Below are 110886 nucleotides of genomic sequence, written 5' to 3' on the forward strand. Positions count from 1 at the left end.
CTCAGGACGTGGAGTACGAGGTGGCCGACCTGCGTGCGTGGCTGACCCGGGGTGAGGAGGTCGACGTGCTGGTCTCGAACGCCACGCTCCAATGGGTGCCCGACCACCTCGACCTGCTGCCCGACCTCGTGGCGCGGGTGCGCCCGGGTGGCTGGATCGCGGTGCAGGTGCCGGGCAACTTCGAGGAGCCCAGCCACACCCTGCGCGACGAGATCGCCGCGCGTGCGCCCTACGCCGGGTTCACCCGCGACATCGCGGTGCCCGATGCCCACGACGCGCGCACCTACGCCGAAGCCCTGGCGTCGCTCGGCTGCGAGGTCGACGCCTGGGAGACCACCTACCTGCACGTGCTGCACGGGCCGGACCCCGTGTTCGCCTGGGTCTCGGGCACCGGTGCCCGCCCCACCCTCGCGGCGCTGCCCGGCGGCGTCCGCGAAGCCTACGAGGCCGAGTTCAAGGCCGCGCTGCGAGAGGCCTACCCCGAAGGTCCGGCCGGCGTGCTGCTGCCCTTCCGGCGGGTCTTCGTCGTCGCCCGCGTCTGCGAGGCGGGGTCTCGATGAGCGTCACTGCCCTGCACCACGTCCAGATCTCGTGCCCGCGCGGCGGGGAGGGCGCTGCCCGCCGCTTCTGGGTCGAGGGCCTCGGCATGGCCGAGGTGCCCAAGCCCCCCGACCTCGCCGTGCGAGGCGGCGCTTGGTTCCGCTCCGGTGGCGCCGAGGTGCACGTCGGCGTGGAGGAGCCGTTCTCGCCGGCGCGCAAGGCGCACCCGGCGCTGCTGCTGGTGGGGGTCGAGGCCCTCGAGCACGCCGTCGAGCGACTCGCCGACCTGGGGTTCGTGACCGACTGGTCCGAGCGGCACACGTTTCCGGGCCACGAGCGCTGCCACGTGCGCGACGGTCATGGCAACCGGGTCGAGTTGTTGGCGTGAGAGAAGGCGAGCCGGTCCAGACATCCCGTAACCCGTAGGGGCATCTGCCGTTGACACCTCGGGAGGGCGCTTCGGGGTGCCCGATCCACACGTGTGGCCAGGGGGGCTGGTCAGCAACTCATTCCCACACGGAAGGTTCTTGCCATGAGCGAGACGTCGCACCAGTTCGCCCCCCGCCGCCCCGCAGCGCCCCGACCCGTCGCGGTCGAGCACCTGCCCCCCTCCGAGCCGGAGCCGAGCCCGGCGTCCGGCACCGACCTCACGTCGTTCCTCAACCGTGTGCGTCGTGCTCAAGGCCAGCTCGGCGGCATCCTGCGCATGGTCGAGGAGAAGCGTGACCTCGACGAGATCATCCACCAGCTCAAGGCCGTGAGCCGCGCGCTCGACCGCGCGGGGTTCACCCTGGTGGCCGGAGACGTGCGCCAGCGTGCCGCGGCCGGCGAGCAGGTGACCGAGGCCGACCTCGCCCAGCTCGAGAAGCGGTTCCTCACCCTGCGCTGAGCCAGTGGTTACTCAGCGGTAGCATCTGACCCATGAGCCAGGTCTACTCGCTGTGGCGCGGTCTGACCCGCGTACCGGTCGTCGGGACGTCGGTGGGGGCGAGGATCTTCAGCCTCGCCTTCGCCCAGAAGGCGCCCTACTTCGCCACGATCCGCCCGCGCTTCACCGTGCTCGAGCCGAACCACGCGGAGTTGGTGATCCCCAAGCGACGCGGGGTGCACAACCACATCGGCACCGTGCACGCCATCGCGCTGTGCAACGGGCTCGAGGCGGCCATGGGCGCCCTGGCCGAGGCCACGGTCCCGGCCGACAAGCGCTGGATCCCCAAGGGGATGGACGTCGACTACACCGCGAAGGCCACCAGCGACATCACCTGCATCGCCGAGACCGACCCCGAGCAGTGGACCGGTGAGAACCCCGACCTGCCGGTGCGGGTCAAGGGCGTGCGCGACGACGGCACCGTGGTGGTGCAGGGCGTGATCCGCCTCTGGGTCACGCCGAAGCGCTGACCTTCCGCTCGCCCAGGAGGCGGCGCTGCACCAGCGTCGCCACCCACGTGAGGATCAGGTTGACCACGATGTAGATCGCGGCGATGACGAGCGCCGCGGGCACCTGGTTGCCGAACTCCTGGTAGATCGGCCGGTAGACCGCCGTGAGCCCCGGCGCGAGGATGTAGAAGCCGAGGCTGGTGTCCTTGAGGGCCACCACCATCTGGCTGATGATCGCGGGCAGCATCGTCTTGACCGCCTGCGGCAGCTGGATCTGCACCATCACCTGGGACTTGCGCAGACCCAGGGCGTAGGCCGCCTCGACCTGGCCGCTCGGCACGGCGTTGATCCCGGCCCGGAACACCTCGGCGAGCACGGCCCCGTTGTAGAGCATCAGCGCGAGCACAACGCACCAGAACGGGCTGAGGGGACCGTCGCCGATGGCGAACTGCAGGAAGAGGAAGGTCATCAGGAGCAGGACCGGCACGGCGCGGAAGAACTCCACGACCGCGAACGACAGCCAGCGCAGCCACCCGTGGTCCGAGAGCTTGCCGACACCGAACACGAGTCCGAAGACGATGGCGGCGATGATGGCGAACACCGCCATGCCCAGGGTGTTCAGCAGGCCGTCGACCAGGATGAAGCGGATGTACCGGGGGGTCAGGAACACCTCCCACTTGTCGTACTCGAACTGACGCGTCACGAGCATCCGGTAGGCGAAGAACGCCAGGATGCCGAGCAGACCGACGATGGTGAGCAGCGTGTAGAGGCGGTGCCGGGCGACGGTCTTCGGACCCGGGGCGTCGAAGAGGACGGAGCTGCTCATCGTGCGGCCACCTTCACCTTGCGCTCCAAACCGTAGGAGGCGAGCGAGACCACCTCGACGATGATGATGTAGCCGACGGCGACGAGCAGGAAGATCATCGCGGTCTGGCTGGTGTTCTCGTTCGAGAGGGCGCGCATGTTGGCGACCGCCTCGGTGATGCCGAACGCGGCTGCCACCGAGGTGTTCTTGAGGAGCGCGATCTGCACGCTGGTCAGCGGTGGGATGACGGCGCGCAGTGCCTGGGGCATGACCACCTGGGTCATGGACTGCCCGAAGGTCAGCCCGATGGCCCGGGCCGCCTCGGCCTGGCCGAGAGGCACCGTGTTGATGCCCGAGCGGAACGCTTCGCACACGAAGGCCGAGGTGTAGAGCGTCAGGGCCAGGCAGGCCCGGAAGAAGAAGGGGGAGGCGCTGACGCCGCCGACCTCGACATCGCCGATGAAGCGGAAGTTGTAGCCGAGCTTCGGCAGCGCCACCGCGATGAAGATGAAGATCATCAGCAAAGGCGTGTTGCGGAAGATCGAGACGTAGACCAGGGCGGCCCGGCGCATGATCGCGACCGGGCCGACCCGGAAGACCGCCAACAGCGCACCGAACACCAACGACCCGATGCCGGAGACGACGAAGAGCCCGATGGTCAGCCCGAAGGCCTTGAGAACCTCGTCGAAGTTGGAGAACACCGCTTCCATCGCGGGCCTGCCTCCTGTCGGGATGGGTGGTGCGCTGCTGGGATCGGTCGTGGGTGGCCGCCGGTCAGGCGGCGGGGCAGTCGTTCATCGCCGGCGGCTTGGGCGTGTCGACGCCCGACTTGCCCAGGGTGGCGTCGAACGCCTCGCCCCAGGTGCCGTCGTCCTCGGCGCTTTGGAGGGTGTCTTGGATCCACGCGCACATCTCGGGCAGATCCTTGCTGTAGCCCACGCCGTAGTTCTCCTCCGAGAACGGGTCGACGACGACCTTGAGCTCGTCGGGGTGCTCCGCGGCGTAGCCGAGCAGGATCGCGCCGTCGGTCGTCATGGCGTCGACGGTGCCGTCGAGCACCTGGTCGACGCACTCGGAGTAGGTGTCGAAGCCGCGCGGGGTGGCGCCCTCGTTCTTGATGTTGTCGAGCGAGGTCGAGCCCGTCACCGAGCAGACCTCGGTGCCCTTGACGTCGTCGAGGGTCTCGATGTCGCTGTCGGAGGGCACCAGCAGCTGCTGGCCGGTGACGTAGTACGGGCCGGCCTGGCCCACGACCTTCTGGCGATCGTCGGTGATGGAGTAGGAGGCGATGACGAGGTCGACCTCGCCCTCCTGGAGGAACGGCTCGCGGTTGTCGGAGATCGTCTCCTTCCAGGTGATGTCCTCCGGTGCGATGCCCAGCGAGGCGGCCAGGATCTTGCCGATCTCGGGGTCGAAGCCCACCGGGGCGTCGGCGCCGGCGGGCATGAAGCCGATGCCCGGCTGGTCGTACTTGACGCCGATGGTGATCTCGCCGGAGTCGGCGAGCTCCTTCATGCGGGTGCCGTCGTCGAAGCTGCTGGCGGCGTCCTCGGACACCTCGACGTCGATGGTGTCGCTGGTCTCGCTGCCGGCGTTGCCGCAGCCGGCCACGCTGAGCGCCAGCCCGATGCCGGCGAGGCCCATGATGGCCCGGTTCGTACGCATGCCTGTCTCCTTCGTCGGTGTTTCCGGGGTTCGGTGTGGAGGGCGTCAGTGCTTGAGGATCTTGCCGAGGAAGTCCTTGGCGCGATCGCTCTGCGGGTCGGTGAAGAACGGCTCCGGCTCGTTCTCCTCGACGATGGCTCCGTCGGCCATGAACACGACGCGGTCGGCGGCCGTGCGGGCAAAACCCATCTCGTGGGTGACGACGACCATGGTCATGCCCTGCTGGGCCAGGTCGACCATGGTGTCGAGCACCTCCTTGATCATCTCGGGGTCGAGGGCGGAGGTCGGCTCGTCGAAGAGCATCACCTTCGGCTGCATGGCCAGGGCGCGGGCGATGGCCACGCGCTGCTGCTGGCCGCCGGAGAGCTGGGCGGGGTACTTGGCGGCCTGGTGACCCACCCCGACCCGATCGAGCAGCTCCTTCGCGAGCCTCTCGGCGTCCGCCTTCTTCATGCCGCGGACCTTGATCGGCCCGAGCGTGACGTTCTCGAGGATCGTCTTATGGGCGAAGAGGTTGAAGCTCTGGAACACCATCCCGACCTCGGCGCGCAGTTGCGCGAGCTGCTTGCCCTCGGCCGGCAGCGGCTGCTGGTCGAGCGTGATGGAGCCGGAGTCGATGGTCTCCAGCCGGTTGATGGTGCGGCACAGCGTCGACTTGCCCGAGCCCGACGGGCCGATGACGACGACCACCTCGCCTCGGTTGATGGTGAGGTTGATGTCCTGCAGCACATGCAGCTCGCCGAAGTGCTTGTCGACGTGGTCGAGCACGACCAGCGGCTCGCCGGGAGCGGCGTTCTGGGGCTCACCCTGGGCCAGGTCTGTCGTCATGCGACCCGACCTTAACCAATGCTGAAACCCTCAGGCCACGCTCAGGTCGCGTCGGCGGGTCACGATCGGGTGACGGACGGGTCGCGGGTCGAGGCAGCGAATTTCCAGCGAGCGCAGCATCCAGACCTCGCGAGCCCGCACGGCAACACCTGCTCCACAGATCTCCGCGATCCGCGGTGTGATGTCTCAGGACATGGGTGACAGGAGGGGTTGAGGGCGAGCCCGTTGTCGGTGAGTCGTCGGTGAGTAGCCGTTGAGGCACACCGTGGAGCGCCACGGCCCTTGTCGAGGACCACGATGGCGTCTTTGGCTGTCTCGCTCCACGCGACGTGGGAGGCCACCGCGAGTCGGGAGTGGTCGTCTTCGAGTTGGAAGATCACGCACTTGCGGCCGCCGGTCAGCACGTACTCGGTGGCGTCGAGCTGCCAGCATGCATTGGGGGCGGGATAGACGAACCGGCGCCAGGCTGAGCGAGGCTTCTTCTTCGGCTCCAACCGTGCGACGGCCGGCCGCGCGGAGGATCCTCGCCAACGACGCCGTCGAGGGCACCACCGGCAGGCCCATCGAGTGCATCTTGTCGTGCACGCTGATCGGGCCGTGGTCCAGCCCGGATGCCTCAAGTGCTGCTCGAACGTCCAGCGCGTGCTGCTTGTCCTCCTCGCTCAGCTTCGTCGGGCTCGTCGTGGGGCGCCGTGTCCGTGGTTCGAGCACCGCCGCTGGGTTCACGGGAATCGATGGGTTCATGGGCAGGCACCGCGGCAGCCTGGACCCCACCGAAGTGTCGCCACCAAAACCCTCACAGTGTCACCGATGTCGTCATGCAGAACTGTCACCGAGGTCCTGCGAGATGACATCTCCACAGTCCGCTGTCAGACCTTCCGATAGAACAGGTGTTCGATTATAATCGGGTCATGAACTCCGATGCGCTGGCTGACCTGAGCGAGGACGAGCTCCTCGACCTGGCCGGCGAACGCGCCGAGGAAGCACGCCGGGCCGAGACCGATCTGCTGCATCTGGCCTACCAGTGGGCGGTCATCAACCACCCGAACCGCAGACGGGAGAAGCAGATCCCCGGCGCCGAACGCGATCGGGCCTACGGCGGTGCGGGTAGCCCGGAGGTCGCGGAGTTCGCCGCCGCCTCGCTGGGTGCGCGGATCCGGCGCACGACGTGGGCCGCTCGTGCCTTGATGGCCGACGCGCTCGACCTGCAGCACCGGCTCCCCAACCTCTGGTCGCGAGTCCAAACAGGCGAGGTCCGCGCCTCCTACGCCCGCCACGTCGCCACCCGCACCCGTGACCTCGAACCCGACCAGGCCGGCTACGTCGACGACCGCGTCGCCGAATCCGCCGACGGACGGATTCCCTGGACCCGGTTCGAGACCCTCGTGGCCGGTGCCATCGTCTCAGCGGCCCCCGCATTGGCGGCTGAGAAGCAGGAGAGGGCCCGCCGGGCCCGGTTCGCTCGCCGTGTCGGCACCCCCGAGCTCGGGATGGCCTCGTTCATGGTCCGCGCCGACGCGGCGACCATCGAACAGATCGATGCCGCCGTCACCGCCGCCACCGAGACCGTCACTGCGGCTGACCCGGACCTGCCCGCGGATGAGGCTGCGGTCCAAGCCGTCCTGCGCCTGGTCACCGGCACCGCCCTGGGCGCGGCGTCGCCGGCGGCGAAGGTCGACCTGTGGGTCCATCTGCCTCACGACCCCCGCCCCACCGCCGCCGATCCCGAATCCGGGGCCATGACCCGGCAACCCCGCACCGTCCGGGCCGGCGGAAGGGCGACCGGGGAACAGCCCGTCACCGAAGGCTGGGTCCGCGACGTCCTCGGACCCCACGCATCGTTCACGATCCGCCCAGTGTTCTACCCCCGCGAGCAAGCGGCGGTGGATGCCTACGAGATCCCCGAGCGCCACCGCCGTGCCGTGCAGATCCTGAGCCCGGCCGACTGCTTCCCCTACGGCTCCGCGACCACCACGACCGCCCCCACGATGCAGCTCGATCACACCGAGGCCTACGACCACGGACCCCCCGGTCGGGCGGCTCCGCCGGGGCAGACGAGGGTAGAGAATCTCGGACACCTCACCACGACCCACCACCGCATCAAGACCCACGGCGGCTGGCATGTCGTCCAACCCGTCCCCGGCATCTATCTGTGGACCGACCCCCACGACCACCACTACCTGGTCGACCACACCGGCACCCGACCACTCCACACGCCACGCCCGCGCCCGAGACCACTCGTGGTCGAGATCTACCGCCCCATGCCTCGGATCACCCTGGCGAGCTGAGCTGCCCGGTCAGCGGGCGCTCACGTAGTAGCGGTGAGCGAGCTGTGCCTCGACCTCCCGCGCCAGCGCGAAACCGGCGTCTTGCCGGGCGAATATCGCCTCGTCGCTGTCGCCCCTGGCAACGGCTGCGTCGCGCCAGGCGCGCACGCGTTCGGCGAGCTCGGGGGCGAGTGGGGGAGTTGGCACGGATGCGTCCACGAAGTCGGTCAACCGAAGCTCTCGCGTCGGCACCCGCGGTGGGCGCACCTCCAGGTCGGCGCGCACCTCGCTGGACAGCCTCGAGGTCAGCTCCTCGGCGCGCGCGGAGTCCGTTTGGCCGCTGCGCACGGCGGCGTCGTGCCAGCCCATGATGTCGTCGTAGAGACCACGGGTGAGTCCGAGCCAGGAGTGCAGTTCCTCGAAGTCGGTGCCCAGCGACCCCTGGTCGCTCATGAACGGCCCTGCGTGCTCCACGTCGTCGAGACGCACGACGGTGATGTGGTCGTCTAGCTCCATGCCGCGGCCTCCCGGCGGAGGAGGCCGTAGGTGAGCAGCGCGGCGCCTGCGCCGAGCAGCGGCACGAGAATGAGCCGCAGGTCGGGCAGGTCGCCGTCGGTGCGGTACCCCCGGACGGCGCGCGAGGCCTGGCGCGACAGCACCGCGCCGTCGGCCTGGCTGGAGAGCACCGAGCCGGTCGACTGGTGCGAGAGCAGCGAACCTCCGCTCTGGTAGGAGCCCCACGACACCATCGACATGGCCGACCCGACCGAGAAGAGCGAGCCGAACGACCCGACACTGCCGATCGAGAGCACCGAGTCCACGCTCGCGACCGAGAGCACCGAGTTGCGCGACCGCCACGACCACCGGGAGTCCATGGCCATCAGCGCGCGTCGACGGGGTGGAAGGGCCCCACCTGGCTCACGACCGACTCGGCGACGGCCAGTCCGGTGAACTGCTCGGCCAGGGCCAGGCCGACGGCCCACAGGTCGGCATTGTCATCGCCGGCCAGCACGAACAGCGGCTCCAGGTCGGCCGGCAGGTCGACCTCGTCGGGCTCGGCGGCGGGCGTCGGTGACCCAGGCGTTGCGTCGGGCGTGGCCATGTCGGGCTCCTCGTGAGGACTGCGGGACGGTGGGGGCAGCCTAGCCGCGGAGGGTGAACGCCGACGCCCATCGACCCGGCACCATGGAACACGTGACCGAGCCCAGCGCGCCGCGGTTCGCCGCGCCGGGCTCGGCCCCGGTGCCCCGGCCCGGCGCGGCCAGCGCCAGCGACGAGGCACTGGCTCGGGCGGCCGGCGCCGGTGACGAGGCGGCCTTCGAGGAGATCGTGCACCGCCACGCCCCGACGCTGCTGCGCTACGCGCGACGGCAGCTCGGCTCGCACGACGACGCCGTCGAGGTCACTCAGGAGGCGTTGGTCTCGGCGTGGCAGGGCATCGACGCCTTCGAGGGCAGATCCTCGCTGCGCACCTGGCTGATCCGGCTGGTGCACCGCCGCGCGGTCGACCTGGTGCGCAAGCGACGCCCGGTCCCGCTCGACGATGAGGCCCTCGACCTCGTCGTCGACGCCACCACGGTCCGCGAGGCGGTGCGCGCCGACCCGCTGCAGAGCTACCTCGACGCCGAGCTGCTTGCCGATCTCCAGGACGCCTTGGCCGAGCTCTCCTGGCAGCAGCGCTCGGTGTGGCTCCTGCGCGAGGTCGAGGGGCTCAGCTACGACGAGATCGCCGAGACGCTGGGCACGACGTCTGGCAGTGTGCGAGGACTGCTCGCCCGCGCGAGACCCCGATTGGCAGAGAGGATGAGCCGATGGCGGTAGCCGACGAGCCCGATCCGCTCGAGCGGGTGGTGCGGGCGGCTCGTGAGGAGCCCCTCGAAGCGGCAGCGGTGGAGCAGGTCACCCGCCCCGTTGCCGACCGGGTGCGCGAACTGGCAGGGCGCTCGACACCGCTCCGAGTCTTCACCGCCGACGGACGGCCGCGCCTGAGGGAGGACGGCGCTCCCGTCACCGTCGCCTCGCGCGAGCTGCGCAGCACCCTGCGCATGGTGCTGACGACCCTGGAGCGGGTGCCCTCGGCCATCGACCTGCGCATCGACGACGGTCGTGTCGGGGGCGTCGAGGTGAGCATCGTCGCCCGCTACGGACCCGACCTGCGTGAGATCGGCCGCGCGGCGGGGCGCGACGTCTTCGAGACGGTCCGCTCACACCTGGGCCACGACCCCGCCTTCGGGCCCGCCGACGTGGCCGTCGCGGTGGTCGACGTGGTCGACGGCGACCCCGCTCGCGACTGAGACGTAGGACACATGCAGCGGGCGTGACGATCTTCGGGCCGCTCCCGACCAACTCCTGTCAACGCCGACATACAGGAGGAACCCGTGAGCACCGAGGACACCACGTCCGTGACCGCACTCGAGACCGCCGGTGACCCGCACCCGCTGGTCTCCGAGCAGGGCACCACGACCATCTCGGAGGTCGTGGTCGCGAAGGTGGCCGGCCTCGCCGCTCGCGAGATCGCGGGGGTCCACGAGCTCGGCGGCAGCACGGCGCGAGCCGTCGGCGCCGTGCGCGAGCGGATCCCCGGCGCCAAGCCGAGTCACACCCAGGGCGTCTCGGTCGAGGTGGGAGAGCGCCAGGCCGCCGTCGACCTCGACATCGTGGCCGAGTACGGCGTGGCACTGGCCGACATGGCCATCGCCGTGCGCGAGAACGTGATCGCCTCCGTCGAGCGCATGACCGGACTCGGCGTCATCGAGGTCAACATCGTCGTGCACGACGTCGTCACCGAGACCGACGACGACGAGGATCCCGGACGCGTCCAGTAGCGGTGCCGGGCCCGCGAGCCCGTTCTCGACCCTCACGCCGTCCGTGCGGCGACCCCTCTTCCCAGGAGACACCCATGCCTCGATCTCTCGTCGGCCTGCTCGTCGGCCTGCTGCTCACCCTCGCCATCACCACCGAGGGCTTCCTCGGCCTGCTGCTGGCCATCGTCCTCGGCGGCGGCGGCCTCGTCGTGGGCCGCTACCTCGAGGGCGACGTCGACCTCGATGCCCTGCGCGGCGGTGGCCGGCGTGACTGACCTCGCGCCCGCCGCTCAGCGGGGCAGCACCGAGATCCGGCCGCGCGCCGTCGAGGCGGTCGTGGCCGAGACGGCCCGCCGGACCCCCGGGACCGTCGTCCGGCGCCGTCGGGTGCCGGGGCTCCCCGGTCCGCGCGGCGGCGATCCTGCGGTCGAGGTGACGATGCACGGGCCCGTGGCCCGCGTGCGCGTCGACGTCCACGTGGCGTGGCCGGCCCCCCTGGCCCGGGTCGCCGCCGACGTCCGCGGCCGGCTCGCCGACGAGGCCTCGCGGCTGGCCGGCCTGGAGTTCCGAACGGTCGACGTGACCGTCCATGCCGTCGATCCGGTTCACGTCGCCACCGGACAGCGATCGGCCGGGAGGGTCCGATGAGCACCACGCACCGCGCACCTCGCGGGCGCCCGGTGGTCTCGCTGGCCGCCCTGCTGGTGGCGCTCGCGATCATCGCGCTCGCCGTCGTCGCCGTGCGCGACCTGGTGGTCGCACGCGGCTGGGCACCCGGGACGCCGTGGGCACGCTCGCTGGTCGAGGGCCTCGACGGCCTCGGCGCGACGACGGCCAGCACCGCCGTGGGCGTCGCCATGGCCGTGCTGGGGGCCGTGCTGCTGCTGGTCGCGGTCAAGCCCGCGCCCCGCACCCACCGTGCGCTGCCCGCCGACGCCGAGCAGGCGTCGGTGGAGCTGTGGGCCACGCCCGCCGCCACCGCCGCTCTCGCCCTCGACGTCGCCGACCGCACCTGCGGTGTGCTCGGCGCGCGGGTGCGCCGGGCCGGCCGCCGTCGGGTCCGCCTCGAGGTGGGCACCACTCTCGACCGGGTCGAGATCCGCGAGCGGGTCACGACCCGGCTGCGCGAGGAGCTCGCCCCCCTCGGTGACCCGCGCGTCGTCGTCAAGGTCCGGGAGGACGTGCGATGAGCGCCCGCCTCTCCGCCCTCGACCGCTTCCTCGTCGGGCTGGTCGGCCTCGTCCTGCTGGCCGGCGGGCTCGTCGTCGTCGACTGGCGGGTCGGTCTCGCCCCCATCGGCCTGCCGACGACGCTGGACACCACCGCCCTCGCCGACGGGGTCGCCTCCAGCGGGTGGCCGTGGGTCAGTGCCGGCGTCTGCGTGGTGCTCGCCCTCCTGGCCCTGGCCTGGATCCTCGCGCACCTGGGTCGCCGCAGCGTGAGCGTCGCCCGCTCGGTGCTCAGCGACGAGGAGGGCCGGGTCGTACTGGATCTCTCGTCGGTGGCCGCCGCCGCCGCGACCGACCTGGCCGATACGGCCCCCGTTGCCTCGGCGCGCGGCTGGTGCGAGGTGCGAGGCGCCTCCCATTTGGTGGTGCTGCGCGCCAAGGTGCTCCCCGACGCCGACGTCGACGCGCTCGTCGACGCGGCCCGAGCCAGCGCCGTCCGAGTCGTCGGCGCCTTCGAGGACGACCGAGTGGGCTGCCGCGTACTGCTCCACGGTCCGCCTCGCCTCAGACGCGGACTCAGCACCTCGCTGACATCCGTCAACCCCGAAGAGATCGACACGAAGGAGAAGTAGTCATGGGATTCGTTGACAAGGCCAAGAACGCCGCCGAGGACGCCCTGGGCAAGGCCAAGGAGGCCATCGGCGACACCACCGGCGACGACTCGCTCAAGGCCGAGGGCAAGAAGGACCAGGCCTCCTCGTCGGTGAAGGACGCCGGCGAGAAGGTCAAGGACGCCTTCAAGAAGTGACCCGATCCGCCGCGCGGGCCCTTCTCTCGGGGAGGGCCCGCGTCGGCTCGTCCGGGGGCCGGCGGCTGGCGGTTTCTCGCCGCACCCGCCGTCCTCCTACCCTGGAGGGGTCATGAGCAGCGTCGAAGCCGGTCCCCGCACCTACGAGGTCCGCACCTACGGGTGTCAGATGAACGTGCACGACTCCGAACGTCTCTCCGGCCTGCTCGAGGACGCCGGCTATGCCAGTGCGGGCGAGGGCGAGCAGGCGGATGTGGTCGTGTTCAACACCTGCGCGGTGCGTGAGAACGCCGACAACAAGCTGTACGGCAACCTCGGCCACCTCGCGCCGCTCAAGGCCAGCAACCCGGGCATGCAGATCGCCGTCGGCGGGTGCCTGGCGCAGAAGGATCGCGACACGATCACGTCCAAGGCCCCCTACGTCGACGTCGTCTTCGGCACCCACAACATCGGTTCGTTGCCGGCGCTGCTGGAGCGGGCGCGGGTGCAGCAGGAGGCCCAGGTCGAGATCCTGGAGAGCCTCGAGGTCTTCCCGAGCACGCTGCCCACCAGGCGCGAGTCCGCGTACGCGGCCTGGGTGTCGGTGTCGGTGGGGTGCAACAACACGTGCACGTTCTGCATCGTGCCCAGCCTGCGGGGCAAGGAGAAGGACCGACGTCCGGGCGAGATCCTCGCCGAGATCGAAGCACTCGTCGCCGAGGGAGTCAGCGAGATCACCCTGCTCGGACAGAACGTCAACGCCTACGGCGTCGAGTTCGGCGACCGGCAGGCGTTCGGCAAGCTGCTGCGTGCCTGCGGTGACATCGAGGGTCTCGAGCGCGTGCGCTTCACCAGCCCGCACCCGGCCGAGTTCACCGACGACGTCATCGAGGCGATGGCGGCCACGCCGAACGTGATGCCGAGCCTGCACATGCCGCTCCAGTCGGGATCCGACAAGGTGCTGCGCGACATGCGTCGCTCCTACCGATCGGCGAAGTACCTCGGCATCTTGGAGCGAGTGCGCGAGCAGATCCCGGACGCCGCCATCACCACCGACATCATCGTCGGCTTCCCCGGCGAGACCGAGGAGGACTTCGACCAGACGCTGCGCGTGGTGGCGCAGTCGCGGTTCTCGAGCGCGTTCACCTTCCAGTACTCCAAGCGGCCCGGCACGCCGGCGGCCGAGCTGCCCGACCAGGTGCCGCCGGCGGTCGTCAAGGACCGCTACCAGCGGCTCGTCGCGCTCGTCGACGAGATCGCCTGGGAGGAGAACAAGCAGCGGGTCGGCCGGACGGTCGAGCTGATGGTCGCCGAGGGCGAGGGCCGCAAGGACGCCGAGACGCGGCGACTCTCGGGCCGTGCGCCCGACAACCGGCTCGTGCACTTCGCGCTCGACCCCGCGATCGTCGCCGAGCACGGGGAACCGCGGCCAGGAGACATGGTCACCGTCGAGATCACCTACGCCGCGCCGCATCACCTCGTCGCCGACCGGATGATCGGCCTGCGCCGCACCCGCTCCGGTGACGCCTGGGAGGCGCGCGTCGCGCCGCCGGCCCCCAGCGTCGGCCTGGGCATGCCGCAGGTCGGAGCGCCCGCACCCCTGGCCGACACCCCGGCCTGCCGCTGACCGGCCACCGCTCCTTCCCTGGGTACAGTCCGCGCCGTGGCTGCTGACGAACCGACCATCCTGGCCACCTCCGGTGGCGTCGCGCCCGACCATCGGCTGCGCTGGCGGGTCGGTCCGCTCACCGACCACGCGGTCGAGCTCTCGGGGGTGAGCGGCCGCGCGCCGAAGGTGTGCTTCCTGGGCACTGCCTGCGGGGACACCCCCGACCTGACCCGCGACTTCTACGCCGCGGCGCAGCAGCGCGGCTTCCATGGCTCGCACCTGCAGCTGTTCACGATGCCCAACGTCGACGACATCACCGCCCACCTGCTCGACCAGGACGTCATCTGGGTCTGGGGCGGGTCGGTGGCCGGCCTGCTGGCCATGTGGCGACTCCACGGAGTGGACGACGCCATGCGCGCCGCCTGGGAGGCCGGTGTCGTGCTCACCGGGGTGTCGGCGGGTTCGCTGTGCTGGCACGCCGGTGGCACCACCGACTCCTTCGGCCCCGACCTGCGCCCGGTCACCGATTGCCTCGGCCTGCTGCCGTGGAGCAACGGGGTCCACTACGACACCGAGGAGCAGCGACGTCCGCTGTTCCAGAGCCTGGTCGCCGACGGCACCCTGCCCGCGGGCTATGCCACCGACGACGGTGTCGGCCTGCTCTACCGGGGCACCGACATGGTCGAGGCTCTCGCCGAGGTCGACGGTGCGGGTGCCTACTTCATCGAGCGCGGGGCCGACGGACCCGCGGTCGAGACCCGGCTCGAGGTCACTCGCCTGCGCTGAGCGCCGCGCCCTACGCGGGCGACTCGCTGTCGCCGTCGGCGTCCTCGCCACGGGTGGCCTGGGTGGAGGTGTCCTCGCCCTCCCGAGTGCCCGCGGGAGCGTTCTCGGTGGCCGGGTTGTCGTCGGCCGAGACGTCGGGCACGACCGGGTCGGTCTCACGCTCCACGACGGCATCGGCCCCGCCGGGGTGCAGCTCGGGTGCCGTGGCCCGGGGCTCGGGACGGGGTCCGAGATCGGCCAGATCTTCGCTTTCGCTCACGCGTCCTCCTCGAAGCCGAAGGTCGTGTACGCCGCCGACGAGCCGTCACGGAGGGCTTCCAGCACCGCGCGCTCGTGGGGGACGACGGGGTAGGGGAGTCCATCGAGTGCCCCGAGTGCACACCAGCGGATCCCACCGGACTTCTCAGGCTCCACGACCCTCGGCTCACCCGTCCACACCCGCGAGGTGAAGAAGTAGTCGACGCGCTCGTCGATCGCCGCTCCGTTCGCGGTGCGGGGCATCACGGTGAGGAAGGCGAGCTCCTCGAGATCGACACCGAGCTCCTCGCACGCTTCGCGACGCGCGGCGGCGTGCGGTGTCTCGCCCACTTCGACGTGACCGGCCGCCCCACACGCGAAGTGGTCGTCCATGTAGCCGGTGTGACGTCGCAGTTGGAGCAGCACCTCGGTGTCGGAGCCCTCGCCGCGCATCAGCACGACGTAGGCGGCCGGCACCACAGCGAAGCGGCCCTCGAACGGGTCGCTCACTGGCTGGGCTGGTCCTCGGACGTCTCGGCGTTGTGCTCCTGCTCGCGCTCCCGCGCGGCGGTGGCGTCGTCGCCCTCGGAGAGCTCGTCGTCGTGCTCGCCCGGGGGCGTGCCCTCGGTGGGCAGAGCGTCTTGGTCCTGCTCTTCGGGGATGGGCGCGGTCACGAGACGTCGCCGTCCTTCTTGCCGTCGAGCTTGTCGAGGCCCTCCTTGGCCTTCTCGACGCCGGACTCGATCTTGTCGGTGTACTTGCCGTGGGTGACCTGGTCGATCTTGTCGGCGGCCTTGTCGAGCCCGTCGGAGACCTTGTCGCCGTGCTTGTCGACGGCATCGGAGACCTTGTCCTTGATGGAGTCGGCGTCGATCTTCTTGAAGCGGTCCAGAAGGCCCATAGCCCCAATCCCCCCGGGATGTCGTGGTCGTGGGAGTGACCCCCCACCTGCCTTGCCAGACTAGCGTCATGACCACCCCCGTTGGAACGTCCGCCGTGCCGGTCGTGGCGGTCGTCGGGGCCACCGCAGCGGGTAAGACCTCTCTCTCCCTCGACCTGGCCGAGCGGCTGGGCGGCGAGATCGTGAACACCGACGCCATGCAGCTCTACCGCGGCATGGACATCGGCACCGCCAAGCTCCCGCTCGCACAGCGCCGCGGCATCGAGCATCACCTGCTCGACGTGCTCGACGTGCGCCAGACGGCCTCGGTGGCGGCCTTCCAGCGCGACGCGCGCGCCGTGCTCGCCGACGCGCGAGCGCGCGGCCGGGTGCCGGTGCTCGTCGGCGGCTCGGCGCTGTACACGCGTGCGGTGCTCGACGACTTCGACTTCCCCGGCACCGACCCGGCCCTGCGCTCAGAGCTCGAGGCCGAGCTCGCGGACGTCGGCAACGCGGCGCTGCACGCCCGGCTCGCGGAGGTCGACCCCGAGGCGGCGCGGCGCATCGAGCCTCTCAACGGACGCCGCGTCGTCCGGGCGCTGGAGGTCGTGCAGCTGACGGGGCGGCCCTTCGGCGCGTCGTTGCCGCGCCGCAGCTACGTCGACGCGGCCACCGTGCAGATCGGCGTCGACATCGACCGACCGACCCTCGACTCCCGCATCGAGCAGCGGGTCGAGGAGATGTACGAGGCCGGGCTGGTCGACGAGGTGGAGCGGCTGCTCGGCGAGGGCCTGGCCGAGGGGCTCACCGCCTCCCGTGCGATCGGCTACCGCGAGGTGATGGCGCACCTCGCCGGTGACCTCACCGAGGCGCAGGCGCGCGAGCGCACCGTCATCGCCACGCGCCGGTTCGCGCGCCGGCAGGATTCCTGGTTCCGCAAGGATCCGCGGGTGTGCTGGGTGCGCTTCGATGACGCGCAGCGCGTCGGGGCCGCCGTCGAGATGGTCTGGCAGGCAGCCCGACCGGGCGGGTGAGGTCTACCGTAGGGGCCGTGAGCAGCGCGCAGACCGTCACCGAGATCACCACCCTCGAGGCACTCGTCGCCGTCGTGGGGGAGCCGGTGGCGCGGGTGCGTGACAAGGTCCGTACCACGCTCACCGCCGCCGACCGCGACTGGCTCGCCGCCTCCCCGTTCTGCGTGCTGGCCACCGCCGACGCCGAGGGCCGGTGTGACGCCTCGCCCAAGGGCGATCCGGCCGGCTCGCTCGTGCACGTCATCGACGAGCACACCATCGCGATCGCCGAGCGGCCGGGCAACCGCCGCGTCGACGGCTACAAGAACGTGTTGGTCAACCCGCACGTGGGCCTGAACTTCCTCATCCCCGGCCGGGGCGACACGCTGCGCGTCAACGGTCGGGCCCGGCTGGTCAGCGACGCCCCGTTCTTCGACCAGCTGGTCGAGCAGGGGCACCGGCCGGTGCTGGCGCTCGTCGTCGAGATCGAGGAGGCCTTCGGCCACTGCGCCAAGGCGTTCTTGCGCTCGCGCCTCTGGGAGCCGGAGACGTGGGACCCCGAGGGCACGGTGCCGCGTCGCGCCGTCTTGGCCAAGCAGGTCGACCACGACCCACGCAGCCCCGAGGAACTCGAGCGCTACTACGGGGAGCAGTACGCCGAAGGCCTCTACCGATGAGCTACCCCTTCCTCAAAGGGCACGGCACCGAGAACGACTTCGTTCTGCTGCCCGACCACGACGGCTCGGTGCACGGCGGCCTGACCGAGCGGGCCTGGACGACGCGCGTCGCCGCGCTGTGCGACCGACGGGCCGGCATCGGCGGCGACGGCGTGCTGCGCGTGGTGCGCACCGCGGCGCTGACCGACACCGCGGCCCAGGCCCTGGGCGCCGGCTCGGAGTGGTTCATGGACTACCGCAACGCCGACGGCTCGGTCTCGGAGATGTGCGGCAACGGGGTCCGGGTCTTCGCCCGGCACCTGGTCGAGGAGGGCCTGGTGCCGACGGGTGAGCCGGTGCCGATCGGCACCCGCGACGGCCTCAAGACCGTCACGGTGACCGACGAGGGGGTCAGCGTCGACATGGGCATCCCGCGGGTGCTGGGGGATTCGGTCGTGAGCGTCGCACCGGCGTCGTGGACGGCGCTCCACATCGACATGGGCAACCCGCACGCGGTCGCGTTCGTCGACTCCCTCGACCCGGCCGGCCCTGTGGGCGCGCTGCTCGAGGCGCCGGAGCACGACGGATCGGTCTACCCGCACGGCGTCAACGTCGAGTTCGTGCTGCCGGTGGCGAGAGGTCACGTGGCGATGCGGGTGCACGAGCGCGGCTCGGGCGAGACCCGGTCCTGTGGCACCGGAGCGTGTGCCGTGGCCGTCGCGGCAGCGTTGCGCGACGGGGTTCCGGCCTCCGGCCCCGACACGGACGCGACGTACCGGGTCGACGTGCCCGGCGGCAGCCTCGCCGTCACCTGGACCCGGGCCGGCCGGGCCGTGCTCAGCGGGCCCGCCGTCGTGGTCGCCCGGGGGGAGACCTGCCTCTAGCCGACGGGTGGCGCTAGGTTCGGCCACATGGACATCTCCGGATCTACCGCCATCGTCACGGGCGGCGCGTCGGGCATCGGTGCCGCGGCCGTCCGCCAGCTCGCCGGCAAGGGCGCCACCGTCGTCATCGCCGACCTCCAGGCCGACAAGGGCGAGGCCCTCGCCGAGGAGGTCAAGGGCGTCTTCGCGCAGGTCGACGTCACGAAGACCGACCAGATCAAGGCTGCGGTCGACGCCGCGGTCGCCATCGCGCCGCTGCGCGCCGTGGTCAACTCCGCCGGCATCGGCTGGGCCCAGCGCACCATCGGTCGCGACGGCGAGTACGACTCCGCCCACGACCTCGAGGCCTACAAGTCGGTGCTCGCGATCAACCTGATCGGCACCTTCGACGTCACCCGGCTCGCCGCCACCGCCATGAGCCGCAACGAGCCGGACGCCGACGGCTGCCGTGGCGCCATCGCCAACCTCACCTCGGTCGCCGCGTTCGACGGTCAGATCGGCCAGGCCGCCTACTCCTCCTCCAAGGGTGGCGTCGTGGGCATGACCCTGCCGGTCGCGCGCGACCTCTCCGCGGCGGGCATCCGTCTCAACACCATCGCCCCAGGCCTCATCGATACCCCGATCTACGGTGAGGGCGAGGCCGCGGAGGCGTTCAAGGCCAATCTCGGCCAGAACGTGCTGTTCCCGAAGCGTCTGGGCAAGCCCGAGGAGCTCGCCTCGATGGTCGTGGAGACGATCACCAACTCCTACATGAACGCCGAGGTCATCCGCGTCGACGGCGGCATCCGGATGCCACCCAAGTGACCGGTCGGGTTGTCACTGGTTGAAGAGCGCCGCGAGCTCGACGAGCCCCAGCAGCACGATCGCCAGCACGAGCGCCGCGCCGGCCAGTCCGGGGGAGATCGACGTGCCCCGCGACCGGCCGGCGCGTGCCATGTAGTCCGAGCGGCTGACCCACAGGGCGAACCCCGCCAGCGGCAGCGCGACCAGCAGATCGAGGAGTGCGACGAGCCCGATCGACTCGTACGCGATGCGGGCCGCCGCGAGGCTGCCGCCCACGATCGAGAGTGCCGTGCGCTGCCATGCCAGCGCCGTCCGCTCGGGCTGTGCCCCGGGGTCGTAGAGCCGCTCGCGCGGTGCGTCCGACCGGGTCACGCCCGCCCCCTCATGCCAGTGCCAGGACCAGTGCCGCGACCAGCACCACGCCCAACGCCAGGGCGACCGTCAGCCCGGACGCCGGCAGCGGCTCGCCGGTGCGCATGGCTCGTTCACTGCGCGCCCAGCGCCACCATGCCGCCACCGCGCACACGACGCCCAGCCCGATGAGAAGGCCCGAGAGCACCTGCTGCTCGACGTCGGTGAACGAGGAGGCGATGGTGCGCACCGCCACCCCACCGGCCAGCAGCGCCAGCGCGGTGCGGATCCAGGCCAAGAAGGTGCGCTCGTTGGCCAGCGAGAACCGGTAGTCCGGCTCCTCGCCCGTCTTGTAGACATACCGCGGCCAGCGACCCATGCACCGACCCTAACCCCTCGTTGTCCGGACAATCCGTGCTCGCGCGAAGTGGGAGACTCCAGAGCGTGAGCAACTGCTGTGCCCCGGCTCGACCCGCGGCGGACGGCGAGCCCGGGCGCCGGGCGGCCGCGCCGGCGTCCTCGGGGGAGCAGCGAGAGGAGCAGCGAGGGGAACAGCGAGGGGAACAGCGAGGGCAGCACCGCGTGGAGCAGGCCGCGGTGCCGGCGGGACTGTTCACGATGGGCGACGCCCACCGCGACCGCAACCCCGGCGATGGTGAGCGACCCCTGCGCGAGGTGACGTCGAGCGCCTTCGAGATCGACGCCACGACGGTCACGATCGCCGACTTCACGCGGTTCGTCGACGACACCGGCTACCGCACCACAGCCGAGCAGGAGGGCTCCTCCGCGGTCTTCCACCTGCTGCTCGAGGCGCCCGCCCGCGACGTGCTCGGTCGGTTCGCGCAGGTGCCGTGGTGGCTCGGGGTCGCTGGTGCCGACTGGCGTCATCCGGGTGGTCGCAACTCCTCGACCCGCGGTCTGGAGGACCACCCGGTCACGCAGGTCAGCTGGCACGACGCCGCGGCCTACTGCGCCTGGGCCGGGCGAGCCCTGCCCACCGAGGCGCAGTGGGAGTACGCCGCCCGCGGCGGCCTCGAGGGCGCCCGCTACCCGTGGGGCGACGACCTGCTCGCCTCCGACGGCTCGTGGCGCTGCAACATCTGGCAGGGCGACTTCCCCGACGCCAACACCCGCGACGACGGCTGGCTGGGCACCGCCCCGGTGCGCACCTACGAGCCCAACGGCTTCGGGCTGTGGCAGTGCGTCGGCAACGTGTGGGAGTGGTGCGCCGACTGGTTCCACCCGGGGGCCTACCGAGGTGGCGCCGTCACGGACCCGCCCGGCCCCGCACGCGGCGAGATGCGAGTGACGCGCGGCGGATCGTTCCTCTGCCACGACTCCTACTGCAACCGTTATCGCTGCGCCGCGCGCACCGGCAACACTCCCGACTCCTCCAGCAGCAACACCGGGTTCCGCACGGTCAGACGAGCGTGATCACGCGGTCGGCACGGTGGGCGGCAGCCTCGATCCGCTCGGCGTTCGGGACGTCGACCGCGGCGACCCAGGCCTCGGCCTCGTCGCGCGCCTTGCCGAACTCCACGTGCCGCTCGATCAGACGCTGCATCCGCACCGCGTCGTCGAGGCGCAGATGCCACACGGCGTCCAACTGCTCGCGCACCTTTCGCCAGCGCGTCTCCTCGAGGAGCAGGTAGTTGCCCTCCACGATGACCAGGCCGGCTGCCGGCACCGGGATGGCTCCGGCCAGCGGCTGCTCGAGGTCGCGCTCGAACATAGGTGCCACGACGTCCGGCTCGCCGTCCCGGATGCGGCGCAGCAGGGCGGCCAGTCCCTCGGCGTCGAAGGTGTCCGGGGCGCCCTTGCGACGGCGCAGACCACGCCGCTCGAGCTCGACGTCGGCGTAGTGGAAGCCGTCCAGGGGGACGACGGCCGCCCCCCACTGTGCCGCGACGCGGCGAGCCAGGGTCGACTTGCCGGCGCCGGGGGAGCCGGTGAGGCCCAGCAGGCGCACGTCGGGGGGCGGGGCGAGCGCGTCGACGTTGGTCATGGCAGGGAGTAAACCCGTTCGCCGGGGCGTTGTGCCGCATCTAGGCTGGAGGCATATGACGAACGCACCCGAACACTTCTCGCTCGACGACGAGCTCGAGGCCACCGACACCTGGGACGACTCCTGGGAGTCCGGCTACGCCGACGCCGAGGATCCCGAGTCCGACCCGACGGTCGGGGCGATGGAGCTGGCCGAGCGGCACCAGCTGCGTCGCGTGGCGAGCCTGCGCACCGAGCTCGAGGACATCACCGAGGTCGAGTACCGCCAGCTGCGACTCGAGCGGGTCGTGTTGGTGGGCGTGTGGACCCAAGGCTCCGTGCAGGACGCCGAGAACTCGCTCGCCGAGCTCGCCCTGCTGGCCGAGACCGCGGGCTCGGAGGTGCTCGAAGCGCTCTACCAGCGCCGCACCAGCCCCGACCCCGCCACCTACATCGGTCGCGGAAAGGTCGAGGCCGTCGCCGAGATCGTGCGGGCCACCGGCGCCGACACCGTGGTCTGCGACGGCGAGCTGGCGCCGTCCCAGCTGAGGAACCTCGAGGACAGGCTCAAGGTCAAGGTCGTCGACCGCACCGCGCTGATCCTCGACATCTTCGCTCAGCACGCGAAGTCCAAGGAAGGGCAGGCGCAGGTCGAGCTGGCCCAGCTGCAGTACATGAAGCAACGCCTGCGCGGTTGGGGTGGCAACCTCTCCCGGCAGGCCGGTGGCCGCGTGGCGGCCGGTGCCGGTATCGGTGGTCGTGGCCCGGGCGAGACCAAGATCGAGACCGACCGGCGACGCATCAACACCAAGATCGCCAAGCTCAACCGCGAGCTGAAGCAGATGAAGGTCACCCGAGACGCCAAGCGCTCCCAGCGCCGCTCACGAGCGGTGCCGAGCGTGGCCATCGCCGGCTACACCAACGCCGGCAAGTCCAGCCTGCTCAACCGGCTCACCTCTGCCGGCGTGCTCGTCGAGGACGCACTCTTCGCCACCCTCGACCCCACCACCCGGCGCACCCGCACGGCCGACGGCCGCGAGTACACGATGAGTGACACGGTCGGGTTCGTGCGGCATCTTCCGCACCAGCTCGTCGAGGCCTTCCGCTCCACGCTCGAGGAGGTCGCCGACGCCGACCTGCTGTTGCACGTGGTCGACGGCTCGCATCCCGACCCCGAGGGCCAGCTCACCGCCGTGCGCGAGGTGCTGGCCGACATCGGCGCCACCGAGGTGCCCGAGCTCGTCGTCATCAACAAGGCCGACGCCGCCGACCCGTTGGTGCTGAGCCGGCTGCGCGCCCGTGAGCCGCACTCGGTGGTGGTCTCGGCCCGGACCGGCGAGGGCATCGCCGCGGCGCTGGCGCAGGTCGAAGGCGAGCTGCCCCGGCCTGCCGTGGCCTTCGACGTGCTGCTGCCCTACGAGCGCGGCGACCTGCTCGACCGACTGCACAAGACCGGCGAGATCGACACTCTCGAGCACACCGCCGAGGGCACCCGCGTCGTCGGACGTGCCGGCGAGGCGCTGGCCGGCGAGCTGGCGGGCTACGCGGTCGCCGGAGCCTGACCCGACTCGGCCCGCACCCGGAACTCGTTGCCGTCCGGGTCGGCCAGTTCGGCGCCGTCCGCGACGTGGCCGAGACGACGGGCTCCGAGATCGACCAGCCGTCCGATGTCGGCGGTGAGCCGCTCCGGCGACGTGAGGAGGTCGAAGCGCTGCGGGTTGCGCCCGCGCTTGGGAGCGACCGGCGAGCCGCCCCACGCCACCTTCGTGCCGCCTGCGGGCGCCTGGATCGCCGTCTCGCCGTGCTCGTCCCACACGAGCGGCCAGCCGAGTGCGGCCGCCCAGAACATGCCCACCTCGCGCGTGCCGTCGCAGCCGACCTCGCCGAGCGGGCCGCAGCCGCGCAAGAACCCGCTGTCGGATGGGATGACGCAGAACGGGTTGCCCTCGGGGTCCGCGAGCACCACGTGCGGCTCCTCGGGGAGCTGTCCGACATCGAGGTGGGCGCCGCCGAGAGCGAGAGCCGCCTCGACCAGGTCGACCTGCGAGGTGTGGCTCTCGCCCAGCACGTGCAGGTGCAGCGTCCGTCCGCGCGCCGCCTGGGCGGGCGTCGTCACGAACCGGAGTCCGACCTGGGTGGGGCTCTCGGGGAGCAGCACGTCGTCGGCCTCGGTCACGGGCGTGCGCCCGAGCAGGCCACCCCAGAACACCGCCAGCGCGGCCGGGTCGCGAGCCTCGAACGTGACGGCTGCCAGGTGCACGCGGGGCACCGTATCTCGGGCCGGTATCGATTCGGTACGTCCTGCTGACACCGGGTCACCGCGAGCCGCACCATGGTGCCCGTGGGGCAGAGCTTTCTCGGGGTGCGTCTGACGCGCCCGCGCGCACGGCTGGTCGTCGCGCTCTTCCTCGTCGCGGCCGCGCTCGGCTACACGTTGCTGCCCGGTGTCGGCAGCCCGCGCGCCGTCGGCTCCGACCCGACCCGTTGCCAGACGTTCGAGACGCAGAGCCGGGCCCGCGCCGAGGCCGTGACCGGCGGGGGACCCGACCTCCTGGTCATCGGCGACTCGTGGTCGGCCGGCCTGGGACTCGCCGACGCATCGCGCTCCTGGCCCGCGCGGTTGCCGGGCAGCGTGCACGTGTCCGCCTTCTCCGGCTCGGGCTTCAGCGAGCACGCCAGCTCCTGCGGTGCCGTCTCGTACGCCGACCGCGCGCCGGCCGCGTTGCGCGGGCTGTCGGCGTCGACGCCGGTCGTGCTCGAAGGCGGCCTCAACGACTGGGACGCCTCCGACGCCGCGATCTCGTCCGGCTTCTCCCGGCTGGTCGACGCACTGGCCGGTCACCCCGTCACCGTGGTCGGACCGGCCTCGGCGCCCTCTCGTGCGGTGTACATGCCGCGCATCGACGCCCTGCTCGGCCGGCTCAGCCGCGACGCGGGCTGGACCTACGTCAGCTCAGCCGACCTCGACCTGCCCTACCTTCCCGATGCACTGCACCTGATGCCCGCGGGCCACGAGACCTTCGGCGACTTCGTGGCGGCCCGACTCTGACCCGGCCCCAGCCCGCACCCGACCCTCCCGGGCCACCTGAGAACTGACGGATCCAGGCTCAGTCCAGGCCCGCCAGGTCGCGCAGATCCTCGAGGATCTCGGGCAGCAGGTTCGTGACCAGGGTCAGGTGACCCTCCGGCTCGATCAGGTGCGCTCGGGTCGGGACGCCGTCACGGCCGACGTGCGCTGCCAGCCACTCACCGTGCGCGAACGGGACCATCGCGTCGGCGCGGCCCTGCCACAGAGCGGTCGGGACGCCGATGCCGGTCACGTCGAAGCCCCAGGGGGCGACGGCGGCCAGACCGTCGTCGCGTACGCCGCGCACGCCCTGGGCGCCCGCGTGCTGGAACGTCGCGGTCAGCCACGCCCCCATGCCGTCACGGTCCAAGGCTGCGGCGTCGACGTCGGTGAGCAGGCCACCCATCGCGTCGACGAGCTCGCTCTCGGTGGCCTGCAGGATGGGCAGGCACTCCGCCTCCAGATAGGCCTCGTAGGCCTCGGCTCCTCGCGCTGCGGTGGCGTACTCGGCGACGTTCTCTTCGCTCATCCCTGCGGCCCAGTCCAGGCCCCCGGCGTCGTGTGGTGCGACGCCGGCCACGCTGGCCGCCGCCAGCACCCGGTCGGGCGCGAGGGCCGCGCAGCCCAACGCACGCGGACCACCGCCGGACCACCCGCCGACCAGCACCCGGTCGAGCTCGAGGTGGTCGAGCACCGCCACGGCGTCCGGGACATCGTCGGCGTAGGCCGGCGGCCGGTCCGCCGGCAGCGGCCGCGGAGTCGAGGCGCCGTAGCCGGGCCGCGAGAGCGTCACCAGCCGTAGCCCAGCCTGGGCGACACGCGCGTCGAAGGCCGGCCACGGCACGACGGCGGAGGGCGACCCGCCGTGCCACAGCAGCGGGACGCCGCGAGGATCACCGCCCAGCAGCACCTCCAGCTCGCGACCGTCGGGCAGGGGGACGGTGAGGATCTCGGTCATGGGGCCATTGTGCGTCAACGCGGTCCCTGCAGTCTTGTGGACGGCCGTGCGCCGTGGTCGGCGAGCGCCGCTAGGGTGCTCGGGTGCCCCCGGACCAGACCTCTTCTCGACCTCCGGTGGCCGAGGTGCTGGCCACGGCCGTCGAGGCTCTCGGCGGCTCCGAGCGGCCGGGTCAGGTGGCGATGGCCGAGGCGGTCGCGCGGGCGGTGGCGGACTCCAAGCACCTGCTGGTGCAGGCCGGTACCGGCACCGGCAAGTCGCTGGGCTATCTGGTGCCGGCGATGCTGCACGACAAGCGCGTGGTGGTCGCCACGGCCACGCTGGCGCTCCAGCACCAGCTGGTCGAGCGCGACGTGCCCCGGCTCGTCGAGGCGATCAAGGGCACGCCGGGCGTCGACACCTCCCATGCCGTGCTCAAGGGGCGCGGCAACTACGCCTGCCTGCACCGGGTGCGCGAGGGGGTGCCCGACGACCAGGGCGCCCTCGTGCAGCTACCGGAGGGGTCGATGGGCGCCAAGGTGCTCGAGCTGCGCGAGTGGGCGGAGTCGCAAGCCGGCGACGGCGGGTCGGGGGAGCGAGACAACGCGCCCCGACACACCGACCGCGAGTGGCGCCAGGTCTCGGTGAGCCACCGGGACTGCCTCGGCGCCACCCGCTGCCCGTTCGGCGAGGAGTGCTTCGCCGAGCGAGCCAAGGAGAAGGCGCACCGCTCGCACCTGGTCATCACCAACCACTCGCTGCTGGCCATCGACGCCATCGAGGGCGTGCCGATGATGCCCGACTACGACGCCGTGGTCATCGACGAGGCGCACGAGCTGGTCGCCCGGGTCACCCAGGCGGCCACCGACGAGCTGAGCGCCGGCGACGTCGAGCGGGCGGCGAAGCGGGCACGGCGCTTCGTCGACGAGAGCGACGCCGGGCAGAACGCCGCCGACGACCTCGCTGATGCCTCCGACACGCTGCGCGACGCGCTCGCCGAGACCGACGCTGGGCGCATCGACACCCAGCCCGACCTGCTCGCCGACGCGCTCGTGCTCGTGCGCGACGCCGCTCGCGGCTGCCTCTCGGCGTTCCCGCGTGAGAAGTCCGGTGAGGGCTCCGGTGAGGGTGATCCCGGCAAGCAGCAGGCCAAGGGCATGGTGCAAGACGTCTTCACCACCGCTGAGCGGATGGCCGCGCACACCGAGGCCGACGTGCTATGGCTCGGTGAGGGCACCGAACGCATCCCGCCCCGGCTCTGCGTGGCGCCGCTGGCCGTGTGGGGCCCGATGCGCGACAAGCTGCTCACCGACAAGACGGTCGTGTTCACCTCGGCCACGCTCATGCTCGGCGGCGACTTCGCGTCCGTGGCGACCTCGGTCGGGCTCAAGCCCGCCGAGCGCACCGACGTCGGCACCCCGGTCGCGGACGACGAGGGCGTGCTGCCGTGGCGGGGGCTCGATGTCGGCAGCCCCTTCGACTACGGCCGCCAAGGCATCCTCTACCTCGCCCGGCACCTGCCGCCGCCGGGCCGCGACGGGCTCGGCACCGCCCAGCTCGACGAGATCGCCGAGCTCGTCGACGCCGCCGACGGCCGCACCCTGGGGCTGTTCTCCTCACGTCGAGCGGCCGAGGCCGCCGCCGAGGCGGTGCGGCAGCGTCTCCCGCACCTCACCACGCTGGCCCAGGGCGAGGCGCAGCTGCCCGAGCTGGCCAAGCAGTTCGTCGACGACCCGCACACGGTGCTCTTCGGCACGCTCTCGCTGTGGCAAGGCCTCGACGTGCCCGGCGACACCTGCCAGCTCGTGCTCATCGACCGGATCCCCTTCCCGCGGCCCGACGACCCGTTGATGAGCGCCCGGCAGCGCGCCGCCGACAAGGCGGGCGGCAACGGGTTCATGCAGGTCGCGGCCACGCACGCCGCCCTGTTGCTGGCACAGGGCGCGGGCCGGCTGATCCGCACCACCACCGACCGCGGCGTGGTGGCCGTGCTCGACCCGCGCCTGGCGACGGCCCGCTACGGGGGCTTCTTGAAGAACAGCCTCCCGCCGATGTGGACCACCACCGACCCCGCGGTCGTCCGGCAGGCACTCACGCGGCTCTCGAGCGCTACCGGCTGAGGTCAGCCGTCGGTCAGATCCGGGCCTTGCCCTCGTAGCGGCCGGTACCGAGCCCGAAGAACGACGCCACGGTGGGTGCCACGTCGGTGGTGCGGGCGTGGCGGGGCGAGCGGGCGCCGTGCTCGACGCGCGGGTGGCCGCCCGCGACGAAGAACGGGATGGCCCGGGTGGCCGGGTGGCCGTGGTTGCCGGGGATCGGGTTCGACGTCAGCGGGTCGGGATCGCTGAAGCGCCAGCCGGCCTGGCAGAAGACCACGACCTCGCCGGCCTCGGGGCCGAGTCGCAGCCAGTCGGCGCGGCGGTCCCAGGCCTTGAGTACGCCGTCGGTGGCCTGGGCGATGTCTCGGATGCGGTCGATCGCAGCCTCGCGGTCGGCGTCCGGGCCGGTCCAGTAGACGAGGTCCGCGCCGCCGTTGTCGGCGATCTGCACGTGACCGGCCAGCAGGTCGTCGGCCTCGAGGCCGGAGCTCAGCGACACCACGTTCGTCGGCACCGACCAGTCCATCGAGTGGTCGGCGAGCACCAGCAGCATCGTGTGCCTCCAGGCGCCGCTGGCCTTGAGGTCGTCGACGAACTGGCCGACGAGCCGGTCGGTGTTCGCCAATGCCGCGGTGCGCGCCACCTTGAGCGTCGTGCCGGTGAGGTCGGCGTGGCCCACCCGGTCGATGTCGCCGAGGTTGACGAAGCAGAAGTGCGGGTCGAACTCGGTGACCATGTCGCGCAGGGCCGCCATGGTGAACGCGTCGGGCGCGTGGTTGGTGATCGGCAGCGTCGGTTGGGGCTCCCACCGGTGGGTCGCGCGGTCGCCGAAGACGCCGTAGAGGTACTCCTTCGAGAGCACCGTGCCGGTCGTGTAGCCCTGCCTGTTCAGCCGCTCGATGACGGTACCGACCCTGATGTCGCTCGGCTGGTCCATGTCGCGGACCTCGCCGAGGGCCCGGTCGTAGAACGAGTTGGCGGGCACGCCCGTGCGATCGGGGCGGTGGCCGGTCATCATCATCACGTGGTTGGGGATGGTCTCCATCACCGGCATCGACGTCGCCCGCGGCCACCACATGCCGTGCGCGCGGAGTCGGTGCAGGTTCGGCGTCAGGTCGGCGGTGATCTCGTCGGGGCGGCACCCGTCGGTGACGATCACGTAGCAGCGCTTCGGGCTCGATCGCGCCGTCGCGCCGGCGGCCTCGGCGGCACCGAGAGCGCTGGAGAAGACCAGGCCGGACGCCGCGGCGGTGAGCACGGCACGTCGTCCGGCCCGCAGGTCGGCCACGCCGCGCTCGAAGGGGCGGCGGGTGGACGTGTCGGCGTTCATCGGTCGGTCCGCTTCGCCGGCACGGGCGCGTCGACCTGCTGCACCTTCTGGGTTCCGGCCGTGGTGGCGTAGGAGACCGACCACGTGATGTCGGTGTCCTTCTCGGCACGAGTGCCGATGACGAACCAGTCGCACTGGGCACGCTCCGCGGTGACGTCGAGTACCGAGAAGCCGTGGCTGTCGAAGTCGAGGTACTTGATGTGCCGGTTGTTGGCGAGGATCGCGGTCTCGACGACGGGCGTGAGCTGCGGCTGGCCGGTGATGTCCTTGAGGTTGTTCGAGGTGACCGACGAGCACACGAACTCGACGCCGAAGGAGTCGCCCACCGCGGGGTAGGTCGAGGTGTCGAGCGGCAGCTCGCACGCCCAGCCGGAGTGGATGTCGCCGGTGACGAACAGCGCGTCCTTGACCTGGTGGTCGCGCAGGTGGGTCAGCACCTCGCGGCGGTCGGCGGTGTAGCCGTCCCATTGGTCGACGTTGTAGGGCGCGCCGTCGGCGGGGATCAGGCCGGTGACGTCGTTGACCGGGTCGACGAGCGCGTTGGGCAGGTCGGCGAAGGTGACGGGCGCGATCATGACGGGATTGCCGATGATCTTCCACTGCGGGGCGTGGTCGCCGGTGGTGAGCTGGCCCTTGAGCCAGGCCATCTGCGCGTCGCCGGTGATGCTGCGGCTCGGGTCGCTGACCGTACCGTCGGCCACCGGGTAGGCGGCTTGCTTGTCGCGGTAGGTGCGCAGGTCGAGCATGCTGATCGAGGCCAGGTCGCCGAACCGGAAGCTGCGGTAGAGGCGGTCGCCGTCGCCGAGCTTCGCCGTCTCGTTGAGGCGAGCGGGCATCCATTCGTCGTACGCGCGGTGGGCGCGGGCGCGACGGCGCAGGAACGAGCCCTCGCCGCCGTCCTGCCTCGGGCCCGGCGTGTGGTTCTCGGCGCCGTGCTTCCACGTGTCGTTGGCGACCTCGTGATCGTCCCAGGTGGTGATCCAGGTGTGCCGGGCGTGGGCGCGCTGGAGGTCGGGGTCGGTCTTGTACTGGGCGTGCCGGCGGCGGTAGTCCGAGAGCGAGACCATCTCGTGCGGGGGGTCGTGCGGGCGCACGTCGATGTCGTCGGGTCCCATGCCGTACTCGCCGGGACCGTACTCGTAGAGGTAGTCGCCGAGGTGCAGCACGGCGTCGAGGTCGTCTCGGTCGGCGATGCCGCGGTAGGCGCTGAACCAACCGGCCTGGAGGTTCGCGCACGAGACGAGGCCGAGGCGCAGGTCGCCGACTGTCGCGTGCGTCGTGGGCGCGGTGCGCAGGCGTCCGCGGCGGCTGCGCTGGCCGCCGAGGAAGAAGCGGTAGTAGTAGGTCGTGGCGGGCTCGAGGCCGCCCACGTCGACCTTGACGGTGTGGTCGCGCGAGGCGCTGGTACGTACGTTGCCACTCTTCACGACGTGGCGCATCCGCTCGTCGCGGGCCACCTTCCAGCGCACGGTCACCGCCGGGCCCTGGCCCGAGCCGGGCGTCGCCGTCGCGGTGGGCGTGACCCGGGTCCAGATCAGGACGGCGTGGGGGAGGGGGTCGCCCGAGGCGACACCGTGCTGGAAGTGATCGACCCGTGGCCTGCCGTCGACGGTCTCGGCCGCCGCGGTGTGCGTGAGGGAGGTCGTGAGCGCGCCGGCGCTGGCGGCCGCGGTGGTGGCCAGGACGGCGCGACGGGTGGTCTGGTGCGTGGTCACGAGAACATCCAACGACACACCCCGGGGTCGGGTGACGCATTCGCCGGTGTGAGCACCGTCTGTTCACCCACGCGTCACCGCGGGCACCCTCACATGCGGCGCAGCACCGCCGTGACGACGCCCAGGATCGTGGCGTGGGTGCCGTCGATGGGCTCGTAGGCGTCGTTGTGCGGCAGCAGCCACACGCCGCTGCGCTTGCGCTGGAACGTCTTGACCGTGGCCTCGCCATCGATCATGGCCGCCACCACCTGACCGTTCTCGGCCGTCTGCGCCTGGCGGATCACCACGTAGTCGCCGTCGCAGATGGCGGCGTCGATCATCGAGTCGCCGCGCACCTCGAGCAGGAAGAGCTGGCCATCGCCGACCAGCTGGCGCGGCAGCGGGAAGACCTCCTCGACCTGCTCCTCGGCGAGGATGGGCGCGCCGGCCGCGATGCGTCCCAGCATCGGCACGTAGGACGCCTCGGGCCGCGTGTCGCCGCTGTCGGTCGCGTCAAGGCCGTCGTCGTCGGCGGAGGAGATCGCTCGGCGCCGATTGAGGAACTCGGGGGTGTAGACCTCGAGTGCCCGCGGTCGGTGCGGGTCGCGCTTGATGAAGCCCTTGTCCTCGAGCTGTCGCAGCTGGTGCGACACGCTCGAGGTGCTGGTCAGACCCACGGCCTCGCCGATCTCGCGCATGCTGGGTGGGTAGCCGCGACGCTCGAGCGAGCGCTTGATGGTCTCGAGCACCTTGATCTGGCGCGCCGTGAGGCCGCTGGCATCGGGCGGTCCGTCGGGCAACTCGGCGACGGTGGTGCCTGAGGTGGGGTCCGTGGGGCTCATGTGCACAAGGTAGAGCGTTCGAACGCGTGTGCCAAACACCTGTTCGAAGTGGCGTGTCGCGGCAGACTGCCACCATGAGTGCCTCCTCCAGCAGTCCTGGTCACAGTCCGGGTCGCAGTTATGGGCGCAGTTCTAGTCGGAGCGTCGTCGTCACCGGCGCCGCGCGTGGCATCGGGCGGGGCATCGCCGCGCTGCTCGTGCGGCAGGGGTGGTCGGTGGTGCTGACCGACGTCGACGGCGCTGCGGTCGCCCGGACGGCGGACGAGGTTGGCGGGGTCGCGGGCCTGGCCCACGACGTCCGAGACCCCAGGGCGCACGAGCACGCGGCCGAGGTGGCGGGTTCGCACGCGCCGTTGCGCGCCTGGGTCAACAACGCGGGCGTCGGCGACGACGGCCGCCTCGCGGAGCTCACCGAGGAGCAGGTGCGGCACCTGGTCGAGGTCAACGTGCTGGGCGTGCTGTGGGGCATGCGCACCGCCCAGGCCGGATTCGAGCGCACGAGCGGCGAGCCGCGAGGCGACATCGTCAATGTCGCCTCGCTCTCGGGGCTCGGACCGGTGCCCGGGTACAGCGTCTATGCCGCCACCAAGGCCGCCGTCGTGTCGCTGAGCATGTCGGTGGACGCCGAGACCCCGCGTGGGTTGCGCGTGCACGCCCTGTGTCCCGACGGCGTGCAGACCCCCATGCTCGCCGCCACGGACCCGCACGGTCTCGGAGCCGCGCTCGTCCACTCCGGAGGGCGGATCCTCGGCGTGGAGGAGGTGGCGGAGCGGGCGGTCGACCTCATCGGTTCGGGGCGGGTGGTGCGCACGCTGCCCGCCTGGCGGGGAGCGTTGCTCCGCGGCACGGCCCTGGCTCCCGGCCTCGCGGCCCGGGGGACGGCTGCCTTCGCTGCGCAGGGGAGGCGGGCGATGAAGCGTTCCGGGGGTTGAGCCAGGGGAGCGCCAGCGACGTGCGTGTCCGCCGGTGGTTGAGCCGTGAGGAGCGCCAGCGACGAGCGCGTCGAAACCCAGCAACTGTGAAGGCAACGCCAGCTTTCGTCTCACCGGGTTTCGACACGGGACTCGGCTAGCGCCTCGCCCGGCTCAACCACCGTCATGGCCCCGGTGGTTGAGCCGTGAGGAGCGCCAGCGACGGGCCTGGCCGGTGGTTGAGCCGTGAGGAGCGTCAGCGACGAGCGCGTCGAAACCCAGCAACTGTGAAGGCAACGCCAGCTTTCGTCTCACCGGGTTTCGACACGGGACGCGGCTAGCGCCTCGCCCGGCTCAACCACCGTCATGGCCCCGGTGGTTGAGCCGTGAGGAGCGCCAGCGACGAGCGCGTCGAAACCGTCGAACAAAAGATCGAACGACCCCTTGCGCTGGTTCGAACGCGTGATCTAATCTCGTACACGTGTTCGATCGAACGTCTGGTCGAACCATCGCTCCCTTCGTCGGGTTGTCGGTGGTCGCCACTAGACATCGGTGCACCAGATCGGGCTCGCCCGACCGCCACCTTCCCCGGCTTCGCAGGAGGTCACCATGAGCAGCACGTCCCTCGCCCCCGCCTTCCGTCCGGCTTCGCCCGCGCTGCGACTGACCCGCCGCGGTCGTCTGGTCGTGTTCGTCGGGTCGCTGCTCCTGGCCTTGGCTGCGGCGCTCGTGTTCGCGCAGGTCTCGGCGGCGATCTCCGACCCCTCCGAGTCCACCGACGTGGTGGTGGTCCGCTCCGACGACACGCTGTGGAGCATCGCCTCGGCGCACGCCGACGGTGACGATGTGCGCGACGCCGTCGCGCAGATCCAGCAGCTCAACGATCTCGACGGCGGCCTCGTGCGTGCCGGTCAGCACCTGCTGGTGCCGGCCCACGGGTGATCCCGCCCGTCGTCACAGACTCGCCGGTCGCCTCGACCCCGGCCGGCGAACCTAGGGGAAGAAGAGGGGCGGGCCATCGGGCCCGCCCCTCTCGCTCCTCTCGCCTCTCAGCGCCTCGCCCTCTTGCCGCCCGCCGGACGGGAAGAGGGCGCTGTCGCCTCCTGGCGTGCGGCTCTCACTGCGCGGGCGGCGGCCAGGCCACGCAGGCCGAGCATCAACCCGATGAAGAGGCACGCCGCCGCCCCGATGGCGGCGAGCGCGAGGAAGCCCCAGGCGCCGCTGCGTCCGTCCCGGGCCTGCGTGCCGAAGTCGATGGCGGCCAGCACCAGGTATCCCCAGGCGACGATCAGTGCGGTCGCTCCCAGGCTGAGTCCCAGCAGGCGCGACACCTGGCTGCCGCCGGTGTCCGGGCGCGCGCCGGCATGCCTCGAGCCCTTGCGCGCGCCCCCACGTGCCATGGCGGCATTCTCGCCGGTCGCGCCCGCGGGCAACGGTGCGACCCGCCGAGGATCCGCAGTCGGCGACACGCCCGGGGCGAAGCGTGGCGGGGCGGCACCAGGCGGCCACGCGACGGCTCTGACCTGCGGCTTTGCGCGTGACGTGAGGTGGGTCACGGATTTTCTCGCCGTTCGCTTGCGTGCCTGGGGGCCGCGGGCGTACGGTTCCACTACATCTAGTAGTTACACCGATGTAGTTATCCACATCTAGTTCACAGAGCCAGGGTGGATGACTCACAGAGGGGCCGGTGTTCCTCCACAGGAGGAGCCTCGGAATCCACAGTCAGTCACCCGTCGTCCATACCCATCGCGGTGATGGCGCGAGCATGCCCGAGAGGAGGGCCCGATGCACTGCCCGTACTGCCGCAACACCGACACCCGGGTCCTCGACTCGCGCGTCGCCGACGACGGCGCGGCGATCCGGCGGCGCCGTTCCTGCCACGCGTGCGAGCGACGCTTCACCACGGTCGAGCAGATGCAGCTCACCGTGCTCAAGCGATCGGGCGTCGTGGAGTCCTTCGACCGCGAGAAGGCGGTGTCCGGAGTTCGCAAGGCCTGCAAGGGCCGCGGCGTCACCGAGCACCAGCTCGCCACCCTCGGTCAGACCGTCGAGAACAGCCTGCGTGCCTCCGGCGCGGCCGAGTTCGAGAGTCACGACGTGGGGCTCGCGATCCTCGCCCCGCTGCGCGAGCTCGACGAGGTGGCCTACCTCCGGTTCGCGAGCGTCTACCGGGCGTTCGAGTCCGCAGACGACTTCGAGCGCGAGATCGAGATGCTGCGCACCGAGCGCCACCTCGACCGGCTCGACCCTGCCGCGGAGGCCGCGGCGGACCCTCAGCCCACCGGCTGAGACACAGACCGCCCGGCAGGTAGTGGGGAAGCTGCCTGCCGGGCGTACCACCCCCAGCTCCCCAGCCCCACCACCGACTGTCGGTGGTCAGCGCTTGACTGATGAGAGTGCTCGACCACCGAGTGTCCTCACCACCACCCCCACCACCAGGTCCCTCGCGGACCAGAGGAGTTGCGAGTCATGACGGAGATCGCGAACGGCGTCGGAGCAGCACGGGCAGGAGCCGGCCTGAGCATCGAGCGGGTGTTCAGCACTGCCGGCGTCCACCCCTACGACGAGCTGACCTGGGAGCGTCGTGACGTCGTCCAGACCAACTGGAAGACCGGCGCGACGGTGTTCGAGCAGAAGGGTGTCGAGTTCCCGTCCACCTGGTCGGTCAACGCCTCGACGATCGTCACCACCAAGTACTTCCGCGGTGCGGTGGGCACCGATGTGCGGGAGTGGAGCCTCAAGCAGCTCATCGATCGGGTGGTCAAGACCTACACCAAGGCCGGGCTCGAGCACGGCTACTTCGCGACCCCGGCCGACGCCGAGATCTTCGAGCACGAGCTCACCTGGCTGCTGGTCAACCAGTACTTCTCCTTCAACAGCCCCGTCTGGTTCAACGTGGGCACGCAGAGCCCGCAGCAGGTCTCGGCCTGCTTCATCCTCTCGGTCGACGACTCGATGGACTCGATCCTGAACTGGTACAAGGAGGAAGGCTTCATCTTCAAGGGCGGCTCCGGTGCCGGCCTGAACCTCTCCCGCATCCGCTCCTCCAAGGAGCTGCTCTCCTCCGGCGGCACCGCCTCAGGCCCGGTCTCCTTCATGCGCGGCGCCGACGCCTCCGCCGGCACCATCAAGTCCGGTGGCGCCACCCGGCGCGCGGCCAAGATGGTCGTGCTCGACGTCGACCACCCCGACATCGTCGAGTTCGTCGAGACCAAGGCACGCGAGGAGGACAAGATCCGCGTGCTGCGCGACGCCGGGTTCGACATGGACCTCGGCGGCGACGACATCACCTCGGTGCAGTACCAGAACGCCAACAACTCCGTGCGCGTCTCCGACGAGTTCATGCGCGCCGTCGAGGACGGCACCGACTTCGGCCTGCGCGGCCGCAAGACCGGCGAGGTCATCGAGACCGTCGACGCCCGCGAGCTGTGGGGCAAGATCGCCAAGGCCGCCTGGGAGTGTGCCGACCCGGGCCTGCAGTACGACGACACCATCAACGACTGGCACACCAATCCCGAGACGGGTCGCATCACCGCGTCCAACCCGTGCTCGGAGTACATGAGCCTCGACAACTCCTCCTGCAACCTGGCGTCGCTGAACCTGCTGAAGTTCCTGGGCGACGACGACACCTTCGACGCCGCTCTGTTCGCGAAGGCCGTCGAGGTCGTCATCACCGCGATGGACATCTCCATCTGCTTCGCCGACTTCCCGACCCCCTCGATCGGGCAGACCACGGTCGACTACCGTCAGCTCGGCATCGGCTACGCCAACCTCGGCGCCCTGCTCATGGCGATGGGCCTGGGCTACGACTCCGACGGCGGCCGCTCGATGGCCGCAGCCATCACCTCGCTCATGACCGGCGTCTCCTACCGGCGCTCGGCCGAGCTGGCGGCCGTGGTCGGCCCCTACAACGGCTACGCCCGCAACGCGGTGGCGCACCAGCGGGTCATGCGCAAGCACCAGGCGGCCAACGACTCGGTGCGCACGCTGCACGTCAACGACAGCGCCACGCTGAAGCTGGCCACGGCGGAGTGGGCCAAGGTCGTCGAGACCGGTGTCGAGAACGGCTTCCGCAACGCCCAGGCCTCCGTGCTCGCGCCCACCGGCACCATCGGCTTCATGATGGACTGCGACACCACGGGCATCGAGCCGGACTTCTCGCTGGTCAAGTTCAAGAAGCTGGTCGGCGGTGGCTCGATGCAGATCGTCAACCAGACGATCCCGCGGGCGCTGGGCAAGCTCGGCTACCAGCCCGAGCAGGTCGAGGCGATCGTCGACTACATCGCCGAGAACGGCCACGTGGTCGACGCCCCCGGGTTGCGCAGCGAGCACTACGAGGTCTTCGACACCGCGATGGGCAAGCGGGCGCTCAAGCCGATGGGCCACGTGCGCATGATGGCGGCCTGCCAGCCGTTCCTCTCCGGCGCGATCTCGAAGACGGTGAACCTGCCGGAGTCGGCGACCGTCGAGGAGATCGCCGACATCTACTTCCAGTCCTGGAAGCTCGGCCTCAAGGCGACCGCCGTCTACCGCGACAACTGCAAGGTGGGCCAGCCGCTCGCCGACGCGAAGGCCGCGACGACCAAGGACGCCTCCACCCCTGCGGTCACCGAGGTCGAGACCAAGGTCGTCGAGAAGGTCGTCTACGCCCCGACCCGCAAGCGGCTGCCGAAGTCGCGGGTCTCGCGCACGACCTCGTTCACCGTGGGCGGTGCCGAGGGCTACATGACCTCCGGAGCCCACGAGGACGGCTCGCTCGGCGAGATCTTCCTCAAGCTCGGCAAGCAGGGCTCGACCCTGGCCGGCGTGATGGATGCGTTCTCGATCTCGATCTCGATCGGCCTCCAGTACGGCGTGCCGCTGGAGACGTTCGTCTCGAAGTACACCAACCAGCGCTTCGAGCCGGCCGGCCTCACCGACGACGCCGACATCCGGATGGCCCAGTCGGTCATGGACTACGTGTTCCGTCGCCTGGCGCTGGACTACCTGCCGTTCGAGACCCGCGAGGCCCTGGGCATCTTCTCGGCCGACGAGCGTCAGCGCTACCTCGAGACTGGCTCGTACGAGCCTCTCGTCGAGACCGGCAACGAGGCCTCGGACCTGATCGAGGTCGAGCCGGCCGCCAAGGGTGCGCCCGTGATCGAGGTCGTCGAGGTCACCCCGCCCACGAGCGAGTCCGCCGAGGCGCCGGCCGGGGTGCACACCTCCGCCGAGCTGCTGGAGAAGATCACCGGCACCGCCGTCGACTCCCCGCTCTGCTTCACCTGCGGCACCAAGATGCGCCCCGCCGGCTCGTGCTTCGTGTGCGAGGGCTGCGGGTCGACCTCCGGCTGCAGCTGAAAGCGAGCCATCTTCGCAACAGATGCACCAGGCCCGCTGCGCTCCGGTTCACGCCGGAGGGCAGCGGGCCTCACTCGCTACTCAGTCTGTGATCCCTGCGCAAAGCCCGCCAGATCTACGAGGGCTGGGGCATGTGCTCGGCTCGAAGGGCCTCGAGCGCTCGCGCGTGGTGCTGCGCGGTCCACGCGCTGACGGCCGAGTGCCCCCACCTCAGCGGTCGGGTCGGCCGGCTGGCCGAAGCCTGTGGCGGTCACGTCGTCGGCAGCCAGTATCACGTGGTGTTTCGGGCCTGGGAATAGGCCTCCAGGCCGTCGCGGGTCGCCACCACGTCGACGCCGTCGATGGTGCTGCCCCACCGGTCAGCCATGGCCGCGCCCACGCGGTGCGAGGAGCCATCGGGCCGCCCCTCGGGTCCGCACGGCACGACCAGCGTCCCGCCGTTGCGGTAGTAGATGGGGGCGTCGTCGTAGTAGATCGGCTCCCGGTAGCGCGCGCGAGCATCATCGAGGCAGTGCAGCGTGGCGTCCTGGCCGGCCAGACGGTGACGTCCGCTCTTGAGGTCGACCTGCTCGCGACCACGCCGGGTGCTCACGACGGCCGTGGTGCGGTCGAGGAAGGGCACCTGGTCGCCTTGGAGCAGTTGGTCGGTCGGGCTCAACGGCAGGCGCCACGTGGTCTTGCCCGTCGTCGGATCGAAGCCCTCCAGCACCACGGACCGCAGGGAGTACGCGGAGTCGGCCTCCGTGCTGCGGTACTCGTAGCCGCCGTTTGCCCGGCATCGCACCCAGGGTACGGAGGAATCCGGATCTCCACGCCGGGCCTGCGGGCCCCTCTCGCCCTCGTCGGCAACGGCCCAGCCGTGCCAGTCCAGGCAGGGAACCACCCCGCCCACGCTCCAGAGGGTTCGGCCCGTGTGCGCGTCGAACGCCGTCATGCGGGCCTTACGCAGATCCGGCGTGCGCTTGGTGGCGATGCCGGCGCTGGTCGTGATCTCGGACGGCGGGCCGAGCGCTGCGATGTAGGTGCCGCCGCTGCGTGTGAACCAGCGCTGCGTCTCCCACTGGGCTCCGGGGAAGACGTCGGTGATCGGACGCGACCACACGACCTGGCGGTCGGAGTCGACCCGTTGCAGCAGATCCCGGCTCCCGTCGTCGTCGAGCACGAGGCCGAGGCCGAACTGCTCCTTGCCCTCGTCGGCGTACTGGTGTGTGACATCGAGGTGGCCCGCAGCGTCGAGGCGGTAGGTGCGGATCGAGTCGGTCTGCTCGTCGAGCGCGAGCACGCAGACGTTGCGCCCGTCGGGGCAGGTCTCTGGGTCGGTGCGGAAGAGCCGGTCGTAGGCGATGCGCACCGGCTCACCCGTGCGTGGCCGCACCACCATCAGGTCGGCGTGCAGGTTGCCGGAGTCGCGCGGGGTGAAGTATGCGACGTAGGTCGACTCCTCGCCCTGGCGCCGCTTCAGCGTCACGGTGACGGGGGTCAGGTGGTCGCCGTCGATGGTGAAGGACGGCGACACCTCGTCGCGCCACAGTCGCCTGCCGGTATGCGGGTCGAAGGCCACCACCCGGAAGCGCTCGCCGGGCGCCGACTCGTAGACGACACCGACGCCGCCGGCGCCGATCGGCTGGCCGAAGACCGGCGCCTGCGTGCGCCACGCGAAGGTCTTGGGCGAGGGGCCGCGGGAGGCCGTCGCCGTCGGGGCCCGTTCGGGTGGTGCCTCACCGGAGCAGGCAGCAAGACACCCGAGCGCCACGGCGAGGGTGGTGATCAGAGCGGGGATCCGAGACATGGCCTCGACGCTAGGACGAACCCGCCTCACCGTGTCGCGAGTTATCCACAGGCCGCCCGGCTGTCCATCATGATCAGGACATCTCTCGCTGTCGAGGCTCGCGGAGGCCACCCGTCGCGGGCCACCCGCCCGACAAGGTCTTCTGGTCACACACCGCAGACGGGCCTCGGGTAGAAGCGGTCATCCCGCACCCGTGAGCGCCAACCCGAACGGACGTGCATCGAGACACCGCCAGTCGTTGTGAGATCAGGTGACCCGCACCGTCATCCGAGCGGGGCCGTGCTGCGTCCGGATGCAGATCTCGTGAACCCGCCACGCGAGCGCGCTACGACCTTTACGTTGCTCCCAATCGTCGATTCGGATTGGTGAGCACTCATGTCGTACGGACAACGCCCCTCTCGCTGGCGCATCAACCTCCTGACCATCGTCGCGGTCCCGTTGGCCCTCGTCGGCGGCTGCGCCGCAGGGGGAGTCGTGGGTGCGGGGCTGGCCGTCGAGGGCCAGCAGCAGACCTCCGCTTCGCCGGCCGTGGACACCGCCGCGCCCACCCAGGACGAGATCGACGCGGAGGTCGCCCGGCTTGCCGACGAGCAGAGTTCGGCCATCGTCGACGATCAGGTCGACGCGGCTGTGGCATCGGTGAGCCGTGACTTCAAGCAGCGCCTGAGAACCCAGCGCGATAAGGCACGCGCCGGGCTCGCCGATCTGAAGAAGTCGCTGACCTCGCAGCACCAGGCCGACCTGAAGAAGGCAGTGGCTGCCGCCCGTGCCGACGAGCGCGCCCGCGCCGAGGCCGCTGCCCCAGCCCCGGCGTCGGCGTCGGCGGCGCCGAGCACCGATCCGCGCTTCTCCTACTGCTACGAGGCCAACGACGCCGGCTACGGTCCCTACCGCCGCGGCGTCGATCCTGAGTACGACTGGTACGACGACCGGGACGGCGACGGGATCGTCTGCGAGACGTGAGCCGACACGGTGCCGGAGACTGCAGGGTGTCGACATGCCTGAACCCACGCCTGAACCCACGCCCGACCCCACGCCCGACCCCACGCCCGATCTGATCGAGCTCGGTCCCTCTGGTCGGGCGCGGGTCTGGGCGCGGGTGGCGCTCTCGCTGGCAGGCGTGGCCGGAGCCGCGCTGGCCGTGATGGCGGTGCTGGGCGACGGCGCCCCTTCTCGGTCGCCTTCCTGGCTGTCCAGGTGGTCGTGTTCTCGACGCCGCAGTTGCTGGTCGGTCTCCGCACCACGGTGCGAATCGATCCTCAGGGCATCACGGTGCGGGGAGGGCGCTCGGAGCACCGGGGCCGGTGGGTCTGGTCGGAGGTGACCGAGGTCTGCATGATGACCGAAGGCCCCCGATGGGTGGTGGGGATCCGCCCGCGGGGCTCGGTCTGGGACACCCCGGGGCCGACCGCACCCGTCGAGGCACGGGTCAGCGCAGGCGACCGGAGTGACTTCACCCGAGCCCGAGACGCGGTCGCGCAGTGGAGTGTGGGTCATCCCGTCTTCCTGAGCGACACCTACGAGGGGCTGGGCTCCGCGCCGCCGGGAAGCAACCTGCGCGGCCCCAGCTGAGTGCGTCGTGGACGGCCACGCGCCCGTGAGCTGCCCTGCCCAACGACTTCCTCGTAGCTCGCAACCCCGACGGCGAGTCGACACTGCCGTTCTTGATCCGGGTGCCGTATGGGGAGCGGGGCATCGTGCTGAAGGCAACGGGCAGCTGGCCGCGCACGGCGAAGGTGTCCTGCCACCGCGTCGAGGAGTGGCCCTCGCCCCCGGTGACGAGGAGGCGGCCGCTGCCCACCGCGGCCCCGGCGGGTGACCCGGTTTGATTCTCGGGCCAGGACTTGTCACGGTGGACGATTCCTGCCGGCAACAACGAAGGAGCGAGCATGCTCACCCTCACCGAGAACGCCAGCACGATCGTCAAGGCCATCGCGGAGCAGTCCGAGGAGGACGTCACCGGCCTGCGCATCAGCAGCGACGACACCGAAGCGGGCTTCGCCATCTCGACCGCAGCGCAGGCGCACCCCGGTGACCAGACCGTCACCAGCGACGGCGCGACGGTCTTCCTCGACGAGTCCGCGGCCGTGCAACTCGACACCCAGGTGCTCGACGGCGGTGTCGACGAACAGGGCCAGGTGCAGTTCGCCCTGGCGCCGCAAGGCTGAGAGCGCCGGGGATCTCAGGCGGGGTCGGAGATGTTGACCAACCAGGTCACACCGAAGGCGTCTTCGACCTCGCCGAACACGTCACCCCACGGCTGACGGTCCAGTGGCACGTTCACCGTGCCGCCCGCGGCCAGGGCGTCGAACCACCCGCGCAATACGGCGTCCTCGTCACCGGAGAGGGCGACGTGGCCGGTTGCGGGCTTCGGCGAGTCGTGCACGGTCTCGACGTGGTCGGAGGCCATCAGCGTCACGGGGCCGCCGAGGAAGGCGTGCATGACGGCAGGGGCGGCTTCGCCCTCCATGCCCATGTCGCCGTAGGTCATGACTTGGAGCTCGCCCCCGAAGATGCCCTGGTAGGCGGTCATCGCCTCGCGCGCGCGGCCGGCGAAGTGCAAGTAGGGGTTGGACAATGTGGACATGCGGACTCCTCGTGGTCGGGGTGTGAACCGTATCGACCACAAGGAGCCCGCGAACTCATCGCAAGCCAGATCAGGCGCGAGCGCGGCTCTTGCCCATGAAGCCCTCGACCACGCCGATGAGCAGCACGGCGGCGATGATCGCCACGATGGCGCCGAGGATGTTCAACTCCGTGAACTTGCCGGTGCCGAGCGCCGTGGCGACCACCCCGCCGATGAGCGAGCCGAGAATGCCCAGAACCAGGGTTCCGAGCAGCCCGAGGTTCTGACGTCCCGGCTTGATGAGGCGCGCGACGGCGCCGACGACGAGTCCGAAGACGAGGAAGCCGATGATGGCCATGATGGGGTTCCCTCCCAGGGTTGTGGACCGAGTGCCCTTCCAGACGGTAGACACCGAGCCTGCGCACCAGCACACCCGTGAGGGCGGCGCCCCGTAGGCTGAGCCCGCCATGAGATGCAGCTACTTCGACGCCGCCGAGTGCCGCTCCTGCACCTGGATGGGTCAGAAGTACGGACACCAGCTCTCCGCCAAGCTCCAGCGCGCTCGGGTCGCCCTGGGGCAGCGCGGTCAGATCGCGTGGTCCGCCCCTGCCACCAGCGCCCCCGAGGGGTATCGCAACAAGGCCAAGCTCGTGGTCGGCGGAAGCGCCACCGAGCCGACCTTGGGCATCCTCGACCGGGAGGGCCAGGGTATCGACCTGAGGCACTGCGGCATCCACGAGGCGGCGCTGCACGACGCGATCCCCGTGCTCGCCGAGCACATCAAGCGAGCGCGGCTCGAGCCCTACGACGTGCCGTCGCGCGCCGGTGAGCTCAAGCACGTCCTCGTGACCGTGTCGCCGGACGGCGAGCTCATGGTGCGCTGGGTGCTCCGCTCGCAGGAGGCGGTGAGCCGGTTGCGCAAGAACCTGCGCTGGTTGCGTGACCGGCTGCCCATCGCGGTCGCCTCGATCAATCTCCAGCCCGAGCACAAGGCGGTGCTGGAGGGGCCCGAGGAGATCGTGCTCACCTCGCGCAGGACGCTGCCCATGCGCGTGGGTGAGGGCGACGACGCCCTGGTGCTCCAGTTGCGGCCGCAGTCGTTCTTCCAGACCAACTCGGGCGTCGCCGCCGAGCTCTACACCCAGGCGGCCACCTGGGTCGACGAGCTCGCCCCAGCCCGGGTCTGGGATCTGTACAGCGGCGCCGGTGGCTTCGCCTTGCACCTCGCCGAGTTCGCCGATCCTGACGATCCCGAGGAACTGGACGAGCCGGACGAGCCGGACGAGCCGGACGAGCCGGACGAGGACGGCTTCGAGCCGCGACAGATCGTCGGCGTCGAAGTGAGCGAGGAGGCCGTGCGCGGCGCTCGCGAGGCGGCGGAGTCCCAACACCTGGTGGGGGTGCGGTTCGAGGCGGCCGATGCGACCACGTGGGCCGCCGCGGCCGGGTCGGCGGGGGAGCCGTTGCCCGATCTCGTCGTCGTCAACCCGCCGCGACGCGGCATCGGCCCCGACCTCGCCGAGTGGCTGGAGCGGTCCAGCGTGCCGGCGGTGCTGTACTCCAGCTGCGACATCGAGTCGTTGGCGCGTGACGTGGCGGCGATGCCGTCGCTGGTGCCGCGCCGGGCGCGGGTGCTCGACATGTTCCCGCAGACCGAGCACTTCGAGACCCTCGTGCTGCTCGAGCGCGCCACGGGGGTACGTTCGCGGGTGTGAGTGAGGAGCCCGGCGACCAATACTGCGATCTCTGCGACCTCCCGCGTGCCACGTGCGTGCACGGCATGGCGACGCCACCCCCGGCGCCGGCTGCCCGCACAGCGCGGACCACGCCGGCCAAGGCGACCCCCGTGCGGCGGCGCACCGCCGCTCCCTCGTCGGGCTCGGCCTCGACCGTGCGCAGGCCGGCCCGGCGGCGCACCGCCCAGGCCGACTTCAAGCCCTGGATCGTCACCGTGCTCCAGGAGGCGGGTGGGGAGCAGGCCTCCGACGACGTGCTCGCCACGCTCGAGGAGCGGCTCGCCGACCACCTGCTGCCCGGTGACCGCGAGACCGGGCCGACCGGCGAGGTGCGCTGGCGGACCGCCGCGCGGTTCGCCCGCAAGGAACTGGCCGACGACGGCCTCCTGCTCGCGCCGCAGCCCGGCGTGTGGGCGCTGACGCCGCGCGGACTGGCCGAGCCCGGGCTCGGCTGACGGCTCGGCGACCAGGGTCGGGTCAGACCTGCCGAGACATCTCTGAGGGCTGACGTGGACGGGCCCGGAGGTGACGACGGCGTCAGGTCGTGCGCATGGCCCCGACGCGCGCCGAAGGGCCTCCCGGGAACACCTTCGCCGCGGAGGCGCCGGTGCGTCGCTCCACGACCTCGGCCAGCACCGAGCGGTAGTCGGTGGTGACGGTGAGATCGGCGTCGAGCGTGTTCGAGAGGCCGGGCCAGTTGCCGAAGTAGCCGCCCTTGACGCCGGCGCCGAAGAGGAACATCACGTTGCCCCAACCGTGGTCCAGGCCGGCGTTGGAGTTCTCCACGACACGGCGACCGAACTCGGAGAGGGTCACGAGCGTGACCTGGTCGGCGAGCGGCCCGAGGTCGTTGAAGAAGGCCGCGACGGACTTCGCGAAGTCGTCGGCGTTGTCGATCATCCGGCCCCACTGGAGCGTGCCCAGACTGCTGTGCATGTCCCAGTCGCCCTGGTCGACGGTGACCACCGAGACGCCCACGTTGCCTCGCAGGGTGCGCGCGATCGACGACAGCGCCTTGCCGAGGTCGGAGTTCGGGTAGCTGGCAGAGGTGTCGGCGCTCTTGCGCACCGCCGTGAGCTGACCCACCGCCGCCATCGAGGACTGCACCGACTCCTTCAGCGGCGACCGGGTGCGCCGCCACATGGCGGCCATCGACTTCATCCGCGGGTCGTTGGGGTCGGTCTGGCTGTCGGCCCCCGCGATCACTGCCTTGTCGAGGGAGGCGAAACCCATGGTCGGCTGGGGGCCGAACATCGACGTCGGTGCCTCCGCACCCAGCGCCAGGCCCTGGAGAGGTGATTCGCCGGGCAACTCGCCGATCAACCGGTTCAGCCAGCCCACGCGCTCGGAGGACCCGGGGTCGGCGTCCTCGACGACTTCCATGGCGGCGAAGTGCGACCGGTTCGGCACCTGCATCCCGGTGGCGTGCACGGCGGCCATCGTCCCGGCACTCCACATCGGCACGAGCGGCGCGAGCGCTGGGTGCAGGCCGAAGAAGGCGTCCTTGGCCAGCAGCTTCTCCGAGGGGATGGCGATCGTCGGACGCGCCTTGTAGTAGATGGGGTCGCCGTGGGGCACCACCAGGGAGAGCCCGTCGGCGGCGCCTCGCATCGAGAGCACGACCAGGACGCCGTTGCCGCCAACGCCGTCGGCGGCAGCCGACGACGCTCCGGCGACGGTGACCACCGCGGAGCCGACGGCGTAGCTCAGGCCGGCAGCTCCGACGCCCTGGAGGAAGCCGCGCCGAGAGACGCCGGTGGCGCGCGCGAACTCCGCGCAGCAGTCGGGAGTGGCAGGGGAGGGGATGGGCGAGGTCATGGCACCTACCGTGAGTAGAACGTCGGGTGGTCGAGGAGGGTGGCCAGCACGTACGGCAGCCGGGAGCCGACGGCACGGTGGCCGGTGGTGATCTTCTCGTCCGGCGGCACCTGGGCGGCCTTGGAGCACGCCTTGAGCACGGACTGGGTCGACGGCTTGCCGTGGACCAGGCGAGCCATGTGGTCGACCAGCTGGCCGAAGGTGATGGGGCCCTCGACGGCGTCGCTCGGCTCGGGTGCCCAGCTTGCCCGAGGCTTGTAGGTGACACCCGAGGTCGGCCACCAGCCGCCCGCGAGGTTCCAGTGCGACTGCATCGACGCCATGGCGCGGCGTGGTGAGGCCCAGGCGCCGTTGGTGAGGGGCTGGCCGTCGGGGGTGGGCCACGCCATCGGCATCAGGCCGATCGCCCCCACCTGCCAGATCATGTCGTTGGCGGCGTCGGCGTCGGTCGACGGCGCCGCCATCGTCGCGCCGATCGCACGCCAGGCGGCGACGAGATCCTCGGCCGGGTCGCGCAGCTTGTTGTCGCGCGAACGGTTGAACTCGCGCGAGCGCAGCAGCCGGAGGATGACGGGCACGATGTCGGTGTCGTTGGCCAGGTAGGTCTGAGCCAGCGTGTTGACGAGCTCGTCGGAGGGGTCGTCGCCGACGAACTTGTAGCAGAGCTTGAGGGCGATCCGCTGGGCGGTCTCGGGGCGATGGGCCAGGTAGTGGATCATGTCGAGCGCGACCTGCTGGCCGTCGGCGTTGCTGTTCGGGTCGGAGAAGTCGCCGACCTGCACCGCGCCGGTCCAGTGGTCATCGGGCGAGTACTTGAACGCCCACGTGTTCCACATGTCGATCTTGTAGCCGGTGAGGATCCGCGAGGCGTTCTTGACGTCGTCCTCGGTGTAGTGGCCGACCCCGACCGTGTGCAGCTCGAGCAGTTCGCGGCCGAGGTTCTCGTTGGGGTGGGCCTTGGTCGAGACGCCGGCGTCGAGGTAGAGCAGCATCGCCGGGTGGAGGGCAGCCTCCTTGAGCATCTCGTCGAAGCGTCCGAGCGCGTGCTTGCGGATCACGTCGCCATACGACACACGCCAGAACGACTGGGGGTCGCTGTTGCAGGCCACGTGGAGGTGGCCCTCCCAGAACTCGGTCATGATCTCGAGCAGCTGGTTCTCCGAGAGCATGCGTCGGATCATGAGCCGGCGGGAGTAGTCCCACATGACCTCCCACGAGCCGCGCATGCCCGACGTCTGGTTCTTCCAGACCTGTTGGGCGTCGTCGTGCTGGCTCGGCCACCAGTCGGACTTCGCGAGGTCGCCCGCGACGTCGGAGTAGGCGTGGGCGATCTGCTGCCGAGCCCACGGCAGTCCGCCACCTGCCTGCTTGACCGAGGCCACGACCGGCTGGGTGATGCCGTAGGTGAATCGGCTCGCGATCTGCCGATGCCGCCCGTTGAGCTTCGGTGTGGCCGGGTAGCGCTGCGGCTTGTACTTACCTGGCACGACGGACTACCTCGGGGGGTGTGGCGGCTGCTGACACTTGAAAGATTCGGCATCTCCTCGCCCGGCTGAAGGAGGACGACCGGATTTGTTTCGGGTCGGTCGATGCGGGTAAGTGGGTGCCCGCGCGACCTACCCTGTTGTCCCCGAACTCGAGGAGCCCCCGTGTCCGACTACTCCAAGCCCCCCGTCGCCTCGGCCTCTGCCGGCGCGATGGTGCCCGTCGGACCGACCGGGAAGATCCGCGGTACCGGCGTCTCCATCCTCCTGGCCGTCGTGACGTTCGGCATCTACCAATACGTCTACTTCTTCCAGGTGCACGAGGAGATGAAGGTGCACACCGGTCAGGGCATCGGGGGCGGGCTGGCCCTCCTGCTCACGTTCCTGGTGGGTATCTGCATGCCGTACCTGACCGCCCACGAGATCGGTGAGATGTACAAGCGCCGGGGCGAGCAGCCCCCGGTCAGCGCGATCACCGGACTCTGGTACTTCCCCGGCATCTTCATCCTCGTCGGCCCCCTCGTGTGGTTCGTGAAGACCAACGGCGCGCTCAACCGCTACTGGGAGTCTCAGGGCGTCACGCGCTCGTAGAGCTCCACCGTCCGCTCGGCGATCGCGCTCCACGAGAACGACTCGATCGCACGAGCGCGGCCGGCTCGACCCAGGGCGGCCGCCCGGTCGGGGTCGGCGAGGGCGGCGTCGAGCGCCTCGGCGAAGTCGGCCACGTAGCGTTCGGGGTCCAGCGGCGTGCCCGTGCCGTCGTCCGCCTGCTCGATCGGCACCAGCAGCCCGGTGGCGTCGGGCCCGTCGGTGACGACGACCTCGGGGATGCCTCCCGTGGCGGTGGCGACCACGGCCGTCTCGCACGCCATGGCCTCGAGGTTCACGATGCCGAGCGGCTCGTAGACCGACGGGCAGGCGAAGACGGTGGCCTGGGTCAGCAGCGCCACGACGTCGGCGCGCGGGAGCATCTCGGGGATCCAGACGACGCCGTCGCGCTCGCGTCGCAGCCCTGCGACGAGGCTCTCGACCTCGGCCAGGATCTGCGGCGTATCGGGTGCGCCTGCGCACAGCACGATCTGCACGTCGGGCGGCAGCGAGGCACACGCGCGCAGGAAGAGCGGCAGCCCCTTCTGGCGGGTGATCCGGCCGACGAACACCACCGAGGGCCGGTCGGGGTCGACGCCGAGACGGCGGCACGCGTCGGGGTCGGCGCGGGGTGACCAGACCTCGGTGTCGATGCCGTTGTGCACGGTGTGCACGCGGTCGGGATCGATGGCCGGGTAGCAGCGCAGTACATCGTCGCGCATGGCGGCCGAGACGGCGATGACGGCCGCGGCGGCCTCGTAGGCCGTCTGCTCGCACCACGACGACACGCGGTAGCCGCCGCCCAACTGCTCGGCCTTCCAGGGCCGCAACGGCTCCAGGGAGTGGGCGGTGACCACGTGCGGGACGCCGTGCAGCAGCGAGGCGAGGTGGCCACCCATGGCGGCGTACCAGGTGTGGCTGTGCACGAGGTCGGCCCCCGCGCACGCCTCGGCGAGGGTCAGGTCGACGCCGAGCGTGCGAAGCGCGCCGTTCGCGCCGGCGAGATCGGGGAGGTCGGCGTGTGAGGTGGTGAGCTGCTCCGTGCGCGGGGCGCCGAACGCGTGCACGTGGGTGGTGAGGTCGTCGCGGGCGCGCAGTGCCCGCACGAGCTCGGCGACGTGCACGCCGGCTCCGCCGTAGATCTCGGGTGGGTACTCCTTGCTGAGGACGTCGACGCGCACGCCGCTCACGCTACCGCTCGGCGCTGTGACGCCGGCCACGCGGCTCGATACGGTGGTCCCTATGAGCCAGACTGCCCGTGCCGCCCGACAGAAGGTGCTCGCGATCGTGCTGGCGGGGGGTGAGGGCAAGCGGCTGATGCCGCTCACGGCCGATCGTGCCAAGCCCGCGGTGCCGTTCGGCGGTATCTACCGGCTCATCGACTTCGCGCTCTCCAACGTCGTCAACTCCGGCTACCTGCGCGTCGTGGTGCTCACCCAGTACAAGTCGCACAGCCTCGACCGGCACGTCACCCAGACCTGGCGGATGAGCACGCTGCTCGGCAACTACGTGGCTCCCGTGCCGGCGCAGCAGCGCGTCGGGAAGCACTGGTATCTCGGGTCGGGCGACGCGATCTACCAGTCGCTCAACCTGATCCGCGACGAGCGCCCCGACATCGTCGTGGTCGTCGGCGCCGACCACGTCTACCGCATGGACTTCGCGCAGATGGTCGACCAGCACGTCGAGTCGGGCGCGGCCTGCACCGTCGCGGCCATCCGGCAGCCGATCGGCCTGGCCGACCAGTTCGGCGTCATCGAGGTCGACGCCGAGGAGCCCACGCGCATCCGGCAGTTCCTCGAGAAGCCGACGAACCCCACCGGGCTGCCCGACAGCCCGGGCGAGGTGCTGGCCTCGATGGGCAACTACGTCTTCGACGCCGACGCCCTGGTCGAGGCGGTCACCCGTGACGCCGACACCGACGGCTCGGGCCACGACATGGGCGGCGACATCGTGCCCGCCTTCGTGCGCCGCTCCCAGGCCGGCGTCTACGACTACAAGGACAACCAGGTGCCCGGGGCCACCGACCGCGACCGCGGCTACTGGCGCGACGTCGGAACCCTCGGCTCCTACTACGCAGCACACCTCGACCTGGTCTCGCCGCTGCCGGTCTTCAACCTCTACAACGACGAGTGGCCGATCTACACCAGCTACGGCCCGCAGCCGCCGGCCAAGCTCGTGCAGGGCGCCGACGGCACCCGAGCGAGCACCGACGAGGTGCTGCTCTCGCCGGGTGTCGTGGTCGCCGGTGGTCGCGTGTCGCGGTCGGTGCTCTCGCCCTCGGTGCGCGTCGACAGCGGTGCCGAGGTCACCGGCTCGGTGCTGATGGACGGCGTGAGCGTGGGCGCCGGTGCTGTCGTGCGCCGCTGCATCCTCGACAAGGGCGTGGTCGTCCCGCCCGGTGCCATCGTCGGCGTCGACCCCGCCGCCGACGCCGCCCGCGGATTCGTCGTCGCCGACGGCCTCACCGTGCTCGGCAAGGATCAGCCCTTTCCGGCGGGTGGGTGAGCCTGGGCTGACCGGTGGTCAAGCCAGGCGAGGCATGTCGCACCGCGGTGACCTGATAGACCGACTCGCGGCCCGACCCTACGCCGCGCGGAACGCGGCAGATGCCGGCATTGGTCGGCCTCAGAAATTCGGCAGCGACGTCGGCACCAGGACGACAAGCGCTGCTGCGATCAGGAGGCACGTGGCACACAGAACCGTTCCGGCCACCAACGCCGGGTTGCTGCGCCGCGCCCGGGCCAGAGTGAGGATGCCCACGCCGCACAGAACGGTCATCGCCATCGGGATCAGCACCTCCACCAGGGCATCGGGAACCCGGGCGAGCGACCCGGGCACCGAGGCCAGCACGAACCACAGAACGACAGTGCCCACCTGAGCCGTCGGAAGGCTTGCGCTCCGCGGCTTGGGGCCAGTCACGCGACGCAGCATCGCATCCCCGTCCCGAAGGCGCGGGAACCTGGCGCGCGTTCCTCGCGAAGCGCAGGCTGAATCAGGTGAGGTGTTCGGTGCCGTCGGGGTCGACGAGGAAGTGCCGGCCGTGGGGGCTGGTCCAGAGGTAGGTGCCGGGGCGGATGCGGCGGTAGCGCCAGCGTTTCTCTGATCGGCTTGGTTGGTGGCTGGGGCTGGGGTGGGTCTTGGCGCGGTGGTGGGTGCGGCACAGCGGCGCGAGGGTGTCGGTGGAGGTCTGGCCGGGCGGCCCGCCTTCGGTCATGGGGACGTATTCGTCGATGTGGTCGAGGTCGACGCGCAGGGCTGATCGTTGACAGAAGGGGAAGGCGCAGGTCTGGCGTTGTTCCTTGACTCGGTAGGCGATGCGGTCGGGGATCTCGTAGGCATCCACCGCGACGGTCTCGGTGAGGTCGACGACGGGCTTGACGATGACCTGGGTGTCGGGGTTGCCGGCCCAGGTCGCGACCTGGGCGTTGGTCACCGTCGCGCGGTGTGCACCGGTGGCGGTACAGACACGGGCGAGGTGGAGGCCCAGGGCACCGGTGGCGGGGTCGATGCCAGGTGTGCCGGTGCCAGTGATGGCTTCGCTGGAGAGGTGCACGTGGAGGACGAGTTGGCGGGCGGGCACGATGGCGGGGACCGTGGTGGGGAGCGTGGTGGGGAGCGTGGTGGGTTGGGGTGGTTTCGACACGCCTTCGCCTTCGGCATCCGGCGGCTCAACCACCGGCGAGGCTGGTGGTTGAGCCGTGAGGCCGTCCACCACCGGTGAGCCTGGTGGTTGAGCCGTGAGGCCGTTCACGGCCGAGCGCGTCGAAACCACCGGCGGGGCTGGTGGTTGAGCCGTGAGGCCGTTCACGGCCGAGCGCGTCGAAACCACCGGCAAGCCTGGTGGTTGAGCCGTGAGGCCGTCCACGGCCGAGCGCGTCGAAACCACACCACCGCTCACCTGACCAGCGAGGTCGAACATCGTCTGGTTCCGGGCGAGTTGACCCAGGGCGGCGGCACGTCGTTCGCCGAGGTCCAGGGGTGAGCCGAGCGCGGACTGCTCGGCGGCGAGGTGGCGGAGGGCGTGGTCGAGGTCTTCGGCATCGGCCCGGTCGAGGAGTCCGTCGAGGCGGACGAGGCCGTCGAACGCGCAGATGGCACCCGGGGTAGTCGATCGGCCGGGCTGGTCGAGCTCGATCGTGACGTGCTTGGTCGCGTGGGCGTCGGTGATCTCGGCCTCGTGCGTTTCGGGTTCGTAGCGGGCGATCGCGTCCGCGACGAGACCGTCCAGGGCACGCAGGCCGGTCTTGTGTGCGATGGGTGCGATCATCCGGTCTACAAAGGCGGCAGCATCGGCACCGACCTTCATCGTCTCTTCGGCGATGCGGCGTACCCGCCACGGAGCCACCCGCCCCGATGTCATGGCCTCCCACAGCAGTGGGAGGCGGAACCGGGTCTCCATCACCACACCCACGAACGCCCGACCAGAAGCATCCGATCGCCCCAGGGCGGTGGCGAGCTCGATGATCGCGAACTCCGCCACCAGCGGCGTCCCCGGGCCACCGGCCCCGATGAGCCGGTCACCACCCTCGACGTCATACGCGGCCAGCAGCTCATCGGTCACCACACCCAGCGGACCACCGGCCACACAGTCCGGCACGTGGCCCTCGGCGTGGGCGGTGCACCAGTCAGCGGCTGCCTCCCACATCCGCACCTCGGCGGCCTGGGCTTCGCGTTGCGCCGACACCGCACATGCCAGCAGCCCTGAGGGCTGGGGTGCGGAAGACGGCGTCATGACCCGATTCTAGTCGAACACCAGTTCTATCTGAAGGTCTGGCGGTGAACTGTGGAGGAGATGTTGCCTTGCCCGTTGCGGGGTTTCGACGCGCTCGTCGCTGGCGCTCCTCACGGCTCAACCACCGGTGCGTCAGCGCGGTGTGGGGTTTCGACGCGCTCGGCCGTGGACGGCCTCACGGCTCAACCACCGGACGACGGGCTCGTGGCTGGTGCTCCTCACGGCTCGACCACCGGTGCGTCAGCGCGGTGTGGGGTTTCGACGCGCTCGTCGCTGGCGCTCCTCACGGCTCAACCACCGGCGGTGTCGCTCGGTTTCGACGCGCTCGTCGCTGGCGCTCCTCACGGCTCAACCACCGGCGGTGTCGCTCGGTTTCGACGCGCTCGTCGCTGGCGCTCCTCACGGCTCAACCACCGGTGCGCCAGCGCCGCGCGGGGTTTCGACGCGCTCGGCCGTGGACGGCCTCACGGCTCAACCACCGGTGCGTCAGCGCCGTGCGGGGTTTCGACGCGCTCGGCCGTGGACGGCCTCACGGCTCAACCACCGGACGACGCGCTCGGCCGTGGACGGCCTCACGGCTCAACCACCGGACGACGGGCTCGTGGCTGGTGCTCCTCGCGGCTCGACCAGCGGCGGTGTCGCTCGGTTTCGACGCGCTCGTCGCTGGCGCTCCTCACGGCTCAACCACCGGCGGTGTCGCTCGGTTTCGACGCGCTCGTCGCTGGCGCTCCTCACGGCTCAACCACCGGTGCGTCAGCGCGGTGTGGGGTTTCGACGCGCTCGGCCGTGGACGGCCTCACGGCTCAACCACCGGACGACGGGCTCGTGGCTGGTGCTCCTCACGGCTCGACCAGCGGTGCGTCAGCGCTGCGCGCCGGCTCGCTGGTCGACTACCGGCGGAGGGTCAGGGGCCGATCAGTCCGGCGGCGTGGGCCACCTCGACGTAGGCTGCGGCGAGGGTCGCGGTCGTCTCGTGGGCGTTGAGGCCGCTGGGGTTGGGCACGACCCACAGCTCGGACTCCGCCGGCCATCCCTCGGGACCGTCGCTCTGACGCCCCTGCCGTGCCTTCGGCACGCCGAACGCCTGCCGGTAGGCGGTGACCCCGGCGACCGCGACCACCGCGGGCCGGCGCTCGCGCACGAGGGCGAGCAGGCGTCGTCCACCCTCGGCGAGCTCAGGCGCCGAGAGCTCGGAGGCCTTCGCGGTGGCCCGCGGCGCGAGGTTGGTGATGCCGAGGCCGGCGGCGGTGAACCGGGCGCGGTCGGCGTCCGTCATGCCGTCCGCGGCATCGACGGGCTCGTCGATCACGCCCCCGAGCAGGAGGGCGGGGTAGAAGCGGTTGCCGGGGTGCGCGAAGTGCGTGCGGGTGGCGGCGGTCCACAGCCCGGGGTTGATGCCGACGAAGAGCAGCCGCAGCGGCCGGTCCGGCGCGGGCAACAGGTCGGGCACCTCGGCGTCGCGGTAGGACTCGAGCTCGGCGCGGGTGAAGGTCGTGCGGGCCACGCCTCACCCTCGCACCCATGGCGCGGAACCGGCTGGCAGGGTGGGGCGTCCCATGACCATGACCACATCTCGGACTCGGATCCTGCTGACGGCCCTGCTGCTCGCCATTTTCGCCACGGCCACCGCGTGCGGTGAGGACGAGGCGGACGGTCCCTCCAGCCCGACCATCGTCGACGTCGACGTCGTGGCCCAGAAGATCGTCTCGGCCCCGGGAGCCGGAACCGTGGGTGACCAGGCCCTCGACGTGACCGATCCCGCCGACCTTCGAGGCTGGAGCAAGGCCCTGCCCGCTCCGGTGCGGCAGCAGGTGAGGCAGGCGGCGCAGGCGATGCAGGTGCCCGAGGGCCGCCACCTCTACGCGCAGGTGGTGCGGGTCGGGTGCGAGACCGCACCGAGCATCGAGATCGACGGCGGCACCGGCAAGAACTCGGCCGTGCGGTTCGTGGCGCCCACCGAGGCACCGAACATCGACTGCATCACCGCGCTCACCAGCGTCGCGCTCGTCGTGCTCTGAGCTGACGTTCAGGGCTTGCGGTAGGTCACGACCAGGGCGTTGGCCACGCGGCGCAGGAACCCGTCGGACGGCGTGTTGGCGACGCGCAGCGCGTCGTCCCGCTTGCGCACCATGGTGCTCGAGCCCCCGCCGTCGAGATTGAGTGCCTCGTCGGCGCCGAGCGTCTGCATCATCGACGCGAGCTCGACCATCGTGTAGCCGCGGCTCTTCTCCGAGCGTCCGTCGACGACGAGGATCAGCAGCTGGTGGGTGTCGCGATCGATGCCGACCGCGGTGCGTGGGGCCAGCGTGGAGTCGTCGACGGCCTTAACGACGCCGTCGTCGATGAGCAGGACGCTGCCGGTGATGACCAGGCGCGGCCGACCCGGCAGGTGGTAGGTCGCGGCGACCCGGCCCTTGCCGAGCCGACGCAGCTGTGTGGCGCCGGGGCCACGGCCGACCAACACCATGCCGCGGATGGCCCGCCCCGCGAAGGGCTGGGCCCGATTGGCGACGATCCGGCCGTTCACGACGTCGAGGAACCGCACCCGCTGTCGTTGCTGCTGCACCGCGTCGTAGCCCGGCGCGCGACCCCAGCGAGGCGTGTAGACACCGATGCCGCCCGGCAGCACGAAATGGGAGTTGACGTTGGTGACCTTCGCCTTCGGGTGCCCGACGAGATGCCCGCGCAGTGGCAGCTGGCCGAACTCGACGCGCCCCTTGCGCGTGACGTAGAAGGCGTTGTTCCAGCCGCTGCGGCGGGCGTTGAAGAGGCCACGCACGGGGGAGCGGCTCACGCCCAGCGGGGCGCCGGTCTTGCCGATGTCGTAGAAGTCGCCGTTGACGCCGCCGACGGCGAACGCCCGGGAGCGCACCAGGTCGGGCACGGTGTCCACCGCGGCTACGTGGCCGGGGTTCACGACGTCGAGACCGACGCCCCTGACGTCGAGGTCGACCGAGAGCAGGTGCGCGCGGATCGGCCCGCGGGCATCGGTCTGGGTCCACGACCGGTACACGACGCCGGGCGCCACCCGTGCACGGCTGACACCCGAACGCGTCGTCGGCGTCTGATCGCCAGGAGCGATGCGCGGAGCGGGCGATCCCTCGCTGCGGTCGGAGGAGACCCGTCCCTCGTGGCCGGTGCCCTGGTGTCGACCGGGCGCGAGCTGCGCAGCGCCGTCGCGCGCCGGGAGACCGGTGGCGGCAGCAGAGAGGGGCAGGCTGACGGCGAGAGCGGCCGCGATCAGGCGTGCCGACCGTGCCGCCGTGGGGAAGCGGGGAAGCACGTCACCAGGGTAAAACGCCGCGGCGGCTCAGCAGGTCACCGCGCCGAGCCGGGCGAGTCCCTCGCGGTCGCCCGGCCCCAGCGTGCGCCGCTGGAGCGTGCCGCCGTACATCAGCTCGCGGGGGTCGTCGACGTGGGCGAGGCCGACGACGTGACCGAGCTCGTGCACGACGATGGCCCGCATCTCGACCCGGCCATCGGGGGTGTCGCGCAGGTCGTCGAACGCGTCGGAGTCGAGCACCACGCTGCCCCGGGTGAACCAGGCGCGGTCCCCGGGCGCCTGGGTCCACGAGCTGCCGCCCAGGCCGGCGACCGAGCCGGCGAGGTCCGGGGTGGCGCTCGCGTCCGACCACTCGACCAGCACCGGGAGCGGGCCGCTCTGGGTGCGGTCGGCGTCGCGCTCGTCGGTCGTGCCGTCGTAGCGGAAGCGGAGCCCCGTGGCGCGCTGCATCGTGCGCACGGCCGCGCCCACGACGAGCTGCCAGTTCGGCGGGGCACCCGCCGGGTTGACCTCGTAGGGCACCGGCTCGCAGGGCGACCAGGCGACGGGTGTGCCGGGATCGCCGTCCTGGGTCTTGAAGAACGCGAACGCCCCGTGGGCGCGCACCCGCACCGGTGCGTCCAGGCGATGGGGTTCGGGGGCCGTGAGGTCGTCGATGCGCTCCTGCATCACCCTCGGGTTGCCGAGGAGCACGCCCACGACGGCGACCAGCGCCAGGGCGAGGATCGGCAGCAGGATGCTGCGGTTCCGGTCGTGGCGCATCGGGTCACCCTTCCCCGAAGCGGCGCTGCTTGCACTTTCCCGGTGGTGAAATCGGTGGTCTGATGCGCTGGTGAGGTCTGCCGCGTTCTGCCGTGTCGTCCCCACGTGGCTGAGCACCGCCGTGGTGGCGGCCCTGCTCGCCGTCGCCGCCCCGGCGAGCGCCGACGACCCACAGCCGGTGCCGTCGTGGGGCCCCAGTGAGCAGCGCCCCTGGGAGCTGGCCACCCATGAGCAGCGCACCTACTCCTTCCACGTCGTGGGCACGGGTACGCCCAGCACGACGACCATCACGGTCACCGGTGACGGCGTGGGTGCGCAGGTGCCGGCCCAGTCGGTCGACAGCACCGACGACGTCGACGTGCCGATCCGGTTCACCGCGACCCCGGGGGCACACCACGTGACCGTCGCTTTCGACCGTGACGGCTACGCCACCAGGATCTTGACCTACACGGTCTGGGCCGACGGCGACGGCGGCCCCCACCTCGATGGGCACGACTCCCTGGCCCGCCAGCGCTGGGTCGACGACGTGCGCACCTACTCCGAGGGGCGGGTGCAGCACTACCACGCGGTGGTGTTCTTCATCGACGACACCTGGGCGTATGCCGACCGGCCCTACGTGGGCTGGCCGCGCGGTGGCGTGCCCGCCCGATGCAGCTCTGCCGTGCCCGGCTGCGTGCACTACTGGTACGACGCCGCGTCGGGCTTCGTCGAGCTCGACCACACCGCCATCGGCGCCGTGGTGCACCCCGACCCGGGAGCAGACCTCGACGCGAAGCTGGGCGACGACCTCTACGTCGACGGCATGATCCCGTGGGGCGACGAGTGGGACGACGGCAATGCGCTGCTCACCCGCCGGCTCGGGTTCTACGGCGCCGGGCACCGGCTCCAGGGCACCTGGCAGTGGTTGGACCGCAACGACATGCCCGAGAACATCGGCGAGGTGCGGCTGCGGCTGTGGCGCGACGGCCGCTACGTGCTGCGCACGCAGTACGACATCGACGACCACTGGGCGGTGCGCCGCGGGCACTACCGCCTGGGTCGGTACGGCCTCCTGCGGCTGCACCGGGGCGCGAAGACGCGCAAGCTCACGATGGCGGTGTGCCTCGACGAGACCACCGGCGCGAAGGCGCCGCAGGAGTGCCTGGCCATCGGCATGCTCGACGTGGGCATGGCCGGCGGCGGGATCTTCCTCCCCCTGACCTGAATCGGCTCACCACAGCGAGAGCAGCCACGGCAGCGCCACGAGCACGGTCGGGACGGCGAGCACGGCCGCAGCGCCCGCGTAGAGGGTCGCCGCGAGCACGCGGTGCGAGCGGTCGTCGCGCAGCCGCTCGACGCGGGCCACCACGGCGAAACCACCGGCGGCCAGTGCGCCGAGCTGCTCGGGGCCGGCCGCGACGGTGGCCAGGGCCCGGCCCAGCGGCTTGGCGCCGGTTCGGCGGCGGGCGTCGTCGTCGGCCAGCATCTCGACGAGCAGCCGCACCTGCTCCAGGGCGGCGCTGCTCGACACGACGGCCGGGAACGCCTGGTGCAGCACGGTGAAGGCCTCGAGCACCAGATCATGACGGGCGCGCAGGTGCGCGCGCTCGTGGGCGAGCACGGCCTCGAGCTCGTCGGGGGCCAGCAGGTCGAGCGCCGCCTCGCTGAGCACGAGTCGGTGCCGGCGCACCGCGGGCAGGCAGTAGGCCAGCGGGGCACCGTGCTCGATGATGCGCAGGTCCGACCCACCCAGCTCGGGGGTGTCCGGGTCGGCCCGCGAGGCCAACAGGTCGACGAGGTCGCGGTGCTGGCGTCGGCGGGTGCGGGTGCGGGTGCCGACCAGGTGGGCGGTCAGCAGCAGCCGGCCGATGACCAGTGCCGTCACCGCGAGCGCGATCGTGGCGACCACGCTTCGCCAGGGGCCGGGGTGCAGGCTGAGTCCGGCACCGGGGTTGAGGGCCGAGGTCACCAGCGAGAGCGACGCGCCGAGGGCGGCCAGCACGGCCGCCAGCGCGATCGCCTGCCACAGCACGAGGGCGGCGCGGGGAGCCCGGTGCAGGACGCCGACCCGCGCCAGCCCGGGCGGCACCGCGCCGCTGAGCAGCACCGCGAGCAGCGCGAGGACGACGGGGGTCACGGCTGGTCCTCGAGTGCGGCCAGCGCGCGGCGCAGAGCCTCGCGCTCCTCCTCGCCGGCCTCGGTCACGAACGCGACCAGCGCGGTGCCGCGGTCGTCGACCGAGAACTCGGCCAGCGCGTCGCGCATCAGGTCGGCGGTCATGGCGGCCCGGGTGCCCGCCGCCCGGTAGACGAAGGCGCGTCCCTCGCGGCTGCGGGTCACGAGATCCTTCTTCGCCATGCGGTCGAGGACGGTCATGACGGTGGTGTAGGCCAGGTCGCGATCGAGCGCCAGGGCGGTGTGGATGTCGCGCACCGAGAGTGGCTCCGTGGCTGCCCACAGCACGTCGAGGGCGGCTCGCTCCAGTTCGCCGAGAGATCGCAGTGGCACGCCGTACATCGTACCTACGTTGCGTAGTACTACGAAGCGTAGTAGTAATGGGGGCACAGGATCTTGCCTCGAGAGGAGCGTCCATGGACCTCACCGATGTCGCCCGGCTCCAGTTCGCCGCCACGACCGTCTACCACTTCCTCTTCGTGCCGCTCACGATCGGGCTCACGGGCGTCGTCGCCGCGTTCGAGACCAGCTGGCTGCGCACGAAGAACCCCGAGTACCTCCGGCTCACGAAGTTCTTCGGCAAGCTGATGCTCATCAACTTCGCCATCGGCGTCGTGACCGGCATCGTGCAGGAGTTCCAGTTCGGCATGAACTGGTCGAGCTACTCCCGTTTCGTCGGCGACATCTTCGGTGCGCCCCTGGCGATCGAGGGCCTGTTGGCGTTCTTCCTCGAGTCGACGTTCCTGGGCCTGTGGATCTTCGGGTGGGACCGGCTCCCGCGTGGTCTGCACGCCACCACCATGTGGCTCACCCACATCGGCACCCTCTTCTCGGCCTACTTCATCCTCGCCGCCAACTCCTGGATGCAGCACCCGGTCGGCTACGCCTACAACCCCGACACCGGTCGCGCCGAGCTGCACGACTTCGGGGCGGTCATGTTCAACAAGGTGCAGCTGGTGACGTTCCCCCACGTGATCCTGGCGGCGTACATGACCGCCGGTGCGTTCGTCGTCGGTGTCTCCGGCTGGCTCTACCTGCGCGAGGCGCGACGTCCGGAGCAGACCGACGCGGTCGCCGTCGAGCGCAGCCTCTACCGGCGCGGCATCCGCATCGGCGCCGTCGTCACGCTGATCGCGAGTCTCGGCGTCGCGATCTCCGGCGACGTCCAAGGCAAGATCATGACCGAGGTGCAGCCGATGAAGATGGCGGCCGCCGAGGCGCTCTACGACACCGAGCAGCCGGCGTCGTTCTCGATTCTCACGATCGGCACCCCCGACGGGCAGAGCGAGAAGTTCGCGATCAAGATCCCGAAGCTGCTCTCGTTCCTCGCCACGGGCGAGTTCGACGGGCGGGTGCAGGGCATCAACGAGTTGCGCGCGCAGTACGAGCAGCAGTACGGCCAGGATCCCGGTGCGGCGTACTACGCCGCCGACGGGTATGTGCCGAACATCCCCCTCACGTACTGGTCCTTCCGCTACATGATCGGCGTCGGCATGCTCGGAGCCCTGCTCGCTGCGGGTCTGCTGTGGCTCACCCGCAAGAACAAGGCGCCGACCGGCCGCTGGTGGCCGGCCCTGGCGGTCGCCACCCCGGTGCTCGTGACCCTCGGCAGCTCGTTCGGCTGGATCTTCACCGAGGCGGGCCGCCAGCCGTGGGCGGTGTTCGGCCTGATGAGCGTCGACCAGGCCGTCTCCGCCAGCGTCACCGGCTACGAGGTGTGGACCTCGCTCATCGTGTTCACCGTGCTCTACGCCGTGCTCGCCGTCATCGAGCTGCGGCTGCTCGCGACCTTCGTACGGATGGGCGCGCCCGCGTTCTCCGAGCCGCCCACGCCGTCGCTGCGGCGTACCGACGACGACACCGACGACGCCCCCATGGCGTTCGCCTACTGACCCGCCGAGGAGATCTCGTCATGGAACTGACCACCGTCTGGTTCATCCTCATCACGGTCCTCTGGATCGGCTACCTGGCCCTGGAGGGCTTCGACTTCGGCGTCGGCATGCTGCTGCCGGTGCTCGCCAAGGGCGAGACGGAGCGCCGGGTGCTCTACAACACCGTCGGCCCGGTCTGGGACGGCAACGAGGTCTGGGTGCTCGTCGCCGGCGGCGCGACCTTCGCCGCGTTCCCGAACTGGTACGCCACCATGTTCAGCGGCTTCTACCTCGCGCTGCTGCTCATCTTGGTGGCGCTCATCGTGCGCAACCTCGCTTTCGAGTACCGCGGCAAGCGCACCGACCCGGTCTGGCGTGCCCGCTGGGACGCCGCACTCACCGTCGGCTCGTTCGTGCCGGCGCTGCTGTGGGGCGTCGCCCTGGCCAACGTCGTGCGCGGTGTGCCGATCGACGCCGACCAGGAGTTCACCGGCTCCCTGCTGACCCTGCTCAACCCGTTCGGCCTGCTCGGCGGGCTGGTCACGCTCACCGTGTTCTTGACCCACGGCGCGATCTTCATCTCGCTCAAGACCGACGGCGACATCCGGCACCGGGCGCGGGCGTTCGCACTGCGCACCGGCGTCGTGGCCGCCGTCTTGGCCGTCGCCTTCCTGCTCTGGGCCCAGGCGATGACCGGCAGCGCGCTCTCCGGTGTGCTGTTCGTGCTCGGCGCCCTGGCGCTCGTGGGCGGGCTGGTCGCCATCTGGAGGGGCCGTGAGGGGTGGGCGTTCACCGGCACCTTCGCCTCCATCGCCTGCGTGGTGGCGGGGCTCTTCGCCGCGCTGTTCCCCGACGTGATGCCGTCGTCGACCAGCGCCGCCTACTCCCTCACCACCACCAACGCCGCGGCCACGCACTACACGCTCGTGGTGATGACGGTGGTGGCGCTGGTCTTCACCCCGATCGTGCTCGCCTACCAGGCCTGGAGCTACTGGGTGTTCCGGCGCCGCCTCACCGTGCACCACATCCCCGCCGACGTGCCCGGCGTCTCCCACGCCTGACCACCCGACCGCCCCGGGAGGAGCCCTGAGATGAAGCCCGTCGACCCCCGTGCCGTCCGCCGGCTGCGCCCGGCCGCAGTGCCGCTGGCGGGTGTGCTCGGCGGCAACGTCGCCGGCGGACTGCTCGTGGTGGCCCAGGCGTTCGCGGTGGCGGCGCTCGTGGTCGACGTCGTCGAGGGCCGGGCCTGGCGCTCTGCCGCACTGGCCGTCGTGCTGGTCGGTGTCGGGCGGGGGCTGGTGACCCTGCTGGTCGACTCGTGCGCGCAGGCGGCCGCTGGCCGGGTTTCCCTCGGCCTGCGGGGCGAGGTGATGGCCGCGGCCGGGCGCTCGAGCGGCGTCCGCCCCGACGACCTGACCCTGCTGGCCACCCGCGGGGTGGCGGCGGCCGAGCCCTACGTCACCCGCTACCTGCCCGCCTTCGCGACGGCCCTCGTGCTGCCGGTGCTGATCGTGCTCGCGGTGGCCTCCCAAGACGTCTGGTCGGCCCTGGTGCTGGTGCTCACCCTGCCGCTGGTGCCGCTGTTCGCGGCGCTCGTGGGGCTGCGCACGCAGGACTCCGCTGACCGGCAGTGGCACGCGTTGAGCCTGCTGTCGGGACACTTCCTCGACCTGGTGCGCGGGCTGCCCACGCTGGTCGCCTACGGCCGGGCCGAGGGCCAGGGGGCGCGCGTGCGCGCGATCACCGAGCGGTACCGCCGCGCTTCGGCCGAGACGTTGCGCCTCGGATTCGCCTCCGGTGCGGTGCTCGAGCTGGTCGCGACGCTGTCGGTGGCCGTGGTGGCCGTCACCGTCGGACTGCGGCTGGCCGCCGGCAGCGTGGGCCTGGGCACCGCGCTCGTGGTGCTGCTGCTCGCACCGGAGGCCTTCTGGCCCTGGCGCCGGGTGGGTGCGGAGTTCCATGCTGCCGCCGAGGGGGTCGCGACGTTCGCGTCGATCGACGCTCTCTCCTCCAGCCTCTCCCCCTGGGGCTGGACTCCCGCTCCGGATCCCTCGGTCCACCGCCAGGGGGTCGGGGATCCGGAGCGGCTCGCCTCGCCGGCGATCGATCCCGTTCCGATCGTGCTCGACGACGTGCGTGTCACCTATCCGGGTCGCACGACACCGGCGCTGGTGCTCGACCACGCCGTCGTGCCGCCCACGGGTATCACCGCCGTGGTCGGGGCGTCGGGTTCCGGCAAGTCCACCCTGCTCGCCCATCTGATCGACCGTCTCGATCCCCGCCTGCTGGCCCAGGTACCGCAACGGCCGTGGATCCTGCCCGGCACCGTGGGAGAGAACGTGTCGCTCGGGCGCCCCGACGCCTCCGAGCCGGAGATCCTCGCCGCCCTCGACGCCGTCGAGCTACCCGTGGACTCGCTCCCTGACGGGCTCGCCACGAGACTCGGCGACGACGGCCTGGGCCTCTCGGCCGGGCAGGCGGCGCGGCTCGCGCTGGCTCGCGTGGTGCTGGCGCGGCGTCCGTACGTGCTGCTCGACGAACCCACCGCCCACCTCGACGACGACACCGAGGCGGTGCTGCTGCGCACCCTGCGCCGTCTTGCGACCACGGCCACCGTCATCGTGGTCGCACACCGCCCGGCCGTGGTCGAGGCCGCCGACCACGTGATCGCCCTCGAGGTGCCGGACGCCGGACCTGGTGCCGCATCGGCGGGTGCCGTCCGGCTCGCGGAGTCGGCGCCGGAGGCCGAGGAGGCGCCGGAGCCGGCCTCTCGGTTCTGGCTCTCGGTCCTGCTCGGCTCGGGTTCGGCCCTCGCCGGCATCGCCCTGACCGCCACCGCGGGATGGCTGATCGCCCGCTCCGCCCAGCACCCCGAGGTGCTGACCCTGCTGGTGGCCATCGTGGGGGTGCGCACGTTCGGCATCGCCCGTCCGGCCCTGCGCTACGCCGAGCGGATCGTCTCCCACGACCACGCCCTGCTGCTGCTGGCGCGTCGGCGAGCCGAGGTCTACGCCGCCCTGGTGCCGCTCGTGCCGGCCCGGCTCGGACGTCGCCGCGGTGATCTGCTGGCCGGCATCGTCGACGACGTCGACGCCGTGGTCGACGAGCGGCTGCGGGTGCGGCTGCCGGTCTGGACGTCGCTGGTCACCGGCCTCGTGACGGCCGGGATCCTCGTACCGATCTCCTGGCGCGCGGCAGTGGCGGCGCTGGTCGTGGTGCTGGTGGCGCTGGTGGCCGCCGGCCTGGCCCGCTGGGCCACGGCCCGCGCGGAGCGGGGGTTCGTGCACGCGCGCGCCGATCTGGGCACGGAGGTCGAGACCGCCGTCGCCGCTGCCCGCCAGCTGCGGCTGTGGCAGGCAGACGACGCGGCCCGCCGCCGGGTCGACGCCCGGGGTCGGTCCCTGGCCGCGCACGCGGCGACCTCGGCTCGCGGCGCCGCGCTGGCCCGGGCCGTCGTCGTGGTCGCCGGGCTCGCGGGCGTGGCGGCATCCGGCGCCGCGCTGCACGAGCAGGCGGGCACGATCGGCGGACCCGTCGCCGCGTTGCTGCTGCTCGTGCCGCTCGCGCTCGCCGAGGCGATGGCGCCGGTCGTCGACGCTGCGGTCGTCTCCGTGCGCACCCGCGCCGCGCGAGAGCGGCTCGATGCCCTCGCGGCGACGACCCCGGCCGTGGCCGAGCCCGTGACGCCGGCGCGCGTCGCCGACGCGCGACCCCTTGCGCTGCACCGAGTGGCGACGGGCTGGGGCGAGCGCGACGTGCTCGTCGACGTGTCACTCGGGCTCGAGGCGGGGGAGACCTTGGTCGTGACCGGTCCGTCGGGGTGCGGCAAGTCGACCCTGGCCGCGCTGCTCGCGGCGCAGGTGCCGGTGCGCAGCGGCACCTACACGCTGGCCGGTGCGGCGTCGTCCGACCTGGGACCGGCGGAGGTACGCCGGCACGTGCTGCTCGCCGACGCCGAGCCGCACGTGTTCGCCACCTCGGTGCGCGAGAACCTGCGGCTGGCCCGCCCCGGGTGTGCCGACGACGTCATCGTCGACGCGCTGGCGCGCGCCGGCCTCGAGGGATGGATGGCCGGGCTGCCGGCCGGGCTCGACACACTCCTGGCCGGCGACGGCTCGCTCTCGGGCGGTGAGCGGGCGCGCCTGGGCGCGGCGCGTGCGTTCCTCGCCGAGCCCGACGTGCTCGTGCTCGACGAGCCGACCGCCCACCTCGACCGGGCCACGGCCGACGCGCTGGCCGACGCCGTGCTCGCCGACGGTGCGCGGCACGAGCGAGCGCTGGTGTGGGTCGGCCACGACGCGACGACGCTCAAGTTGGGACGAGAGGATCCCGCGCGGATCCTGGTACTGGGGGAGGCCCGCCCTAGAGCGTCTCGGCGGCCCGCAGCACGGGCCTGAGCAGGTCGGCCAGCCGGCGTCGGTGACCTGCACGTAGGCCTTGCGCCGGTCCTCCTCCGAGGGGATGCGTCGCGCCCGGTAGTGCCCCATGTGGGAGATGAGGGTCACGATCGCCTCCACGTCGTGGTCGAAGGGGATGTCGGACCACCCCGGTCGACCGTTCGTTGCCGGATGATTCGGTGGCGAAGTAGTTTGCCCGCGTGCATCGGACGCTCGGACCGCTCGCCCACCCGGACTTCAGGTGGCTCACCCTCGGCGCGACGATCAGCCGCGCCGGTACGGCGCTGACGGTGGTGGCCCTGGCCTTCGCCGTCCTCGACCTGGGTGGCTCGGCCAGTGACCTCGGGCTCGTGGTCGGGGCGTACGCCCTCACCGAGGTGATCACGACGCTGCTCGGCGGCGTGCTGGGTGACCGGGTGCCTCGGCAGGTAATGCTCGAGGGCGCCTCGGTCGCCTCCGCGCTCGGTCACGCCGTCATCGCCGCGAGCCTCCTCGGCGGGTGGGCGAGCCTGCCGCTGCTCGCCGTCCTGGGCATGGCCAACGGAGTCTTCAGTGCCCTCGGCGGCCCGAGCTCGCAGGCGATGACCCCGTTGACCGTGCCCGCGGCCGAGCTGAGCCGGGCCATCGCCGTCCGGCGGATCAGCGCCAACCTCGCGACGATCGGCGGCTTCAGCCTGGCGGGCCTCCTCGTCGCCTGGTGGGGTGCCGGCGCCGTGATCGCTCTGGACGCCGCGAGCTACCTGCTGGCCGCGCTCTGCTTCTGGCGGCTGCGGGTGCCGCAGGTGCTGCCCGAGCAGCACACCTCGATGCTGAGCGACCTCACCGTCGGGCTGCGCGAGGTGCGCCGGCACGCGTGGCTGTGGCTGCTCATCGGCCAAGCGCTGCTCTACCACCTCTTCTTCGGCGGTGCCCAGGGCGTGCTCGGCCCGATCGTCGTCGGTGACGACTTCGGCCGCGAGGCGTGGGGCTGGGCGCTCGCGGCGCTCATGGGCGGTTTCGTCGTCGGTGGGCTCCTCACCCTGCGTTGGCGGCCGCGCCACGCCCTCTTCGTCGGCACGGTGTGCCTGAGCCTCACGGCGTGCTTCCCCCTCGCCATGGCGTGGTCGCCGACGGTCGCCGGGGTGCTCGTCGGGGCGTTCCTGCACGGGCTCGGTCTGGAGATCTTCTCGGTGTGGTGGGACACCTCGATCCAGCAGCAGATCCCGCCCGAGACGCTGGCCCGCGTGTACTCCCTCGACATGGTCGGCTCGTTCGTGATGCGACCCGTGGGCCTGGCGCTGACCGGACCCGTGGCCGAGCTCGTCGGGCTGCGCACGTGGCTGGTCGTCATCGGACTCGTCATCGGCGTCAGTTCGCTGCTCACCTGCCTCGTGCCGGACGTGCGGAACCTGGTGCGACGCGAGGAGGGCGCGGAACCGGAACGTGGCGCCGCCGAGCCGATCACGGCCTAGGGTCGGGTGCGTGCCGGCGACCAACCGTTTCGTCGAGGGCGACAACCTCGAGGTGCTGACGTCGCTCGCGGCGCGCCGGGAGGTCTTCGACCTCGTCTACCTCGACCCGCCCTACAACACCGGTCATCGCTTCGCCTACACCGACGACGTGTGCCCGGCGCCGGGTGAGACCCGGCACGAGGCCTGGACGGCGATGATGCGTCCCCGCCTGGCGGCGGCGCGCGAGGTGCTCGCCGAGCACGGCGCCATCGCGGTGAGCATCGACGACGGAGAGGTCGCACACCTGCGGCTGCTGCTCGACGAGATCTTCGGCGAGGCCAACCGGCTGGCCCAGGTGGTGGTGCAGCTCAACCCCAAGGGCCGTCAGCTCGGGGGAGGGTTCGCGACCTCGCACGAGTACCTGCTGGTCTACGCGCGCGACGCAGCGGCGTGCGTGCTCGAGGCGAGCAGCGTCGACACGGTCGATCCGCGCGACTTCCCGCACCGTGACGACACCGGGCCGTTCCGGCTGCTCCCGCTGCGCAACACCAACAAGCGCTTCCACCCCGGCTCCGCGCCGACGCTGCACTACCCACTGCACGGCGACGCGTCGTCCGGCCGGGTGGCGACGGTCCCCTTCGATGGCTCGCAGGAGATCCTCCCAGTCTTCGGGGACGGCGCCTCGGCGGTGTGGCGGTGGAGCGCCGCGCTGGTGGCCGAGCGCTCCGGCGAGCTGGTGTGCCGGGTCGTGCGGGGTCGGCTCGGCGAGCGGGTCGACGTCTACCAGCGCGACCGGTTGCACGCCGGCCGCCGCAAGAAGCTCTCCACGATCTGGCTGGCCGAGGAGGTGGGGTCGACCGACACGGCCGTCGCCGAGCTCAAGGCGCTCGTCGGGCACGTCTTCGAGTCACCCAAGCCCACCAGCCTGCTGCGCCGCATCGTCGCCACCATGCCGGACGACGCCCGCGTGCTCGACTTCTTCGCCGGCAGCGGGACCACCGGCCACGCCGTCGCACAGCTGAACGCTGCCGACGGCGGTACGCGCACCTGCCTCTCGGTCAACTCGGCCGAGCCGACCCGGCCCGGCTCGCGTGCACGTGCGGCCGGGCTGCCCACCGTCGCCGACATCACCCGACTGCGGCTGCGCGCGGTGGCCGAGCGGCTGGGCGGCGGGTTCGACGATCTCGGATCGACGCGGGCTACAGCACCCCCGCGCCCTTCTCGAGCGCGATGACCTCCTCGTCGAGGAAGGTGAGCAGGCGCTGGAGCCGCGGCACGGTGCGGCGGCACCCGGTGAGGCCGAAGCCGATCCGGCCGTCGTAGGAGGTGCACGTGATGTTGAGCGCCATGCCGTTGATCGGGATCGACAGCGGGTACGTGCCGACCAGCTTCGCGCCGTTCCAGTAGTGCGTGGTGCGTGGGCCGGGCACGTTGCTGATGATGAGGTTGTAGGCCGGGCGCACGATGCCGTGCATGTTCAGCAGCGGCGGCACGATGGCGGGCAGTTGGCCGATGGCGGTCATGGCGAGGATCTGCGCCGGCGTCATGGTCGACAGCGCCTCCTTGCCATCGGTCATGGCGACGTGGATGCGGTCGAGCCGGTCCAGCGGATCCTCGAGGTCGGTGGCCAGGGGCACCATCACCGAGCCGACGGCGTTGCCGCCCTCGGCCGAGGCCACGTGCGACTGCTTCGCGTTCAGGCCCACCGGCACCATCGCGACCAGCGGGTCGTCGGGCAGGGCGCCCAGCTCGAGCAGGTACTGGCGGATCGCTCCGGCGGTCATGGCGAGCACGACGTCGTTCACGGTGGTGCCGGTGGCCTTGCCGATCGCCTGGAGCCGCTCGAGCTCCCACTCGTCGGCGGCGAAGCGCCGCGACCCGGTGATGGTCTGGTTGAAGATCGTGCGGGGGGCGTGGAACGACACCGACGACGCCTCGTTGCGCGCGCCCCGGGCGAGGGTGCGCACGAAGGCGCCGGGCATGCCGGCGGCGTCGGCGGCGATGCTCATGGCCGTGCCCATGGTGTTCTTGAGCACGGCGAGCGGCACCTCGGGCAACGACTGCGCGCCGCCCGTAGCCCCCTCCTTCTTGTCCTTCTTGCGTCGCGGGCGCGCCTCGGCCGCCCAGAAGGCCGACATGTCGCGCTCGTCGGGATCGGTCGAGAGCACGCTCTGCAACAGCCGCATCGCGCTGACGCCGTCGACCAGGGAGTGGTGCACCTTGGTGTACATCGCGATCCGGTCGTCGGAGAGACCCTCGATCACGTGCGACTCCCACAGTGGCCGCTCCCAGGCCAGGCGCGTGGAGTGCAGGCGCGAGCACAGCTCGAAGAGCTCGCGGTAGCGGCCGGGCTGCGGCAGCGCGCTGTGCCGCACGTGGTGCTCGGCGTCGAAGAGCTCGTCGGGCTGCCACACCAGCTGGCCACCGGTCTTCACCGAGCGATGCGGGTGCTTCAAGAAGAGCGGGGAGACGTCACTGACGTCGCGCATCTCCTCGTACATCGTGCGCACGTAGTCCGGGCCCGCGCCCTCGGGCTTCTCGAACAACTGGAGCCCACCCACGTGCATGGGCATCGAGCGGTTCTCGACGAGGAGGAAGGCGGAGGAGGTGGGGTCGATGGGCGTGACCACGAAGAACCTTTCGGACAAGGGGTCGTGCGTGGGGCGCTGCGGACGTGCAGGGTGATCGTGCTCCCGAAGTGGGAGTCGTCACAACCCACCCCAACGTTTCTCTCACGGACAGGTCACGGTCGTTGACTGGTCGCCTCGATCACGTGAGGCTCATGACACAGCCCCCGGGATCGGGCCCGGGAGCCCGCACCCGGGGAGACCCATGCCCATCTCGAGATCCGTCCTCGCCTCACGCCTCGGCGTCCTCGCCCTCCGCGCCGTCCTGGTCGGCCTGCCCCTGGGAGTCGTCGCCGCTCCCGCGGCCGCCTACGCCCAGGACTACTCGGCACCGCTCGAGACCGCGATCAGCGACCTGCCGACGCAGGCCGAGAACGACACCGGCTACGACCGGTCGCTGTTCCCGCACTGGATCGACGCGGACGGCGACGGGTGCAGCACTCGCAACGAGGTGCTCATCAAGGAGGCCGACGACCCGGTGAGCGTCGGTGCGGGGTGCTCGCTGTCGGGTGGGCGCTGGTACTCCTACTACGACGGCGTCTCGTGGACCGATCCCTCTGACATCGACATCGACCACATGGTGCCGCTGAAGGAGGCCTGGGGGTCCGGGGCCCGCTCGTGGAGCACGGCGACCCGGCAGGCCTACGCCAACGACCTCGATGACTACCGCACGCTGGTCGGTGTCACCGACAGCGTCAACCAGTCCAAGGGCGACCGCGACCCCGCGGAATGGCTGCCCCAGCAGCAGGTCTGCCGCTACGTGCGCGAGTGGGTCGCGGTGAAGCATCGCTGGGGTCTCTCGGTGGACAGCACCGAGAAGTCGGCGCTCACCTCGATCGCCGACGGCTGCACCAACTCCACCATCACCGTCACGCTCGCCCGCTGAGGTCTGCCCGCCGGCGCGCTCTGTCTCCACAAGACGTCGGTGCGTGGAGTCGATCCACAGGCGGGCCCCGACGGGCGTCGGATGAGGCGAACCGCGCCTAGCGTCCCGAGCAGCGCCGGACCAACCGGCGTCCGACCTCTCGGGAGACACCATGACCATCCATCGAGCGCACGCCGGCGCGCGTCACGCCGCGGCCTTCGCCGTCGTCCTCACCGCAGCCGTGCTGGCCCCCCTCAGCGCGCGCGCCGACGACGCCCGCCCGAACTCTGAGCGGGAGCCCGCCGGCGACACCATCGTGCGGGTCACCGGCACGGCCGACAACGGGTTCGGTATCGAGTACTACGACGGAACCTCGGAGTTTCCGCCCACCATGAGCGAGGCGATGGCCGAGTGCAGCGCCTACGCCGCGCGCGTCGGCCGCGCCCGCTGCCGGGTCGAGGTGAAGACCTGGTACCGCGACCTCGAGGCGACCAAGCACGCCATCCGCTACGCCAAGCGGAGATGACCGCGGCTCCTAGGCGTTCGAACGGGCGGCCTTCTTCTGCGCCTTGATGCCGCGCTTCGTGCGCCGACGCAGCTGGAGGATGCGCAGCGTGCCGGCCGCCGCCGTGAGCAGGATGCCGGCGGCCACGGCGATCAGCACCACTACCGCGACGGGGAAGTCGCCTTGCCAGCCGAGGAACTTCACCGGCGTGGCGGTGGTGTTCTGCGCGATGAAGATGACCAGCAGCACCAAGACGATGCCGAACCCCACCGTCGCCACCCACACGCCGCTCGTCAGCGACCCACGCAGCGGGTTGTCCTCCGACACCGGGGCCGGCGGGTGCTGGCGGGGCGACTCGCGAGGGCCGGAGTCGCTGGCCTCTCCGGCCGGGGCAGAGCCCTGGGCGGCCTTGCTGCTCGGCGTCGTGGGCTGAGAGGACGACCGGGTCGAGCCCGGCATCCGCTCGTCGGAGGCGCCGGCCGGTTCTTGCGAGGAAGTCACGAACGCGAGGCTAGCGCGCGCACCGACCGTCACGAGAACACCCGGGCGGGTGTCACTGGTCTGGACCGACCAGAAGAATTTGGCTGCTTCTCACCCTTTCGGGGTGACAACCGCCCGTCGACCTCGTACTGTTTCTGGTGAGCCGCTGGTGACCCGAGACGCCAGCGGCTCTTTACTTTTTCCTTGTCGCCGAGTTGGCCGCCCCCAGTGGGGCCAACACCTCGTCGGCAAAGCGGTGTAGCCCGTCGAGCTTCTGCTCCAGGCTCACGTCGAGACCGTGGTAGTACGCCCACGGCTGGGTCATCACGTCGGTCACGCCGACGTCGGCGGCGCGGGCGAAGTCGTCGACGACCAGCGCATCGGTGAGGGCCACGGCTACACAGAACTCGTCCTCGCGGCCACCCTCGGCGCGCAGGTCCGCAAGACGCCTGGCGAAGGTGCCCGCCTCGTCGACGGTGTACATGTCGCCGATCCATCCGTCGTGGCGCGCCGCGCGACGCAGGGCGACCTCGGACTGCCCGCCTACGTAGACGGGCACGGCGCCGGGGGAGGGCTCCATCGACATGCGCGGGGCGGTGTAGTGCTCGCCCTCGAACTCGGTCCAGCCGGGCTGCCACAGCGCCGCCATGAGGTCCAGCGCCTCGTCGGTGCGGCGGCCCCGGGTGCCGAAGTCCTGCTCGAGCAGGTCGAACTCCTCTCGGCACCACCCGATGCCGGCCCCCAGCGCCACCCGCCCACCGGAGAGCACCGCGGCCGTGCCGATGGACTTCGCGGCCTGGAACGGGTTGCGGAGACTGAGCACGTAGACGCTGGTGATGAAGCGCAGCCGGGTCGTCTGCGCGGCCAGCGACCCCACCAGAACCCACGGGTCGGGCCACGCAGACTCCGGCCGCCACCGGCGCCGTCCGTCGGGGGTGTACGGGTAGGGCGTCTCGATGGTCTCGAGATCGAGCACGTGGTCGGGAATGGTGACCGAGTCGTAGCCCGTCTCATCGGCCGCCCGCGCGATGGCGGACAACTCCTCGACGGGCACCCACGCCAGGTTGATGGAGAACCGCACGGTGCCGACCCTAGGGGCTCACCCGCCACCAGTCTCCACGTGACCCGTCGCCAGTTTTCCGCTGACCTGCCACCAGTTTTCAGGTGACCCGCCACGAGTTTTCAGGTGACCTGCCACGAGTTTTCGGGTGACCTGCCACGAATTGTCACCACAGCCGAACAGAATGGGCACGTGGACTCGGATCTGCTGCCCGGTTGCTTCCCCTGTGAACAGCAGTCCCGTCTCGCAGAACTGCCACCTCGCGAGCACCTCGTGAGCACGGCGCATTGGCGGGTGGCGCACGCCTTCAATTCGACGTTGCCCGGATGGTTGGTCATCCTGCCGACGCGGCACCTGCTGGCCTTGACCGAGATCCTGCCGGAGGCAGCCGGAGAGCTCGGCGGCCTGCTCCATCGCCTCTCACGGGCGCTGGAGCAGGTGACCGGCTGCACGAAGACCTACCTCATGCAGTTCTCCGAGGCCGAGGGATTCAGCCACTTGCACGTGCACGTGGTGCCGCGGATGCCCGACCAGCCCGACGATCGGTGTGGGCCGGCCGTGTTCGGCTACCTCGTCGACGACGAGCAGCAGTACCTCCCGGCGGCCGAGCGCGACCGGGTGGCATGCGGCGTCCGCACCGCCATGGAGCAGCTCGCGCAGTAGCGGCCGGCTACTCGTCCGGGACGACGTGGACGGCGGCCTCCTCGGCGCTTGCCGCCGCTCCGTCGATGCCGACGTCGTCGCCGATGAGCTCGCTCTCGGTGTCCTCGCTCAGGCCCTCGTCGGGTGCGACCAGCCGACCGGCGCGCCGGTCGCCCACCTCACCCTCGCTGTTCTCGGTGGTGGTGGCCGCCTCGAGGTAAGGATCCGGCTCGGGCTCCTCCTGGGCGACCCGCTGCTCCAGCGACTCGCCGGTGGCCTCCTCGTACGGGGTGTTGCCGAAGCCCTGGCCAGCGGAGTACCGCTCCGGTGGTGAGTAGCCGCGGTCGAGCTCGTCGTCGACGTCGGGCGCGCCCGTGCCGTCGCCCAGGGTGTCGTCGGTAGTGAGCTGGTCGCTCTCGTCGATCGAGTAGCCCTCGTAGGTCTCGTTGTCGGCGTCGTCGTGTGCGGAGTCGTGCGGTCCGGTGCTCATGCCCTCACCGTAGGCACGTGCCGGGTCACCCGTTCGGCTGCCGAGTGCCGTACAGGGTCGTGCGCTCGCGCACGGGCCGGCCGATGCCGGCGCCGATCTCCTCGAGCTCGGCGACCGTCTTGGCGGAGCCGTGCTCGGAGCCCGCCATCCGCGAGATGGTCTCCTCCATCAGCGTGCCACCGAGGTCGTTGGCGCCCGCGCGCAGCATCGCCCGAGTGCCCTCGACCCCGAGCTTCACCCAGGAGGTCTGGATGGAGTCGATGCGCCCGTGCAGCATGATCCGCGCCATCGCGTGCACGGCGAGGTTGTCGCGCAACGTCGGACCCGGACGGGAGACGCCGGCGAGATAGATCGGTGCGGAGGTGTGCACGAACGGCAGTGGCACGAACTCGGTGAAGCCCGCGTTGCCGTGCTCGCGCGCGGCGTCTTGGACCCCGGCCAGCACTCGCAGGTGGCCGACCCAGTGCCGCGGGTTGTCGACGTGGCCGTACATCATCGTGGAGGTGGTCGGGATGCCTACCCGATGCGCGGTGGAGACGATCTCGATCCAGGTGCGGGCGGGCAGCTTGCCCTTGGTGAGCACCCAGCGCACCTCGTCGTCGAGGATCTCCGCGGCCGTCCCGGGCAGCGAGCCGAGGCCGGCCTCGCGGGCCTTAATGAGGAAGTCCTCGATCGAGAGACCCGTGCGGGCGGTGCCGTTGACGACCTCCATGGGCGAGAAGGCGTGCACGTGCATCGCGGGCACGCGCCGCTTCACGGCGGCGACGAGGTCGAAGTAGGCCGACGCCGGCAGGTCGGGGTCGATGCCACCTTGCATGCAGACCTCGGTCGCACCGAGGCTCCAGGCCTGCTCGGCGCGGTCGGCGACCTCGTCGTAGGAGAGCGAGTAGGCGTCGGCGTCGGTCTTGCGCTGCGCGAACGCGCAGAAGCGGCACCCGACGTAGCAGACGTTGGTGAAGTTGATGTTGCGGTTGACCACGTAGGTGACGTCGTCGCCGACCACGTCGCGCCGCAGGTCATCAGCCAGGCGGCACACCGCCTCGAGCAGGCCTCCCTCGGCGGTCATCAACATCAGTGCGTGCTCGTCCGAGAGTGCGCCGGGGTCGGCCTCGGCAGCCGCGAGCGCCTCGCGGCCCTCGGCGAGGTTGGCATGCACCCCGGCGCCGGCGCCCGTCGAGCGGGCAGCCTCCCCGACGGCGTCCCAGTCGCCGTAGACCTCGGTGAAGTCACCGCGCCGGTCATCGGTGCGCCCCTCGGTGTCGACGGCACTGAAGAGGTCGGTGCGACCGGCCGACTCGAACCCGCCATCGGGCTCCTGCCACGGCAGACCCGAGGGTCGGACGCCGGGGCGCGCGAGACCGTCGGGACCGGCCAGGGCCGCGACGTGGCCCAGCACGCGCGGGTCGAGCCAGCCGGTGTCGCCGGCGAGCGCGCGACGCACGTACTCGGGGTGCACGGTCAGCCGGGGGCGCAGCTCGAAGCCGGCCGCGTCGGTGATCTCGCGCAGCCGCTCGAGAGTCGGCCAGGGGCGCTCGGGGTTGACGTGGTCGGGGGTGAGCGGGGAGACGCCGCCCCAGTCGTCGACGCCCGCCTCGAGCAACAGCCGGCACTCATCGTTGCCCACGGAGTGGTCGGTGAGGTTCGGCGGCGCCTGCACGCGCATGCGCGGGCCCATCACCAGCCGCGTGACGGCGATGGCTGCGCGGTACTCGTCGAGGTCGAGGTCGTCGACATGGCGCATGGCCGTCTCGGGCTTGGCGCGGAAGTTCTGCACGATCACCTCTTGGATCGCGCCGTAGGCCCGCGCGGAGGCCCGGAGCGCGAAGATGGTCTCGGCGCGCTCGGTGAGCGTCTCGCCGATGCCGACCAGCAGGCCCGTGGTGAAGGGCACCGAGAGTCGACCCGCGTCGTCGAGCACCCGCAGCCGCACGGCGGGGGCCTTGTCGGGCGAGCCGTAGTGGGCCAGGCCCTTGGTCTCGTGCAGCCGGGCGGAGGTGGTCTCGAGCATCATGCCCATCGAGGGCGAGACGGGCTTGAGCCGGTTCATCTCCTCCCAGCTCATGACTCCCGGGTTCAGGTGTGGCAGCAGCCCGGTCTCCTCCAGCACGCGCACCGCCATCGCGCGTAGGTAGGCGAGTGTGGAGTCGTAGCCCTGCTCGTCGAGCCAGGCCCGCGCCTCGGGCCAGCGGTCCTCGGGCCGGTCGCCGAGGGTGAACAGCGCCTCCAGGCAGCCCATCTCGGCGCCCTGAGTGGCGATGGCCAGGATCTCGTCGGGGGAGAGATAGGGCGCGCGCCCCTCGCGAGCAGCCTGGCCGGGCGTCTCGACGAAGGTGCAGTAGTGACAGCGGTCGCGGCACAGCCGCGTGACCGGGATGAAGACCTTCGGTGAGTAGGTGACGATGCCGCGCTCTCCAGCGGCGCCCTGCGTCAGCCGCGCGGAGGCCGCGAGCCCCGCGTCCCGGACCCGGGCGGCCGCAGCGGTCAGCCGGTCGAGGTCGGAGCCGGTGGCCGCCAGCAGCACGGCGGCCTCGTCGATGTCGAGCGCGGCCCCCCGCTCCACGCGCGCCAGAGCGCGACGCAGCTGCTGGGGGGTGGGTCGGCCAAGAGCGGTCTTTGACACTCCGTCAGGCTAGCCGGGGGACCGGCCCGGGCGGGGTGGGTCTCGCCCGGCAGCGTCGTCGCCGTGCCTCGCATCGACCGTGAGTCATGTCACACGCAGGGCGTGTCCCGTGTTCCAGGGGCTTCACAGAGTCGAGGAAATCCGTGAAACTGCGGGTGGACCCGGCGGCAAACCCCCGGGGAGAGCGTGTCTCTTCTGTCGTGCCGGGTCGTTGGACCAGCGTGAAGCCAGAGGACACAGCGCCCGGAGGTGCATGGGGAATGGAGCAGTCGTCGACCGGACGACGTGCACGCACGACGGTGACCGTGCTCGGACTGCTCGTGGTGGTGACGCCGATACCGGTCGGGCTCGTGCTCGCGTGGCAGGTGCACCCCGTGCTGGCGGTGCCTGCCTACCTGCTCGGCATCCCCGTCTACCTCTCGGTGTTGATCTGGGCCGGGGGCGGCCTGCGTCGCCTGCTCGGGCGCACGCGCAGCCGCACCCAGCAGATCACGCGGTCGAAGTCGACCGGCTCGAGGTCGAGCGGAAAGAAGTCGGCCAGCGGGGCCGACTCCGACATCAGGACAGCCACTCCTTGACGGTGGCGATCGTCGCAGCGGGGTCGTCGGAGGCAGGGCTCACCGAGAGGTGCGTGACACCCGCCTCGCGGAACGCCTCGATGCGCTCCTTGACGTAGCCCTCGGGCCCGACCAGGTTGCCTGCCTCGAGCCAGGCCTGGGGGACCAACGCCTCGGCCTCCTTCTTCTTGCCGTCGAGGTAGAGATCCTGGATCTGCTTGGCCTCCTTCTCGAAGCCGTACTGGCAGGCGAGATCGTTGTAGAAGTTCTTGCCGCGCGCGCCCATGCCGCCCACGTAGAGGGCGTACATCGGGCGCATGAAGTCGAGCATGCCCTGCACGTCGTCGCCGATGGCGAGCATGCCACCGGCGCTGACCTGGAGCGGGCCGAGGGCGGCGTCGCGCTTGGCGCGGCCCTGGTCGAGGGCCGCGCCCCAGACCTCGGTTGCCTTCTCGGGCAAGAACAGGAACGGAAGCCAGCCGTCGGCGATCTCGGCGGTCATGGCGACGTTGGCGTCGCCGAGCGCCGCGACCCACAGCGGCAGGTCGGCTCGCTCGGGCTGGTTGAGCAGCTTCAGCGGCTTGCCCAGGCCCAGGCCCTGGTCGGCCGGCAGCGGCAGGGTGAAGATGCCGTCGCTGGTGATCCGCTCGCCGCGCAGGCCCTGGCGCAGGATCGAGATGATCTCGCGGGTGCGGCCCAGCGGCTTGGAGTAGGGCATGCCGTGGAAGCCCTCGATGACCTGGGGGCCGGAGGCACCCAGGCCCATCACGGCACGGCCACCGGAGACGTTGTCGAGTCCCGCGGCGGTCTGCAGCAGGGCGCCGGGAGTGCGGGAGTAGACGTTGAGGATGCCGGCGCCGATCTCGACCGTCTCTGTCTTGGCGGCCAGGTAACCCATGAGCGTGGGCGCATCGAAGCCGTACGGTTCGGCGACCCAGATGAGATCGAGCCCGGCCTTCTCGAGGCTGGCGACCTCGTCGGCGCTCTGGCGGGGGTTACCGGCGTAGACCAGCGGCATCGACAGCTTCACGTGACTCCTCAGGGCTCGGGGCGGGACGTCGGGGCGTCGGCTCAGGGCTTGTCGTCGAGTTGCAACGCGTGGCCCAAGGCTCCCGCCAGTCGGGCAGCGTACTCGGTCGTGATGTGATCGGTGTCGCGGTAGGAGAGCACGTCGCCGATGACCACCGGGCACTCGTCCTGCCAGCACAGCCAGGGCGTGGGGTCGACCACCTCGGCGCCGTTGAGCAGAGCCGACTTGACCACGATGTCGCCCAGGATCGTCGAGCGCTCGACGGGGGTGAACATGCAGTTGAGCAGGCTCGGCTGACTGCCGGTGAGGCACTCGCCCGGATCCTGGTGCGACTTCGGTACGTCCTTGATGACCACGACGCGGTCGGAGTGGGCGCCGAGATCGGCGAAGGTGCGGTCGTAGCCCTGCTCCAGCACCGGGGCGATGTCGTTGATGCTGGTCAGGCGCTTGCCGTCCTGCCACACCCCGTTCACCGGCGGGGACGACGCGATCACGGTCAGGTCGGGGTGCAGGGCCGCGACCTGGTCGGAGACCCACTGGTGGAACTCGTCGCAGGCGCTGAACACCACCGGCTCGTTGACCGGCGAGACCGTGACGTCGCCGGCGGGACACTGCGGCTTGACGAGGTAGAACGCCCGCCAACCGGCGTCGGCGGTGATCTGGTCCATCGCGGGGATCCACGCACGTGCGTGGGAGTCGCCGATGAGCACCAGGGTGTGGTCGCCGTTCGGGTCGCCACGCACGCACAGGCTGCGGACGTCGTTCTCGTAGTCGCAGGCCCCGACATCGGCGATGGAGTTGCGCAGGTCGAGCAGATTGGGGTTGAGGTTGCTCGGGATGCCGACCTTCTGACGAGCCGCCTCGACCGACTCCTTGACCAGGGCGACGGTGTCGTCGCCCTTGGCCGCCTTGCCCTTGACGGTGATCGCGGGGTTGTCACCGAACTCCCCGCCCCGGGCGTTGGTGTAGACCTGTCCGCCGCTGAGCACGAGGCCGACGACGACCAGGCTCGCGGGGTAGAGCACCAGGGTGCGGGGCGTGGGCAGCCGGAGGGCGAGGCCCCCGCTGCGGAAGGGCTCCTCGACGAAGCGGAAGGTCAGGCCGGCGAGGTTGAACACGATCAGCAGCAGCACGATGCGCCCGGCCGGAGTGAGGTCGTGCCCCAGGTGGTGCTCGGCGAGGATGAGAGCCGGCCAGTGCCAGAGGTAGAGGGAGTAGGACCAGTCGCCCACCGTGCGAGCGGGCTTGCTGGTGAGGACGGCGCGGACCGGCGGCAGCAGCCCGTCGGGGCGGGCGCCGGCCATCAGCAGGGCCGCGGTCGCGAGCACGGGCAGGGCCGCGGCGTAGCCGGGGAACACGGTCTGGGCGTCGTAGGCCACGCACGCCACGGCGACGCCGACGACGCCGCCGACGCTGAGCAGCCATCCGACGATGCGCGGCATCCGGTGGGCGACCTGCGGCACGAGCAGTGCCGTGATCGCGCCGACGCCGAGCTCCCACGCCCGGGCCAGGGTCGAGAAGTAGGCCTCGGCCGGAGCGTCCTGGGAACTGATCATCGACCACGTGAACGAGGCGATCGTGAGCACTACGAGCATGCCCATGATGCCCCGTCGCGGCAGCCGCTGCTGGCGACCCAGCCCGGAGACGCGTCGCGCGACCGCGACGCAGGCCACGAGGAGCAGCGGCCAGACGACGTAGAACTGCTCCTCGACGGCGAGGGACCAGTAGTGCTGGAGGGCCGACGGCCCGGTGTCGGTGGCGAAGTAGTAGACGCCTTGCTGCGCGAAGTGCACGTTGGCCAGGAAGAGAGAGGACCACACGGCGTCGCCGAGCAGTTCGCGGGCCGTGAGCAGCGGCAACGTGACCAGGCCGGCGATGACCGTGACCACGGTGACGACCGTGGCGGCCGGCAGGATGCGGCGGGCCCGCCGGGACCAGAACCCGGTCAGGGAGACGTGGCCGCCGGTGCGCAACTCGCCGAAGAGCAGCCCGGAGATCAAGAAGCCGGAGATGACGAAGAAGATGTCGACGCCGACGAACCCGCCGGAGAGGCCCGGGACACCGAAGTGCGCGGCGATGACCGTGAGGACTGCGACGGCGCGAAGCCCCTGGACATCACCGCGGAACCTACCCGGCACCCCCGATTCCCCACATCTCGGTCGCACTTGTCGTATAGCCCTCCCACGATACCAAAGCGTGACCTCCCCGGCCCATGATCGCCGCGGGGTGCGACGATGCCCGGAACCACCAGAGACGTCCCCGACGAGGAGATCGCACCCCATGAGCAGCCCCAGCGCCCCCGAGGCCCACGACGGACCCGTCGACCAGCGCTACACGGTGGCGGTGATCGGCGGCACCGGGCCGCAGGGCAAGGGTCTGGGCTACCGGTTCGCGAAGGCCGGTCACACGGTGGTGCTCGGCTCGCGCTCGGCGGAGAGGGCCGGCCCGGTCGCAGCCGAGGTCACCGAGCGGCTGGCCGGTGTGCGAGGTGCGGGCGAGGTGTCGGGCGCGGCCAATGCCGACGCCTGCGCCGCGGCTGACGTCGTCCTGCTCGCCGTGCCCTACGACGGTCACGCCGAGCTGGTCGAGGCGCTGCCGCTGGCCGGCAAGACCGTGATCAGCTGCGTGAACCCGCTGGCCTTCGACAAGCGTGGTGCGCACGGCCGGGTCATCGACGGCGGTGAGGGATCGGCGGCCGAGGAGGCGCAGCGGCTCCAGCCCGAGGCGACCGTGGTCGGCGCGTTCCACAACGTCTCCGCGGTGCTCCTGTGGGGCGAGGACGACGTTCTCGACGAGGACGTGCTGGTCGTCGGCGACCTCGCCGACGCGAAGGCGGTGGCGATGGACCTCGCGGCCGCACTGACCGGACGCCGCGGCATCGACGGCGGCAAGCTGCGCCTGGCGCGCCAGCTCGAGCCCTTCACCGCAGTGCTGATCTCCATCAACCGCAAGTACAAGACCCACGCGGGTCTGCGCATCACCGGCGTCTGACCCCGCGAGGGGTCGCGAATCGTCCCGCGAGGGGTCGCGAATCGTCCCGCGAGGGGTCGCGAATCGTCCCGCGAGGGGTCGCGAATCGCTGCTCGAGGGGACTCCTCGTGCGTTGCTCACCTCACGTTCACCTCGGATATGCCGCGTGGTCCACAGCCCGGCAGAACGTGGGGGCATGCAGTCCTCGATGGTGGTGACGCCGGCGGTGGTCGGTCACCGGGGTGCCAGCGCCCACCGCCCCGAGCACACGCTCGAGGCCTACGCCCTGGCGATCGCACTCGGCGCCGACGACATCGAGCTCGATCTGGTGATGAGCGCGGACGGTGTGCTCGTCGTGCGCCACGAGACGGAGCTGTCGCGCACCACGGACGTCGCGGAGCGACCCGACCTCGCGCACCTGCGCAGCAGCCGGCTTGTCGAGGGGCGCCGGGTCGAGGGCTGGTTCGCCGACGACCTGACCTGGGAGCAGCTCAGCACGCTGCGGACGCGGGAGCGCTGGCCCGCGTTGCGGCCCGGTTCGGCACGGCACGACGGGCTGGGCGGCGTGGCCAGCCTCGACGAGGTGCTCGGCCTCGTCGCCGCCGAGTCGCTGCACCGGGGCCGTGCGATCGGGGTGATGATCGAACTCAAGGACTGCGCGTGGTTCGCTGCGCGCGGCCTCCCGGTCGACGAGGCGCTCGCCGCCGACCTGGCCCGGCACGACCTCGACCACCCGCGTTCGCGGGTGAGCGTGATGTCTTTCGAGCCGACCATCCTCCAACGGCTCGCCCCGATGCTGCGGGTGCCGCTCGTGCAGCTCATCGACCACCTCGACGACCGGCCCGCCGACCTCGCGGCGCAGGGCCTGGCCACGACGTTCCGTGACCTCGCGGCGCCGTCCGGGCTGGCGGGTGTCGAGCGCTACGCCGACGGCATCGGCGCCCGGCACTCGCTGGTCGCCCGCGACGTGCTCACCTCGGCCGGTCCCCGGGTGCTGCCCAGCAGGCTGGTCGTCGATGCACACCGAGAGTGGCTCAGCGTGCACGTGTGGACCGTGCGGCCGGAGAACCAGTTCCTGCCGCGGGTCTTCCGTCGCGACGCCGACCGCGACGGCCACGGCGACGTCACGGGGTACGCCACCTGGCTGCTCGAGGCCGGCGTCGACGGGCTCATCACCGATGTGCCCGAGGCGTGTCTGCTGGCTCGGGACGGTCAGCCGGTCGGGCTCGATGCCTCGGCGAGCGGCACGAGCACCCACGCCGCCAGGTAGGCGATCACCAACGACCCGGCGCCCAGCACCGTGGCGACGACGGTGAGGATGCGCACGAGCGACGGGTCGAGACCCAGGTACTGGGCGGCGCCCGAGCACACCCCGCCGAGCATCTTGTCGTGCGGGTCGCGGGTGAGTCGCTTGGGCTGCTGGTAGGCACAGGGCTGGGGTGCTTCAGTCATCGTCGTTCTCCTTCGAGAGAGGGGGGAGGTCGGAGGTAGGCGTGGCTGGCGCTTTGCGGCGGCGTGGCCGGACGGCAGTCGCCAGCAGGCCCGCGCCACCCGCGAACAGCCACGGGATCGGCAGCAGCCAGCGCAGGTCGTGGCCGACCACGGAGTCGGTCTCGAACAACGCCCAGATCACCACGAAGCCCGCGAACACCAGGCCCATCACGAGATGGGCGACGCTGATCGGGTGGCGCCCGGAGGGCGCGGTGGGCGAAGCGCTGTCGGTGCTCATGGCTGGGTCACCTGGATCTCTCCTATGTTCGTGTCCGCGACGATGCGGACGAAGGGCGTACCGGGGTCGGGCGGGGTGCGCATGCTCAGGTGAGACCCGATGCCGCCCGCCTCCGCGCCGAAGAGGTCGAGGTGGCCGGGACCGGAGATGTCACCGGTGGCGCGGGCCGAAAGGCCCTTCGGGAGCCGTACCTCGATGGTGCCGGCGGGTATGTGGATGCGCACGACCCGGCCGTCGAGCGCATCGACATCGTCGATCGCGCTGAGATCGAGGACGACGGCGCCGGAGGCGAGGTCGTAGTCGGACTGCACCTCGGCGGCGGTCAGCGGCGTGATCACCTGCTCGTCCGGGTCGATGTGGTCGGCGGCGGTGGCGATACCGAGCACGGGCAGGGTCAGCAGCCCGAGGAGCACCAGTCCGCCGGGGCGCCCGTAGACCGAGCCGACGAGCAGCATCAGGGCGACGACTCCCAGCGCCAGGGCCGGATAGGCCGAGGCGGGGACGCCGGTACCGGCCACCGCGACCGTGCCGAGCACGCCCTCGGCGAGCGCGACGAGGGCAAGGGTGAACCAGAACAGGATGGGTCCGGGTCGCCGGGGTCGCGGGGGCGGGGGAGGAGGCAGCGGTCGATCGTCCGGTTGTTGCAGGGTGAGCGTGCGGGCGTCCTCGCGGGCCTGCTGGGCGTACGCCGCGGCGTACTCGCGCGGCTCGGGGAGGCGGTCGTTCGGGTCAGGTCTCCACGCCGTGGGCGGTCGCTGGCCGCGCTCGCGGCGGCGTCCGACCAGCACGATCACGACGACCGCCACCAGCACCAGCGGCCACGGCAACCAGTCTCCGCCCACCGAGCCGCCGACGACATCGGAGAGGAGCACCAGCGCGCACACGGCGCCGATGATCGTCAGGGCCAGCGACCGGTTCCGCTCCTCGACGTCGACCACAGCGGGCCGGCCGTCGTCGAGCGGCATCAGCAGCCAGAGGGCCACGTAGGCGAGCAGGCCGGCGCCGCCGAAGAGGACGAGCACGGCGAACCCGACGCGCACGATGACCGGGTCGACGTCGAGGTGTCGCGCCACGCCGCCGGCGACGCCGGCCAGCTTGCGATCACCCGTCGAGCGGGCCAGACGGGAGAGGTCACGCAGCTCGTCTCGGGTGACCCGGGGGCCGCCGTCGGTGTAACCCGTGGCGCTGTGGGTCGAACTCTGGTCCGACGTCTGGTCCGACGTCTGGGTGGCGCTCTGGGGCCCGGTGGCCTCGTCGCCGCCGGGAGGTGTGCTCGTCATGGCACCAGCCTGGCGTTCCGGGACGAGGGCCACCATCGGGGAGAGCCCTGGTTTCCGGTCCAGGGTCGGGCTCGGGGTCCGGCTCGGGGTCGACCCCGGTGCCGGTCCCCCGCGCGCGTGTGACGATGGGCGACGTCATGAGCGCCGTCCAGCCCCCCTCGCGCATCGCCGGCTCCGCCCGGGAGCCGCGCCGCGCCTACCGCGACACCGACGGGCAGGTGATCGGCGGCGTCTGTGCGGGCCTCGCCCGGCACCTGGCGCTGCCGGTGCTGTGGGTGCGCGTCGCCTTCGTCGTGACGGCCGTCGTCAGCGGCCTCGGACTCGCCATGTACGCCGGCCTCTGGTTCCTGCTGCCCTCCGACACCCGGCTCGGGCTGGACGCCGAGGCGCCCGGCCTGGCGAGCGCCCGGCGTGGTGGGCGGCGTGCGGGGCCGGTGCGCAGGCTGGCCGACAGCGGTCCGGTCATCGCGCTCGCCGCCCTGGCCGTCGGGTTGCTGTTCGTGATCGACGGCGTCTTCGCCCGGGGCGCCGTGCTGTGGCCGCTCCTGGCGGCGCTCGTGGGGGTCGGTCTGCTCTGGCGGCAGGCCGACGAGGCCCAGCGGGAACGGTGGGTCGACGCGACCGGCCGGATGGACCCCGTGCGCGTGGTGTTCGGGTCCGGTGGTTGGGCCGCCTACGGGCGGGTAGCCGCCGGGGCCGTGCTGGTGAGCGGGGCCTTCTTGCTGTTCGCGCTGCGCGGCGGAAACATCGGGCAGGCCCGTGATCTCACGCTGGCGGCCCTGGTGGGCGTGGCCGGCATCGCGGTCGTGATCGGGCCCTGGGTTCTGCGGCTGGCCACCGACCTCACCGAGGAGCGTGAGGAGCGGGTGCGGAGCCAGGAGCGTGCCGACGTGGCCGCCCACGTGCACGACTCGGTGCTGCAGACGCTGGCGTTGATCCAGAAGACCTCGCACGATCCGGCGGCGGTGGCGCGGCTGGCACGGGCGCAGGAGCGCGACCTGCGCACCTGGCTGTTCGAGGCTCCCGCGCAGGCAGACGCGTGGTGGGCACGGTCGCTGCGTGACGCGGCAGCCGAGGTCGAGGACGCCTACGGCTCGGCCGTCGATGTCGTCACGGTCGGTGACGCTTCGCTGGACGACGTCTTGCGTGCGGTGCTGGGCGCCGCCCGGGAGGCGATGACCAACGCGGCCAAGCACGCGGGGGTTCCCCGGGTCGACGTGTACGCCGAGGTGGCCGACGGCCGGCTCGAGTGCTTCGTGCGCGACCGCGGCGCCGGGTTCCTGCTCGACCAGATGCCAGGGGATCGTCACGGCGTACGACACAGTGTGATCGGGCGCATGGAGCGGTGCGGCGGTCGCGCGGAGGTGCGCTCGACGCCGGGGGAGGGCACCGAGGTGCGGTTGGCGATCGATCTGCCGAAGGAGGAGTCATGAGTGGCGCCGTACGGGTGGTCGTCGTCGACGACCATGCGATGTTCCGGGCCGGTGTGCGCGCCGAGCTCGCCGCCTATGGATCGGCCGGGCCGATGATCGTCGAGGTCGTGGCCGAGGCGGCCGACGTCGAGGAGGCCGTGTGCGCGGTCGCGGAGCACGGGCCCGACGTCGTCCTGCTCGACGTGCACCTGCCCGGGGGAGGCGGGGTCGAGGTCATGCGACGGGCCGCCCGCGAGGGCACCCGCTACCTCGCGCTCAGCGTCAGCGACGCCGCCGAGGACGTCATCGGCACCATCCGCGGCGGTGCCCGCGGTTACGTCACCAAGACCATCACCGGCGCCGAACTCGTCGACGCCATCGGTCGGGTGGCCGACGGTGACGCCGTGTTCTCCCCGCGTCTGGCCGGGTTCGTGCTCGACGCGTTCGCCGGGGTGGGCCAGGCAGCGCCGTCGGGGATCGACGAGGATCTCGACCTGCTCACCGAGCGTGAACGAGAGGTCATGCGGCTGATCGCCCGCGGCTACGCCTACAAGGAGGTCGCCAGGGAGCTGTTCATCTCCATCAAGACCGTCGAGACCCACATGAGCTCGGTGCTGCGCAAGCTCCAGCTCTCCTCGCGCCACGAGCTCACCCGCTGGGCCTCCGACCGCCGTCTGCTCTGAAGGCGTGCCCTAGGGTTCGGAGTGTGGAGACCCTGCGGCTGATCCTGCTCTTCGTGCACATCCTGGGTTTCGCCGCCCTCGTCGGCGGTCTGCTGAGCCAGGCGCGGGAGCCGGTCAAGCAGGTGAACGCCGCCATGCGCGACGGCATCGGCACGGCGTTCGTCGCCGGGCTCGCGCTGGTCGGGGTGCTCGAGGCTCACGGCGGCGACGTGAACCACGCCAAGATCGGTGTGAAGCTCGTGATCGGCCTGATCATCTTGGTGCTGGTCATGGCGAACGTGCGCAAGCCGTCGATCCCCCAGGGGCTGTGGGCAGGCTTGCTGGTGCTCTCGGTCCTGAACGTCGCCGTGGCCGTGTTCTGGAGCCCCGCGCACACCTTCGCCTGATCGGCAGGCCCGGACGGCGGCTGTCGTCGCTCGCCCGTAGGCTGACGGCAGCATGGTGGACGACGCGAAGCAGCAGGCAGCAGACGCCCTCGTGGAGGGTCTCAACGAGCAGCAGCGGGCTGCCGTCGTGCACGCGGGCGCACCGCTGCTGGTGGTGGCCGGAGCCGGCTCCGGCAAGACTCGCGTGCTGACCCGACGCATCGCCTGGACCATCTCCCAGCGCGGCGCCCACCCCGGCTCGATCCTGGCCATCACGTTCACCAACAAGGCCGCAGCCGAGATGAAGGAGCGCGTCGAGGCGCTCGTCGGAGCGCGCGCCCGGTTGATGTGGGTCTCCACCTTCCACTCCGCGTGCGTGCGCATCCTGCGCAAGGAGTGCGACAAGCTCGGCCTGAAGTCGAGCTTCTCGATCTACGACGCGCAGGACCAGAAACGCCTCATGGGCCTGGTGTGCAACGACCTCGAGCTCGACCCGCGCCGCTACCCGCCCGGCGCGGTGCTCAACTGGGTCTCGGACCAGAAGAACGAGCTGCGCGACCCCGAGATCGTCGCCGCCGACACCCACAACAAGCTCGAGGAGGCCTACTCGGCCGCCTACACGCTCTACCAGCGGCGGCTGCGCGAGGCGAACGCGCTGGACTTCGACGACCTCATCATGAGCACCGTCGACCTCTTCGCGCGGTTCCCCGAGGTGCGCGAGACCTATCGACGCCGGTTCCGGCACGTGCTGGTCGACGAGTACCAAGACACCAACCATGCCCAGTACGCCCTGGTGCACCAGCTCTGCGCGCACCAGCTCGAGGACGACGGCACGGGCGAGCAGGTCGCTCCGGCGGAGTTGATGGTGGTGGGCGACTCCGACCAGTCGATCTACGCCTTCCGCGGCGCCAACATCCGCAACATCCTCGAGTTCGAGCAGGACTTCCCCGACGCCACCACGATCCTGCTGGAGCAGAACTACCGATCCACCCAGACCATCCTCACCGCCGCCAACGCGGTCATCACGAACAACCAGGGCCGCCGCGCCAAGAAGCTGTGGTCCGACGCCGGCGACGGCGCCCGCATCGTCGGCTACGTCGCCGACGACGAGCGCGACGAGGCTCGCTTCGTCTCCGAGCAGATCGACGACCTGGCCGACGAGCACGGGGTGCGGGCAGGCGACGTGGCGGTCTTCTACCGCACGAACGCGCAGTCGCGCGTGTTCGAGGAGGTGTTCGTGCGCACCGGCCAGCCCTACAAGGTCGTGGGCGGCGTCCGCTTCTATGAGCGGCGCGAGATCCGCGACGCCCTGGCCTACCTGCGCATGCTCGCCAACCCCGACGACCAGGTCTCGCTGCGACGCATCCTCAACACGCCCAAGCGCGGCATCGGCGACCGGGCCGTCGCCTGCGTCAACGCCTTCGGCGAGCGGGAGCGCATCACGTTCTGGGAGGCTCTCCAGCGGGCCGAGGAGGCCCCGGGGCTGGCCACCCGGTCGCTCACGTGCATCCGCGACTTCGTCGCCATGGTCCAAGAGCTCCAGTCCATGGTCGACGCCGGCGAGCGCGCCGACGTCATCCTCGAGTCCGTGCTTGACCGCTCCACCTACCTCGCGGTGCTCGAGGACTCCGACGACCCTCAAGACGCCACCCGGCTGGAGAACCTGGCCGAGCTGGTCGCCGTGGCGCGGGAGTTCTCCGAGGATCCCCAGGCTGGGCCGTCGGCCGACCCCGCCGATGTCGAGGCGGGCACGGTGGACCCCGGACTCGTCGACTTCCTCGAGCGGGTCGCGCTGGTGGCCGACACCGACCAGATCCCCGACGACCCCGACGACCCCACGAACCCCGGCGTCGTCACGATGATGACCCTGCACACCGCCAAGGGGCTGGAGTTCCCGGTCGTGTTCCTCACCGGTCTCGAGGACGGCATCTTCCCGCATTCGCGCACCCTCGGTGACCAGCGCGAGCTCGAGGAGGAGCGCCGGCTGGCCTACGTCGGCATCACGCGCGCCGAGCAGCGGCTCTACATTTCCCGCGCCGTCATGCGGTCGGCCTGGGGCGCTCCCCAGCACAACCCCGGGTCGCGGTTCCTCGACGAGCTGCCCGTCGACCTCGTGGACTGGCGACGCACCGAGGCCGCCCAGACCCAGTGGTCACGCCCCGACGTGTCCGGATCCTGGGGCGGGCGCTCCACGGGTGGCGGCGGGGGACTCAGCTCGCCCACGGCGGCCGGACGACGCAACTTCTCCTCCGCGGCCGCCCGCGCCGACGCCGCCACGAAGGCGAAGAAGGCCGCGCGCGCCGTCCCGTCCCTGGCCCCGGGCGACCGCGTCACTCACGACTCCTTCGGCCTCGGCACCGTGGTGTCGGTGCAGGGTGCCGACGACAAGGCGGTCGCCTCCATCGACTTCGGCTCCGACGGCGTCAAGCGGCTGCTGCTGCGCTACGCACCGGTGGAGAAGCTGTAGCCGCACCACTGGTGGATTCCCACGGTGGTTGAGCCGTGAGGAGCGCTAGCGACGAGGGCGTCCTGCGGTGGTTGAGCCGTGAGGAGCGCCAGCGACGAGCGCGTCGAAACCCAGCAACCGCTTCCGGCAAGGCTGCTTGACATCTCACCAGGTTTCGACACGGTCTCGGCTAGCGCCTCGCCCGGCTCAACCACCGTGACGGCCCTGGTGGTTGAGCCGTGAGGAGCGCCAGCGACGAGCGCGTCGAAACCCAGCGACTGTGAAGGCAGCGCTGCCTATCGTCTCACCGGGTTTCGACACGGGACTCGGCTAGCGCCTCGCCCGGCTCAACCACCGTGACGGCCCCGGTGGTTGAGCCGTGAGGAGCGCCAGCGACGAGCGCGTCGAAACCCGGCGACTGTGAAGGCGACGCTGCTTTCCATCTCACCGGGTTTCGACACGGGTCTCGGCTGGCGCCTCGCCCGGCTCAACCACCGTGACGGCCCTGGTGGTTGAGCCGTGAGGAGCGCTAGCGACGAGCGCGTCGAAACCCGGCGACTGTGAAGGCAGCGCTGCTTTCTACCTCACCGGGTTTCGACACGGTCTCGGCTAGCGCCTCGCCCGGCTCAACCACCCGCGGTGGCCCGGGTGGTTGAGCCGTGAGGAGCGCCAGCGACGAGCGCGTCGAAACCCGGCGACTGTGAAGGCAGCGCTGCTTTCCGTCTCACCGGGTTTCGACACGGGACTCGGCTAGCGCCTCGCCCGGCTCAACCACCGGTGGGCACGGGACTCAGCTGGCGCCTCGCCCGGCTCAACCACCGTGATGGCCCTGGTGGTTGAGCCGTGAGGAGCGCTAGCGACGAGCGCGTCGAAACCCGGCGACTGTGAAGGCGACGCTGCTTTCTACCTCACCGGGTTTCGACACGGTCTCGGCTGGCGCCTCGCCCGGCTCAACCACCGGTGGGCACGGGTCTCGGCTGGCGCCTCGCCCGGCTCAACCAGCGACGGGTCTCGACTACGGCGTGTCGCCGTGGGCGACCATGGCGGCGTAGGGGTCGACCGGGTCACCGCCGCCGGGGCGGACCTCGATGTGCACGTGGGGGCCGGTCACGTGGCCGGTGGAGCCCACGGTGCCGATCGGCTGGCCGGACACGACGCTCTGGCCGACGCTGACGTTGATGGTGGTCTGGTGGCAGTACCAGATCTCGGTGCCGTCATCGAGGGTGACGACGGTCTTGTTGCCGTAGGCGCCGTCGTAGCCGGCCGAGGTCACGGTGCCGCCGGCGATCGCCATGATGGTGGTACCGGTGGGGGCCGCGAAGTCGAGACCGGTGTGGTAGCTCGACCAGAGGCCGTACTCGCCGAAGCGGGCGGTGAGGTGGTAGGCGCCGGCGGCCACGGGGAGGCCCCAGGCGTTCTCGGCCAGCACCGAGGAGCGCTTCTCGGCCGACGCGGCGAGCTGGGCGAGCGCGGCGTTGCGCTGCTCGGCCTGCGCCTCGACCGCCTTCTCCAGGGGGCCGCCCGCGGCGTCCTCCATGGCCTGGCGGTCGCTGTCGCGAGAGACGATCGCGGCCCGCTGCTTGGGGCTGATCCGGCCGATCGCATCGGTGCCGGTGAGCGCCCCGACCGAACCGAGCCGCGCGGTGCCGCCCGCAGCAAGATCGGTGTCGGAGGCCGAGGTGTGCACGACGCCGACGACGGACGTCGCGAGCGCGGCCACGCCGAGCAGGGCCGGTACGGAGGGCAGCTTGCCCACCAGTGGCAGTCGGGTGCGCTTGGCGGCGCGCCGGCGGCCGGGTTCGCGGCGGGCCGTCGCGGTCTCCGGGGCGGACTCGGTGACCAACGGCAGGATCTCGGTGACCTCGTCGGTGAAGGAGGTCGACTGGTCGATCGGCTCGAGGTGCGCGATGACGCGGTCGATGGCCGCGGTGTCGAAGTCGTCGGCGACGGCCGCTCGGCGGCGTCCGACGTAGGGGGCGCTCGTGACGGCCGGCGCCTCGTCGATCGCAGCGGCGGCGCGGCGGCGCCCGACGTAGGGGGCAGGAGCCTCGACCGTGTCAGGGGAGCCGTGACCAGCGTGGGGGTGAACCCGGTGCTGGTGCATGCGCGACTCCGTCGTGAGGTGTGAGGGGAGATCACCCGGGAGGGTGGGACCGCACAGACCATAACGGACCGGTCACAGCGGGGTCGAACCCCGGGCATGTCTCGTTGCCTTGGTGCTGGACCAACGCGCGCCACCACCGCGGGTTACCGGTCCACCACATGACCTGCGTCACGTGCAACGGCCGGATCCTCGCTGTGGCAGCGCCCTCGGGTCTAGGGTGCCGAGCGGACATCACCGTCCGCAGGCGGCTGCGCCGCGGGCGAGACACGCAGAACTACGAGGACTGGTGGATCAGTGGACCTGATGGAATACCAGGCGAAGGAGCTCTTCGCCAAGCACGGTGTCGCGACGACGGTGGGCAAGACCGTCGAGACGGCCGAGGAGGCCAAGGCTGCCGCCGAGGAGTTCGGCGGGGTCACCGTCGTCAAGGCGCAGGTCAAGGCCGGCGGGCGAGGCAAGGCCGGCGGCGTCAAGATCGCCAAGACCGCCGACGAGGCCTTCCAGTACGCCTCCGACATCCTCGGTATGGAGATCAAGGGCCTCACGGTCAACCGCGTGATGATCACGCCCGCGACGCCGCCGGAGGAGGAGTACTACTTCTCCTTCCTGCTCGACCGCTCCAACCGCCAGTACCTCTGCATCGCCTCGGTCGAGGGCGGCGTCGAGATCGAGGAGGTCGCCAAGACCAATCCCGACGCCGTCAAGAAGATCGCGATCGACCCCGGCGCCGGCGTCGATGCGGCCAAGGCTCGCGAGATCGCGACCGAGGCCGCCTTCCCCGAGCCCGTCTTCGAGCAGGCCGTCGAGATGATCCAGGCGCTCTACCAGACCTTCGTCGAGGAGGACGCCACGCTGGTCGAGGTCAACCCGCTGGCCCGCCTGGCCGGCGACAAGCTCGAGGCGCTCGACGGCAAGGTCTCGCTCGACGACAATGCCTCGGAGTTCCGCCACCCCGACCACGAGGCCTTCGAGATCCGCGAGGAGGCCGACCCGCTCGAGGCGAAAGCCAAGGACAAGGGCCTCAACTACGTCAAGCTCGACGGTCAGGTCGGCATCATCGGCAACGGCGCGGGCCTCGTGATGAGCACGCTCGACGTCGTCGCCTACGCCGGTGAGAAGCACGGCGGCGTCAAGCCCGCCAACTTCCTCGACATCGGTGGCGGCGCCAACGCGCAGGTCATGGCCGACGGTCTCGACGTGATCCTGAACGACGCCCAGGTCAAGAGCGTGTTCGTCAACGTCTTCGGCGGCATCACCGCCTGCGACGAGGTCGCCAACGGCATCAAGGGCGCCCTGGAGATCCTCGGCGACGAGGCCACCAAGCCCCTCGTCGTCCGCCTCGACGGCAACAACGTCGACAAGGGCCGCGCGATCCTCGAGGAACTGAACCACCCCCTGGTCACCACGGTCGACACGATGGACGGCGCGGCCGACAAGGCCGCCGAGCTGGCCAACGCCTGAGCCGGGACGAGAGAGCGAGAGAAAGCACCGACATGTCGATCTACCTGAACAAGGACTCCAAGATCATCGTCCAGGGCATCACGGGCGGTATGGGGTCGAAGCACACCACGCTGATGATCGAGTCCGGCTCGACCATCGTCGGCGGCGTCAATGCCCGCAAGGCCGGCACCACGGTCGAGCTCGCCGGCACCACGCAGCCGGTCTTCGGCACCGTCGCTGACGCGATGAAGGAGACCGGGGCCGACGTGTCGGTCGTCTTCGTGCCGCCGGCGTTCACCAAGGACGCCTGCATCGAGGCCATCGACGCCGGCATCGGGCTGCTCGTGGTCATCACCGAGGGTGTTCCGGTGCAGGACTCCGCCGAGGTGTGGAGCTACCTGCAGTCGGAGAAGAACCACGCCGGCACCCGGATGATCGGCCCCAACTGCCCCGGCATCATCACGCCGGAGGAGTCGCTGGCCGGCATCACCCCGCACACCATCGCGGGCAAGGGGCCCATCGGCCTGGTGTCGAAGTCGGGCACGCTGACGTACCAGATGATGTTCGAGCTGAAGGACTTCGGCTTCTCGACCGCCATCGGCATCGGCGGCGACCCGATCATCGGCACCACGCACATCGACGCCCTCGAGGCCTTCGAGAACGACCCGGAGACCCAGGCGATCGTGATGATCGGCGAGATCGGCGGCGACGCCGAGGAGCGAGCCGCGGCCTACATCAAGGACAACGTGACCAAGCCGGTCGTCGGCTACGTCGCCGGCTTCACCGCCCCCGAGGGCAAGACCATGGGCCACGCCGGCGCCATCGTCTCCGGCTCCGCGGGCACTGCGCAGGCCAAGAAGGAGGCCCTCGAGGCCGTCGGTGTGAAGGTCGGCAAGACGCCGTCCGAAACCGCTGAGCTGATGCGAGAGATCATGAAGGGCCTCTGAGGCCCGATCTACGCTTCTTCCCACGTCAGCCCCCGGGTCCGCCCGGGGGCTGACGTCGTTCTCGCAGGTGGCTCGGGCCGTCGACCCCACACCCGATCCGCGGCCCGGACGACGCGAGCCAGTCGCCGGGTGAGGTCATCCGTCCCGGGCTTTCAGGGCCGCCTCGGCGTGCTCGCGGCGTCCTGGCCCTGGGACGTCGGGTCAGCCCCGCTGGTTGTCCGTGCCGTCGCTCGCACCCTGGCCAGCGCTCTTCTGGGCGGCCTGCTCGGCCACGGCCGCGGAGCGGGCCCGGGCCAGGGCACGTCGCGCGACAGCCCCGAAGTCGGCCGGCGTCATGGTGGCGCCGGGAGCGGGGATGAAGCCGACCTGGAAGACGGTGTCGCCGTAGCGTCCCACGGCCATGAAGTAGTCGACCGTGCGCTTCTCGGAGACCTCCGTGGCGACCCGCCAGGCCGACACCTCGGCATCGCCGCGGCCCTCGTCGAGCAGCGAGGTGACGTCGGCTCCGAGCTCCCGGTCGGCACAGTTGCCCATGCGGCTGCGGATCCGGTCGACGAACCCGGCGGCGGCCTTGGCCGGCAGCTGGCCGGTGCTCTCGGCCAGCCCGAACTCGACCGGCAGCTTCGCGCCCGGGATGAGGAACGTGCGGGTTCTCGCAGCCTTGATGGCGGCACCGTCGACGGCACCCCGGAACGAGGTGCGATCGCATTGCGTGGCCGCCGGGTTCGTCGCCTGGGCGCGGGACGGGTCGCTGCCGACCCAGGGCTTCTTCAACGAGCCGACCGGCGGCAGGTCGGAGTCGCGCAGGAGCGCTGGTCGGGCTCCCGCCGGCGGCGGATCCGTGCGGCGAAGACGCGGCTTCTGCGACCCGCAGGCGCCGGCGCCGGGTAGGGCGCAGAGCGCGGTCGCGGACGCCGCAGCCAGCTCGGCGTGCCCGGCGGGCGCCAGCGGCGAGCTGCCGGCGCGCCGGGAGACGGTGACGGCCAGGTAGCGGCCGGTGCGGACGACGTCGGCGACCAGCAGGTGACCGGGGCCGGTGCTGTCGCGCAACGCGAACTGCAAACCTTCGTCGCCGGCCCCGGAGAGGCGCCACACGCTCAACAGTTGGGTGCGCTCCTGCGCGCAGTCGGAGTACCAGGAACTGGCCGCCTCGAACCCACGGCGGGCGCCGGCGTCGGAACGCGAGCGCTCGACCATCGTGAGTACGGTGCGTGGCCCGGTCTTGCCCTGGGCGGCGCTGTGCAGCTCGCGTACCAGGGCGTTGTCGGCCTGCGGGTCCGGGAAGCGCGAAGCCTGGCAGGGCAGTGCGCGGCCGTCGCCCTCGGCGTTGGTGTGGGTCTCGGCGACCTTCCAGGCCGGGCCCGCGAACACCTCTCGCGCGATGGAGACGTCGAGCAGGGCATCGTCGGTCAGCACGGGGAGGTCGTCGCCGTCGTCGCCCTCGCCCCTCTCGGCCAGGGGTGCCACGCCGGCGACCGACTCGCCGACCCGGTCCAGTCGCGGCTGGGCCCCCGAGGGGTCGGTGAGCACGACCCCCGCCGTCACCGTGACGGCCACCGCGGCGACCACCCCGACCGCCGTGTGCGTACGCCGCCGTGCGTCGCCGGCGCGGCGCACCCGCGTCACGCGGGGCCAGGCCTCCGCGTCGGTCACGGTCGCCAGGTCGCGCAGCGCCTGCGGCGTCGCGGTGCTCGGGATCTGGCGGTGCAGGGAGAACTCGGTGGTGGCGCTCTGGAGCAGCCGCTCGGTCTCGGGCGTCGTCTGCCCGACCTCGCGCGCCATGTCGGGCAGGCTCACGACGGCCAGGTGAGCCAGGAGCAGCACACGACGGTGCAGGTAGCCGAGCTTGCCCAAGGCGTCGAGGGTCGCGCGCTGTTCGTCGGTGATGGAGCGCTCGCGATGCCAGAGGCGCGCCGTGTGCCGCCGGTGCGCGTGCTGCCAGGCGACGGGTCGCAGCCACGCCTCCCAGGCATCCGCCTCGCCCGAGCGATCCACCTTGGGCCAGTGGTGCCACGCGATCGCGTACGCGTCGCGCACCGCCGCCTTGGCGGCCCGCAGGTCGCCGGTGAGCGCGTAGGCACCGAGCAGCATCCGACGCCGCGTGTCGGCGTAGAAGGCGTCGAACTGCTCGGGGTTCCTCATGGCCGTTCCAGAGTAGTGAGGGCGCGAAGGGACGTCGAAATGCGCTCGGCGTGCCTGCCGCGGCTCGCGGTGGGCCGGCGCGATCATGGCCGGGATGACCTCCCTGATGCCCGGACCCGCGCGCACGACCCACGACGCCCAGGACCGCTCGCCGCGCCCGGTGCCGCTGGTGCCGACGTCGGTCGTGGGCGGGGTGCTCGCGGCGCTGCTGCCGCTGCTCGCAGCCATGGCGCTCGGTGTCGTGGGGTGGTTCCTGCTCGACGCCGGAAGCCACGGCGAGCCGCGCGACGGCCTGCGGGTGGGTGCGCTGGCCTGGCTGATGGCGCACGGATCCGGGGTGCACGTCGGCGGGGTGCTCGTCTCCGCCGTGCCCCTCGGACTCACCCTCGTCGCTGCGTGGTCGGTGTGGCGGTGCGGCCTGCGCGTCGGCGAGCTGGTCTGCGCGCACGGGCCCGACGCCGACGGTCTGGCCGACGGCTCCCGCGACTGGACCGTGCCGCTGGCCGCCGGCATGTTCGCCGCCGGCTACGTGTGCGTCGCCGCGCTCACCACGACGCTGAGCGCCACGGCCGCCACCGCGCCGTCCCTCGGCCGGGTCGTGCTGTGGTCGTTCGCGCTCTGCTCGATGCTGGGTCTGCCCGCCGTGGCGGTGGGCTCGGGTCGCGCGGCGGTGTGGTCGGCCTGGATGCCCGACCACGCTCTCGGGGCGCTCTCGGCGGCCCGGGCGGTGCTGCGTTGGTGGCTCGTCGCGAGCCTGGTCGCCTATCTGCTGGCCTTCCTCGTCGACCTCTCCACGGCCGCCAACATCACCTCGCAGTTGCACGCCCACGGCGGCGACGTCGCCGTGCTGGTGCTCGTGGGCGTGGTGCTCTTGCCCAACGCCGTCGCCTTCTCCAGCGCCTACCTCGCCGGCCCGGGCTTCGCGGTCGGCACCGGCACGACCGTGAGCACGACCGCCGTCGTGCTCGGCCCGCTGCCGATGGTCCCCTACCTCGCGGCGCTGCCCGACCCGGGCGCGCCCCCGGCCTGGACGTCCGCCCTGCTGGGGCTGCCGCCGCTGCTCGCCGCGGTGGCCGTGGCTCGCGCCCAGCGTCGCTGGGCCACCACGAGCTGGACCGACGGAGCCCTGCGCGGTTGCGGAGGTGGCCTGATCGCAGCCCTCGTGGTGGCCCTGCTGACCGGTCTCGCGGGCGGTGCCGTCGGCCCCGGCCGGATGGCCGACGTGGGCCCGTTCACCGGCCAGGTGCTCGTGCACCTGCTCACCTCGTTCGGGCTCGGCGGGCTCGTCGGTGGACTCGCGATGACCGCCTGGCAGCGTCGCGTGGCCGCCCGCGACGCCTGAACCGCTCTGAGGCACCTAGGGTGAGCGCCGTGACCGCTCGTCTCGTCGTGCTCGTCTCCGGCTCCGGCACGAACCTCCAGGCCCTGCTCGACGCCTGCGCCGACCCCGCCTACGGCGCGGAGGTGGTCGCCGTCGGTGCCGATCGCGCCGGTATCGAGGGCCTGGTTCGTGCGGAGCGGGCGGGGGTGCCGACCTTCGTGCACCGACTGCCCGACCACGACTCGCGCGAAGCGTGGGACGTCGCGATCGCCGAGGCCGTGGCCGCGCACCGGCCCGACCTCGTCGTGTTGGCGGGGTTCATGAAGCTCGTCGGTGCCGCCTTCCTCGAGCGCTTCGGCGGCCGCACGGTCAACACGCACCCGGCGCTGTCGCCGTCCTTCCCGGGCATGCATGGTCCGCGCGACGCGCTGGAGTACGGCGTGAAGGTCACCGGCTGCACGCTGTTCGTGGTCGACCCGGGGGTCGACACCGGCGCGATCGTGGCGCAGACCGCGGTGCCGGTGGAGCCGGAGGACGACGTCGACTCCCTGCACGAGCGCATCAAGACCGCCGAGCGCGCGATGCTCGTCGAGACCGTGGGCCGGATGGCGCGCGAGGGCTTCCGGGTCGAGGGACGCCGGGTGCTGCTCGGCCGCTGAGAGCGGCTAGGCTGCGAGCACACGACTGGCGCAGGTGGGTGACCACCAGGGAGTGGCACGTCGCGGCATCGAACGCCTGGGTCCGCGACATCGGTCCATCGGATCTTCCCCATGATTCTCCAGGAGTTCTTGTGAACGAGTCACGTGTCCCGATCAGGCGAGCCCTGGTCTCCGTCTACGACAAGTCCGGCCTCGAGGATCTCGTGCGCGGCCTCGCCGATGCCGGCGTCGAGCTGGTCTCGACCGGCGGCTCGGCCAAGCTGATCGAGGGACTGGCCCTGCCGGTCACCAAGGTCGAGGATCTGACCGGGTTCCCGGAGTGCCTCGACGGGCGGGTGAAGACGCTGCACCCGCGCGTGCACGCCGGCATCCTCGCCGACCGTCGCCTCGAGAGCCACGTGGCTCAGCTGGCCGACCTCGGCGTCGAGCCGTTCGACCTGGTCGTCTCGAACCTCTACCCGTTCACCCAGACCGTCGCCTCGGGCGCCTCGCCGGACGAGTGCGTCGAGCAGATCGACATCGGCGGGCCCTCGATGGTGCGCGCCGCCGCGAAGAACCACCCCTCGGTCGCCATCGTCACCTCGCCGGGCCGCTACGTCGACGTGCTGGCCGCCGTCGCGGAGGGCGGCTTCACCCTCGAGGAGCGCAAGGCGCTGGCCGCCGAGGCCTTCGTGCACACTGCGAGCTACGACGTCGCCGTGGCGTCGTGGATGGGCAACGTGCTGACCGACAGCTCCGGCGGCAGTGCTGAATCCGGCGGAGGCTTCCCCGCGTGGGCCGGGGCCACCTGGGAGCGCCAGGCCGTGCTGCGCTACGGCGAGAACCCGCACCAGTCGGCGGCCCTCTACCGCTCCGGCTCCGGACCCGAGGGCCTGGCCGGCGCCGAGCAGCTGCACGGCAAGGAGATGTCGTACAACAACTACGTCGACACCGACGCGGCGCGTCGCGCGGCGTTCGACTTCGACGAGCCGGCCGTGGCCGTCATCAAGCACGCCAACCCGTGCGGCATCGCCGTCGGCGTCGATGTCGCCGACGCGCACCGCCGCGCCCACGCCTGCGACCCCGTCTCCGCCTTCGGCGGCGTCATCGCCGCCAACCGGCCCGTGTCGGTCGAGATGGCCGCGCAGGTGGCCGAGGTGTTCACCGAGGTCATCGTCGCCCCCGGCTACGAGGACGGCGCCGTCGAGGTGCTGGCGCGCAAGAAGAACATCCGGATCCTGGTGTGTGAGCCGCTCGAGCGCGGTGGCGTCGAGACCCGTCCCATCTCGGGCGGCCTGCTCATGCAGGAGCGCGACTCCTTCCAAGCCGACGGTGACGACCCGTCGACGTGGACCCTCGCCACGGGGGAGGCGGCTCCGGACGACGTGCTCGCCGACCTCGCCTTCGCCTGGCGCGCCTGCCGTTCGGCGAAGTCGAACGCGATCCTGCTCGCCAAGGGCGGGGGAGCCGTCGGCATCGGCATGGGTCAGGTGAACCGGGTCGACTCCTGCAGGCTCGCCGTCGAGCGCGCCAACAGCCTCGCCGAGGGCGAGGAGCGCGCTCGCGGCGCCGTGGCGGCGTCCGATGCGTTCTTCCCCTTCGAGGACGGACCGCAGATCCTCATCGACGCCGGTGTGGCTGCCATCGTGCAGCCCGGTGGTTCGGTGCGCGACGAGCTCACCGTCGAGGCCTGCAAGGCCGCCGGCGTCACGATGTACTTCACCGGCACCCGGCACTTCTTCCACTGATCACTCCGGCGGAGCCGGAGTGATCGTCGGTGGTTGAGCAGCGACCGCGGCTGAGGGACGAAGCCGCGACGGAGCGTGTCGAAACCCAGCCCGAGACCAGACACAGCAGCACCCGAGGAGCACCATGACCGCAACCAAGCTCGACGGCACCGCCACCCTCAAGGCCATCAAGGCCGAGCTCGCGGAGCGCCTCGCCGCGCTGAAGGAGCAGGGCATGGTGCCCGGCCTGGGCACCGTGCTGGTCGGTGACGACCCCGGCTCGCACTGGTATGTCGGTGCGAAGCACAAGGACTGCGCCGAGATCGGCATCGAGTCGATCCGTGTCGATCTGCCGGCGACGGCCACGCAAGACCAGGTCGAGGCCGAGATCGACCGCCTCAACGCCGACCCCGCTTGCACGGGCTTCTTGGTGCAGCAGCCGACCGGGCTCGACGAGTTCGCCCTGCTCTCCCGCGTCGACCCCGACAAGGACGTCGACGGCCTGCACCCGGTCTCGCTGGGCCGGCTGGCGCTGAACGTGCCCGGCTCGCTGCCGTGCACGCCCGTGGGCTGCCTGGAGCTGCTGCGCCGCCACGGCATCGAGTTGGCCGGCGCCGAGGTCGTCGTGGTCGGCCGCGGGCTCACCGTCGGCCGCCCGATGGGGCTGCTCCTCACGCGTCGCACCGAGAACGCCACCGCCACGCTGTGCCACACCGGCACCCGCGACCTCGCCAAGCACGTGCGTGAGGCCGACATCGTCATCGCCGCCGCCGGCGTGCCGGGCATCATCAACGCCGACATGGTCAAGCCCGGCGCGGCCGTGCTCGACGTCGGGGTCTCGCGGGTCGACGGCAAGATCGCCGGCGACGTGGCGGACGACGTCTGGGAGGTCGCGGGCCACGTGTCACCGAACCCGGGCGGCGTGGGGCCCATGACCCGGGCGATGCTGCTCTCCAACATCGTCGACATGGCCGAGCGCGACCTCGCCGGTCGTGCCTGAGCCCGGCCGGTCGGAGGCTGCTCTACCTTGGACGACGTGACCGAGGAGCCCCGCCCTGAGCGCGATCCCGACGCGGGCGACGTGGGTGCGGACGCCGAGGTGCCCACGGCCCCCGAGATCGCCGAAGAGATCGCCGAGGTCGAGGAGCGGCGCTACCCCTCGACCCTCGGCGGCGCGCTCTACATCCTCGTCCTCATCGCCGGTGCGGTCGGCGTCGCGTGGTCCGGGTGGGGCGACTGGCGGATCGGCGTGACCGTGCTGGCCGGTGCGCTCCTCGCGGCTGCACTCTTCCGGCTCGTCCTCCCGCAGCCGGACGCCGGGATGCTCGCGGTCCGGCATCGGTTCGTCGACGTCGCCTTGTTCGGCGTGGTCGGAGGCGTGCTCATCTTCCTGGTCCGCACCATCCCCAACCAGCCCGGCCTCTGACCCGCGAGGGGTCGCGAATTGTCCCGCGAGGGGTCGCGAATTGTCCCGCGAGGGGTCGCGAATTGTCCCGCGAGGGGTCGCGAATCGCGTCCGCTCACCGGGCGCGCCGTCGAGGGTAGGACGACGTCCGCTCGCCGCGCGCGTAGCGAGCGGGCCCCTGCGGAGCGCGTTCGCGGACCGCAGATCGGAGCTCCGCGATCCACCGGTCGAGAGCGTTGCCGCTCACGTCGTTCTTGGTCACGACGATGACGATCCAGCCGGCGCGTCTGAGGGCAGCGCGCCGTGCTCGGTCGTGTTCGACGTGTGCGGGGTCGGTGTGGAACTCCTCGCCGTCGTACTCGACGGCCACGCGCAGGTGCGGGTAGGCGAGGTCGAGCCGGTACGTCGCGCCTTCGAGTCGCACCGTGAACTGCGAGGTGGGCAGTGGGAGCTGGTGGTCGACGATGAGCTGCCGAGTCCAGGACTCTCCCGGTGACTCCGCCAGGCTGTGCGCCTGGTGCCCCAGCTCGCGCAGTTGGGTCACCCCGCGCAATCCGGCGAGCCGCAGGGTGATCCGGGCGTAGTCGGCGCGGGTCAGCTCGTGGTGGCGGGCGAAGGCGTCGAGCACCGCGATAGCCCCGAGGCGCCCTCGTTGTCGGGCGAGGTCGGCGGCGGTGCGCAGCGGGCTGGTGACCTGCACCCCGTCGAGTAGGACGATGTCGTCGGGCACCAGCGTGCGGCGTCCGCCTCGCACGCCCTGTGTGCGCGGTCGGGTGCCGTCGGGAGCCACCATCTCCAGGCGTGGTGGCACGTCGAGCGCCTGAGGATCGAAGGCGTCGACGCCGTGCAACCAGGCGGCGCTCCGGTCGCAGACGACCATGCGGGGCGGCAGGACCAGCGCCGCGGCGGCCGCCCGGAGCGGAGGGTCGTCGGGGACGTCGGCACGCACGTAGGCACCATGCAGAACGCGGCGCACCTCGCCCTGGATCACCGCGCTCCTGAGGCGGGCCGGACTCCAGCCGCGAGCTCTGGCCGTCGTCGCGGTGAACGGGTGGTCGGGCAGTGGGGTCGGAGCACACATGAGGCCCACCCTCGAACGTGACACAGCGCACCGCGATCGAACCGCGGTGCGCTGTGGACGAGGCCGACATGACGTCGGCTTGTGGAGACGAACGACCCCTCGTGGGACGATTCGCGACCCCTCGTGGGACGATTCGCGACCCCTCGTGGGTCGATTCGCGACCCCTCGTGGTCAGATGAGGCCGAGCTCGGTGACGGCCGCACGCTCCTCGACGAGCTCGTTGGTGGTGGCGTCGATCTTGCCGCGGGAGAAGTCGTCGATCTCGAGGCCCTCCACGATGCTCCAGTCGCCACCGGAGGTGGTGACCGGGAACGAGGAGATGATGCCTTCGGGCACGCCGTACTCGCCGTGGGAGACGACGGCCATCGAGACCCAGTCGTTCTCGGCCGAACCGTAGAGCCAGTCGTGGGCGGCGTCGATGGTGGCGGACGCCGCGGAGGCGGCAGAGGAGGAGCCGCGCGCGTCGATGATCGCGGCGCCGCGCTTGGCGACGGTGGGGATGAAGGTGTTCTCGAGCCAGTCCTGGTCGCCCACGGTTTCGGCGGCGTTCTTGCCGGCGACCTCGGCGTGGAAGAGGTCGGGGTACTGGGTGGCGGAGTGGTTGCCCCAGATCGTCATCTGGGTGATGTCGGTGACGGCCGCGCCGGTCTTGGCGGCGAGCTGGCTGATCGCCCGGTTGTGGTCGAGGCGAGTGAGGGCCGAGAAACGTTCGGCCGGGATGTCGGGGGCGTTCTTCATCGCGATGAGCGCGTTGGTGTTGGCCGGGTTGCCGGTGACGCCGATGCGCACGTCGTCGGCGGCGACCGCGTTCAGCGCCTTGCCCTGGGCGGTGAAGATCGCACCGTTGGCCGAGAGCAGGTCACTGCGCTCCATGCCCGGGCCGCGGGGGCGCGCACCCACGAGCAGGGCCAGGTTGACGCCGTCGAAGATCTTCTCGGCGTCGTCGCCGATCTCGATGCCGGCCAGACCGGGGAACGCGCAGTCATCGAGCTCCATGACGACACCCTCGAGCGCCTTGAGCGCGGGGGTGATCTCGAGCAACCGCAGCTCGATCGGGCGGTCGGCGGTGAGTGCCCCGGAGGCGAGGCGGAAGAGCAGGCTGTAGCCGATCTGACCGGCGGCGCCGGTGACGGCGACCTTCAACGGGGTGGTGGACACGCGTTCTCCTCGGGATGTCTGGCTTTTCCTGCGACGCTAGCAGCGGTCGCCGTGCACGACCTCACCGGCCGGTAGGTCAGGATGGACTCATGGGGAGACTCGCCGGGAGCCGCCGCGTCACCGTGCGGAGCGCGGCATTGGCCGCGGCGGTGCTGGCGCTGAGCGGCTGCTCCAGCCTCGAGCCCCCCGAGCAGCCCACCACGGGCATCGACGAGCTCGTGATCCCGACCCCCGCGCCCGACCCGACCGACTTCGTGGCGGGCATCGACAATCCGTGGCTCGCGTGGGAGCCGGGTGCGCGGTTCGACCTCGACGACGTGACGCTCGAGGTGGGCACCGGCGCGGTCGAGGTCGATGGCGTCGCCACCACCCCCGTCACGATCCGGGCCCCGGCGGGCTCGGGCCTGCCCACGGGCACCGACTATCTCGCGCAGGACGACGCGGGCAACGTGTGGTGGTTCGGTCGCCGCGGTCACTGGCTGGCCGGTCGGGGCGACGCCGAGCCCGGCCTCTGGCTGGCCGCGGATCCCCGCCGTGGCGATGGCTGGCAGACCGGCGCCCGCGACGACGCCGGCCAGCCGCTCGTGGCGACGGTGCTCACCGACGTCGGCACGGTCGAGTCGGGTGCCGGTGCGGTGAGCGACGCGGCCGTCGTGGTGCAACTGAGCAGCACGCCCGCCGTCCGGCTGTTCTACACGCGCGGGGTGGGGCTGTCGGCGGTGGTCGACGGCGCGCGCACCGACCATCTCCAGCAGGTGACGACAGGCGGGTGACTCGGGAGCCCGACGCCTGTCAGGCTGGACGCGTAGGCGTCAGTAGCCATCAGGTATCTTGACGTCAAGAGAAGTTCGAGCAGTCCCGTACGCACGTCGTCGACGCACCCAGGAGTCGCACCGAGCCATGGCCACCATCATCTACACGCACACGGACGAGGCGCCGCTGCTGGCGACGTACTCCTTCCTCCCGATCATCCAGGCCTACGCCGCGAAGGCGGGGGTCGAGGTCGAGACCCGCGACATCTCACTCTCCGGGCGCATCATCAGCCAGTTCCCCGAGCGGCTGAGCGACGACCAGCAGGTCGCCGACCACCTCGCCGAGCTCGGCGAGCTGGCCACCACGCCCGAGGCCAACATCATCAAGCTGCCGAACATCTCCGCCTCCGTGCCGCAGCTCAAGGCGGCCATCAAGGAGCTGCAGGAGAAGGGCTACGACCTCCCGAACTACCCCGAGAGCCCCTCCACGGACGAGGAGAGGGAGATCCGGGCGAAGTACGACAAGGTCAAGGGCTCCGCGGTGAACCCGGTGCTGCGCGAGGGCAACTCCGACCGCCGTGCCCCGGCCGCGGTGAAGAACTACGCCAAGAAGTACCCCCACCGCATGGGCGAGTGGAAGTCCGATTCCAAGACCTCGGTCGCCACGATGGACGGCGGCGACTTTTTCTCCAACGAGCAGTCGGTCGTCTTCGACGCCGCCGACACCGTCTCCATCGTGCTCAAGGCCGCCGACGGCACCGAGACCGTGCTCAAGGACGCCCTGGCCGTCGAGGCCGGCGAGGTGCTCGACGGCACCTTCATGAGCGTGGCCGCGCTGCGCCGGTTCCTGACCGAGCAGATCGCCCGCGCCAAGGCCGACGACGTGCTCTTCTCGCTGCACATGAAGGCCACCATGATGAAGGTCTCCGACCCGATCATCTTCGGCCACGCCGTTCAGGCGTTCTTCCCGACGCTCTTCGAGCAGTACGGCGAGCAGCTCGCCGCGGCTGGCGTCTCCCCGAACGACGGCCTGGGCGCGCTGCTCTCGGCCGCCGAGGGGCTGGCCGAGGCCGACGCGATCAAGGACGCCGTCAAGGCCGGCCTGGCCGACGGCCCGCGGATGGCGATGGTCGACGACCGTAAGGGGATCACCAACCTGCACGTGCCCTCCGACGTCATCATCGACGCCTCGATGCCCGCGATGATCCGCATCGGCGGCCACATGTGGGGTCCCGACGGCAACGAGGACGACTGCCTGGCCGTCATCCCCGACTCCTCCTACGCCGGTGTCTACGCCGCCGTCATCGAGGACTGCAAGGCTCACGGCGCCTACGACCCGTCCACCATGGGCTCGGTGCCGAACGTCGGCCTGATGGCCAAGAAGGCCGAGGAGTACGGCTCGCACGACAAGACCTTCGAGATCCCGGCCGCCGGCACCGTCGAGGTGCGCAACGCCGCCGGCGAGGTCGTGATGAGCCACGACGTCGAGCCCGGCGACATCTGGCGCGCCTGCCAGACCAAGGACGACCCGATCCGCGACTGGGTCAAGCTGGCCGTGAACCGGGCCCGGGCCTCCGAGACGCCAGCGATCTTCTGGCTCGACGAGGACCGTGCCCACGACGCCAACCTCATCGCCAAGGTCAACGAGTACCTCGGCGAGCACGACACCGACGGCCTGACCATCGAGATCATGGCGCCCGCGCAGGCGTGCACCTACTCGGTCGAGCGCATCCGCAAGGGCGAGGACACCATCTCGGTCACCGGCAACGTGCTGCGCGACTACAACACCGACCTCTTCCCGATCCTCGAGGTCGGCACCAGCGCCAAGATGCTCTCGATCGTGCCGCTGATGAACGGCGGCGGCCTCTTCGAGACCGGCGCCGGCGGCTCGGCGCCCAAGCACGTGCAGCAGCTCCTCGAGGAGAACTACCTGCGCTGGGACTCCCTCGGTGAGTTCTTCGCGCTCGCCGCCTCGTTCGAGCACCTCTCCGGGTACGCCGACAACGCCGGCGCCCAGGTGCTCGCCGACACCCTCGACGCCGCTACGGCGACGTTCCTGGAGAACGACAAGTCGCCGACCCGCAAGCTCGGCGGCATCGACAACCGTGGCTCGCACTTCTACCTGGCGATGTACTGGGCCCAGGAACTGGCGAAGCAGACCGCGAACGCCGAGCTCGCCCAGGTCTTCGCGCCGCTGGCCGAGAAGCTCGCCAGTGCCGAGCCGACCATCGTCGAGGAGCTCAACGGTGTGCAGGGCAGCCCGGCCGACGTGGGTGGCTACTTCCGCCCGGTCGACGAGTTGGCCGACGACGTGATGCGCCCCTCCGCCACCCTGAACGAGGCGCTCGCCGCGTTCTGATCTGTGCGCAGCGACACACCGGCCCGGGGAATGTTCCCCGGGCCGGTTGTCGTTTGATCCCAAACCGCACCGTTTGACCGGTAAACTTCCGTCGTTTGGGATCAAACGTCGTCCCACTTATCCACAACCCGCCTCTCCACAGCACCCCGAAGGAGCGCCTGTGACCACCACCGCACCACCCGCGCCGAAGGCGGCGAGCGCGCCGACCGTGGGCCGGCTGCACTTCGCGCTGGCCGTGCTGGCCTTGGCGACAGGTGGGTTCGCGATCGGTACGACGGAGTTCGTGACCATGGGGCTGCTGCCGCAGATCGCCGACGGGGTCGGGGTGAGCATCCCGAGCGCGGGTCACCTCATCTCGGCCTACGCGCTCGGAGTCGTCGTCGGGGCGCCCGCCCTGGCGGCGTTGGGGGCCAAGCTCCCGCGTCGAGGGCTGCTCATCGGCCTGATAGCCGTCTACGGCGTCTTCAACCTGCTCACGGCACTGGTCTCGCACTTCGGCGTCCTCGCGCTGGTGCGCTTCCTCGATGGGCTCCCGCACGGCGCCTACTTCGGCGTGGCCGCGCTCGTGGCCGCCGACATGGTCGCCCCGGAGCGCCGGGGCAGGGCGCTGGCGCTGGTGATGATGGGCATCCCGGTGGCCAACGTGATCGGCGTCCCGCTGGCGACCCTGCTCGGACAGCACCTCGGCTGGCGCGCGGCCTTCGCGGCGGTCGCCTTCATCAGCCTGCTCACGATGGTGATGATCCTCGCCTTCGTGCCCCGCACCGAGGGCAACGCCGAGGCCACCGGACGACGCGAGCTCGCCGCCCTACGCCACCCCCAGCTGTGGTTCGCGCTCGGGGCCGGGGCGATCGGGTTCGGAGGCATGTTCGCGTTGGTCTCCTACATCGCGCCACTCACCACGCGCGTGGGTGGGCTGCGCGAATCGGCGGTCGCGGTGTTCCTGCTGGTGCTCGGCCTCGGCATGGTGGTCGGCAACATGCTGGCCGGGCGCCTGGTCGACTGGTCGGTCGAGAATGCCCTGCGCGTCGGCACCCTCGGTCTGGCCGGTTCCCTGCTGTTGTACTTCGTACTCGCTCCCACGGGGTGGCCGGCGCTGATCGCGGCGTTCGCGGCGACCGTCACCGGCTCGATGCTGGCGCTGGGCTTCCAGGTGCGGCTCATCGATGCCGCCGAGCACGCCCAGACCCTCGGAGCCGCGCTCAGCCACGCCAGCCTCAACATCGGCAACAGCCTGGGTGCGTTCCTCGGCGGGTCGGTCATCGCTGCGGGCTACGGCTTCCGGGCCCCCCTGCTCGTGGGCATCGCCTTGGCTCTGCTCGGACTCGCCGTGCTCGTGGTGGCAGCGAGGGCGCGCCGCACGTCTGTGCCGGTCTCGTCGAGCGTGCGATAGGCGAACAGCAGCAGCGCTGCCGCCAGACGGCGCGATCTTGGTGATCGTGCCCTGGTCGGGGGCCGTTCTTGTCGTCGGACGCCGTCCGGCACCGGGCCTTGGCGGCGACGTGAACGAGCTGCACGTGCGGGCAGGGCCCACCGTCGAGAGAGACGGTCGCCATGCCGGACTCGTCGGAGCCGTTGAGCGGCTGCTGCGAGGAGCGAACAGCTGCGCGACGGTGGCCGCGGAGAGGTCCGCTCCTACTTGCGCGAGGGCCACGGAGCCTCTGCGTGACCCGCATCTCACCTGCTCGGGTGACGAAAGTCAACCATCGAGCCCATGACGAGGCGACGGTGCGGGTGAGGGAGAATGTCGCCCATGTCAGCGACGACGCAGCCCGAGGTGGCCGTGCCCAACGCTCCCGCGGCAGGGGCCAGGCCGCGCGTCCTCTCCGGGATCCAGCCCACCGCCGACTCCTTCCACTTCGGCAACTACTTGGGCGCCCTGCGCCAGTGGGTCGATCTCCAGCGCGACCACCAGCCGTTCTTCTTCATCGCCGACCAGCACGCCATCACGGTCGAGCAGGATCCCAAGGTGCTGCGCGAGCGCACGTTGCGTGCGGCCGCTCAGTTGCTCGCGATGGGCATCGACCCACTTCGCTCGGCGATCTTCGTGCAGAGCCAGGTACCCGAGCACGCCCAGTTGGCGTGGGTGCTCCAGTGCCTCACCGGCTTCGGTGAGGCCCGCCGCATGACGCAGTTCAAGGACAAGTCCGCCAAGGGTGGGGAGGGTGCGGCCAGCGTCGGCCTGTTCACGTACCCGATCCTCCAGGCCGCCGACATCTTGCTCTACCGGCCGCACTACGTGCCCGTGGGCGAGGACCAGCGCCAGCACCTCGAGCTCACCCGAGACCTCGCCCAGCGCTTCAACAGCCGCTACAAGAAGACGTTCCGGCTGCCCGAGCCCTACATCCTCAAGGCCACCGCGAAGATCGCCGACCTCCAGGAGCCGACCGCGAAGATGTCGAAGTCGGCGTCTTCGCCCTCGGGCATCATCGACCTGCTCGACGACCCCAAGGTGAGCGCCAAGAAGATCCGGTCGGCCGTCACCGACTCCGAGGCGGAGGTCCGCTTCGACCGCGAGACCAAGCCCGGGGTGAGCAACCTGCTCACGATCTACTCCGCTCTCGCCGGCCGCTCCATCGGCTCGCTCGAGGAAGAGTACGACGGCCGCGGCTACGGCGACCTGAAGAGGGATCTGGCCGAGGTCGTCGTCGATGTCGTCACGCCCTTCCGCGACACCGTGCTCGACCTGCTCGACGACCAGGCGTACCTCACCGACGTCCTGCGCCGAGGTGCGGAGCAGGCGGGGACGGTCGCGGAGGCGACTCTGCGCGACGTCTACCAGAGGGTTGGTTTCGTCGCCCGCTCCACTCGCTAGGGTCGACGGGTGCCCACGATCGGAGTCGCCGTTGCGGTCCCGGACCCCTGGGGCAGTTCGCTCCAGGAGTACCGCGAGCGGCTGGGCGACCCCTCGGCCGGCTTGATCCCCACTCACATCACGCTGTTGCCGCCCACGCAGATCGACGACGCCGTCATCGAGGACGTCGCGAATCATCTCGGCCGCGCCGCCGCGTCGTCGGCGCGGTTCCGGATCCGCCTGCGCGGCACCGCGACCTTCCGACCCGTGTCGCCGGTGGTCTTCGTGGCGCTCGCCGAGGGGATCGGCGGGTGCGAGCAGCTGGCCGAGCAGGTGCGCTGTGGTCCGCTCGACGTCGACCTCGCCTACCCGTACCACCCCCACGTCACCGTGGCGCACGACCTGCCCGACGCCGATCTTGATCGCGCCTTCGACGAGCTGTCCGACTTCGACTGCGCCTTCGAGGTCGACGGCTTCCACCTCTACGTGCACGACGTCAGCGACGGCTGGCGAGCCACGCACGGCTTTCCCCTGACTCGGAAGGGAACCTGACGATGCCGTCGATCAAGGAGCGCATCGAGGAGGTACGTCAGCGACGTCCTGCCATCGACCATCTCGTGCGCATGCAGGAGCACTTCGGCGCGGTGAGCGCCGGCCAACAGGCGGGTGCCGTCACGTACTTCGCCTTCCTGTCGTTCTTCCCGATCCTGGCCCTGGCCTTCTTCGCGGTGGGGGTCGTCTCGAACGTCGTCGACGGCGCCGACGCCGCGCTCCGCTCGGCCCTCCAGGGTCTGTTCCCCGGCATCATCGGCGGCGACACCGGGCTACAGCTCAAGGACTTCCGGACCTTCTCGGGTCTGGCCGGGGTCATCGGCTTCGCGGGCGTGCTCTACAGCGGGCTGGGCTGGGTCTCCGCGCTGCGCCAGGCCATCGTCACCGTCTTCGAGCTCCCCGAGGACGAGCAGCTCGGCTTCGTCCCCGGGAAGCTCCGCGACCTGATGGTGTTGGTCAGCCTCGGAGGCACCCTGCTGGTCTCGGTCGGCCTCGGCTCGTTGGTGACCCGGTTCTCGGGCACCATCTTGGACTTCCTCGGGCTCGACCAGACCCTCGCCTGGCTCGTCTCGACCCTCACCGTGCTGTTGGGTTTCGCAGCCAACGTGGCGCTGTTCTTCATCATCTATGCGCTCCTGGGCCGTGGTGAGGTGCCGCGTGGGCCGTTGCTGCGAGCAGCCGTGATCGGTGCGGTCGGCTTCGAGATCCTCAAGCAGGTCGCGGGTGTCATCATCGCCTCGACGTCCGGGCAGCCGGCCGGTCAGGCGTTCGGCATCGCGCTGGTGATGCTGGTGTGGATCAACTACTTCACGCGGCTGGTCCTCTATGCGGCCTGCTGGGCATACACCGCGCCCGCGGCTCGCGCGCAGCGAGCCGATCGCGTCGAGGCCGAGGGCGCCGTCCAAGGCCCGCCGCTGCCGAGCGGTACCGACGCAGACGCGCTTGCGGGCAGCACCGAGGCGGAGGCGACCGAAAGCTCCGCTGGCGAGGATGCCGCCGAGGGAGGCCGCGCTCGGACGGTCAAGGGCATCGCCGCCGGTGCCGCAGGCGTCGCGGCGGCCGCGGCCGTGGTCCGCAAGAAGCGGCGGGACGACGCGTGAGGCTCGAGCGCAGGCACGGCTGGTTCTTCGTCGGTGTGACGGCCTGGATGGTCCTGACCTGGCTGATGTTCGCCAAGAACCTGCATGCGGCGCACGCTGCGGGCGAGGATCGGCCCAGCGGCTACTGGATCGCCCACACCGTGCTGATCGTCGTCAACCTGCTCCTGGCCGGCTGCTTCGCCTGGTTCGCCGTCCGGACGCTGCGTCATCGAGGCGACTGAGGCCGATCAGTCAGGGAGCCGGATCAGGGTCTGGGTGAGGTCGGACAGCACCCAGGCCCGGTGGCGCTCCGTGCTCCAACCGCGAACGCGCCGCCGTGGCGACCTATTGCAGGGTCGTGGCCGCGTACCCCTGAGCCACGACGACGCGGGCCGCGGCGTCGCGAAGCGACGTGCCCGGAAGAGACACGGCGCGCCCGGTCGCCGCCGGCTCGGGACGGCGCCTCAGTGACCGTTCCTGAGGGCGGTGCGCAGATCCTTGTTGAGCTGCGAGATCACGTCGAGCGGGATCTCCTTAGGGCACGCGCCGGCGCACTCGCCGATGTTGGTGCAGCCGCCGAAGCCCTCTGCGTCGTGCTGGGCGACCATGTCGACCACGCGGGTTCCGCGCTCGGGCTGCCCCTGGGGGAGCTCGCCGAGGTGGGTGATCTTCGCGCCCATGAACAGGGACGCCGACCCGTTGGGGCAGGCGGCCACGCAGGCGCCGCAACCGATGCAGGTGGCCACGTTGAAAGCGCGCATCGCCTTGTCGCGCGGCGCAGGCACCGAATTGGCCTCCGGCGCCGAGCCGGTGTTGGCGGAGATGAAGCCGCCGGAGGCGATGATCCGATCGAAGGCCGAGCGGTCGACGACGAGGTCGCGCACCACCGGAAAAGCGTCCGAGCGCCACGGCTCGATGGTGATGGTCTGACCGTCCCGGAACGAGCGCATGTGCAGCTGGCAGGTCGTCGTGACCTCCGGGCCGTGCGCCTGCCCGTCGATCATGAGCGAGCACGTGCCGCAGATGCCCTCGCGGCAGTCGTGGTCGAAGGCCACCGGCTCCTCGCCCTGGCCCTGCAGCTGCTCGTTGAGCACGTCGAGCATCTCGAGGAAGCTCATGTCCTCGGAGACGCCGTCGAGGTCGTAGGTCTTCAGCGCTCCGGACGCCTGTGCGTCGGCCTGGCGCCAGATCTTGAGGGTGAGTCTCACTTGTAGCTCCGCTGCTTCATCTCGATGGCGGTGTAGACGAGGTCTTCCTTGTGCAGGACGGGGGCTTCGTTGTCGCCGCTGAACTCCCAGGCCGCCACGTAGGCGAACTCGTCGTCGTGGCGTAGCGCCTCACCCTCGTCGGTCTGCGACTCGGCCCGGAAGTG

Annotated in this window: 114 protein-coding genes, 1 pseudogene and 1 riboswitch (2 of these 116 only partly in view); of the genes and pseudogenes, 65 read left to right on the forward strand and 50 right to left on the reverse strand. The window is 71.2% G+C overall.

Going from position 1 to position 110886, the window contains the following annotated elements:
• The 4 genes from ISG29_RS08070 to ISG29_RS08085 form a co-directional block, all read left to right on the forward strand.
• A protein-coding gene (locus ISG29_RS08070; RefSeq protein ID WP_194502916.1) for a methyltransferase domain-containing protein crosses the window boundary here: on the forward strand, window positions 1–560 show its 3' portion. Its footprint begins 241 nt before the window's first position; 560 of the gene's 801 nt are visible here — the last part of the coding sequence; its start codon lies beyond the left edge, outside the window; its stop codon occupies window positions 558–560.
• Window positions 557–928 (forward strand): VOC family protein, encoded by a 372-nt coding sequence (locus tag ISG29_RS08075; RefSeq protein ID WP_194502917.1) that lies wholly within the window; start codon window positions 557–559, stop codon window positions 926–928. The genes ISG29_RS08070 and ISG29_RS08075 overlap by 4 nt, the downstream gene beginning before the upstream one ends.
• A gap of 144 nt (window positions 929–1072) precedes the next feature.
• A complete protein-coding gene (locus ISG29_RS08080; RefSeq protein WP_194502918.1) occupies window positions 1073–1429 on the forward strand; it encodes a metal-sensitive transcriptional regulator in 357 nt (118 codons plus the stop codon).
• A 32-nt stretch (window positions 1430–1461) separates the two neighbouring features.
• A complete protein-coding gene (locus ISG29_RS08085; protein ID WP_194502919.1) occupies window positions 1462–1938 on the forward strand; it encodes a hotdog fold domain-containing protein in 477 nt (158 codons plus the stop codon).
• Here the strand turns inward: ISG29_RS08085 and ISG29_RS08090 are convergent.
• From ISG29_RS08090 to ISG29_RS08110, 5 genes and pseudogenes are all read right to left on the reverse strand, one after another.
• On the reverse strand, window positions 1922–2743 hold the full coding sequence (locus ISG29_RS08090; RefSeq protein WP_194502920.1) for an amino acid ABC transporter permease: 822 nt from the start codon (window positions 2741–2743) through the stop codon (window positions 1922–1924). The genes ISG29_RS08085 and ISG29_RS08090 overlap by 17 nt on opposite strands.
• A complete protein-coding gene (locus ISG29_RS08095; protein ID WP_194502921.1) occupies window positions 2740–3432 on the reverse strand; it encodes an amino acid ABC transporter permease in 693 nt (230 codons plus the stop codon). Before ISG29_RS08095 ends, ISG29_RS08090 begins: the two co-directional genes overlap by 4 nt.
• A gap of 64 nt (window positions 3433–3496) precedes the next feature.
• Window positions 3497–4387, reverse strand: coding sequence for a glutamate ABC transporter substrate-binding protein (locus ISG29_RS08100; protein WP_194502922.1), 891 nt, complete (start codon window positions 4385–4387; stop codon window positions 3497–3499).
• A gap of 45 nt (window positions 4388–4432) precedes the next feature.
• Window positions 4433–5215: an amino acid ABC transporter ATP-binding protein gene (locus ISG29_RS08105; protein ID WP_407940176.1), complete on the reverse strand. Its 783-nt coding sequence runs from the start codon at window positions 5213–5215 to the stop codon at window positions 4433–4435.
• Window positions 5216–5450: 235 nt separating this feature from the next.
• A pseudogene (locus ISG29_RS08110) lies at window positions 5451–5932 on the reverse strand (IS481-like element ISAar28 family transposase); the annotation flags it as partial.
• Between the two features lie 194 nt (window positions 5933–6126).
• Between ISG29_RS08110 and ISG29_RS08115 the strand changes: the two are divergent.
• Window positions 6127–7503, forward strand: a complete 1377-nt coding sequence (locus ISG29_RS08115; protein WP_194502923.1) for a hypothetical protein — start codon at window positions 6127–6129, stop codon at window positions 7501–7503.
• A gap of 9 nt (window positions 7504–7512) precedes the next feature.
• Here the strand turns inward: ISG29_RS08115 and ISG29_RS08120 are convergent, their stop codons facing one another.
• Genes ISG29_RS08120 through ISG29_RS08130 form a run of 3 tightly spaced genes read right to left on the reverse strand, consistent with a single transcriptional unit; the run spans window position 7513 to window position 8584 of the window.
• Window positions 7513–7998 carry a hypothetical protein gene (locus ISG29_RS08120; RefSeq protein ID WP_194502924.1) on the reverse strand — a complete coding sequence of 162 codons (486 nt, stop codon included), beginning with the start codon at window positions 7996–7998 and terminating at the stop codon, window positions 7513–7515.
• Complete coding sequence (locus tag ISG29_RS08125) at window positions 7989–8363, reverse strand: hypothetical protein (protein ID WP_194502925.1); 375 nt, start codon at window positions 8361–8363, stop codon at window positions 7989–7991. The genes ISG29_RS08120 and ISG29_RS08125 overlap by 10 nt, the downstream gene beginning before the upstream one ends.
• Window positions 8363–8584, reverse strand: a complete 222-nt coding sequence (locus ISG29_RS08130; protein ID WP_194502926.1) for a hypothetical protein — start codon at window positions 8582–8584, stop codon at window positions 8363–8365. Before ISG29_RS08130 ends, ISG29_RS08125 begins: the two co-directional genes overlap by 1 nt.
• Window positions 8585–8676: 92 nt before the next feature.
• Between ISG29_RS08130 and ISG29_RS08135 the strand changes: the two genes are divergently transcribed.
• The 10 genes from ISG29_RS08135 to ISG29_RS08180 all read left to right on the forward strand — a co-directional run bounded on the left by ISG29_RS08135 (window position 8677) and on the right by ISG29_RS08180 (window position 14637).
• Window positions 8677–9303, forward strand: coding sequence for an RNA polymerase sigma factor (locus ISG29_RS08135; RefSeq protein WP_328828423.1), 627 nt, complete (start codon window positions 8677–8679; stop codon window positions 9301–9303).
• Window positions 9294–9776: a hypothetical protein gene (locus tag ISG29_RS08140; RefSeq protein ID WP_194502927.1), complete on the forward strand. Its 483-nt coding sequence runs from the start codon at window positions 9294–9296 to the stop codon at window positions 9774–9776. Before ISG29_RS08135 ends, ISG29_RS08140 begins: the two co-directional genes overlap by 10 nt.
• An 84-nt stretch (window positions 9777–9860) precedes the next feature.
• The gene (locus ISG29_RS08145; RefSeq protein ID WP_194502928.1) at window positions 9861–10307 is read left to right on the forward strand and encodes an Asp23/Gls24 family envelope stress response protein; all 447 of its coding nucleotides are present in this window, start codon (window positions 9861–9863) and stop codon (window positions 10305–10307) included.
• Window positions 10308–10381: 74 nt separating this feature from the next.
• Window positions 10382–10561, forward strand: a complete 180-nt coding sequence (locus tag ISG29_RS08150) for a hypothetical protein (RefSeq protein ID WP_194502929.1) — start codon at window positions 10382–10384, stop codon at window positions 10559–10561.
• A complete protein-coding gene (locus ISG29_RS08155) occupies window positions 10554–10934 on the forward strand; it encodes an Asp23/Gls24 family envelope stress response protein (protein ID WP_194502930.1) in 381 nt (126 codons plus the stop codon). Before ISG29_RS08150 ends, ISG29_RS08155 begins: the two co-directional genes overlap by 8 nt.
• Complete coding sequence (locus tag ISG29_RS08160; RefSeq protein WP_194502931.1) at window positions 10931–11476, forward strand: DUF6286 domain-containing protein; 546 nt, start codon at window positions 10931–10933, stop codon at window positions 11474–11476. The genes ISG29_RS08155 and ISG29_RS08160 overlap by 4 nt, the downstream gene beginning before the upstream one ends.
• Window positions 11473–12087, forward strand: coding sequence for a hypothetical protein (locus ISG29_RS08165; protein WP_194502932.1), 615 nt, complete (start codon window positions 11473–11475; stop codon window positions 12085–12087). Before ISG29_RS08160 ends, ISG29_RS08165 begins: the two co-directional genes overlap by 4 nt.
• A gap of 2 nt (window positions 12088–12089) precedes the next feature.
• Window positions 12090–12263 (forward strand): CsbD family protein, encoded by a 174-nt coding sequence (locus ISG29_RS08170; RefSeq protein ID WP_194502933.1) that lies wholly within the window; start codon window positions 12090–12092, stop codon window positions 12261–12263.
• 112 nt (window positions 12264–12375) lie between these two features.
• Complete coding sequence (gene miaB / locus ISG29_RS08175) at window positions 12376–13869, forward strand: tRNA (N6-isopentenyl adenosine(37)-C2)-methylthiotransferase MiaB (RefSeq protein ID WP_194502934.1); 1494 nt, start codon at window positions 12376–12378, stop codon at window positions 13867–13869.
• Window positions 13870–13905: 36 nt separating this feature from the next.
• A complete protein-coding gene (locus tag ISG29_RS08180; protein WP_194502935.1) occupies window positions 13906–14637 on the forward strand; it encodes a Type 1 glutamine amidotransferase-like domain-containing protein in 732 nt (243 codons plus the stop codon).
• Window positions 14638–14647: 10 nt separating this feature from the next.
• Here the strand turns inward: ISG29_RS08180 and ISG29_RS08185 are convergent, their stop codons facing one another.
• Genes ISG29_RS08185 through ISG29_RS08200 form a run of 4 tightly spaced genes read right to left on the reverse strand, consistent with a single transcriptional unit; the run spans window position 14648 to window position 15775 of the window.
• Complete coding sequence (locus ISG29_RS08185) at window positions 14648–14896, reverse strand: hypothetical protein (RefSeq protein WP_194502936.1); 249 nt, start codon at window positions 14894–14896, stop codon at window positions 14648–14650.
• Window positions 14893–15384 (reverse strand): NUDIX domain-containing protein, encoded by a 492-nt coding sequence (locus tag ISG29_RS08190; RefSeq protein ID WP_328828430.1) that lies wholly within the window; start codon window positions 15382–15384, stop codon window positions 14893–14895. The genes ISG29_RS08185 and ISG29_RS08190 overlap by 4 nt, the downstream gene beginning before the upstream one ends.
• Window positions 15381–15548: a hypothetical protein gene (locus ISG29_RS08195; RefSeq protein ID WP_194502937.1), complete on the reverse strand. Its 168-nt coding sequence runs from the start codon at window positions 15546–15548 to the stop codon at window positions 15381–15383. The genes ISG29_RS08190 and ISG29_RS08195 overlap by 4 nt, the downstream gene beginning before the upstream one ends.
• The gene (locus tag ISG29_RS08200) at window positions 15545–15775 is read right to left on the reverse strand and encodes an antitoxin (RefSeq protein WP_194502938.1); all 231 of its coding nucleotides are present in this window, start codon (window positions 15773–15775) and stop codon (window positions 15545–15547) included. Before ISG29_RS08200 ends, ISG29_RS08195 begins: the two co-directional genes overlap by 4 nt.
• Window positions 15776–15843: 68 nt before the next feature.
• Here ISG29_RS08200 and miaA point away from each other — a divergent pair, with 68 nt between their 5' ends.
• From miaA to ISG29_RS08220, 4 genes are read left to right on the forward strand one after another with little or no spacing between them, the layout of a single operon-like run.
• On the forward strand, window positions 15844–16788 hold the full coding sequence (gene miaA, locus ISG29_RS08205; RefSeq protein WP_194502939.1) for a tRNA (adenosine(37)-N6)-dimethylallyltransferase MiaA: 945 nt from the start codon (window positions 15844–15846) through the stop codon (window positions 16786–16788).
• A gap of 17 nt (window positions 16789–16805) precedes the next feature.
• On the forward strand, window positions 16806–17444 hold the full coding sequence (locus ISG29_RS08210; protein WP_194502940.1) for a pyridoxamine 5'-phosphate oxidase family protein: 639 nt from the start codon (window positions 16806–16808) through the stop codon (window positions 17442–17444).
• On the forward strand, window positions 17441–18307 hold the full coding sequence (gene dapF / locus ISG29_RS08215; RefSeq protein WP_194502941.1) for a diaminopimelate epimerase: 867 nt from the start codon (window positions 17441–17443) through the stop codon (window positions 18305–18307). The genes ISG29_RS08210 and dapF overlap by 4 nt, the downstream gene beginning before the upstream one ends.
• Before the next feature lie 27 nt (window positions 18308–18334).
• Window positions 18335–19111, forward strand: a complete 777-nt coding sequence (locus tag ISG29_RS08220; protein ID WP_194502942.1) for an SDR family NAD(P)-dependent oxidoreductase — start codon at window positions 18335–18337, stop codon at window positions 19109–19111.
• 12 nt (window positions 19112–19123) lie between these two features.
• Here ISG29_RS08220 and ISG29_RS21570 read toward each other — a convergent pair whose 3' ends face one another.
• Together ISG29_RS21570 and ISG29_RS08230 are read right to left on the reverse strand one after the other, a co-directional pair.
• Window positions 19124–19462, reverse strand: a complete 339-nt coding sequence (locus ISG29_RS21570) for a DUF202 domain-containing protein (protein ID WP_194502943.1) — start codon at window positions 19460–19462, stop codon at window positions 19124–19126.
• A gap of 10 nt (window positions 19463–19472) precedes the next feature.
• Window positions 19473–19820, reverse strand: coding sequence for a YidH family protein (locus ISG29_RS08230; protein ID WP_194502944.1), 348 nt, complete (start codon window positions 19818–19820; stop codon window positions 19473–19475).
• Between the two features lie 239 nt (window positions 19821–20059).
• Here ISG29_RS08230 and ISG29_RS08235 point away from each other — a divergent pair, with 239 nt between their 5' ends.
• Complete coding sequence (locus ISG29_RS08235; protein ID WP_235958939.1) at window positions 20060–20875, forward strand: formylglycine-generating enzyme family protein; 816 nt, start codon at window positions 20060–20062, stop codon at window positions 20873–20875.
• Here the strand turns inward: ISG29_RS08235 and ISG29_RS08240 are convergent.
• Window positions 20862–21446: a nucleoside/nucleotide kinase family protein gene (locus ISG29_RS08240; protein WP_194502946.1), complete on the reverse strand. Its 585-nt coding sequence runs from the start codon at window positions 21444–21446 to the stop codon at window positions 20862–20864. The two genes, ISG29_RS08235 and ISG29_RS08240, sit on opposite strands and share 14 nt — an antisense overlap.
• A gap of 55 nt (window positions 21447–21501) precedes the next feature.
• On the opposite strand from ISG29_RS08240, the gene hflX reads away from it, so the two are divergent.
• Entirely contained in the window at window positions 21502–22986 is a 1485-nt protein-coding gene (hflX, locus tag ISG29_RS08245) for a GTPase HflX (protein WP_194502947.1), read from the forward strand.
• Here the strand turns inward: hflX and ISG29_RS08250 are convergent.
• Complete coding sequence (locus ISG29_RS08250) at window positions 22965–23684, reverse strand: VOC family protein (RefSeq protein ID WP_194502948.1); 720 nt, start codon at window positions 23682–23684, stop codon at window positions 22965–22967. The genes hflX and ISG29_RS08250 overlap by 22 nt on opposite strands.
• A gap of 81 nt (window positions 23685–23765) precedes the next feature.
• On the opposite strand from ISG29_RS08250, the gene ISG29_RS08255 reads away from it, so the two are divergent.
• Window positions 23766–24473 (forward strand): SGNH/GDSL hydrolase family protein, encoded by a 708-nt coding sequence (locus tag ISG29_RS08255; RefSeq protein WP_194502949.1) that lies wholly within the window; start codon window positions 23766–23768, stop codon window positions 24471–24473.
• 58 nt (window positions 24474–24531) lie between these two features.
• On the opposite strand, the gene ISG29_RS08260 is transcribed toward ISG29_RS08255, so the two are convergent.
• The gene (locus ISG29_RS08260) at window positions 24532–25449 is read right to left on the reverse strand and encodes an alpha/beta hydrolase (RefSeq protein WP_194502950.1); all 918 of its coding nucleotides are present in this window, start codon (window positions 25447–25449) and stop codon (window positions 24532–24534) included.
• 83 nt (window positions 25450–25532) lie between these two features.
• On the opposite strand from ISG29_RS08260, the gene ISG29_RS08265 reads away from it, so the two are divergent.
• Window positions 25533–27548, forward strand: coding sequence for an ATP-dependent DNA helicase (locus tag ISG29_RS08265; RefSeq protein ID WP_194502951.1), 2016 nt, complete (start codon window positions 25533–25535; stop codon window positions 27546–27548).
• Window positions 27549–27561: 13 nt separating this feature from the next.
• Here ISG29_RS08265 and ISG29_RS08270 read toward each other — a convergent pair whose 3' ends face one another.
• From ISG29_RS08270 to lexA, 3 genes are all read right to left on the reverse strand, one after another.
• Window positions 27562–28857, reverse strand: coding sequence for an alkaline phosphatase family protein (locus ISG29_RS08270; protein WP_194502952.1), 1296 nt, complete (start codon window positions 28855–28857; stop codon window positions 27562–27564).
• Window positions 28854–30572 carry an alkaline phosphatase D family protein gene (locus ISG29_RS08275; RefSeq protein WP_328828440.1) on the reverse strand — a complete coding sequence of 573 codons (1719 nt, stop codon included), beginning with the start codon at window positions 30570–30572 and terminating at the stop codon, window positions 28854–28856. The genes ISG29_RS08270 and ISG29_RS08275 overlap by 4 nt, the downstream gene beginning before the upstream one ends.
• An 89-nt stretch (window positions 30573–30661) precedes the next feature.
• Window positions 30662–31393 (reverse strand): transcriptional repressor LexA, encoded by a 732-nt coding sequence (lexA, locus tag ISG29_RS08280; RefSeq protein WP_194502953.1) that lies wholly within the window; start codon window positions 31391–31393, stop codon window positions 30662–30664.
• Between the two features lie 74 nt (window positions 31394–31467).
• Between lexA and ISG29_RS08285 the strand changes: the two genes are divergently transcribed.
• Both ISG29_RS08285 and ISG29_RS08290 read left to right on the forward strand, forming a co-directional pair.
• A complete protein-coding gene (locus ISG29_RS08285) occupies window positions 31468–32325 on the forward strand; it encodes an SDR family NAD(P)-dependent oxidoreductase (RefSeq protein WP_194502954.1) in 858 nt (285 codons plus the stop codon).
• A gap of 588 nt (window positions 32326–32913) precedes the next feature.
• Window positions 32914–33246, forward strand: a complete 333-nt coding sequence (locus tag ISG29_RS08290; protein WP_194502955.1) for a LysM peptidoglycan-binding domain-containing protein — start codon at window positions 32914–32916, stop codon at window positions 33244–33246.
• Window positions 33247–33353: 107 nt separating this feature from the next.
• On the opposite strand, the gene ISG29_RS08295 is transcribed toward ISG29_RS08290, so the two are convergent.
• Window positions 33354–33704: a hypothetical protein gene (locus ISG29_RS08295; RefSeq protein WP_194502956.1), complete on the reverse strand. Its 351-nt coding sequence runs from the start codon at window positions 33702–33704 to the stop codon at window positions 33354–33356.
• 385 nt (window positions 33705–34089) lie between these two features.
• On the opposite strand from ISG29_RS08295, the gene nrdR reads away from it, so the two are divergent.
• Both nrdR and ISG29_RS08305 read left to right on the forward strand, forming a co-directional pair.
• Window positions 34090–34593 carry a transcriptional regulator NrdR gene (gene nrdR / locus ISG29_RS08300; RefSeq protein WP_194502957.1) on the forward strand — a complete coding sequence of 168 codons (504 nt, stop codon included), beginning with the start codon at window positions 34090–34092 and terminating at the stop codon, window positions 34591–34593.
• Between the two features lie 180 nt (window positions 34594–34773).
• The gene (locus ISG29_RS08305; RefSeq protein ID WP_194502958.1) at window positions 34774–37644 is read left to right on the forward strand and encodes a vitamin B12-dependent ribonucleotide reductase; all 2871 of its coding nucleotides are present in this window, start codon (window positions 34774–34776) and stop codon (window positions 37642–37644) included.
• Window positions 37645–37915: 271 nt separating this feature from the next.
• Here ISG29_RS08305 and ISG29_RS08310 read toward each other — a convergent pair whose 3' ends face one another.
• Window positions 37916–39433: a hypothetical protein gene (locus ISG29_RS08310; protein WP_194502959.1), complete on the reverse strand. Its 1518-nt coding sequence runs from the start codon at window positions 39431–39433 to the stop codon at window positions 37916–37918.
• Window positions 39434–39808: 375 nt separating this feature from the next.
• Here ISG29_RS08310 and ISG29_RS08315 point away from each other — a divergent pair, with 375 nt between their 5' ends.
• From ISG29_RS08315 to ISG29_RS08325, 3 genes are all read left to right on the forward strand, one after another.
• On the forward strand, window positions 39809–40396 hold the full coding sequence (locus ISG29_RS08315; protein ID WP_194502960.1) for an excalibur calcium-binding domain-containing protein: 588 nt from the start codon (window positions 39809–39811) through the stop codon (window positions 40394–40396).
• 234 nt (window positions 40397–40630) lie between these two features.
• Entirely contained in the window at window positions 40631–41005 is a 375-nt protein-coding gene (locus tag ISG29_RS08320; protein ID WP_194502961.1) for a hypothetical protein, read from the forward strand.
• Between the two features lie 317 nt (window positions 41006–41322).
• Window positions 41323–41601, forward strand: a complete 279-nt coding sequence (locus ISG29_RS08325; RefSeq protein WP_194502962.1) for a Fe-S cluster assembly protein HesB — start codon at window positions 41323–41325, stop codon at window positions 41599–41601.
• A 14-nt stretch (window positions 41602–41615) separates the two neighbouring features.
• Here ISG29_RS08325 and ISG29_RS08330 read toward each other — a convergent pair whose 3' ends face one another.
• Complete coding sequence (locus ISG29_RS08330; RefSeq protein WP_194502963.1) at window positions 41616–42020, reverse strand: VOC family protein; 405 nt, start codon at window positions 42018–42020, stop codon at window positions 41616–41618.
• A gap of 70 nt (window positions 42021–42090) precedes the next feature.
• On the reverse strand, window positions 42091–42357 hold the full coding sequence (locus tag ISG29_RS08335) for a GlsB/YeaQ/YmgE family stress response membrane protein (RefSeq protein WP_207792901.1): 267 nt from the start codon (window positions 42355–42357) through the stop codon (window positions 42091–42093).
• Between the two features lie 109 nt (window positions 42358–42466).
• On the opposite strand from ISG29_RS08335, the gene ISG29_RS08340 reads away from it, so the two are divergent.
• Together ISG29_RS08340 and ISG29_RS08345 are read left to right on the forward strand one after the other, a co-directional pair.
• Window positions 42467–43714 carry a methyltransferase domain-containing protein gene (locus ISG29_RS08340; RefSeq protein WP_194502964.1) on the forward strand — a complete coding sequence of 416 codons (1248 nt, stop codon included), beginning with the start codon at window positions 42467–42469 and terminating at the stop codon, window positions 43712–43714.
• Complete coding sequence (locus ISG29_RS08345; RefSeq protein WP_194502965.1) at window positions 43711–44190, forward strand: winged helix-turn-helix domain-containing protein; 480 nt, start codon at window positions 43711–43713, stop codon at window positions 44188–44190. The genes ISG29_RS08340 and ISG29_RS08345 overlap by 4 nt, the downstream gene beginning before the upstream one ends.
• Window positions 44191–44272: 82 nt before the next feature.
• Here ISG29_RS08345 and ISG29_RS08350 read toward each other — a convergent pair whose 3' ends face one another.
• Entirely contained in the window at window positions 44273–45553 is a 1281-nt protein-coding gene (locus ISG29_RS08350; protein WP_194502966.1) for a DUF1501 domain-containing protein, read from the reverse strand.
• A 5-nt stretch (window positions 45554–45558) separates the two neighbouring features.
• A complete protein-coding gene (locus ISG29_RS08355) occupies window positions 45559–47040 on the reverse strand; it encodes a DUF1800 domain-containing protein (RefSeq protein ID WP_194502967.1) in 1482 nt (493 codons plus the stop codon).
• 162 nt (window positions 47041–47202) lie between these two features.
• On the opposite strand from ISG29_RS08355, the gene ISG29_RS08360 reads away from it, so the two are divergent.
• Window positions 47203–47628, forward strand: a complete 426-nt coding sequence (locus ISG29_RS08360) for a DUF4234 domain-containing protein (RefSeq protein WP_207792902.1) — start codon at window positions 47203–47205, stop codon at window positions 47626–47628.
• Here the strand turns inward: ISG29_RS08360 and glgA are convergent.
• On the reverse strand, window positions 47607–48806 hold the full coding sequence (gene glgA, locus ISG29_RS08365) for a glycogen synthase (RefSeq protein ID WP_194502968.1): 1200 nt from the start codon (window positions 48804–48806) through the stop codon (window positions 47607–47609). The two genes, ISG29_RS08360 and glgA, sit on opposite strands and share 22 nt — an antisense overlap.
• A 61-nt stretch (window positions 48807–48867) precedes the next feature.
• Here glgA and glgC point away from each other — a divergent pair, with 61 nt between their 5' ends.
• The gene (gene glgC / locus ISG29_RS08370; RefSeq protein ID WP_194502969.1) at window positions 48868–50130 is read left to right on the forward strand and encodes a glucose-1-phosphate adenylyltransferase; all 1263 of its coding nucleotides are present in this window, start codon (window positions 48868–48870) and stop codon (window positions 50128–50130) included.
• Between the two features lie 120 nt (window positions 50131–50250).
• On the opposite strand, the gene ISG29_RS08375 is transcribed toward glgC, so the two are convergent.
• From ISG29_RS08375 to ISG29_RS08385, 3 genes are all read right to left on the reverse strand, one after another.
• A complete protein-coding gene (locus tag ISG29_RS08375) occupies window positions 50251–50544 on the reverse strand; it encodes a hypothetical protein (protein WP_194502970.1) in 294 nt (97 codons plus the stop codon).
• Window positions 50545–50617: 73 nt separating this feature from the next.
• Entirely contained in the window at window positions 50618–52357 is a 1740-nt protein-coding gene (locus tag ISG29_RS08380; protein ID WP_194502971.1) for an HNH endonuclease signature motif containing protein, read from the reverse strand.
• Window positions 52358–53261: 904 nt separating this feature from the next.
• Window positions 53262–53861 (reverse strand): mismatch-specific DNA-glycosylase, encoded by a 600-nt coding sequence (locus tag ISG29_RS08385; RefSeq protein ID WP_194502972.1) that lies wholly within the window; start codon window positions 53859–53861, stop codon window positions 53262–53264.
• A 52-nt stretch (window positions 53862–53913) separates the two neighbouring features.
• On the opposite strand from ISG29_RS08385, the gene ISG29_RS08390 reads away from it, so the two are divergent.
• Window positions 53914–54375, forward strand: a complete 462-nt coding sequence (locus tag ISG29_RS08390) for a hypothetical protein (protein ID WP_194502973.1) — start codon at window positions 53914–53916, stop codon at window positions 54373–54375.
• A gap of 8 nt (window positions 54376–54383) precedes the next feature.
• On the opposite strand, the gene ISG29_RS20770 is transcribed toward ISG29_RS08390, so the two are convergent.
• Entirely contained in the window at window positions 54384–55640 is a 1257-nt protein-coding gene (locus tag ISG29_RS20770; protein ID WP_194502974.1) for a phosphodiester glycosidase family protein, read from the reverse strand.
• Between the two features lie 27 nt (window positions 55641–55667).
• Window positions 55668–56402, reverse strand: coding sequence for a matrixin family metalloprotease (locus ISG29_RS08400; RefSeq protein WP_194502975.1), 735 nt, complete (start codon window positions 56400–56402; stop codon window positions 55668–55670).
• 70 nt (window positions 56403–56472) lie between these two features.
• Between ISG29_RS08400 and ISG29_RS08405 the strand changes: the two genes are divergently transcribed.
• Window positions 56473–57606: a hypothetical protein gene (locus ISG29_RS08405; RefSeq protein ID WP_194502976.1), complete on the forward strand. Its 1134-nt coding sequence runs from the start codon at window positions 56473–56475 to the stop codon at window positions 57604–57606.
• Between the two features lie 6 nt (window positions 57607–57612).
• Here ISG29_RS08405 and ISG29_RS08410 read toward each other — a convergent pair whose 3' ends face one another.
• Both ISG29_RS08410 and ISG29_RS08415 read right to left on the reverse strand, forming a co-directional pair.
• Entirely contained in the window at window positions 57613–58518 is a 906-nt protein-coding gene (locus tag ISG29_RS08410) for a M56 family metallopeptidase (protein ID WP_194502977.1), read from the reverse strand.
• Window positions 58515–58889 carry a BlaI/MecI/CopY family transcriptional regulator gene (locus ISG29_RS08415; protein WP_407940178.1) on the reverse strand — a complete coding sequence of 125 codons (375 nt, stop codon included), beginning with the start codon at window positions 58887–58889 and terminating at the stop codon, window positions 58515–58517. The genes ISG29_RS08410 and ISG29_RS08415 overlap by 4 nt, the downstream gene beginning before the upstream one ends.
• Before the next feature lie 83 nt (window positions 58890–58972).
• On the opposite strand from ISG29_RS08415, the gene ISG29_RS08420 reads away from it, so the two are divergent.
• The 5 genes from ISG29_RS08420 (at window position 58973) to ISG29_RS08440 (ending at window position 67488) form a co-directional block, all read left to right on the forward strand.
• Window positions 58973–60448 carry a cytochrome ubiquinol oxidase subunit I gene (locus tag ISG29_RS08420; protein ID WP_194502979.1) on the forward strand — a complete coding sequence of 492 codons (1476 nt, stop codon included), beginning with the start codon at window positions 58973–58975 and terminating at the stop codon, window positions 60446–60448.
• A 20-nt stretch (window positions 60449–60468) separates the two neighbouring features.
• Entirely contained in the window at window positions 60469–61488 is a 1020-nt protein-coding gene (cydB, locus tag ISG29_RS08425) for a cytochrome d ubiquinol oxidase subunit II (RefSeq protein ID WP_194502980.1), read from the forward strand.
• A gap of 30 nt (window positions 61489–61518) precedes the next feature.
• Window positions 61519–64824, forward strand: coding sequence for a thiol reductant ABC exporter subunit CydD (gene cydD / locus ISG29_RS08430; RefSeq protein WP_194502981.1), 3306 nt, complete (start codon window positions 61519–61521; stop codon window positions 64822–64824).
• 200 nt (window positions 64825–65024) lie between these two features.
• The gene (locus tag ISG29_RS08435) at window positions 65025–66275 is read left to right on the forward strand and encodes an MFS transporter (protein ID WP_194502982.1); all 1251 of its coding nucleotides are present in this window, start codon (window positions 65025–65027) and stop codon (window positions 66273–66275) included.
• Between the two features lie 10 nt (window positions 66276–66285).
• On the forward strand, window positions 66286–67488 hold the full coding sequence (locus ISG29_RS08440; protein WP_194502983.1) for a site-specific DNA-methyltransferase: 1203 nt from the start codon (window positions 66286–66288) through the stop codon (window positions 67486–67488).
• Here ISG29_RS08440 and ISG29_RS08445 read toward each other — a convergent pair.
• A complete protein-coding gene (locus ISG29_RS08445; protein ID WP_194502984.1) occupies window positions 67454–68884 on the reverse strand; it encodes a WS/DGAT/MGAT family O-acyltransferase in 1431 nt (476 codons plus the stop codon). The genes ISG29_RS08440 and ISG29_RS08445 overlap by 35 nt on opposite strands.
• Window positions 68885–69086: 202 nt before the next feature.
• Here ISG29_RS08445 and ISG29_RS08450 point away from each other — a divergent pair, with 202 nt between their 5' ends.
• Together ISG29_RS08450 and ISG29_RS08455 are read left to right on the forward strand one after the other, a co-directional pair.
• A complete protein-coding gene (locus tag ISG29_RS08450) occupies window positions 69087–69767 on the forward strand; it encodes an HNH endonuclease family protein (RefSeq protein WP_194502985.1) in 681 nt (226 codons plus the stop codon).
• A 151-nt stretch (window positions 69768–69918) separates the two neighbouring features.
• A complete protein-coding gene (locus ISG29_RS08455; protein WP_194502986.1) occupies window positions 69919–70272 on the forward strand; it encodes a hypothetical protein in 354 nt (117 codons plus the stop codon).
• A 9-nt stretch (window positions 70273–70281) separates the two neighbouring features.
• Here the strand turns inward: ISG29_RS08455 and ISG29_RS08460 are convergent, their stop codons facing one another.
• Window positions 70282–70752 carry a LapA family protein gene (locus tag ISG29_RS08460; RefSeq protein ID WP_194502987.1) on the reverse strand — a complete coding sequence of 157 codons (471 nt, stop codon included), beginning with the start codon at window positions 70750–70752 and terminating at the stop codon, window positions 70282–70284.
• Window positions 70753–70924: 172 nt separating this feature from the next.
• On the reverse strand, window positions 70925–71812 hold the full coding sequence (locus ISG29_RS08465) for a TIGR03619 family F420-dependent LLM class oxidoreductase (RefSeq protein ID WP_194502988.1): 888 nt from the start codon (window positions 71810–71812) through the stop codon (window positions 70925–70927).
• 252 nt (window positions 71813–72064) lie between these two features.
• Between ISG29_RS08465 and ISG29_RS08470 the strand changes: the two genes are divergently transcribed.
• Window positions 72065–72454 (forward strand): HIT family protein, encoded by a 390-nt coding sequence (locus ISG29_RS08470; RefSeq protein ID WP_207792904.1) that lies wholly within the window; start codon window positions 72065–72067, stop codon window positions 72452–72454.
• Window positions 72455–72461: 7 nt separating this feature from the next.
• Here the strand turns inward: ISG29_RS08470 and ISG29_RS08475 are convergent, their stop codons facing one another.
• Together ISG29_RS08475 and ISG29_RS08480 are read right to left on the reverse strand one after the other, a co-directional pair.
• Window positions 72462–72923 (reverse strand): DUF5709 domain-containing protein, encoded by a 462-nt coding sequence (locus tag ISG29_RS08475; protein ID WP_194502989.1) that lies wholly within the window; start codon window positions 72921–72923, stop codon window positions 72462–72464.
• 25 nt (window positions 72924–72948) lie between these two features.
• Entirely contained in the window at window positions 72949–75543 is a 2595-nt protein-coding gene (locus ISG29_RS08480; protein ID WP_194502990.1) for a bifunctional FO biosynthesis protein CofGH, read from the reverse strand.
• Between the two features lie 260 nt (window positions 75544–75803).
• Here ISG29_RS08480 and ISG29_RS08485 point away from each other — a divergent pair, with 260 nt between their 5' ends.
• The gene (locus tag ISG29_RS08485) at window positions 75804–76121 is read left to right on the forward strand and encodes a hypothetical protein (protein WP_194502991.1); all 318 of its coding nucleotides are present in this window, start codon (window positions 75804–75806) and stop codon (window positions 76119–76121) included.
• On the opposite strand, the gene ISG29_RS08490 is transcribed toward ISG29_RS08485, so the two are convergent.
• Both ISG29_RS08490 and ISG29_RS08495 read right to left on the reverse strand, forming a co-directional pair.
• On the reverse strand, window positions 76102–77130 hold the full coding sequence (locus ISG29_RS08490) for an LLM class F420-dependent oxidoreductase (protein WP_194502992.1): 1029 nt from the start codon (window positions 77128–77130) through the stop codon (window positions 76102–76104). The two genes, ISG29_RS08485 and ISG29_RS08490, sit on opposite strands and share 20 nt — an antisense overlap.
• 41 nt (window positions 77131–77171) lie before the next feature.
• Complete coding sequence (locus ISG29_RS08495; RefSeq protein ID WP_194502993.1) at window positions 77172–79268, reverse strand: acyltransferase family protein; 2097 nt, start codon at window positions 79266–79268, stop codon at window positions 77172–77174.
• A 142-nt stretch (window positions 79269–79410) separates the two neighbouring features.
• Between ISG29_RS08495 and npdG the strand changes: the two genes are divergently transcribed.
• Together npdG and ISG29_RS08505 are read left to right on the forward strand one after the other, a co-directional pair.
• A complete protein-coding gene (npdG, locus tag ISG29_RS08500) occupies window positions 79411–80121 on the forward strand; it encodes an NADPH-dependent F420 reductase (protein WP_194502994.1) in 711 nt (236 codons plus the stop codon).
• Window positions 80122–80296: 175 nt separating this feature from the next.
• Window positions 80297–81370: a glycerophosphodiester phosphodiesterase family protein gene (locus ISG29_RS08505; protein WP_194502995.1), complete on the forward strand. Its 1074-nt coding sequence runs from the start codon at window positions 80297–80299 to the stop codon at window positions 81368–81370.
• Here ISG29_RS08505 and ISG29_RS08510 read toward each other — a convergent pair.
• From ISG29_RS08510 to ISG29_RS08520, 3 genes are read right to left on the reverse strand one after another with little or no spacing between them, the layout of a single operon-like run.
• Entirely contained in the window at window positions 81313–81552 is a 240-nt protein-coding gene (locus tag ISG29_RS08510; protein WP_194502996.1) for a PspC domain-containing protein, read from the reverse strand. The two genes, ISG29_RS08505 and ISG29_RS08510, sit on opposite strands and share 58 nt — an antisense overlap.
• Window positions 81545–81829 (reverse strand): hypothetical protein, encoded by a 285-nt coding sequence (locus ISG29_RS08515; protein WP_194502997.1) that lies wholly within the window; start codon window positions 81827–81829, stop codon window positions 81545–81547. Before ISG29_RS08515 ends, ISG29_RS08510 begins: the two co-directional genes overlap by 8 nt.
• Entirely contained in the window at window positions 81826–83109 is a 1284-nt protein-coding gene (locus ISG29_RS08520; protein WP_194502998.1) for a PspC domain-containing protein, read from the reverse strand. The genes ISG29_RS08515 and ISG29_RS08520 overlap by 4 nt, the downstream gene beginning before the upstream one ends.
• Before the next feature lie 137 nt (window positions 83110–83246).
• Here ISG29_RS08520 and ISG29_RS08525 point away from each other — a divergent pair, with 137 nt between their 5' ends.
• The 4 genes from ISG29_RS08525 to pcrA are packed head-to-tail and all read left to right on the forward strand — an operon-like array spanning window position 83247 to window position 88036.
• Window positions 83247–84542: an ATP-binding protein gene (locus tag ISG29_RS08525; protein ID WP_194502999.1), complete on the forward strand. Its 1296-nt coding sequence runs from the start codon at window positions 83247–83249 to the stop codon at window positions 84540–84542.
• The gene (locus ISG29_RS08530; RefSeq protein ID WP_194503000.1) at window positions 84539–85204 is read left to right on the forward strand and encodes a LuxR C-terminal-related transcriptional regulator; all 666 of its coding nucleotides are present in this window, start codon (window positions 84539–84541) and stop codon (window positions 85202–85204) included. The genes ISG29_RS08525 and ISG29_RS08530 overlap by 4 nt, the downstream gene beginning before the upstream one ends.
• Window positions 85205–85227: 23 nt before the next feature.
• Window positions 85228–85590 carry a hypothetical protein gene (locus tag ISG29_RS08535; protein ID WP_194503001.1) on the forward strand — a complete coding sequence of 121 codons (363 nt, stop codon included), beginning with the start codon at window positions 85228–85230 and terminating at the stop codon, window positions 85588–85590.
• Window positions 85591–85642: 52 nt separating this feature from the next.
• A complete protein-coding gene (pcrA, locus tag ISG29_RS08540; RefSeq protein ID WP_194503002.1) occupies window positions 85643–88036 on the forward strand; it encodes a DNA helicase PcrA in 2394 nt (797 codons plus the stop codon).
• Between the two features lie 994 nt (window positions 88037–89030).
• Here pcrA and ISG29_RS20485 read toward each other — a convergent pair.
• Window positions 89031–90119, reverse strand: a complete 1089-nt coding sequence (locus ISG29_RS20485; protein WP_207792905.1) for a M23 family metallopeptidase — start codon at window positions 90117–90119, stop codon at window positions 89031–89033.
• Window positions 90120–90413: 294 nt separating this feature from the next.
• Here ISG29_RS20485 and sucC point away from each other — a divergent pair, with 294 nt between their 5' ends.
• Complete coding sequence (gene sucC, locus ISG29_RS08550; protein WP_194503003.1) at window positions 90414–91580, forward strand: ADP-forming succinate--CoA ligase subunit beta; 1167 nt, start codon at window positions 90414–90416, stop codon at window positions 91578–91580.
• A gap of 32 nt (window positions 91581–91612) precedes the next feature.
• Window positions 91613–92506 carry a succinate--CoA ligase subunit alpha gene (sucD, locus tag ISG29_RS08555; protein WP_194503004.1) on the forward strand — a complete coding sequence of 298 codons (894 nt, stop codon included), beginning with the start codon at window positions 91613–91615 and terminating at the stop codon, window positions 92504–92506.
• A gap of 201 nt (window positions 92507–92707) precedes the next feature.
• Here the strand turns inward: sucD and ISG29_RS08560 are convergent, their stop codons facing one another.
• Window positions 92708–94648, reverse strand: a complete 1941-nt coding sequence (locus tag ISG29_RS08560; RefSeq protein WP_194503005.1) for a SigE family RNA polymerase sigma factor — start codon at window positions 94646–94648, stop codon at window positions 92708–92710.
• A gap of 94 nt (window positions 94649–94742) precedes the next feature.
• On the opposite strand from ISG29_RS08560, the gene ISG29_RS08565 reads away from it, so the two are divergent.
• The 5 genes from ISG29_RS08565 (at window position 94743) to ISG29_RS08585 (ending at window position 99760) form a co-directional block, all read left to right on the forward strand.
• Window positions 94743–95990: a cell division protein PerM gene (locus ISG29_RS08565; RefSeq protein WP_194503006.1), complete on the forward strand. Its 1248-nt coding sequence runs from the start codon at window positions 94743–94745 to the stop codon at window positions 95988–95990.
• Window positions 95991–96019: 29 nt separating this feature from the next.
• Complete coding sequence (purN, locus tag ISG29_RS08570; protein ID WP_194503007.1) at window positions 96020–96628, forward strand: phosphoribosylglycinamide formyltransferase; 609 nt, start codon at window positions 96020–96022, stop codon at window positions 96626–96628.
• A gap of 11 nt (window positions 96629–96639) precedes the next feature.
• A riboswitch (ZMP/ZTP riboswitch) is annotated at window positions 96640–96717 on the forward strand.
• Between the two features lie 42 nt (window positions 96718–96759).
• On the forward strand, window positions 96760–98355 hold the full coding sequence (gene purH, locus ISG29_RS08575; RefSeq protein WP_194503008.1) for a bifunctional phosphoribosylaminoimidazolecarboxamide formyltransferase/IMP cyclohydrolase: 1596 nt from the start codon (window positions 96760–96762) through the stop codon (window positions 98353–98355).
• A gap of 124 nt (window positions 98356–98479) precedes the next feature.
• Window positions 98480–99334: a bifunctional methylenetetrahydrofolate dehydrogenase/methenyltetrahydrofolate cyclohydrolase gene (locus ISG29_RS08580; RefSeq protein ID WP_194503009.1), complete on the forward strand. Its 855-nt coding sequence runs from the start codon at window positions 98480–98482 to the stop codon at window positions 99332–99334.
• A gap of 36 nt (window positions 99335–99370) precedes the next feature.
• Complete coding sequence (locus ISG29_RS08585) at window positions 99371–99760, forward strand: DUF3017 domain-containing protein (protein ID WP_328828470.1); 390 nt, start codon at window positions 99371–99373, stop codon at window positions 99758–99760.
• Window positions 99761–99854: 94 nt separating this feature from the next.
• On the opposite strand, the gene ISG29_RS08590 is transcribed toward ISG29_RS08585, so the two are convergent.
• Both ISG29_RS08590 and ISG29_RS08595 read right to left on the reverse strand, forming a co-directional pair.
• Window positions 99855–100820: a hypothetical protein gene (locus ISG29_RS08590; RefSeq protein ID WP_194503010.1), complete on the reverse strand. Its 966-nt coding sequence runs from the start codon at window positions 100818–100820 to the stop codon at window positions 99855–99857.
• A 171-nt stretch (window positions 100821–100991) separates the two neighbouring features.
• Window positions 100992–101978 (reverse strand): malate dehydrogenase, encoded by a 987-nt coding sequence (locus ISG29_RS08595; RefSeq protein ID WP_194503011.1) that lies wholly within the window; start codon window positions 101976–101978, stop codon window positions 100992–100994.
• Window positions 101979–102067: 89 nt separating this feature from the next.
• Here ISG29_RS08595 and ISG29_RS08600 point away from each other — a divergent pair, with 89 nt between their 5' ends.
• The 7 genes from ISG29_RS08600 to ISG29_RS08630 all read left to right on the forward strand — a co-directional run bounded on the left by ISG29_RS08600 (window position 102068) and on the right by ISG29_RS08630 (window position 109756).
• Complete coding sequence (locus tag ISG29_RS08600; RefSeq protein WP_194503012.1) at window positions 102068–102751, forward strand: hypothetical protein; 684 nt, start codon at window positions 102068–102070, stop codon at window positions 102749–102751.
• Between the two features lie 127 nt (window positions 102752–102878).
• A complete protein-coding gene (locus ISG29_RS08605) occupies window positions 102879–105089 on the forward strand; it encodes an NADP-dependent isocitrate dehydrogenase (RefSeq protein WP_194503013.1) in 2211 nt (736 codons plus the stop codon).
• A 160-nt stretch (window positions 105090–105249) separates the two neighbouring features.
• Window positions 105250–106482 carry an MFS transporter gene (locus tag ISG29_RS08610; RefSeq protein ID WP_328828475.1) on the forward strand — a complete coding sequence of 411 codons (1233 nt, stop codon included), beginning with the start codon at window positions 105250–105252 and terminating at the stop codon, window positions 106480–106482.
• Between the two features lie 360 nt (window positions 106483–106842).
• On the forward strand, window positions 106843–107904 hold the full coding sequence (gene trpS, locus ISG29_RS08615) for a tryptophan--tRNA ligase (RefSeq protein ID WP_194503014.1): 1062 nt from the start codon (window positions 106843–106845) through the stop codon (window positions 107902–107904).
• A gap of 9 nt (window positions 107905–107913) precedes the next feature.
• On the forward strand, window positions 107914–108435 hold the full coding sequence (locus ISG29_RS08620) for a 2'-5' RNA ligase family protein (protein ID WP_194503015.1): 522 nt from the start codon (window positions 107914–107916) through the stop codon (window positions 108433–108435).
• 2 nt (window positions 108436–108437) lie between these two features.
• Window positions 108438–109535, forward strand: a complete 1098-nt coding sequence (locus ISG29_RS08625) for a YihY/virulence factor BrkB family protein (protein WP_194503016.1) — start codon at window positions 108438–108440, stop codon at window positions 109533–109535.
• Window positions 109532–109756, forward strand: coding sequence for an SCO4848 family membrane protein (locus ISG29_RS08630; RefSeq protein ID WP_194503017.1), 225 nt, complete (start codon window positions 109532–109534; stop codon window positions 109754–109756). Before ISG29_RS08625 ends, ISG29_RS08630 begins: the two co-directional genes overlap by 4 nt.
• A 222-nt stretch (window positions 109757–109978) precedes the next feature.
• Here the strand turns inward: ISG29_RS08630 and ISG29_RS08635 are convergent, their stop codons facing one another.
• Complete coding sequence (locus tag ISG29_RS08635) at window positions 109979–110722, reverse strand: succinate dehydrogenase/fumarate reductase iron-sulfur subunit (protein WP_194503018.1); 744 nt, start codon at window positions 110720–110722, stop codon at window positions 109979–109981.
• Window positions 110719–110886, reverse strand: the 3' portion of a protein-coding gene (locus ISG29_RS08640) for a fumarate reductase/succinate dehydrogenase flavoprotein subunit (RefSeq protein WP_194503019.1). 1857 nt of this gene lie beyond the right edge of the window; only the last 168 of its 2025 coding nucleotides appear in the window; its start codon lies beyond the right edge, outside the window; it ends in the stop codon at window positions 110719–110721. The genes ISG29_RS08635 and ISG29_RS08640 overlap by 4 nt, the downstream gene beginning before the upstream one ends.

The organism is Nocardioides acrostichi, assembly GCF_015319165.1.
Classification (GTDB): Bacteria; Actinomycetota; Actinomycetes; order Propionibacteriales; family Nocardioidaceae; genus Nocardioides; species Nocardioides acrostichi.

Excerpts from the sequence above, each read along its gene's own strand:
- ISG29_RS08075 (WP_194502917.1), top strand. The coding sequence starts at position 557 with ATGAGCGTCACTGCCCTGCACCACGTCCAGATCTCGTGCCCGCGCGGC.
- ISG29_RS08080 (WP_194502918.1), top strand. The coding sequence starts at position 1,073 with ATGAGCGAGACGTCGCACCAGTTCGCCCCCCGCCGCCCCGCAGCGCCC.
- ISG29_RS08085 (WP_194502919.1), top strand. The coding sequence starts at position 1,462 with ATGAGCCAGGTCTACTCGCTGTGGCGCGGTCTGACCCGCGTACCGGTC.
- ISG29_RS08090 (WP_194502920.1), bottom strand. The coding sequence starts at position 2,743 with ATGAGCAGCTCCGTCCTCTTCGACGCCCCGGGTCCGAAGACCGTCGCC.
- ISG29_RS08095 (WP_194502921.1), bottom strand. The coding sequence starts at position 3,432 with ATGGAAGCGGTGTTCTCCAACTTCGACGAGGTTCTCAAGGCCTTCGGG.
- ISG29_RS08100 (WP_194502922.1), bottom strand. The coding sequence starts at position 4,387 with ATGCGTACGAACCGGGCCATCATGGGCCTCGCCGGCATCGGGCTGGCG.
- ISG29_RS08105 (WP_407940176.1), bottom strand. The coding sequence starts at position 5,215 with ATGACGACAGACCTGGCCCAGGGTGAGCCCCAGAACGCCGCTCCCGGC.
- ISG29_RS08115 (WP_194502923.1), top strand. The coding sequence starts at position 6,127 with ATGAACTCCGATGCGCTGGCTGACCTGAGCGAGGACGAGCTCCTCGAC.
- ISG29_RS08120 (WP_194502924.1), bottom strand. The coding sequence starts at position 7,998 with ATGGAGCTAGACGACCACATCACCGTCGTGCGTCTCGACGACGTGGAG.
- ISG29_RS08125 (WP_194502925.1), bottom strand. The coding sequence starts at position 8,363 with ATGGCCATGGACTCCCGGTGGTCGTGGCGGTCGCGCAACTCGGTGCTC.
- ISG29_RS08130 (WP_194502926.1), bottom strand. The coding sequence starts at position 8,584 with ATGGCCACGCCCGACGCAACGCCTGGGTCACCGACGCCCGCCGCCGAG.
- ISG29_RS08140 (WP_194502927.1), top strand. The coding sequence starts at position 9,294 with ATGGCGGTAGCCGACGAGCCCGATCCGCTCGAGCGGGTGGTGCGGGCG.
- ISG29_RS08150 (WP_194502929.1), top strand. The coding sequence starts at position 10,382 with ATGCCTCGATCTCTCGTCGGCCTGCTCGTCGGCCTGCTGCTCACCCTC.
- ISG29_RS08160 (WP_194502931.1), top strand. The coding sequence starts at position 10,931 with ATGAGCACCACGCACCGCGCACCTCGCGGGCGCCCGGTGGTCTCGCTG.
- ISG29_RS08165 (WP_194502932.1), top strand. The coding sequence starts at position 11,473 with ATGAGCGCCCGCCTCTCCGCCCTCGACCGCTTCCTCGTCGGGCTGGTC.
- ISG29_RS08170 (WP_194502933.1), top strand. The coding sequence starts at position 12,090 with ATGGGATTCGTTGACAAGGCCAAGAACGCCGCCGAGGACGCCCTGGGC.
- miaB (WP_194502934.1), top strand. The coding sequence starts at position 12,376 with ATGAGCAGCGTCGAAGCCGGTCCCCGCACCTACGAGGTCCGCACCTAC.
- ISG29_RS08200 (WP_194502938.1), bottom strand. The coding sequence starts at position 15,775 with ATGGGCCTTCTGGACCGCTTCAAGAAGATCGACGCCGACTCCATCAAG.
- miaA (WP_194502939.1), top strand. The coding sequence starts at position 15,844 with ATGACCACCCCCGTTGGAACGTCCGCCGTGCCGGTCGTGGCGGTCGTC.
- dapF (WP_194502941.1), top strand. The coding sequence starts at position 17,441 with ATGAGCTACCCCTTCCTCAAAGGGCACGGCACCGAGAACGACTTCGTT.
- ISG29_RS08220 (WP_194502942.1), top strand. The coding sequence starts at position 18,335 with ATGGACATCTCCGGATCTACCGCCATCGTCACGGGCGGCGCGTCGGGC.
- ISG29_RS08230 (WP_194502944.1), bottom strand. The coding sequence starts at position 19,820 with ATGGGTCGCTGGCCGCGGTATGTCTACAAGACGGGCGAGGAGCCGGAC.
- ISG29_RS08235 (WP_235958939.1), top strand. The coding sequence starts at position 20,060 with ATGGGCGACGCCCACCGCGACCGCAACCCCGGCGATGGTGAGCGACCC.
- ISG29_RS08240 (WP_194502946.1), bottom strand. The coding sequence starts at position 21,446 with ATGACCAACGTCGACGCGCTCGCCCCGCCCCCCGACGTGCGCCTGCTG.
- hflX (WP_194502947.1), top strand. The coding sequence starts at position 21,502 with ATGACGAACGCACCCGAACACTTCTCGCTCGACGACGAGCTCGAGGCC.
- ISG29_RS08260 (WP_194502950.1), bottom strand. The coding sequence starts at position 25,449 with ATGACCGAGATCCTCACCGTCCCCCTGCCCGACGGTCGCGAGCTGGAG.
- ISG29_RS08270 (WP_194502952.1), bottom strand. The coding sequence starts at position 28,857 with ATGAACGCCGACACGTCCACCCGCCGCCCCTTCGAGCGCGGCGTGGCC.
- lexA (WP_194502953.1), bottom strand. The coding sequence starts at position 31,393 with ATGAGCCCCACGGACCCCACCTCAGGCACCACCGTCGCCGAGTTGCCC.
- ISG29_RS08285 (WP_194502954.1), top strand. The coding sequence starts at position 31,468 with ATGAGTGCCTCCTCCAGCAGTCCTGGTCACAGTCCGGGTCGCAGTTAT.
- ISG29_RS08290 (WP_194502955.1), top strand. The coding sequence starts at position 32,914 with ATGAGCAGCACGTCCCTCGCCCCCGCCTTCCGTCCGGCTTCGCCCGCG.
- ISG29_RS08295 (WP_194502956.1), bottom strand. The coding sequence starts at position 33,704 with ATGGCACGTGGGGGCGCGCGCAAGGGCTCGAGGCATGCCGGCGCGCGC.
- nrdR (WP_194502957.1), top strand. The coding sequence starts at position 34,090 with ATGCACTGCCCGTACTGCCGCAACACCGACACCCGGGTCCTCGACTCG.
- ISG29_RS08305 (WP_194502958.1), top strand. The coding sequence starts at position 34,774 with ATGACGGAGATCGCGAACGGCGTCGGAGCAGCACGGGCAGGAGCCGGC.
- ISG29_RS08310 (WP_194502959.1), bottom strand. The coding sequence starts at position 39,433 with ATGTCTCGGATCCCCGCTCTGATCACCACCCTCGCCGTGGCGCTCGGG.
- ISG29_RS08315 (WP_194502960.1), top strand. The coding sequence starts at position 39,809 with ATGTCGTACGGACAACGCCCCTCTCGCTGGCGCATCAACCTCCTGACC.
- ISG29_RS08325 (WP_194502962.1), top strand. The coding sequence starts at position 41,323 with ATGCTCACCCTCACCGAGAACGCCAGCACGATCGTCAAGGCCATCGCG.
- ISG29_RS08330 (WP_194502963.1), bottom strand. The coding sequence starts at position 42,020 with ATGTCCACATTGTCCAACCCCTACTTGCACTTCGCCGGCCGCGCGCGC.
- ISG29_RS08335 (WP_207792901.1), bottom strand. The coding sequence starts at position 42,357 with ATGGCCATCATCGGCTTCCTCGTCTTCGGACTCGTCGTCGGCGCCGTC.
- ISG29_RS08340 (WP_194502964.1), top strand. The coding sequence starts at position 42,467 with ATGAGATGCAGCTACTTCGACGCCGCCGAGTGCCGCTCCTGCACCTGG.
- ISG29_RS08350 (WP_194502966.1), bottom strand. The coding sequence starts at position 45,553 with ATGACCTCGCCCATCCCCTCCCCTGCCACTCCCGACTGCTGCGCGGAG.
- glgC (WP_194502969.1), top strand. The coding sequence starts at position 48,868 with ATGAGCCAGACTGCCCGTGCCGCCCGACAGAAGGTGCTCGCGATCGTG.
- ISG29_RS08380 (WP_194502971.1), bottom strand. The coding sequence starts at position 52,357 with ATGACGCCGTCTTCCGCACCCCAGCCCTCAGGGCTGCTGGCATGTGCG.
- ISG29_RS08390 (WP_194502973.1), top strand. The coding sequence starts at position 53,914 with ATGACCATGACCACATCTCGGACTCGGATCCTGCTGACGGCCCTGCTG.
- ISG29_RS08400 (WP_194502975.1), bottom strand. The coding sequence starts at position 56,402 with ATGCGCCACGACCGGAACCGCAGCATCCTGCTGCCGATCCTCGCCCTG.
- ISG29_RS08420 (WP_194502979.1), top strand. The coding sequence starts at position 58,973 with ATGGACCTCACCGATGTCGCCCGGCTCCAGTTCGCCGCCACGACCGTC.
- cydB (WP_194502980.1), top strand. The coding sequence starts at position 60,469 with ATGGAACTGACCACCGTCTGGTTCATCCTCATCACGGTCCTCTGGATC.
- cydD (WP_194502981.1), top strand. The coding sequence starts at position 61,519 with ATGAAGCCCGTCGACCCCCGTGCCGTCCGCCGGCTGCGCCCGGCCGCA.
- ISG29_RS08450 (WP_194502985.1), top strand. The coding sequence starts at position 69,087 with ATGCCCATCTCGAGATCCGTCCTCGCCTCACGCCTCGGCGTCCTCGCC.
- ISG29_RS08455 (WP_194502986.1), top strand. The coding sequence starts at position 69,919 with ATGACCATCCATCGAGCGCACGCCGGCGCGCGTCACGCCGCGGCCTTC.
- ISG29_RS08475 (WP_194502989.1), bottom strand. The coding sequence starts at position 72,923 with ATGAGCACCGGACCGCACGACTCCGCACACGACGACGCCGACAACGAG.
- ISG29_RS08485 (WP_194502991.1), top strand. The coding sequence starts at position 75,804 with ATGGAGCAGTCGTCGACCGGACGACGTGCACGCACGACGGTGACCGTG.
- npdG (WP_194502994.1), top strand. The coding sequence starts at position 79,411 with ATGAGCAGCCCCAGCGCCCCCGAGGCCCACGACGGACCCGTCGACCAG.
- ISG29_RS08505 (WP_194502995.1), top strand. The coding sequence starts at position 80,297 with ATGCAGTCCTCGATGGTGGTGACGCCGGCGGTGGTCGGTCACCGGGGT.
- ISG29_RS08510 (WP_194502996.1), bottom strand. The coding sequence starts at position 81,552 with ATGACTGAAGCACCCCAGCCCTGTGCCTACCAGCAGCCCAAGCGACTC.
- ISG29_RS08515 (WP_194502997.1), bottom strand. The coding sequence starts at position 81,829 with ATGAGCACCGACAGCGCTTCGCCCACCGCGCCCTCCGGGCGCCACCCG.
- ISG29_RS08520 (WP_194502998.1), bottom strand. The coding sequence starts at position 83,109 with ATGACGAGCACACCTCCCGGCGGCGACGAGGCCACCGGGCCCCAGAGC.
- ISG29_RS08525 (WP_194502999.1), top strand. The coding sequence starts at position 83,247 with ATGAGCGCCGTCCAGCCCCCCTCGCGCATCGCCGGCTCCGCCCGGGAG.
- ISG29_RS08530 (WP_194503000.1), top strand. The coding sequence starts at position 84,539 with ATGAGTGGCGCCGTACGGGTGGTCGTCGTCGACGACCATGCGATGTTC.
- pcrA (WP_194503002.1), top strand. The coding sequence starts at position 85,643 with ATGGTGGACGACGCGAAGCAGCAGGCAGCAGACGCCCTCGTGGAGGGT.
- ISG29_RS20485 (WP_207792905.1), bottom strand. The coding sequence starts at position 90,119 with ATGCACCAGCACCGGGTTCACCCCCACGCTGGTCACGGCTCCCCTGAC.
- sucD (WP_194503004.1), top strand. The coding sequence starts at position 91,613 with ATGTCGATCTACCTGAACAAGGACTCCAAGATCATCGTCCAGGGCATC.
- ISG29_RS08560 (WP_194503005.1), bottom strand. The coding sequence starts at position 94,648 with ATGAGGAACCCCGAGCAGTTCGACGCCTTCTACGCCGACACGCGGCGT.
- ISG29_RS08565 (WP_194503006.1), top strand. The coding sequence starts at position 94,743 with ATGACCTCCCTGATGCCCGGACCCGCGCGCACGACCCACGACGCCCAG.
- ISG29_RS08580 (WP_194503009.1), top strand. The coding sequence starts at position 98,480 with ATGACCGCAACCAAGCTCGACGGCACCGCCACCCTCAAGGCCATCAAG.
- ISG29_RS08590 (WP_194503010.1), bottom strand. The coding sequence starts at position 100,820 with ATGTGTGCTCCGACCCCACTGCCCGACCACCCGTTCACCGCGACGACG.
- ISG29_RS08600 (WP_194503012.1), top strand. The coding sequence starts at position 102,068 with ATGGGGAGACTCGCCGGGAGCCGCCGCGTCACCGTGCGGAGCGCGGCA.
- ISG29_RS08605 (WP_194503013.1), top strand. The coding sequence starts at position 102,879 with ATGGCCACCATCATCTACACGCACACGGACGAGGCGCCGCTGCTGGCG.
- trpS (WP_194503014.1), top strand. The coding sequence starts at position 106,843 with ATGTCAGCGACGACGCAGCCCGAGGTGGCCGTGCCCAACGCTCCCGCG.
- ISG29_RS08625 (WP_194503016.1), top strand. The coding sequence starts at position 108,438 with ATGCCGTCGATCAAGGAGCGCATCGAGGAGGTACGTCAGCGACGTCCT.